This is a genomic window from Microbacterium sp. NPDC056569 (assembly GCF_042793475.1).
Classification (GTDB): Bacteria; Actinomycetota; Actinomycetes; order Actinomycetales; family Microbacteriaceae; genus Microbacterium.
The window spans coordinates 1-112,116 of record NZ_JBHTUV010000005.1 but is presented as its reverse complement, the minus strand read 5'-3'; the positions used below and the strand labels follow the sequence as shown (position 1 = coordinate 112,116).

The 112,116-nt window shown below is 70.4% G+C and carries 107 protein-coding genes and 2 tRNA genes (1 of these 109 only partly in view); 47 read left to right on the top strand and 62 right to left on the bottom strand.

Going from position 1 to position 112,116, the window contains the following annotated elements; translation table 11 throughout:
* The 8 genes from ACFQ7C_RS07940 to ACFQ7C_RS07905 all read left to right on the top strand — a co-directional run.
* Positions 1-335, top strand: partial view of a tyrosine-type recombinase/integrase gene (locus ACFQ7C_RS07940; RefSeq protein WP_378898966.1) — the end only. The gene continues 1,030 nt to the left of window position 1, outside the view; only the last 335 of its 1,365 coding nucleotides appear in the window; its start codon lies beyond the left edge, outside the window; it ends in the stop codon at positions 333-335.
* Between the two features lie 283 nt (positions 336-618).
* Positions 619-849, top strand: a complete 231-nt coding sequence (locus ACFQ7C_RS07935) for an excisionase family DNA-binding protein (RefSeq protein WP_378898965.1) — start codon at positions 619-621, stop codon at positions 847-849.
* Complete coding sequence (locus ACFQ7C_RS07930) at positions 846-1,145, top strand: hypothetical protein (RefSeq protein ID WP_378898964.1); 300 nt, start codon at positions 846-848, stop codon at positions 1,143-1,145. The genes ACFQ7C_RS07935 and ACFQ7C_RS07930 overlap by 4 nt, the downstream gene beginning before the upstream one ends.
* Positions 1,142-1,423 (top strand): hypothetical protein, encoded by a 282-nt coding sequence (locus tag ACFQ7C_RS07925; protein WP_378898963.1) that lies wholly within the window; start codon positions 1,142-1,144, stop codon positions 1,421-1,423. The genes ACFQ7C_RS07930 and ACFQ7C_RS07925 overlap by 4 nt, the downstream gene beginning before the upstream one ends.
* Positions 1,420-2,712 carry a phage/plasmid primase, P4 family gene (locus tag ACFQ7C_RS07920; RefSeq protein WP_378898962.1) on the top strand — a complete coding sequence of 431 codons (1,293 nt, stop codon included), beginning with the start codon at positions 1,420-1,422 and terminating at the stop codon, positions 2,710-2,712. The genes ACFQ7C_RS07925 and ACFQ7C_RS07920 overlap by 4 nt, the downstream gene beginning before the upstream one ends.
* 972 nt (positions 2,713-3,684) lie before the next feature.
* Positions 3,685-4,677: a hypothetical protein gene (locus ACFQ7C_RS07915; RefSeq protein ID WP_378898961.1), complete on the top strand. Its 993-nt coding sequence runs from the start codon at positions 3,685-3,687 to the stop codon at positions 4,675-4,677.
* Positions 4,678-4,744: 67 nt separating this feature from the next.
* On the top strand, positions 4,745-5,812 hold the full coding sequence (locus tag ACFQ7C_RS07910; protein WP_378898960.1) for a hypothetical protein: 1,068 nt from the start codon (positions 4,745-4,747) through the stop codon (positions 5,810-5,812).
* Positions 5,812-6,087: a hypothetical protein gene (locus tag ACFQ7C_RS07905; protein WP_378898959.1), complete on the top strand. Its 276-nt coding sequence runs from the start codon at positions 5,812-5,814 to the stop codon at positions 6,085-6,087. Before ACFQ7C_RS07910 ends, ACFQ7C_RS07905 begins: the two co-directional genes overlap by 1 nt.
* Positions 6,088-6,146: 59 nt before the next feature.
* On the opposite strand, the gene ACFQ7C_RS07900 is transcribed toward ACFQ7C_RS07905, so the two are convergent.
* Both ACFQ7C_RS07900 and ACFQ7C_RS07895 read right to left on the bottom strand, forming a co-directional pair.
* Positions 6,147-6,392: a hypothetical protein gene (locus ACFQ7C_RS07900; RefSeq protein WP_378898958.1), complete on the bottom strand. Its 246-nt coding sequence runs from the start codon at positions 6,390-6,392 to the stop codon at positions 6,147-6,149.
* A 370-nt stretch (positions 6,393-6,762) separates the two neighbouring features.
* A complete protein-coding gene (locus ACFQ7C_RS07895) occupies positions 6,763-7,983 on the bottom strand; it encodes a tyrosine-type recombinase/integrase (RefSeq protein WP_378898957.1) in 1,221 nt (406 codons plus the stop codon).
* Between the two features lie 78 nt (positions 7,984-8,061).
* On the opposite strand from ACFQ7C_RS07895, the gene ACFQ7C_RS07890 reads away from it, so the two are divergent.
* Both ACFQ7C_RS07890 and ACFQ7C_RS07885 read left to right on the top strand, forming a co-directional pair.
* Positions 8,062-8,229: a hypothetical protein gene (locus tag ACFQ7C_RS07890; RefSeq protein WP_378898956.1), complete on the top strand. Its 168-nt coding sequence runs from the start codon at positions 8,062-8,064 to the stop codon at positions 8,227-8,229.
* A gap of 364 nt (positions 8,230-8,593) precedes the next feature.
* A complete protein-coding gene (locus tag ACFQ7C_RS07885; protein WP_378898955.1) occupies positions 8,594-9,499 on the top strand; it encodes an alpha/beta fold hydrolase in 906 nt (301 codons plus the stop codon).
* A 21-nt stretch (positions 9,500-9,520) separates the two neighbouring features.
* On the opposite strand, the gene ACFQ7C_RS07880 is transcribed toward ACFQ7C_RS07885, so the two are convergent.
* Positions 9,521-10,060, bottom strand: a complete 540-nt coding sequence (locus ACFQ7C_RS07880; protein ID WP_378898954.1) for a gamma carbonic anhydrase family protein — start codon at positions 10,058-10,060, stop codon at positions 9,521-9,523.
* The gene (locus ACFQ7C_RS07875) at positions 10,057-12,204 is read right to left on the bottom strand and encodes an acyltransferase family protein (RefSeq protein ID WP_378898953.1); all 2,148 of its coding nucleotides are present in this window, start codon (positions 12,202-12,204) and stop codon (positions 10,057-10,059) included. Before ACFQ7C_RS07875 ends, ACFQ7C_RS07880 begins: the two co-directional genes overlap by 4 nt.
* A 169-nt stretch (positions 12,205-12,373) precedes the next feature.
* Here ACFQ7C_RS07875 and ACFQ7C_RS07870 point away from each other — a divergent pair, with 169 nt between their 5' ends.
* Positions 12,374-12,856: a Dps family protein gene (locus ACFQ7C_RS07870; RefSeq protein ID WP_378898952.1), complete on the top strand. Its 483-nt coding sequence runs from the start codon at positions 12,374-12,376 to the stop codon at positions 12,854-12,856.
* A 49-nt stretch (positions 12,857-12,905) separates the two neighbouring features.
* On the opposite strand, the gene ACFQ7C_RS07865 is transcribed toward ACFQ7C_RS07870, so the two are convergent.
* The 7 genes from ACFQ7C_RS07865 to ACFQ7C_RS07835 all read right to left on the bottom strand — a co-directional run bounded on the left by ACFQ7C_RS07865 (position 12,906) and on the right by ACFQ7C_RS07835 (position 20,108).
* On the bottom strand, positions 12,906-13,574 hold the full coding sequence (locus ACFQ7C_RS07865) for a response regulator transcription factor (protein ID WP_378898951.1): 669 nt from the start codon (positions 13,572-13,574) through the stop codon (positions 12,906-12,908).
* A 20-nt stretch (positions 13,575-13,594) separates the two neighbouring features.
* The gene (locus ACFQ7C_RS07860; protein WP_378898950.1) at positions 13,595-15,001 is read right to left on the bottom strand and encodes a sensor histidine kinase; all 1,407 of its coding nucleotides are present in this window, start codon (positions 14,999-15,001) and stop codon (positions 13,595-13,597) included.
* Between the two features lie 109 nt (positions 15,002-15,110).
* On the bottom strand, positions 15,111-16,616 hold the full coding sequence (locus ACFQ7C_RS07855) for an amidohydrolase (protein ID WP_378898949.1): 1,506 nt from the start codon (positions 16,614-16,616) through the stop codon (positions 15,111-15,113).
* Positions 16,613-17,254 (bottom strand): FMN-binding negative transcriptional regulator, encoded by a 642-nt coding sequence (locus tag ACFQ7C_RS07850; protein WP_378898948.1) that lies wholly within the window; start codon positions 17,252-17,254, stop codon positions 16,613-16,615. Before ACFQ7C_RS07850 ends, ACFQ7C_RS07855 begins: the two co-directional genes overlap by 4 nt.
* Positions 17,255-17,295: 41 nt before the next feature.
* On the bottom strand, positions 17,296-18,294 hold the full coding sequence (locus ACFQ7C_RS07845) for an Fpg/Nei family DNA glycosylase (RefSeq protein ID WP_378898947.1): 999 nt from the start codon (positions 18,292-18,294) through the stop codon (positions 17,296-17,298).
* Between the two features lie 3 nt (positions 18,295-18,297).
* Complete coding sequence (locus tag ACFQ7C_RS07840; protein ID WP_378898946.1) at positions 18,298-18,843, bottom strand: ribose-5-phosphate isomerase; 546 nt, start codon at positions 18,841-18,843, stop codon at positions 18,298-18,300.
* A 65-nt stretch (positions 18,844-18,908) separates the two neighbouring features.
* The gene (locus ACFQ7C_RS07835) at positions 18,909-20,108 is read right to left on the bottom strand and encodes a ferrochelatase (RefSeq protein ID WP_378898945.1); all 1,200 of its coding nucleotides are present in this window, start codon (positions 20,106-20,108) and stop codon (positions 18,909-18,911) included.
* A 184-nt stretch (positions 20,109-20,292) separates the two neighbouring features.
* Between ACFQ7C_RS07835 and pepN the strand changes: the two genes are divergently transcribed.
* From pepN to ACFQ7C_RS07790, 9 genes are all read left to right on the top strand, one after another.
* A complete protein-coding gene (gene pepN, locus ACFQ7C_RS07830; RefSeq protein WP_378899129.1) occupies positions 20,293-22,839 on the top strand; it encodes an aminopeptidase N in 2,547 nt (848 codons plus the stop codon).
* A 142-nt stretch (positions 22,840-22,981) separates the two neighbouring features.
* A complete protein-coding gene (locus tag ACFQ7C_RS07825; RefSeq protein WP_378898944.1) occupies positions 22,982-23,893 on the top strand; it encodes an ABC transporter ATP-binding protein in 912 nt (303 codons plus the stop codon).
* A complete protein-coding gene (locus ACFQ7C_RS07820; protein WP_378898943.1) occupies positions 23,890-24,702 on the top strand; it encodes an ABC transporter permease subunit in 813 nt (270 codons plus the stop codon). Before ACFQ7C_RS07825 ends, ACFQ7C_RS07820 begins: the two co-directional genes overlap by 4 nt.
* Positions 24,703-24,776: 74 nt before the next feature.
* On the top strand, positions 24,777-25,964 hold the full coding sequence (locus ACFQ7C_RS07815) for a sensor histidine kinase (protein WP_378898942.1): 1,188 nt from the start codon (positions 24,777-24,779) through the stop codon (positions 25,962-25,964).
* The gene (locus ACFQ7C_RS07810; RefSeq protein ID WP_378898941.1) at positions 25,961-26,680 is read left to right on the top strand and encodes a response regulator; all 720 of its coding nucleotides are present in this window, start codon (positions 25,961-25,963) and stop codon (positions 26,678-26,680) included. The genes ACFQ7C_RS07815 and ACFQ7C_RS07810 overlap by 4 nt, the downstream gene beginning before the upstream one ends.
* Before the next feature lie 30 nt (positions 26,681-26,710).
* The gene (locus ACFQ7C_RS07805; RefSeq protein ID WP_378898940.1) at positions 26,711-27,823 is read left to right on the top strand and encodes a mechanosensitive ion channel family protein; all 1,113 of its coding nucleotides are present in this window, start codon (positions 26,711-26,713) and stop codon (positions 27,821-27,823) included.
* A complete protein-coding gene (locus ACFQ7C_RS07800; RefSeq protein WP_378898939.1) occupies positions 27,820-28,308 on the top strand; it encodes a globin in 489 nt (162 codons plus the stop codon). Before ACFQ7C_RS07805 ends, ACFQ7C_RS07800 begins: the two co-directional genes overlap by 4 nt.
* A 42-nt stretch (positions 28,309-28,350) precedes the next feature.
* A complete protein-coding gene (locus ACFQ7C_RS07795) occupies positions 28,351-30,012 on the top strand; it encodes an FAD-binding dehydrogenase (RefSeq protein ID WP_378898938.1) in 1,662 nt (553 codons plus the stop codon).
* Complete coding sequence (locus ACFQ7C_RS07790) at positions 30,009-30,437, top strand: GNAT family N-acetyltransferase (protein WP_378898937.1); 429 nt, start codon at positions 30,009-30,011, stop codon at positions 30,435-30,437. The genes ACFQ7C_RS07795 and ACFQ7C_RS07790 overlap by 4 nt, the downstream gene beginning before the upstream one ends.
* Positions 30,438-30,452: 15 nt before the next feature.
* Here the strand turns inward: ACFQ7C_RS07790 and ACFQ7C_RS07785 are convergent, their stop codons facing one another.
* Complete coding sequence (locus ACFQ7C_RS07785) at positions 30,453-31,130, bottom strand: hypothetical protein (RefSeq protein WP_378898936.1); 678 nt, start codon at positions 31,128-31,130, stop codon at positions 30,453-30,455.
* A 112-nt stretch (positions 31,131-31,242) separates the two neighbouring features.
* On the opposite strand from ACFQ7C_RS07785, the gene ACFQ7C_RS07780 reads away from it, so the two are divergent.
* A complete protein-coding gene (locus ACFQ7C_RS07780) occupies positions 31,243-32,103 on the top strand; it encodes an acyl-CoA thioesterase (RefSeq protein WP_378899127.1) in 861 nt (286 codons plus the stop codon).
* 20 nt (positions 32,104-32,123) lie between these two features.
* Here the strand turns inward: ACFQ7C_RS07780 and ACFQ7C_RS07775 are convergent, their stop codons facing one another.
* The 4 genes from ACFQ7C_RS07775 to ssb form a co-directional block, all read right to left on the bottom strand.
* Positions 32,124-32,645: an acyl-CoA thioesterase gene (locus ACFQ7C_RS07775; protein WP_378898935.1), complete on the bottom strand. Its 522-nt coding sequence runs from the start codon at positions 32,643-32,645 to the stop codon at positions 32,124-32,126.
* A complete protein-coding gene (gene ettA / locus ACFQ7C_RS07770) occupies positions 32,638-34,317 on the bottom strand; it encodes an energy-dependent translational throttle protein EttA (RefSeq protein WP_378898934.1) in 1,680 nt (559 codons plus the stop codon). Before ettA ends, ACFQ7C_RS07775 begins: the two co-directional genes overlap by 8 nt.
* A gap of 112 nt (positions 34,318-34,429) precedes the next feature.
* Positions 34,430-34,963 carry a DUF6993 domain-containing protein gene (locus tag ACFQ7C_RS07765; protein ID WP_378898933.1) on the bottom strand — a complete coding sequence of 178 codons (534 nt, stop codon included), beginning with the start codon at positions 34,961-34,963 and terminating at the stop codon, positions 34,430-34,432.
* Positions 34,964-35,005: 42 nt separating this feature from the next.
* Positions 35,006-35,551 (bottom strand): single-stranded DNA-binding protein, encoded by a 546-nt coding sequence (ssb, locus tag ACFQ7C_RS07760; protein WP_378898932.1) that lies wholly within the window; start codon positions 35,549-35,551, stop codon positions 35,006-35,008.
* Between the two features lie 227 nt (positions 35,552-35,778).
* Here ssb and ACFQ7C_RS07755 point away from each other — a divergent pair, with 227 nt between their 5' ends.
* Positions 35,779-36,042: a hypothetical protein gene (locus ACFQ7C_RS07755; protein ID WP_378898931.1), complete on the top strand. Its 264-nt coding sequence runs from the start codon at positions 35,779-35,781 to the stop codon at positions 36,040-36,042.
* A gap of 28 nt (positions 36,043-36,070) precedes the next feature.
* On the opposite strand, the gene ACFQ7C_RS07750 is transcribed toward ACFQ7C_RS07755, so the two are convergent.
* Positions 36,071-37,495, bottom strand: a complete 1,425-nt coding sequence (locus ACFQ7C_RS07750; protein ID WP_378898930.1) for a PLP-dependent aminotransferase family protein — start codon at positions 37,493-37,495, stop codon at positions 36,071-36,073.
* A gap of 61 nt (positions 37,496-37,556) precedes the next feature.
* Here ACFQ7C_RS07750 and ACFQ7C_RS07745 point away from each other — a divergent pair, with 61 nt between their 5' ends.
* Complete coding sequence (locus ACFQ7C_RS07745) at positions 37,557-38,165, top strand: YitT family protein (RefSeq protein ID WP_378898929.1); 609 nt, start codon at positions 37,557-37,559, stop codon at positions 38,163-38,165.
* A gap of 46 nt (positions 38,166-38,211) precedes the next feature.
* Here ACFQ7C_RS07745 and ACFQ7C_RS07740 read toward each other — a convergent pair whose 3' ends face one another.
* Positions 38,212-38,424 (bottom strand): methyltransferase, encoded by a 213-nt coding sequence (locus ACFQ7C_RS07740; protein WP_378898928.1) that lies wholly within the window; start codon positions 38,422-38,424, stop codon positions 38,212-38,214.
* Between the two features lie 105 nt (positions 38,425-38,529).
* On the opposite strand from ACFQ7C_RS07740, the gene ACFQ7C_RS07735 reads away from it, so the two are divergent.
* From ACFQ7C_RS07735 to ACFQ7C_RS07710, 6 genes are all read left to right on the top strand, one after another.
* Positions 38,530-38,602, top strand: a tRNA-Arg gene (locus tag ACFQ7C_RS07735).
* A gap of 77 nt (positions 38,603-38,679) precedes the next feature.
* Complete coding sequence (orn, locus tag ACFQ7C_RS07730) at positions 38,680-39,306, top strand: oligoribonuclease (protein ID WP_378898927.1); 627 nt, start codon at positions 38,680-38,682, stop codon at positions 39,304-39,306.
* Positions 39,307-39,343: 37 nt separating this feature from the next.
* Positions 39,344-39,419, top strand: a tRNA-His gene (locus tag ACFQ7C_RS07725).
* 58 nt (positions 39,420-39,477) lie between these two features.
* Positions 39,478-39,825, top strand: a complete 348-nt coding sequence (locus tag ACFQ7C_RS07720; protein WP_378899125.1) for a metallopeptidase family protein — start codon at positions 39,478-39,480, stop codon at positions 39,823-39,825.
* Entirely contained in the window at positions 39,825-40,121 is a 297-nt protein-coding gene (gene clpS, locus ACFQ7C_RS07715; RefSeq protein WP_378898926.1) for an ATP-dependent Clp protease adapter ClpS, read from the top strand. The genes ACFQ7C_RS07720 and clpS overlap by 1 nt, the downstream gene beginning before the upstream one ends.
* A complete protein-coding gene (locus tag ACFQ7C_RS07710) occupies positions 40,121-40,615 on the top strand; it encodes a DUF2017 family protein (protein WP_378898925.1) in 495 nt (164 codons plus the stop codon). The genes clpS and ACFQ7C_RS07710 overlap by 1 nt, the downstream gene beginning before the upstream one ends.
* Positions 40,616-40,622: 7 nt before the next feature.
* Here the strand turns inward: ACFQ7C_RS07710 and ACFQ7C_RS07705 are convergent, their stop codons facing one another.
* The 6 genes from ACFQ7C_RS07705 to gatC all read right to left on the bottom strand — a co-directional run bounded on the left by ACFQ7C_RS07705 (position 40,623) and on the right by gatC (position 46,309).
* Complete coding sequence (locus ACFQ7C_RS07705) at positions 40,623-41,216, bottom strand: sigma 54-interacting transcriptional regulator (RefSeq protein WP_378898924.1); 594 nt, start codon at positions 41,214-41,216, stop codon at positions 40,623-40,625.
* Positions 41,191-41,511: a hypothetical protein gene (locus ACFQ7C_RS07700; RefSeq protein ID WP_378898923.1), complete on the bottom strand. Its 321-nt coding sequence runs from the start codon at positions 41,509-41,511 to the stop codon at positions 41,191-41,193. The genes ACFQ7C_RS07705 and ACFQ7C_RS07700 overlap by 26 nt, the downstream gene beginning before the upstream one ends.
* A 79-nt stretch (positions 41,512-41,590) precedes the next feature.
* A complete protein-coding gene (gene dinB, locus ACFQ7C_RS07695) occupies positions 41,591-42,853 on the bottom strand; it encodes a DNA polymerase IV (RefSeq protein ID WP_378898922.1) in 1,263 nt (420 codons plus the stop codon).
* Positions 42,854-42,954: 101 nt separating this feature from the next.
* Complete coding sequence (gene gatB / locus ACFQ7C_RS07690) at positions 42,955-44,478, bottom strand: Asp-tRNA(Asn)/Glu-tRNA(Gln) amidotransferase subunit GatB (RefSeq protein ID WP_378898921.1); 1,524 nt, start codon at positions 44,476-44,478, stop codon at positions 42,955-42,957.
* On the bottom strand, positions 44,478-45,998 hold the full coding sequence (gene gatA / locus ACFQ7C_RS07685; protein ID WP_378898920.1) for an Asp-tRNA(Asn)/Glu-tRNA(Gln) amidotransferase subunit GatA: 1,521 nt from the start codon (positions 45,996-45,998) through the stop codon (positions 44,478-44,480). The genes gatB and gatA overlap by 1 nt, the downstream gene beginning before the upstream one ends.
* 11 nt (positions 45,999-46,009) lie before the next feature.
* Positions 46,010-46,309, bottom strand: a complete 300-nt coding sequence (gene gatC / locus ACFQ7C_RS07680; protein ID WP_116196676.1) for an Asp-tRNA(Asn)/Glu-tRNA(Gln) amidotransferase subunit GatC — start codon at positions 46,307-46,309, stop codon at positions 46,010-46,012.
* 134 nt (positions 46,310-46,443) lie between these two features.
* On the opposite strand from gatC, the gene ACFQ7C_RS07675 reads away from it, so the two are divergent.
* Positions 46,444-48,144: a long-chain-fatty-acid--CoA ligase gene (locus tag ACFQ7C_RS07675; protein WP_378898919.1), complete on the top strand. Its 1,701-nt coding sequence runs from the start codon at positions 46,444-46,446 to the stop codon at positions 48,142-48,144.
* 5 nt (positions 48,145-48,149) lie between these two features.
* Here the strand turns inward: ACFQ7C_RS07675 and ACFQ7C_RS07670 are convergent, their stop codons facing one another.
* From ACFQ7C_RS07670 to ACFQ7C_RS07655, 4 genes are all read right to left on the bottom strand, one after another.
* Complete coding sequence (locus tag ACFQ7C_RS07670) at positions 48,150-48,458, bottom strand: YciI family protein (protein ID WP_378898918.1); 309 nt, start codon at positions 48,456-48,458, stop codon at positions 48,150-48,152.
* A 53-nt stretch (positions 48,459-48,511) separates the two neighbouring features.
* On the bottom strand, positions 48,512-50,698 hold the full coding sequence (gene ligA, locus ACFQ7C_RS07665; RefSeq protein WP_378899123.1) for an NAD-dependent DNA ligase LigA: 2,187 nt from the start codon (positions 50,696-50,698) through the stop codon (positions 48,512-48,514).
* Between the two features lie 265 nt (positions 50,699-50,963).
* Entirely contained in the window at positions 50,964-52,061 is a 1,098-nt protein-coding gene (gene mnmA, locus ACFQ7C_RS07660; RefSeq protein ID WP_378898917.1) for a tRNA 2-thiouridine(34) synthase MnmA, read from the bottom strand.
* 9 nt (positions 52,062-52,070) lie between these two features.
* On the bottom strand, positions 52,071-53,255 hold the full coding sequence (locus ACFQ7C_RS07655) for a cysteine desulfurase family protein (protein ID WP_378899121.1): 1,185 nt from the start codon (positions 53,253-53,255) through the stop codon (positions 52,071-52,073).
* 123 nt (positions 53,256-53,378) lie between these two features.
* Here ACFQ7C_RS07655 and glgX (ACFQ7C_RS07650) point away from each other — a divergent pair, with 123 nt between their 5' ends.
* The 3 genes from glgX (ACFQ7C_RS07650) (at position 53,379) to glgB (ending at position 59,798) form a co-directional block, all read left to right on the top strand.
* Entirely contained in the window at positions 53,379-55,463 is a 2,085-nt protein-coding gene (gene glgX / locus ACFQ7C_RS07650; RefSeq protein ID WP_378898916.1) for a glycogen debranching protein GlgX, read from the top strand.
* A gap of 193 nt (positions 55,464-55,656) precedes the next feature.
* Entirely contained in the window at positions 55,657-57,624 is a 1,968-nt protein-coding gene (locus tag ACFQ7C_RS07645; RefSeq protein ID WP_378899118.1) for a maltotransferase domain-containing protein, read from the top strand.
* On the top strand, positions 57,621-59,798 hold the full coding sequence (glgB, locus tag ACFQ7C_RS07640) for a 1,4-alpha-glucan branching protein GlgB (RefSeq protein WP_378898915.1): 2,178 nt from the start codon (positions 57,621-57,623) through the stop codon (positions 59,796-59,798). The genes ACFQ7C_RS07645 and glgB overlap by 4 nt, the downstream gene beginning before the upstream one ends.
* Before the next feature lie 81 nt (positions 59,799-59,879).
* Here the strand turns inward: glgB and ACFQ7C_RS07635 are convergent, their stop codons facing one another.
* Together ACFQ7C_RS07635 and ACFQ7C_RS07630 are read right to left on the bottom strand one after the other, a co-directional pair.
* Positions 59,880-60,818: a tetratricopeptide repeat protein gene (locus ACFQ7C_RS07635; RefSeq protein ID WP_378898914.1), complete on the bottom strand. Its 939-nt coding sequence runs from the start codon at positions 60,816-60,818 to the stop codon at positions 59,880-59,882.
* Entirely contained in the window at positions 60,818-62,686 is a 1,869-nt protein-coding gene (locus ACFQ7C_RS07630) for a glycosyl transferase (RefSeq protein ID WP_378898913.1), read from the bottom strand. The genes ACFQ7C_RS07635 and ACFQ7C_RS07630 overlap by 1 nt, the downstream gene beginning before the upstream one ends.
* 174 nt (positions 62,687-62,860) lie before the next feature.
* On the opposite strand from ACFQ7C_RS07630, the gene ACFQ7C_RS07625 reads away from it, so the two are divergent.
* Positions 62,861-63,928 carry an AI-2E family transporter gene (locus ACFQ7C_RS07625; RefSeq protein WP_378898912.1) on the top strand — a complete coding sequence of 356 codons (1,068 nt, stop codon included), beginning with the start codon at positions 62,861-62,863 and terminating at the stop codon, positions 63,926-63,928.
* 31 nt (positions 63,929-63,959) lie between these two features.
* Here the strand turns inward: ACFQ7C_RS07625 and ACFQ7C_RS07620 are convergent, their stop codons facing one another.
* The 9 genes from ACFQ7C_RS07620 to rpsB form a co-directional block, all read right to left on the bottom strand.
* Positions 63,960-64,688 carry an alpha/beta hydrolase gene (locus ACFQ7C_RS07620; RefSeq protein ID WP_378898911.1) on the bottom strand — a complete coding sequence of 243 codons (729 nt, stop codon included), beginning with the start codon at positions 64,686-64,688 and terminating at the stop codon, positions 63,960-63,962.
* Position 64,689: 1 nt separating this feature from the next.
* On the bottom strand, positions 64,690-64,974 hold the full coding sequence (locus ACFQ7C_RS07615; protein WP_378898910.1) for a hypothetical protein: 285 nt from the start codon (positions 64,972-64,974) through the stop codon (positions 64,690-64,692).
* Between the two features lie 3 nt (positions 64,975-64,977).
* Entirely contained in the window at positions 64,978-65,580 is a 603-nt protein-coding gene (locus ACFQ7C_RS07610; RefSeq protein WP_378898909.1) for a lytic transglycosylase domain-containing protein, read from the bottom strand.
* 213 nt (positions 65,581-65,793) lie between these two features.
* Positions 65,794-66,357 carry a DivIVA domain-containing protein gene (locus ACFQ7C_RS07605; RefSeq protein WP_378898908.1) on the bottom strand — a complete coding sequence of 188 codons (564 nt, stop codon included), beginning with the start codon at positions 66,355-66,357 and terminating at the stop codon, positions 65,794-65,796.
* Complete coding sequence (locus tag ACFQ7C_RS07600; protein WP_378898907.1) at positions 66,354-67,397, bottom strand: phosphatidate cytidylyltransferase; 1,044 nt, start codon at positions 67,395-67,397, stop codon at positions 66,354-66,356. The genes ACFQ7C_RS07605 and ACFQ7C_RS07600 overlap by 4 nt, the downstream gene beginning before the upstream one ends.
* A 9-nt stretch (positions 67,398-67,406) precedes the next feature.
* Positions 67,407-67,961, bottom strand: coding sequence for a ribosome recycling factor (gene frr / locus ACFQ7C_RS07595; protein WP_045297881.1), 555 nt, complete (start codon positions 67,959-67,961; stop codon positions 67,407-67,409).
* Positions 67,962-68,013: 52 nt separating this feature from the next.
* A complete protein-coding gene (pyrH, locus tag ACFQ7C_RS07590) occupies positions 68,014-68,733 on the bottom strand; it encodes a UMP kinase (RefSeq protein WP_378898906.1) in 720 nt (239 codons plus the stop codon).
* 84 nt (positions 68,734-68,817) lie between these two features.
* A complete protein-coding gene (gene tsf / locus ACFQ7C_RS07585) occupies positions 68,818-69,645 on the bottom strand; it encodes a translation elongation factor Ts (protein ID WP_378898905.1) in 828 nt (275 codons plus the stop codon).
* Between the two features lie 104 nt (positions 69,646-69,749).
* Positions 69,750-70,628: a 30S ribosomal protein S2 gene (gene rpsB / locus ACFQ7C_RS07580; protein ID WP_378898904.1), complete on the bottom strand. Its 879-nt coding sequence runs from the start codon at positions 70,626-70,628 to the stop codon at positions 69,750-69,752.
* A 334-nt stretch (positions 70,629-70,962) separates the two neighbouring features.
* Between rpsB and ACFQ7C_RS07575 the strand changes: the two genes are divergently transcribed.
* Positions 70,963-71,529 (top strand): murein hydrolase activator EnvC family protein, encoded by a 567-nt coding sequence (locus ACFQ7C_RS07575; protein WP_378898903.1) that lies wholly within the window; start codon positions 70,963-70,965, stop codon positions 71,527-71,529.
* Positions 71,530-71,538: 9 nt separating this feature from the next.
* Here ACFQ7C_RS07575 and ACFQ7C_RS07570 read toward each other — a convergent pair whose 3' ends face one another.
* The 9 genes from ACFQ7C_RS07570 to ACFQ7C_RS07530 all read right to left on the bottom strand — a co-directional run bounded on the left by ACFQ7C_RS07570 (position 71,539) and on the right by ACFQ7C_RS07530 (position 78,659).
* On the bottom strand, positions 71,539-72,444 hold the full coding sequence (locus ACFQ7C_RS07570; protein WP_378898902.1) for a tyrosine-type recombinase/integrase: 906 nt from the start codon (positions 72,442-72,444) through the stop codon (positions 71,539-71,541).
* 69 nt (positions 72,445-72,513) lie between these two features.
* On the bottom strand, positions 72,514-73,698 hold the full coding sequence (gene dprA, locus ACFQ7C_RS07565; RefSeq protein ID WP_378898901.1) for a DNA-processing protein DprA: 1,185 nt from the start codon (positions 73,696-73,698) through the stop codon (positions 72,514-72,516).
* A complete protein-coding gene (locus ACFQ7C_RS07560; protein ID WP_378898900.1) occupies positions 73,695-75,218 on the bottom strand; it encodes a YifB family Mg chelatase-like AAA ATPase in 1,524 nt (507 codons plus the stop codon). The genes dprA and ACFQ7C_RS07560 overlap by 4 nt, the downstream gene beginning before the upstream one ends.
* On the bottom strand, positions 75,215-75,583 hold the full coding sequence (locus ACFQ7C_RS07555; protein WP_378898899.1) for a YraN family protein: 369 nt from the start codon (positions 75,581-75,583) through the stop codon (positions 75,215-75,217). Before ACFQ7C_RS07555 ends, ACFQ7C_RS07560 begins: the two co-directional genes overlap by 4 nt.
* A gap of 112 nt (positions 75,584-75,695) precedes the next feature.
* Positions 75,696-76,019, bottom strand: coding sequence for a DUF2469 family protein (locus tag ACFQ7C_RS07550; RefSeq protein WP_045297888.1), 324 nt, complete (start codon positions 76,017-76,019; stop codon positions 75,696-75,698).
* Positions 76,020-76,080: 61 nt separating this feature from the next.
* Complete coding sequence (locus ACFQ7C_RS07545) at positions 76,081-76,740, bottom strand: ribonuclease HII (RefSeq protein ID WP_378898898.1); 660 nt, start codon at positions 76,738-76,740, stop codon at positions 76,081-76,083.
* A complete protein-coding gene (gene lepB / locus ACFQ7C_RS07540) occupies positions 76,737-77,513 on the bottom strand; it encodes a signal peptidase I (RefSeq protein WP_378898897.1) in 777 nt (258 codons plus the stop codon). The genes ACFQ7C_RS07545 and lepB overlap by 4 nt, the downstream gene beginning before the upstream one ends.
* Before the next feature lie 132 nt (positions 77,514-77,645).
* Positions 77,646-77,996 (bottom strand): 50S ribosomal protein L19, encoded by a 351-nt coding sequence (gene rplS, locus ACFQ7C_RS07535; protein ID WP_378898896.1) that lies wholly within the window; start codon positions 77,994-77,996, stop codon positions 77,646-77,648.
* A gap of 168 nt (positions 77,997-78,164) precedes the next feature.
* Positions 78,165-78,659, bottom strand: a complete 495-nt coding sequence (locus ACFQ7C_RS07530; RefSeq protein WP_378898895.1) for an MFS transporter permease — start codon at positions 78,657-78,659, stop codon at positions 78,165-78,167.
* Positions 78,660-78,776: 117 nt separating this feature from the next.
* Here ACFQ7C_RS07530 and map point away from each other — a divergent pair, with 117 nt between their 5' ends.
* Entirely contained in the window at positions 78,777-79,559 is a 783-nt protein-coding gene (gene map, locus ACFQ7C_RS07525; protein WP_378898894.1) for a type I methionyl aminopeptidase, read from the top strand.
* Positions 79,560-79,608: 49 nt separating this feature from the next.
* On the opposite strand, the gene glgX (ACFQ7C_RS07520) is transcribed toward map, so the two are convergent.
* Both glgX (ACFQ7C_RS07520) and ACFQ7C_RS07515 read right to left on the bottom strand, forming a co-directional pair.
* On the bottom strand, positions 79,609-81,810 hold the full coding sequence (gene glgX, locus ACFQ7C_RS07520; protein WP_378898893.1) for a glycogen debranching protein GlgX: 2,202 nt from the start codon (positions 81,808-81,810) through the stop codon (positions 79,609-79,611).
* A gap of 62 nt (positions 81,811-81,872) precedes the next feature.
* Positions 81,873-83,276, bottom strand: coding sequence for an aminotransferase class V-fold PLP-dependent enzyme (locus tag ACFQ7C_RS07515; RefSeq protein WP_378898892.1), 1,404 nt, complete (start codon positions 83,274-83,276; stop codon positions 81,873-81,875).
* On the opposite strand from ACFQ7C_RS07515, the gene ACFQ7C_RS07510 reads away from it, so the two are divergent.
* The 5 genes from ACFQ7C_RS07510 to ACFQ7C_RS07490 all read left to right on the top strand — a co-directional run bounded on the left by ACFQ7C_RS07510 (position 83,275) and on the right by ACFQ7C_RS07490 (position 88,460).
* Positions 83,275-83,406 carry a hypothetical protein gene (locus ACFQ7C_RS07510; protein ID WP_378898891.1) on the top strand — a complete coding sequence of 44 codons (132 nt, stop codon included), beginning with the start codon at positions 83,275-83,277 and terminating at the stop codon, positions 83,404-83,406. The genes ACFQ7C_RS07515 and ACFQ7C_RS07510 overlap by 2 nt on opposite strands.
* Positions 83,407-83,582: 176 nt before the next feature.
* The gene (gene nirB, locus ACFQ7C_RS07505; protein ID WP_378898890.1) at positions 83,583-86,162 is read left to right on the top strand and encodes a nitrite reductase large subunit NirB; all 2,580 of its coding nucleotides are present in this window, start codon (positions 83,583-83,585) and stop codon (positions 86,160-86,162) included.
* Positions 86,159-86,557, top strand: a complete 399-nt coding sequence (gene nirD, locus ACFQ7C_RS07500) for a nitrite reductase small subunit NirD (RefSeq protein ID WP_378898889.1) — start codon at positions 86,159-86,161, stop codon at positions 86,555-86,557. Before nirB ends, nirD begins: the two co-directional genes overlap by 4 nt.
* Positions 86,554-87,327: a uroporphyrinogen-III C-methyltransferase gene (cobA, locus tag ACFQ7C_RS07495; RefSeq protein ID WP_378898888.1), complete on the top strand. Its 774-nt coding sequence runs from the start codon at positions 86,554-86,556 to the stop codon at positions 87,325-87,327. The genes nirD and cobA overlap by 4 nt, the downstream gene beginning before the upstream one ends.
* Complete coding sequence (locus ACFQ7C_RS07490; protein WP_378898887.1) at positions 87,324-88,460, top strand: uroporphyrinogen-III synthase; 1,137 nt, start codon at positions 87,324-87,326, stop codon at positions 88,458-88,460. The genes cobA and ACFQ7C_RS07490 overlap by 4 nt, the downstream gene beginning before the upstream one ends.
* A gap of 16 nt (positions 88,461-88,476) precedes the next feature.
* On the opposite strand, the gene trmD is transcribed toward ACFQ7C_RS07490, so the two are convergent.
* Positions 88,477-89,172: a tRNA (guanosine(37)-N1)-methyltransferase TrmD gene (trmD, locus tag ACFQ7C_RS07485; RefSeq protein WP_378898886.1), complete on the bottom strand. Its 696-nt coding sequence runs from the start codon at positions 89,170-89,172 to the stop codon at positions 88,477-88,479.
* A 179-nt stretch (positions 89,173-89,351) separates the two neighbouring features.
* On the opposite strand from trmD, the gene ACFQ7C_RS07480 reads away from it, so the two are divergent.
* Complete coding sequence (locus ACFQ7C_RS07480; RefSeq protein ID WP_378898885.1) at positions 89,352-90,785, top strand: MFS transporter; 1,434 nt, start codon at positions 89,352-89,354, stop codon at positions 90,783-90,785.
* 236 nt (positions 90,786-91,021) lie between these two features.
* Here ACFQ7C_RS07480 and ACFQ7C_RS07475 read toward each other — a convergent pair whose 3' ends face one another.
* From ACFQ7C_RS07475 to rpsP, 4 genes are all read right to left on the bottom strand, one after another.
* Positions 91,022-95,071: a molybdopterin-dependent oxidoreductase gene (locus tag ACFQ7C_RS07475; RefSeq protein ID WP_378898884.1), complete on the bottom strand. Its 4,050-nt coding sequence runs from the start codon at positions 95,069-95,071 to the stop codon at positions 91,022-91,024.
* 101 nt (positions 95,072-95,172) lie between these two features.
* Positions 95,173-95,763, bottom strand: coding sequence for a ribosome maturation factor RimM (gene rimM / locus ACFQ7C_RS07470; protein ID WP_378898883.1), 591 nt, complete (start codon positions 95,761-95,763; stop codon positions 95,173-95,175).
* A gap of 67 nt (positions 95,764-95,830) precedes the next feature.
* Complete coding sequence (locus tag ACFQ7C_RS07465) at positions 95,831-96,061, bottom strand: RNA-binding protein (protein WP_045276246.1); 231 nt, start codon at positions 96,059-96,061, stop codon at positions 95,831-95,833.
* A gap of 4 nt (positions 96,062-96,065) precedes the next feature.
* A complete protein-coding gene (rpsP, locus tag ACFQ7C_RS07460) occupies positions 96,066-96,497 on the bottom strand; it encodes a 30S ribosomal protein S16 (RefSeq protein ID WP_378898882.1) in 432 nt (143 codons plus the stop codon).
* A gap of 194 nt (positions 96,498-96,691) precedes the next feature.
* On the opposite strand from rpsP, the gene ACFQ7C_RS07455 reads away from it, so the two are divergent.
* Entirely contained in the window at positions 96,692-97,855 is a 1,164-nt protein-coding gene (locus ACFQ7C_RS07455) for a glutamate--cysteine ligase (protein ID WP_378898881.1), read from the top strand.
* A gap of 59 nt (positions 97,856-97,914) precedes the next feature.
* Here ACFQ7C_RS07455 and ffh read toward each other — a convergent pair whose 3' ends face one another.
* The 4 genes from ffh to ACFQ7C_RS07435 form a co-directional block, all read right to left on the bottom strand.
* Positions 97,915-99,477, bottom strand: coding sequence for a signal recognition particle protein (gene ffh / locus ACFQ7C_RS07450; protein WP_378898880.1), 1,563 nt, complete (start codon positions 99,475-99,477; stop codon positions 97,915-97,917).
* 48 nt (positions 99,478-99,525) lie between these two features.
* Positions 99,526-100,020 carry an RNA polymerase sigma factor gene (locus ACFQ7C_RS07445; RefSeq protein ID WP_378898879.1) on the bottom strand — a complete coding sequence of 165 codons (495 nt, stop codon included), beginning with the start codon at positions 100,018-100,020 and terminating at the stop codon, positions 99,526-99,528.
* Positions 100,017-100,697 carry a hypothetical protein gene (locus tag ACFQ7C_RS07440; protein WP_378898878.1) on the bottom strand — a complete coding sequence of 227 codons (681 nt, stop codon included), beginning with the start codon at positions 100,695-100,697 and terminating at the stop codon, positions 100,017-100,019. Before ACFQ7C_RS07440 ends, ACFQ7C_RS07445 begins: the two co-directional genes overlap by 4 nt.
* A 93-nt stretch (positions 100,698-100,790) precedes the next feature.
* Complete coding sequence (locus tag ACFQ7C_RS07435) at positions 100,791-101,786, bottom strand: TetR/AcrR family transcriptional regulator (protein WP_378898877.1); 996 nt, start codon at positions 101,784-101,786, stop codon at positions 100,791-100,793.
* A gap of 128 nt (positions 101,787-101,914) precedes the next feature.
* Here ACFQ7C_RS07435 and lipB point away from each other — a divergent pair, with 128 nt between their 5' ends.
* Together lipB and lipA are read left to right on the top strand one after the other, a co-directional pair.
* A complete protein-coding gene (lipB, locus tag ACFQ7C_RS07430) occupies positions 101,915-102,553 on the top strand; it encodes a lipoyl(octanoyl) transferase LipB (protein WP_378898876.1) in 639 nt (212 codons plus the stop codon).
* Entirely contained in the window at positions 102,550-103,608 is a 1,059-nt protein-coding gene (gene lipA / locus ACFQ7C_RS07425; protein WP_378898875.1) for a lipoyl synthase, read from the top strand. Before lipB ends, lipA begins: the two co-directional genes overlap by 4 nt.
* Before the next feature lie 12 nt (positions 103,609-103,620).
* Here lipA and ACFQ7C_RS07420 read toward each other — a convergent pair whose 3' ends face one another.
* Entirely contained in the window at positions 103,621-104,121 is a 501-nt protein-coding gene (locus ACFQ7C_RS07420; RefSeq protein WP_378898874.1) for a DUF2004 domain-containing protein, read from the bottom strand.
* An 81-nt stretch (positions 104,122-104,202) separates the two neighbouring features.
* On the bottom strand, positions 104,203-105,075 hold the full coding sequence (gene ftsY, locus ACFQ7C_RS07415) for a signal recognition particle-docking protein FtsY (protein WP_378898873.1): 873 nt from the start codon (positions 105,073-105,075) through the stop codon (positions 104,203-104,205).
* 49 nt (positions 105,076-105,124) lie between these two features.
* On the opposite strand from ftsY, the gene ACFQ7C_RS07410 reads away from it, so the two are divergent.
* Positions 105,125-107,701, top strand: a complete 2,577-nt coding sequence (locus ACFQ7C_RS07410; protein WP_378898872.1) for an ATP-binding protein — start codon at positions 105,125-105,127, stop codon at positions 107,699-107,701.
* Between the two features lie 9 nt (positions 107,702-107,710).
* Here ACFQ7C_RS07410 and smc read toward each other — a convergent pair whose 3' ends face one another.
* Positions 107,711-111,259 carry a chromosome segregation protein SMC gene (gene smc, locus ACFQ7C_RS07405; protein WP_378898871.1) on the bottom strand — a complete coding sequence of 1,183 codons (3,549 nt, stop codon included), beginning with the start codon at positions 111,257-111,259 and terminating at the stop codon, positions 107,711-107,713.
* Positions 111,260-111,737: 478 nt separating this feature from the next.
* Here smc and ACFQ7C_RS07400 point away from each other — a divergent pair, with 478 nt between their 5' ends.
* Positions 111,738-111,992, top strand: coding sequence for a hypothetical protein (locus ACFQ7C_RS07400; protein WP_378898870.1), 255 nt, complete (start codon positions 111,738-111,740; stop codon positions 111,990-111,992).
* Positions 111,993-112,116: the final 124 nt, after the last annotated feature.

Sequence of the window (112,116 nt, the reverse complement as noted above, 5' to 3'; positions counted from 1 at the left end):
ACGTGAGCGCCAGCCCCGACGCGCTGCTGTTCACCATGCCCGATGGTCACTCCCCCGTCACCACGTTCCGGACCTCCGCCCTGCTCAAGAAAGCGCGCGCAGTGATCGACCGGCCAGACCTCACCTGGCACGACCTCCGCCACACCGGTGCAACTCTCGCCTACCGCACCGGTGCCAGCGTGCCCGAGGTGCAGGCGCGACTCGGGCACACCACCATGCGCGCCGCACTCATCTACGCCCACGCCGCCGACGACTCCGACCGCGTGCTCGCCGACCGGCTCGACGAGATGTTCGCGGCGTCCGCGGCACCGGCACGACGCCTGAAAGCCCTGTGACACGCGGGCGACTGTAGAACATCTACCAAGGGCGCGCCGTGGTGTGTTATGGTCTCCACAAGGCAGCGCGGGTCTTCCCCCAAGGAGACACCCGAGAGGTAACCAGTCCTCGGGCAGATTCAGGCGAACGTGAATGCGCTGGGCGAGTCCCTCCGACCGAGTCCACATCGGTCGACGCGGGTGACGAGTCGGGATCGACCCCGGCGTCTGTGAGACCTCCACGGAATGAGGGCGGAGCGCGGGATTCCATACCCGCCTCCACATCCCGTGGGAGGTTCCCGCCTTGTCGACCCCAACCGCACTGCGACCGCAGACCGGCGCCGATGACGTCCTGCTCTGGGACGTGGACACCGCCGCCCGCGAGACCGGCCTGACCTCGAGGTACATGCGCCGCCTCGTCGACGAACGACGCATCCCGACCGTGAAACTCGGACGCCTCGTCCGGGTGCGCCCCGCCGACGTACGCGCCTACATCGAGGCCAACACGCGCCCCGCCCGCGAGGCCCTCCGATGAGCGGCCGCATCGGTGATCTGCTCCCGGTGCCAAGTCTGCGGCCGTACCTGCATGACCAGAACGCCCCGCTGACAGCCCAGTACACGTGGACGATGCTGCACCTGCTGCCGGCGGACGCCACCCGCAACCTCGGCGCCCGTGCCTTCCGCACAGCGCAGCACGAGTTCTGGGCAGCGCGCGGGCTGCAACTCGCCGCGACGCGGCGCGACATCCAGACCGGCCTCGCCTTCCTTGCCGCCGTCGGGGCCATCGACCCGAGCGCGCGCGGCTTCGATGAGGGGACGGGCCAGCGATGACCTCGCCCACCGCTCGCCCGCTCGGCACGGTCGTTACCATCGACCTCCGCCGCACCCGCGGTAACCGCTACGCGGCGTCCGCCTGGCAGACGCGCCACACAATCCGACACCAGCTCGCCGAGTTGCAGCCGAGCGACGTCGTCAAGCTCAAGGTGAACCGTTGGTCCCTTGTCTCCGACGTGTTCGGGCTCATCCCGACGGGCACGAGGGTGCAGGTCTCAGCCGACGCCTTCACCACCGTTCGCGACTGGGAGCGTGCCCTCGAGGTCCGCCGATGACGGGCCGGGACGCGGCGAGCCTCGTCGGCGCCGATGGCAAGCTCGACGCGGTCCTCGTCGCGGAGTACATCGCCCCAGACATGGGGCGCGGGCTCGACGGCGACTACTACGAGTACCGCAACGGCGTCTATCGCCGCGATCCCGACCTCGTCACCAAGCGCGTCGCAGCGGCGCTCGGCTCGAAGTATTCCGCGACACTGCAAAAGCAGGTCGAGGCACACCTGCTCAACCTGTGGATCCCTGAGGTCGGCGTGCGTGACCTGCCCAGCGGCTACCTCGACTACATCGTTCTGCGCAACGGCGTCTACCACTGGCGGCGCGACGAGCTCGAGGCGCACAGCCCGCTGCTGGGTGCGCTTACCTGCCTGCCGATCGTCCACGCCGCCGGCGCGCGCCCGTTCAACTTCGACACGTGGCTCGAGCAGGTGCTCGGCGACGAGCCCGAACTCATCCGCCACGTCTGGGAGGTCATCGGATACGTGCTGCTGACCGGGAACCCGTTGCAGAAGATCGTGCTACTGCACGGCGAGGGCGGCAACGGCAAGGGCACCATGCTGCGCGTGCTGCGCCGCCTGCTCGGCGAAGACAACTACTCGTCGCTATCCCTGCACACCCTCGTCGAAGACCGGTTCGCCGCGGCCGGCCTGTACGGCGTGATCGCAAACATCTCCGGCGACCTGTCCAGCCGGTTCGTCAACGAGCCCGAGATCCTCAAGCAGATCACCGGCGGCGACTCCATCACCACCGCACGAAAGTACGGCCAGCACTTCACGTTCGTCCCCTACGCCGTGCCGATCTTCGCCGCCAACGAGTACTTCCGCACGTCCGATTCCTCGTATGGATGGCGGCGTCGGTGGGAAGTGATCGACTTCACTCGCGACGTCTCCAAGCTCGGCCACTTCGATGAGCAGATCCTGTTCGACGAGCTGCCCGGCATCTTCAACGCCGCGATGGACGGACTTCGCCGGCTCATGGAGCGCGGCCGTTTCGCCCCACCGCAGATCGCAGTCGCCGCGACGCAACGACTGCACGACAGTGCGGACCCGTTCATGATCTGGCTCGAGGACGACGAGAACGTCCGACGCGGACCCGACGAGTACTCGCCCCGCGCCGACGTGTACACCCGCTACTCGCGCTGGTGCCGCAGCAACGGGTACCAGCCACTCGCGTCGGGACCCTTCGGGAACAGGCTCAAGGGCATCGGTATCACCACCTCGCAGTCTCGCGCCGGAGGACAGTACGTGCGCCACTACAACGGCATCAGCGTGATGCTCACCCCGACCGACTGAGGATCACCGCCATGACCACCGCCAACGACCACCCGGGTGCTACCGAACCTGCTACCTGCGCCTGCTACCTGGCCCCCCGCACCCCCAATTCAGCCATCACTGACACGGTGGCGGATGGCGAAAACGGGGCGGGTAGCAGGCTCGGTAGCACCCGCGTAGCAGGTGAGGTAGCAGGTGCGATCCCTTGTCCCGACTGGGATGTAGCAGGCGTAGCAGGTACCTCCCATTTCCTTCACGTAAGAGAGGTGAGTAAGGAGGGGTTGGGCTCCTACGTGCTACGGGTGCTACGTGCCTCGTCGCAGCCGCTCGAGCCCGCCGAAGGTAGCAGGCTCGGTAGCACCCGCGTAGCAGGTGAGGTAGCAGGTGCGATCCCTTGTCCCGACTGGGATGTAGCAGGCGTAGCACCCGCACCGCGAACTTCTTTGACGGGAAAGGTGACAACTCCCGCCTTGGCAGCAGGATCTCTCTCTCAGGGAGAGGGTTCCCGAGACGACGCCGCGCTCCATCTACCCGCGGAATCCCCCCTCAGCAAAGACCGGATTCGGGCCGATCTCGCCGGGTCTCCGAAGACACCGACCGATCGCGCGCAGCACGCCTGCGAGTGCGGCAAAGCCGCCCAGATTCTCGCGACACGAGAGTGTCGGCGCTGCTACGACCGACGCCGCCGTGACGCCCGACGAGAGCGGACTGCCGAGGCCGCAGCTCGCGAGGCGCGCGCGCGGAGGAATGCGCTGTACGCCACCGCTTGCAGCTACGACGCCGCGCACGCGCGGGTGCGGACTGCTCGAGGCGCCGCGGCCGACTGGCACTGCGCACGTTGCGGCAAGCGCGCCGAGCAGTGGTCCTACGTCGGCGGGTCGCCGCGCGAGATTCGTGGCGTCCGCACCTTCCATCGCCGCGGCCGGCTGATTGAGGCGGAGCGCGCCTGGTCACCCGACCCTGCGGACTACGTCGCTCTTTGCAGAGAGTGCCATGGCCGCGAGACGGATCCCGCGTACGGACGCGGCTACCGTCACGACCCGCAAGCCCGAGCGGCGTACGCCGAGCGACAGAGCGCCTACCGCGCCGAATGGTGGGCAGCTCTCAAGGCAGATCCCGTTCGCCATGCGGGGTATCTCGAACGCAAGCGCCGGAACAACCTCGGCAGGCTCCAACCGCCTGCCAGCGAACCCCCGCAGTAACCAACACAGGAGGAAACAGAAAATGAGCATCTTCACCCGCACTCCCGTCGACTCTCCCGCCGCGGCCAGCGCTGCCGTCGAAGCCGTCCACCCCGGCCTACCGGTCGGCTATGACGACGAGCAGGGCGTGTACTTCGTGCCTGACGCCGACCGCCCGTTCTACGCGCCGCAGCTCGAGAAGGCGAAGCATCGAGCCCGTCGGGACATCGGTGCCGCCGATACAGTCGCGTGGTCACATGCACGCGAGCTGGCCCGCGCGGCCGCTTTCGCCGAGTTCGGCCCGCGCCCGGAGAGCCCGTCGGAATCCGCACGTCGGTTCATCCCCGACACCGACTTGGGCGTGCTCGCCGAGATCGATGCGCGCCAGGCATCGTGGGACGCCTTCGTGGATTCGTGGATTGCTGAGCACGCACCCGAGGTCGAGCGTCGGCGGATCGCGTTCCACCTCATCCAGCTCGAGCTTGCTCAGTTGGCACGCGCTCAGAGTGAGAACCGCGAGCACGTCGCGGCCGATCACCGCCGCCGTGACACCTGCCCGGTGTGCGGCGAGTGCGACCCGGCCGTGAACGGACCGGTGACGATGCGCGACCTGGTCAACGCTGCCGCGAACCAGAACACCCGCACCCGACCCTTCACGTCTTGCGTGGCGTGCTTCGACGTCAAGCGGCAGCTCGTTCTCGAGGATTGGGCGAAGGCCCGTGTGCAGGGCGGGCGGACACGTCGCGAGCTGCTCGCCGGTCCGATCAGCAGCTCGTTCTCGTCGATCGACGGACGCTCCAACTAACCCACGAACCGGGGGTGCGGGTTCCCTCCTTCCCGCACCTCCACCTCTCCCCGCAGAAAGGCAAGACATGGCACTCAAGCTCGATATCCTCGCGAACACTCGCCAGTTCGTGTCAGAAATGAAGAAGGCCGGCGCGTCGACCGAAGAAATTAGCGACGCGCTCAATGACGTCGCTCGTGACGGACAGAGCATGGGAGGCAAGCTCGAGAAGACCTTCCGCGAGTTGGCGAAGGCCGGAGAGAAGGCTGGCTCTGACGTCAAGAAGGGTGTCGGTGACGGCCTCCGCGATGTCAGTGACGAGGCGAAACAATCTGGACGCGAGGCCGCCGCATCATTCTCGGGCGAATGGACCGATGTCGGCGATTTCGTGCAGGAGACAGTAGCCAATGGCCTGAGCGGCTTCGGACCGATCGGTACCGCCGCCGGCATCGCGGCAGCAGCTGGCCTCGGAGTCGTCCTGACCGCGCTCGGTGACCAGGCCGCGGCTACCGATGAGCTCAAGCAGAAGTTCATCGACCTCTACAAGTCCGCCGCGGAGGAAGGACGCACCTTTCTCACCGAGGCCGAGATACAGTCGCTTGCCATCGACCTCTACTTCGATCCGAGCAAGCGGGAAGCGGCGCGCAAGGACGCCGAGAAGCTCGGTGTTGACCTCCAGACCGCCATTCGGGCGCAGGCCGGCGATCAGGACGCACTCGCCGCCATCATTGCCAAGGGCAACGAGGAAATCGACCGCGGCACCGAGAAAATGCGCGCAAAGGCCGAAGCGGGCCAGAACGTGTTTGACCTGGAGACCGCCTCCGTCGCCAACCTGGAGGCACTAGTCGGTAAATACGAGTCCATTCTTGGCATCCAGAAAGACAACGAACAGGCCGCACGGGAGGTCAAGGAACTCCAAGACACGATGGCGCGCGAGACGCTCGAGAACACCAAGCGCGCGCAGCATGCGGATCAGACTCGGTGGGAGGCGCTGGGCGAGCACTACCAGCGCATCAAGGACGCGGCGGCAGCGGGTATTGACATCCCTGTGCGCGCTGACACGTCGCGCCTGCATGCCGCCATCGATCAAGCGCGCCGTGAGGGCGCGCGTGGGGTCGACATCATCGTGCGTCCCGGGAAGGTGATCTGGGACTGATGGCGATCACGACCGACGACGTCCTGGACATCATTCCTCGATCGTTCACCGACCGCGAGTGGGGCCAACGCCTCTCGAAAATGCTGGCATCGCAGGGTTTCCGACCGGCACGCGGCCTCGAATCGTCGCACCGCGATGACGCTGAGTCGCTGATCGCTCCATACCTGGTTGCTGTGGCGGCGATCTGGCAACTCTCGGCGGTCATGGAACGCCCGATCCCGGAAGTCATTCGCGATCTGAAGGCCGATCTCCTGTTGGCGTATCCCGAGATATAGGGAAACCGCCCCCCGGAAGGTCGCGCTGATTCAGTGTCAACGTTCGTCCTGACACTGAATCAGCGCGCGCAGAGCTCAGCGGCGTCCGTGATCTGATCGAGGTATAGGTCAAGCTCCTCATCGGTCGTCACCGCTGCGGGCGGCTCGTCAGCGGCATAGCCTTGACGCGCCATGCAGTCCCGGTATCGCGCTTCCTCATCCTGAGCACGGATCGCGTTGATGAGGACCATCACCGAGATGATGGTCGCTATCAGGAGCGCAGCTAACACCCCACCAACCACCAGCACGAGCTTGTTCTTGATCATGGTGCGCAGTGACTCCCCCCATCCGTCAAGCCCAGCCCGGCTTGCGCATCTCAGCGCTTCTGAGCGCGCGTCGTCGAGGCGACTACCGCAATTGCGGCGACGATGTCGCCCAGTTTCTCAGACAGTTGGGCGAGTTTGTGACCACGGGCGACCACGGCCCCCGCGACGACTATCTCCCACACGTCAGGGCCACCACCAGATCGTGATCGGTAGAGGGCAGCACCGTGCGGCAGATCCGTTCCATCGTCCGCGTGAAGCCATGCCTCCGGCTCTGCTCCGTCGCCGCCGTGGTCGAGCCATCGGCCCCCGCACCATGGCAGTGGGCAGTCGATTCGTCGCAGCAGCTCGAGTGCGGCGTCCTCGTCCCTGCTCACGCGTTCACCGCCTCGACGAGTTCGCGCATCCGGTCATCCGCGACCTGCACGTACCTCTGAGTTGTCGCGGGCGAAGCGTGCCCGAGTAACCGCTGCACCGTGAAGACGTCACGGTTGACGTTGTACGCCCTCGTCGCGAATCGGTGGCGCAATGCATGCATGGTCACGCCGGGCGGCAGAATCGCGGCGATCTCCTTGCCGACGTACCGCGCCGACAGGTGTCCCTCAGAGCGCGCGTGCGCTTGCTTCTCGACGATCCGGCCCGGGAACACGTATCCCGGGCCGGCACCGCGCACAGCCGTCGCGAGCGAACGCGGCATCGGCACTCGACGGACCTTGCCGCCCTTTCCGTGCACCGTAAGCCACGCTGACCCGCGGTCATCATCGCGCAGGTCAGTCGTGTGCACACGTGCGACCTCGGCGCGCCTCAGCCCGAGCTCGGCCGCAAGGCGAAGCGCCAGCCTCCACCGTTCGTCCGCGCGCTCGAGCGCCTGCGCGTACTCGGCGTCCGTTGCCGGTCGCGCAACCGGGTCGCCGGCCTTCACCTTCGGCATGCGGGCGGTCGGATCCTCGTTCATCCGGCCGGTGTCGACCGCCCAGCCATAAAACGTCCGCAGCGCTGACTTCCGGCCGCGGCGTGTCTCCCTCGCCCATTGCTTGCCGGCCATCCACTCGAAGAGGTCATCCACTGTCACCGCGAACGGGTCGACGTGCGCGTGCGCCCGCGCGAATGTCCGCATCAGCTCGCCGTACGCGGCTACGGTCGTCGTCGCGACGCCCCGTGCCCACAAGTAGCGTTCAAACGCTACAAGCGGCGGCGCCCATGCCTCTGGCACGGGCTTGCGCAGCGCCGCGTGCCCGAGATGCTCGGTCGGGTCGACCGTCGCGCGCTGCGCCGCGACACCCCACCGGTAGAAGCTGCGCAGCGAGCCTCGCAGGCTGGTCGACGTCGACGGCGCCAGCGACTCGAGGGACGCGACCCACCCTGTGACGTCCTCAGTGGTGACGTGCCACGGGTCGACGCGCGCGAACAGCGCGAAACGCCGTACATGCTTTGCCCGCTTCCGCCGCAAGCTCTCGCTCACGTTGCGGCTCGTCTGTGCCTCGTCCCATGCCTCGAGCGCTTCCAACCAACGGACTAGCGTACGCTCCTCGAGCGCGTGGGAACCGTGCCACATCCCCTTGGTGCTGGGTGGTATGGAGTGCTGAGTCATCATGCAGTGAGGGTAACTCAGTTACCTACCTAGACGCAACTGAGTTACCACATCCGTAGGAAACTCGGTTACCCTCTGCGTATGACGGCACTCGCTGAACTCACGCGCCTCGGTAATGACTGGCAGCGGCGCCCCGAGATCATCGACCGGGCTAGAGCCGAGGGTGCGACATGGCAGTCCATCGCGGATGCTCTCCACATGACGCCGCACGGCGTTCGCAAGCTGCATGCCACACTCCGCCGCGACTGACCGCAGCTCGCGGGCGGCGATGTGGGGCCCGGGATCGACGTGGACTCCCGTGGACTCCCGAACAGTGTTTAGCGGTAGTTCACGGTAAACACCGGTGGTGTCGTGTTAATCTGACATCCGCGTGATTCCGCGGAAAACGGCGGAATCACGCGGATAACCAAACGAGGGGCTTCGTTCTCTTCCAAACTGATGGTGCGGGTTCGATTCCCGTCATCCCCTCCACACGCCCGCGAGGCCGGCCGAAGGTCGCCCTCGCGGGCGTTTCGCGTTGTGCCGCGCGATTCTCCGCGCGCCCCACTGTTCCCGGGTCGCCCTGTCGCGGCAGACTGAGTGTGGAACTGTTCCATGCCCTCCAGGAGCCGCCATGAGCAGCCGTAAGCCGACCCCCGAGCCGGGCGAGCGCAAGCTTCCGCGCCGGCCCGCGTCGGAACTCGCCGAGAAGTGGACGCGCATCGACGGCGTCGACGTGTTCTACCGCGAGTCCCCGCACGCGACGAAGGACGAGCGGGTCATGGCGCACGTGCACGGCTTCGGGCTGTCGGGCCGGTACCTGCTGCCGACCGCCGAGCGGCTCGCCGACGAGTTCCACACGTACGTTCCCGACCTTCCCGGGTTCGGGCGCAGCGGCAAGCGCAAGGACATGCTCGACATCCCCGACCTCGCGCGCGCCGCGGTCGACTTCTTCGACGACCGCGGTGTCGAGAAGGCGACGCTGGTCGGCAACTCGATGGGGTGCCCCGTCATCATCGAGTTCGCGCATCGCTTCCCCGAGCGCATCGACCGGGCGGTGCTCGTCTCCCCTGCAGGCGGGCTCTTCAACCAGCCGCTGCGGCGGGCCATCAAGCAGCTCTCGCAGGATGCGCCGCGAGAGCCGGTCAAGATGGCGCGCGTCGCGGTGCCGGACTACGTGCGTTTCGGCGTGCCGAGCACCATGCGCATGTTCCGCTCGCTGACGCAGTACCCGTCCCTGCAGCGTCTGCTCGAGATGCGCATCCCGACGCTGGTCGTGCTGGGCCAGCGCGATCCTCTGCTCCCCCACGCGCACCGGGTCGACGAGATCGCCAGTCAGACCGACAGCCACGTGCTGGTCGTGATGCTCGAGGGGGCCGCCCACGCGATCAACTTCAGCCATCCGGGGCAGCTGGCCCACGTCATCCGTCACTTCATGGACGATCTGCCGATCGAGAACGACCCCGAATGGCCCGGTCACGTGCGCCTGTACGAGGTGCACCGCGGCAAGCACCACCCGCCGCCCCGCGCAAGCGACTGACTCAGTCCGTCAGAACAGGGCTCAGCCGAGGGGCGTCGCGTCGCGGTGCTCGTCGATGTGCGCGAGGTAGTGCTCGGCGTTGCGCAGCAGACCAGCTCGCTCCTCGTCGGTGAGCTCCCGGCGCACCTTCGCGGGCACCCCTGCGACGAGCGAGCCGTCCGGGATCTCGGAGCCCTCCAGCACGACGGCACCGCCGGCGACGAGGCATCCGGATCCGATCTTCGCGCCGTTGAGCACGACGGCGCCCATGCCGATGAGCGAACCGTCGCCGATGGTGCAGCCGTGGACCACGGCGTTGTGCCCGACCGAGACGTTGGCGCCGATGACGACGGGCCTGCCGGCGTCGACGTGGACCGAGACGTTGTCCTGCAGATTGCTGTTCGCCCCGACCGTGATCGTGTCGCCGTCGGCGCGGAGCACCGCGTTGTACCAGACGCTGGCGCCGGGGCCGAGGGTCACTCCGCCGACGACGCGGGCGCCGGCGGCGACGAACGAGGTGGGGTCGAGCGAGGGGGTCCTGCCCGCTGCGATGAGGACCGAGGCTCCGGGTGCGACCGTCATGATCCGACTCTATTGGCCAGCGCCGCCGCGATGGCTTCGGTGTACCAGGGCGCGAGCGTGTCGGCGAAGGTGACCGTGAGATGGTCCTGATCGCGGTACACGTTCGCCCCGCCCACGACGGGCGCGCACGTCTCGGCGCCGCAGAACACGTCGGTGAAGTCCAGCAGGGTGACGGCGTCTTGACCGGATGCCGCCGCCCGCAGCGGATCGTCCTCCACCAGCACGTCCGATCGAGCGCCGTCGCACTCCGCGACGTCGCGCGTGCGCAGGCACTTGTTCGGGTCCGTCTCCCAGACGGGGTTGTCGACGACGGCGATGACGGGGATGCCGCGGTCGGTCACCGTGCTCCACGCCTCACGGTAGCCGGCGACGGCGGCGTCGTACGAGGAGTCGTATCCCGAGGAGGAGTAGGGGGTCGTCGCGATCGCGGCGGTGAAGACGGCGTCGAGGTCGGCATCGTCGATCGCGTTCTGCACGCGGTCGCGCCACTCGGTGCAGGCCGCGCCGAACGCCCCCGGCGTCGACAGCGGTGTGGTGTTCCAGGGGCACGCACCCTTGAACCAGGTCACGAGCTGCCAGCCGTTCTCGTCGGCCATCCGCTGGAACGTCGACAGAAGCTGGTACGCGTGGCTGTCGCCGATGAGCGCGACGCGCGGGGCGTCGGGGTCGTCCGAGCCGAAGGTGCACGAGACGGGTCGAGAGTCGGTGAGCTGGACGAAGCAGTCCGGATGCTCGGGCCGGTCGATGCCCGCGAACCCGGGCGCGGGCAGGATCGTGTCGCCGAAGTCGGTGTCGCCGCAGGACGGGTCGAGCACGGATGCCGCGCCGAAGCACTCCGGCGGGTTCTGCTGCAGCTCGGCGATGTCACGTGTGCCCTGGTTGTACAGCGGCGCGTTGACGAACCACGCGGAGGCGGCCACGAGCCCGACCACGACCATCGCGGCGAGCGACGACCACAGCGTCACGCGGGCAGGGCGCGAGGTGAGCACCTTCCAGCCACGAGCAGGGTCCTCCACGAAACGCTTCGTGAGCCACGCGAGCACGAAGCACAGCACGAGGAGCGCGACGCGGTGGTAGATCGTCAGACCCCAGAACGGGACCGACGGGGCGATGATGATCAGCGGCCAGTGCCACAGGTACAGCGAGTACGAGATATCGCCGACGAACTGCGCCGGCCGGATGGCGAGGATCCGGGTCGGATACCACCAGCGCTCCGTGTTCGATGCCGCGATGACGGCGGCCGCGCCGAGGGTCGGCAGCGCCGCCATGTAGCCGGGGAACGGCGTCTGCCCGTCGAACGTGAAGGCGACGTAGAGCAGCAGCAGGATGCCGCCCCAGCCGAGCACGAAGCTGCCGATCGCGCCCCGCACCCGCAGCATCGGGACCAGTGCGATGAGCGCTCCGACGCCGAACTGCCACATGCGGCCGAACGTGACGAAGTACGCGGGCGCCGGGTTCGTGATCGTGAAGACGACGCAGAAGACGAACGAGACGACGGTCACGATGCCGAGCGCCGTGATGATCACGCGCCGGCGGGCACCGCGGAAGAACTTCACGCCGATCCACGCGGCCAGCAGCATGATGAGCGGCCACATGACGTAGAACTGCTCTTCGAGCGACAGCGACCAGTAGTGCTGCACCGTGGTGGGCGAACCGGAGTGGTTGAGGTAGTCGGCCGAGTTGAGAGCCAGGTACCAGTTCTCGACGTAGAACGTCGACGCGAGGATCTCGCGCACCTCGTTCGGCAGCGCCGACGTCGGCATGAGATACGGCGACATCACGACGAGCGCACAGAACAGCAGGACGAGGAGGGATGCCGGGAGCAGTCGTCGCGCGCGCCGCGCCCAGAACTGCCCCAGCCTGACGGTGCCGGTCGCGGTGAGCTCGCGCATCAGGTGCGCGGTGATGAGGAAGCCCGAGATCACGAAGAAGATGTCGACGCCGATGTAGCCGCCGGTGAGCCGGCCGGGCCAGAAGTGGTACAGCACCACGGCCAGCACGGCGATGGCGCGCAGTCCCTGCACGTGCGGGATGAATCGCGAGGGCTCCGCGTGTTCGGGCGAGCGATCGCGCGGCTCGCGGGTCACGGTCTGGGCGGGAACGCTCAGATGCTGCGGTCCGAGGTCGTGATCGGCGGAAGGCACGCATCGACGTTAGCCGCTGTCGCGGTGCTCGCCCGCACCGACCGCGCGGATTCCCCGGTTTAGCCCAGCCTTCTCTTGCTTGCGGAATGGTTCCCGCTGAGTAGCGTTGCAGTCACTGGAGGACGACCGCCGAGCTGAGCGACCCTCCGAACGATGGAGGCGAGAGACAATGACGAACACCCAGACCACCCCCGCAACCGCAGCGAACCCCGACGTCGCCGCCGCGACGGCGCAGTTCCTCACCCCCGTTGTCCTGGGTCTGCAGGCCCTGGCCGTGAACGGAAAGCAGGCGCACTGGAACGTGCGCGGCGCGAACTTCATCGCGATCCACGAGCTGCTCGACTCCGTGGTCCTGCACGCGCAGGCCGGCGCAGACCAGGCCGCCGAGCGCATCGTGGCCCTCGGGCTCCCGATCGACGCCCGCGTCGGCACGGTCGCCCAGAAGACGTCGAGCGCGGTGCCCGCCGGCTTCACGCAGTGGGACTCGCTGATCCGCAACGTGATCTCCGACATGGACGCCGTCATCGCCGACACGCAGGCCGCGATCGACGGACTCGACGAGTTCGACCTCACCAGCCAGGACATCGCCATCGGCATCAAGGAGTCGCTCGAGAAGGACCGCTGGTTCCTCTTCGCGCACCTCGCTGAGTGATCGAGACGACATGACGGAAGCCCTCGGTTCTCCGGGGGCTTTCGTCGTGTCACGGATGCTGCAGAAACGCGAGCACCGCGAGCACCCGGCGGTGCTCGGTGCCCGACTCCTCGAGTCCGAGCTTCGCGAAGATCGCGCTGATGTTCTTCTCCACCGCTCCGACGCCGATGAACAGCCGCTGCGCGATGCTCGCGTTGCTGCGACCCTCCGCCATGAGCGTCAGGACGTCGCGCTCCCGGGGCGTGAGCGTGGACAGCGGATCGGGCCGCGCCGACAGCAGGCCCTGCACCACGAGCGGGTCGAGCACCGTGCCGCGCTCGCGGACGCGGCGCACGGCGTCGGTGAACTCGTCGAGGGACGTGACGCGGTCTTTCAGGAGATAGCCGACGCCGCCCTCGCCGCCGGCGAGCAGCTCCTTCGCGTAGACGCCCTCGACGTACTGGCTGAGGACGAGGATGCCCACGGCCGGGAGCGCCGCGCGCACCGCCAGCGCCGCGCGGATCCCCTCGTCGCGGAAGCCGGGCGGCAGGCGGACGTCGAGGATCGCGACATCCGCCCGAGCGTCCCGCACGCGCGCCACGACGTCGTCCGCGTCACCCCAGGCGCCTGCGGTCGTGTACCCGGCCTCGTCGAAGAGCCGGACGAGCCCCTCGCGCAGGAGGACCGAGTCCTCGAACAGGACGACGCGGAGCGGTGCGGTGTCGGGCGAGGCGGCCATCCCCTCAGGATAGGGATCCGTCATGGCAGGGCCGTGAGCGGGATGTGCGCGCCGACGGACGTCGGCCCGCCCACGGGGCTCGTCACGACCAGCACGCCGCGGAGCCCCGCGACGCGCTCGCGCAGTCCCTCGAGCCCGTGGCCCGACGCGATGACCGCGCCGCCGCGTCCGTTGTCGACGACCCACACGTCGAGGTGCGTGGGCGCCCCGGCCGCGTTGCGCCGCAGCGAGGCGCGCAGGGTCACCCCGGACGCTCCGGAGTGCTTGACCGCGTTCGTCATCAGCTCGGCGACGACGAAGTAGACGGTGCGGGCGACCTCCTGGCTCACGGCGCGGTCGATCGCGGGGTCGACGTCGACCTCCACCCACAGGGGCGACGCGGTCGCGACGGCGTCCAGGGCGGCGGCGAGCCCGCGGTCCTGCAGCAGTGGCGGGGCGACCCCGCTCGACAGCGCGCGCAGCTCGTCCAGCGCGGCCTTCGCGTGGCCGCGGGCCTCGCGCGCGAGGTCGGCGGCAGCATCCGTGTCCCCGGATTCCGCGCGCCGCTCCAGCGCGGCGAGGTCCATCTGCAGGCGCACCAGCCGCTGCTGCGGGCCGTCGTGGATGTCGCGCTCGAGTCGGCGGAGGGCGACGTCCTCGGCGTGCACCGCGGCGCCCCGCGCGGCGGCTTCGGCGCGCACCTCGGCGGCGAGCTCGTCGGACTCCCACCGGCCGAGCATGCCCTTCGCCACCGCGTGGTGGCCGCGCGCGAGTCCGCCGAGCACCCAGGGCATCGTGAAGGTGAAGAGGATGCCGGCGACGAGGTAGAGCGTGACCTCCACGGCCCAGCTCGACCAGCCGCCGAAGAGCCACGGCAGGAAGTCGGCGACGTAGTGACCCCACTCCCCGCCCGAGCCGTCCGCGTTCCAGCTGCGGGGCAGGAAGAGGCCCCAGAACCAGTACGTCAGACCGCCGAGGCCGACGCTCAGCCACACGACCGTGAGCGTGAAGGAGATCGTGCTGATGATCGGGTTCACGATCATGCCGTGCACGAGGTACAGCCAGTAGTGCGCGTTGCGGATCGGGCGGGTCAGCGTCATCCAGAATCCGGTGGTGCCGGGTCGGTCGCGGTTCCACTCGGGCTCTGCGATCTCCGGCTGCCCTGTCAGGAGCAGCAGGAACCTGTCCGCGACGCCGAACCCTCGCGCGATCAGCAGGGTCAGCACGATGAGCGGCAGCCCGATCACGAGGATCAGCAGTCCGACGCCGGTCCAGAACAGCGCCGCGAGCAGGCTCACCGAGACCATGGCGAGCACGAACACGGCGAGGAGGTACAGCGCGCTGCCGGGGGTGCGCACCCACGTCTGTCCGTACGAGGCCCAGAAGCCGGCGGCGGGACGGGATGCGACCGGCTGGAGCGGGGCCGGTTCAGTGGTGGCGGCGGTCATCGGTGTCTCCCTCGGAACTCATGCTCCCAGCTTCCGGGCGGCGGCGTCGCTGCGGCATCCGACGTGCTCCCGAACCGGCACGGGGGCAGACCCCCGGACCTCCGGCCGCTCACACCACGTGCGTGAGCCGTCCCGCCAAGAGCGTCGCGGCGACCCGCATGCCCCGCAGCGCCGGCTCGTCGACGGCGAGAGGGTCGTGCTCGCAGATCGCGAGGTCCGCGACGTCACCCGGATCGATGCGCGCGGGCTCGGCGGAGCCGCCGCGCGTCGATGCGCCCAGCGCGATCGCGGCATCGACGCGCTGCGCCGGCTGCCACGGGTCGCGTCCGCCGCGGGTGCGGAAGACGGCGGCGGCCATCGCCGCCCACGGATCGAGGGGCGAGACGGGTGCATCGGAGCCGAACAGCAGGTTCGCGCCGGTGTCGGCGAGAGCGCGGAGCGGGTACGGCTGCGCCGTCTGGCCCGCCCACACCGTGTCGGTGAGGTCGCGGTCGTCGAGCGCGTGCTCCGGCTGGACGCTCGCGCCGACGCCCAGCCGGGCGAAGCGAGGGATGTCGGCGTGGGCGACGAGCTGCGCGTGCTCGATCGCCCCCCACGCTCCCGTCGCGGCGAATGCGTCCAGCGCGTGCGAGTTCGCGACGTCGCCGATCGCGTGGATCGCCGACGCGATGCCCGCGGCCGTCGCCCGCGTCATCAGGTCGACCAGCGTCGCGAGGTCGACGGTGATCATGCCGTGGTTGTGCGGGTCGTCCGGATACGCGTGGGAGCACGCGGCCGTGCGGGTGCCCAGCGACCCGTCGGTGATCACCTTGAGGGGGCCGACACGGACGAGATCGGATGCTGCACCCCGGGCCGCATCCCCCGTCTGAAGTCCGTCGGCGACCGCCCGGTCGAGGAACTGGGGGTAGATCCCGAACGAGACCCGCAGCGCGTCGAACCCGGCGGCGAGGCGACGCGCCCAGGCGTCCTCGTTCCACGACATGTCGAGGTCGACGATGCCCACGACCCCGCGGGACGCGGCATCCTGCGCCATCCGCGCCACGAGCGGGTCCGACACCGACGCATCGACGGCGTTGAGCCTGCGGGAGATCTCGAACGCCGGCTCCTCGCGGAGGAGGCCCGACCCGTCGGGCTCGAACCCCTCGCGCCGCAGTGCCGCCGAGTTGAGCCACACGCTGTGCACATCCGCGTTGATGAGATAGGTCGGCACGTCGCCCGTCGCGGCGTCGAGCAGAGCGAGGTCGGGCGCGTCGGACCAGAACGCGTCGCGGAAGCCGCTGCCCACCCGGCGGCCGTCGGGCAGCGGTGCCACGGCACCCATGAGCGCTGCGGCGTGCGCCGCGGACGACGCCTCTCCCAGCGCCGCGCGCTCCGCGGAGAGCGCCCACTGCACGGTGTGGACATGGTGGTCCCACAGGCCGGGGATCACCCAGCCGCCATCGGCGTCGAGCACCCGCCCCGCGCGCGGGAGCGCGCCGGCCGGCGCGATGTCGACCACGAGCCCCTCGGCGAGGTGCACGTCGACCGGGTCCGCGCCGAACGGGTCGGTGCGATCGGAGCCGGTCAGACGGGCGTTCGCGATGACGTCGACGGCGTCGCCGCGCGCCGCCGTCATCGGGCGGCCTTCCGCGTCTCGAGGTCGCGGCGCATCTCGGCTGGGAGCCGGGGATCTGCGTACGGGCTCGCGCCGGCCCCCAGTTCGAGGATCACGGTCTCGACGGTCTCGTCGGGCTTGTTCTGGCTCAGCTTGCGCTTGCCGACGACCTTCGTGGGGGTGAGCCGGAAGCCCACCGTGCCCTTCTCGAGCCGGCGCACGAACTCCGGGTCGTTCGGCGGCTCCCACATCAGGCGAGGCTGCGCCAGGCCGCTCTCGAAGCGCGCGACGAGACGCTCGAGCACCTCGAGGTTCTCCTCCGGCGTCAGCAGCTCGGGGACGCCGCTGAGGTGCGCTGACACGAAGTTCCAGGTCGGGACGCTCTGCACGTCGCCGTACCAGCCGGGCGAGATGTAGCCGTGCGGGCCCTGCACGACGACGAGCAGCTCGCGCTCGCCGAGGCCGTGGATGAGGTCGTCGGGCTTGCCGACGTGGCCCACGATCGTGAGGTCCTCGCGATCGGCATCGAGCAGCACGGCGTAGTGCGAGGCGACCAGCCCGGAGTCGGCCTGGGAGACGATCGTCACCCACGGGTTGTGCTCGATGAGCCGGCGGATCTCGCCCACATCCGACATCGCGAAGCTCGGGTTCTGACGCATGCGCCCAGCCTATTGGCGGCCCCGGCCACGCGGCCGCGCGTTCAGGCCTGGCAGTTCGGGCACCAGTACAGCTTGCGCCCCGCGGCCTCCTCGACCACGATCGCCGTGCCGCACACCCGGCACGGCAGACCCGCGCGGTGGTAGACCCAGTGTCGATCGTCGCGGCTGGCCATCGCCGCACGGTAAGCCTCGGGGTCGAGGTCGTCCATCGTCATCATCTGCCCGGTCTCGACGCCGATGGCGAGCAGCCGCACCCAGTCCCGCCAGATGTCGCGCACGACCTCCTCGGGGACGTCGCGCCCCGGCGTGTGGGGATTCTGGCGCGCCCGGAACAGCAGCTCCGCCCGGTAGACGTTGCCGATGCCGCTCACGACGTTCTGATCCATCAGCAGCAGACCGATGGACGTCGGCTTGCGGCGGACGACCGAGATGAAGCGCTCCTCGCCCTCGGCGACATCGTCGACGAGCGGGTCGGGGCCGAGCTTGGCGATCGTGGCGGCGACCTCGTCGGGGGTCTGCAGCTCGCACGCCGTCGGTCCGCGCAGGTCGGCGCACGTCACGTCCGTGAGCAGGCGCAGGCGCACCTGGCCGACCACGGGCGGCGGCCACTCGTCGCCCTCGTCGGCGAGCCCCGTGGTCTGCTCCGACATGCGCACGTGCACACGTGTGCGGCGCGGAGCACCGATCGAGGTCAGCGAGTTCTCCCCCGCGCTGTCGAGGATCGGGTCCGCGAGGTCGGTGCCGCGCTGATTCGTCTGGCCCATCCGTCCGTTCGCGGACGCGATCGTCGGGTCCACGAGGATCTCGCCGGCGAAGTCCCACGCCCCGTACATTCCGAGGTGCACCCGCAGCCAGAGATCGTCGTCGAACTCGAGGAACATCTGCTTGCCGACCGCCTGCACCGACGTCGCGGTGCGGCCGCTCAGGATCTCCGCGCCCTCGACGAAGCGTCCCTGCGGGCTCGACGCCGCGACGGTGCGGCCGACGACGTTGCGGTCGAACTGGCGCGCGATGCGATGGACGGAATGCCCCTCGGGCACGGCTCAGCCGGCTTCGGGGTCGAACGAGCTGTCGTCGGCGGCGAGGACGTCCGGCTGCCCGGCAGTGGCACGGGGGTCGGGCTCGAGGGCGCCGTCCTCCTCGTAGGCGGCGAGCTGGGCGATGCGGCGCGCGTGGCGCTCCTCGCCCGAGAACGGCGTCGCGATGAAGCGGTCGATGAAGGTCGCCGCCTCCTCGAAGGTGTGCTGGCGGGCGCCGATCGCGATGACGTTGGCGTCGTTGTGCTCGCGGGCGAGCTCGGCGGTGGCGATGCTCCAGGCGAGGGCGGCGCGGACCCCCACGACCTTGTTCGCGGCGATCTGCTCGCCGTTGCCCGACCCGCCGAAGACGACGCCGAGCGCCTCGACGCCTGCGGCCTGGTCGCGGACCACGGCCTGGGCGGCGCGGATGCAGAACGCCGGGTAGTCGTCGAGCGGGTCGTACTCGATCGGCCCGTGGTCGACGACGTCGTGACCGGCGGCCGCCAGGTGGTGCTGCAGCTGCGTCGAGAACTCGAGGCCGGCGTGATCGGTCGCGATGTGGATGCGCATGGGCTCAATCCTAGAGAGGGCTGGTGGGGGAACGGATGCTGCGGCCGCAGCGGCGTCGACCGGGTTCAGGGAGCGATGCCGGCGGCGGCCGGCTTGAAGCCTGCGCGGACGTTCTCGCAGCAGGCGGGGCGGCAGACGTCGAACCAGGGACCGAGGTCCGTCGCGTGCGGCCGCTCCGTCGCAGGCGTGCCGTCGAGTCGCTCCTGGACGAGGTCGACGAGGCCCGCCACGAAGACCGGGTCGACGCCGGGCGTGGGCGTGCGCACCGCCCGGATGCCGACCTCGGCGGCGGCATCCATCGCCTCGGTGTCGAGGTCCCACAGCACCTCCATGTGGTCGCTCATGAAACCGACGGGCACGATCGCGACGGCCTCGACGCCCGCGCCGGGAAGCTCCGCGATGACGTCGTTGATGTCGGGCTCGAGCCACGGCTGCGTGGGCGGGCCGGACCGCGACTGGTAGACGAGGTCCCACGCGACGCGGTCGGCTCCGGCGACCTCGGCGGCGACGGCGGCCATGACGACCTCGGCCACCGCGAGGTGCTGCGCGGCGTAGGCGCCGCCGTCGCCCAGATCGCGGTGCAGCTCGTCGCCCTCGCGCGGCCCGGAGCGCTCAGCATCCGCCGTCGGAATGCTGTGGGTCGAGAACAGCACGCGCACGGCCTCCGGCGCGATGCCGTCGGCGAGGAAGCCGGCCACCGCGTCGCGCACGCCGTCGACGAACGGCTGCACGAAGCCCGGGTGGTCGAAGAACTGTCGCACCTTGTCGATGGTGACCCGGCCCTCGAGGTCCGTCTCGGCGAGCACGCGGGCGAAGTCCTCGCGGTACTGACGGCAGCTCGAGAACGACGAATAGGCGCTGGTCGCGAGCGCCAGGAGGTTCGTGCGACCGGCGGCCGCAGCATCCGTCACCGCCTCGCCGAGGTAGGGAGCCCAGTTGCGGTTGCCCCAGTACACGGGGAGATCGATCGCCCGGCGCGCGAGCTCGGCCTCGAGGGCCGCCTTGAGCGCGCGGTTCTGCGCGTTGATGGGGCTCACGCCGCCGAAGTGGCGGTAGTGGTGCGCGACCTCCTCAAGGCGCTCGTCGGGGATGCCGCGCCCCCGTGTGACATTGCGGAGGAAGGGGATGACGTCGTCCTGGCCCTCCGGACCGCCGAAGCCTGCGAGGAGGATGCCGTCGTACGCGACGGGCTCCTCGACGTACGGGGCGCCGGAGGCGGCGGCGGGAGAGGCGAACGGGACGACGTGCTGCTCGGGAGAGGTCACCCCTCCATCCTGACACCGCGCACGCGTGCTTTCAGCCACGGGATCGGGCGTTCGCCGGTTCGCTGGCATAGGCTGGTCCGGTTGTCATCGGTGCCAGCAGCGCTGGTGGCGGCCGCCGGATCGAGCGCTCGTGCGACGAGCCGATCGACCACCTCCGTCATCCTCACCCATGGGAGCCACAGCAGTGCCTGGAGAGAACCTCACCCGCATCGAGGCGCAGGAGCGCCGCGCGATCGTCGACACGCAGTCGTACGAGGTCGCGCTCGACCTGACGAAGGGCGCCGAGGTCTTCGGATCCCGCTCCGTCGTCCGCTTCACCGCGACGCCCGGTGCCGCGACGTTCATCGACCTGATCGCGCGCGAGGTGCGCGAGATCACCCTCAACGGCCGCTCGATCGACCCGGCGGCCGTGTTCGCCGACTCGCGCATCGCGCTCGACGACCTCGCCGCCGACAACGAGCTCGTCATCGACGCGGACTGCCTCTACACGAACACCGGCGAGGGCCTGCACCGCTTCGTCGACCCCGTCGACGGCGAGGTGTACCTGTACTCGCAGTTCGAGGTGCCCGACTCGCGCCGCGTGTTCGCGGTGTTCGAGCAGCCCGACCTGAAGGCGACGTTCGCGTTCACCGTGACGGCGCCCGAGCCGTGGAAGGTCGTCTCCAACTCCCCCACCCCCGAGCCCAAGAAGCACGGCGACGGCACCGCGACCTGGCGCTTCGAGCCGACGCCGCGCATCTCGTCGTACATCACGGCCCTCATCGCCGGTCCGTACGAGGCGACGTTCTCGGAGCTGACGAGCGCGTCGGGCCGGGTCATCCCGCTCGGTGTCTACGGCCGCAAGAGCCTGTGGCAGTTCCTCGACGCCGACTACATCTTCGACAAGACGCGTCAGGGCTTCTCGTACTTCGAGGAGAAGTTCGACTACGCCTACCCGTTCGCCAAGTACGACCAGCTCTTCGTGCCCGAGTTCAACGCGGGCGCCATGGAGAACGCGGGGGCGGTCACGTTCACCGAGACGTACGTCTTCCGCTCTAAGGTGACGGACGCCGTCAAGGAGCGTCGCGTCGTCACGATCCTCCACGAGCTCGCCCACATGTGGTTCGGCGACCTCGTCACCATGAAGTGGTGGAACGACCTGTGGCTCAACGAGTCGTTCGCCGAGTGGGCGTCGACGATCGCCACCGCCGAGGCGACCGAGTGGACCGAGGCGTGGACCACGTTCAACGCGATGGAGAAGACCTGGGCGTACCGCCAGGACCAGCTCCCGTCGACGCACCCCGTGGTCGCGCAGATCAACGACCTGGAGGACGTGCAGGTCAACTTCGACGGCATCACGTACGCCAAGGGCGGCTCGGTGCTCAAGCAGCTGGCGGCGTGGGTCGGCATCGAGGCGTTCTTCGCCGGGGTCGCCGCCTATTTCAAGAAGCACGAGTGGTCGAACACCGAGGTGGGCGACCTGCTCGCCGAACTCGAGGCGACCAGCGGTCGTGAGCTGTCGACGTGGTCGAAGAAGTGGCTCGAGACGGCCGGCGTCAACACGCTCTCGCCCGAGGTCGTGACGGATGTCGACGGGAACATCACGCGCTTCGCGATCGTGCAGACGGCGCCGGCCGATTACCCGACGATCCGGCCGCATCGCCTCGGCGTCGGCTTCTACGAGCTGCGTGGCGAGGCGCTCGTGCGTGTGCACCACATCGAGCTCGACGTCGACGGCGACCTCACCGAGGTGCCCGAGCTCAAGGGCCTGAAGCGCCCCGCGCTCGTGCTCCTGAACGACGAGGACCTCGCCTACGCGAAGATCCGCCTCGACGACCAGTCGCTTCAGACCGCGATCGACCACCTCGGCAAGATCAGCGACCCGCTCGCCCGCTCGCTGGTGTGGGGTGCCGCGTGGGACCAGACGCGCGACGCCGAGGCATCCGCCTCCGACTACGTCGACCTGGTGCTGCGAAACATCGGCGCCGAGACCGAGTCGACCACCGTCCGCACGACCCTCGCGCAGCTGCAGCTCGCCGCGAACTCGTACGTCGCGCCGGAGAAGCGGGATGTCACTCGTGCGAAGGTCGCCGACGCGCTGCTCCAGCTGGCCGAGGGCGCCGAAGCCGGCAGCGACAGCCAGCTGCAGTTCGTCACCGCGTTCGCGTCCGCCGCGGCGACCCCCGGCCAGTGGGAGAAGGTCCGTCAGGTGCGCGACGGCGAGCTGGCCTTCGACGGTCTCGCCATCGACACCGACCTGTCGTGGCAGCTGCTCGTCTCCCTCGCCGCGGGCGGCGTCGTCACGGCGGCCGACATCGACGAGGCGCTCGAAGCCGACAACACCGCCAAGGGCGGCGAATTCGCTGCGCAGGCCAAGGCGGCGCTGCCGTCGGCCGAGGCGAAGGCGGCCGCGTGGTCGTCGCTCGTCGACAGCGACGACCAGCCGAACACGATCGTCCGCGCCGCGGCGCTCGGCTTCGTGCACCCGGCCGGCCGCGACCTGCTCGGTGAGTTCGTCGCGCGGTACTTCGACGCACTGCTGCCCATCTGGGACTCGCGCACCTACCAGATCGCGCAGTACCTCATCGTCGGCCTCTACCCGGCCCCGCTCGCCGACGTCGCACTGCGCGACGCGACCCGCGCGTGGCTCGAGGCGAACGCCGACGCCGCCCCGGCTCTGCGCCGCCTCGTCGCCGAGAACCTCGCCGGCGTCGAGCGCGCGCTGTCTGTGCAGGACCGCGACGCCCAGTAGTCGAATCGACGGATGCCTCGACCCGGCCAGACGGCCGGGTCGAGGCATCCGTCGTGTTCGGCACCGTGGTACCACTCCGTCGCCGACTGTTCATCCCGAAGGCTGACGCGCGCGGGCACAGCTGACTCATAGCGTGGTGGGCATGATCGTTGCAGAACAGCTCACGAAGCGCTTCGGAGACAAGACCGCGGTGTCCAACGTGTCGTTCACCGTGCAGCCGGGGAAGGTCACCGGCTTCCTCGGCCCGAACGGCGCCGGCAAGTCGACCACCATGCGGATGATCGTCGGTCTCGACCGTCCCACGTCCGGCACCGTGACCGTCGCCGGCCAGGACTACGCGCGCCTGCGCTCGCCGCTGACCGAGGTCGGAGTGCTGCTCGACGCGAAAGCGGTGCACACCGGCCGTTCGGCCCGCAACCACCTGCGCGCGATGGCGGCGACGCACGGCATCGGGCGGGCACGCGTCGACGAGGTGATCGAGCTCACCGGCATCCAGTCCGTCGCCGGCAAGCGGGCGGGCAAGTTCTCGCTCGGCATGGGCCAGCGCCTCGGCATCGCCGCCGCGCTGCTCGGCGACCCCCGCACGCTCATCCTCGACGAGCCGGTGAACGGACTCGACCCCGAGGGGGTGCGGTGGGTGCGTCAGTTCGTGCGCCACCTCGCGGCGGAGGGGCGCACCGTGCTCCTCTCCAGCCACCTCATGAGCGAGATGGCGCAGACAGCCGACCACGTGATCGTCCTCGGCCGCGGCCAGGTGCTCGCCGATGCCGAGCTGTCGGAGCTCGTGCAGGCATGGACGGCCAACAACGTGATCGTGCGCTCGCCCCGTCTGTCGGAGCTCGTCGCCGCCCTCGCCGGCCCCGACGTCACCGTGACGGCGTCGTCCCCCGGCGTCGCCGAGATCTCGGGCGTCACCGCCGCGTCGATCGGCGACCTCGCCGCCTCGCTCGGCATCCCCGTCCACGAGCTCACCTCCCGCACCGGATCGCTGGAAGACGCCTACCTCGCGCTCACCGGCGACGCCGTCGAGTACACCTCCAAGGAGATCGCATGACCGCCCTCGCCCCCGCCACGCGTGCCGACCTCGGCGGCACCCGCGCCGCCTCGCCCCACCGCCTGAGCTTCGCCCGCCTGCTGCACAGCGAGTGGATCAAGATCACGACGCTCCGCTCGACCTGGTGGTCGCTCGGGATCACCGCCCTGCTGTCGATCGGCATCTCGATGATGATCGCGTCGGCGTCCGCCCAGTTCGGCGGCGGATTCCCCGCGGTCAGCGCGATCCTCTCGCCGACGCAGTTCACGATGCTCGTCGCCGGCATCCTCGGCGCGATCGTCATCACCGGCGAGTACTCGACCGGCATGATCCGCTCCACCCTCACCGCCGAGCCGCGCCGCGGAGCGGTCGTGGTGGCGAAGGCCGTCGTCGTCGGGGTGCTCATCGCGCTGACGACCGTCGTGACCTACGCCGTCGCGATCGCGGCGACCGCCCCGTTCCTCGCCGAGGGGATCGATTGGTCGGAGCCCGCGCAGTCGATCGTGCCGCTCGCGCTGGGCGTGCTGTCGATGGTGGTCTTCACCCTCATCGGCCTCGGGTTCGGGTTCATCCTGCGCAACGGCGCCGGCGCCATCGCGGTGACGGTCGGCGTGCTGTTCGTGCTGCCCATCGTGTTCAGCCTCTTCGGGATGTTCGGTGAGAGCTGGAGCTGGATCGCCGACCTCGCTGAGTATCTGCCGATGAACGCCGCGGCGGCCGTGACCGCTCCGGGCGCCGAGGACCTCGCCGTGCCTCTCCTCACACTGGCCGCCTGGGGCATCGTGCCCCTCATCGGCGGCTGGGCGGTGCTGCGCGGCCGCGACGCGTAGAGTCGACCGAATGCCGCGACCCGCCAGCCAGGCCGCCGGGCGTCTTCCGGCGCTTCTGGGCACGGCACCCTCGCGTGACGGACGCGATCGTCGCGGGCGCGGCGCTGCTGCTGTCCCTGCCGGTGGCGACCTTCCGCTCGGGCTTCCCGACGCAGCCGACCGTCGCCCAGACGTGGATCGCGGTCGTGCTGGTGATCCTCGCGTGCGGCGCCCTCATGTTCCGCCGCACGCGGCCCCTCCTCGTCTTCGCTGCGTGCGTGCTCCCGTCGATCGCGCTGCCGCCGAGTCTCGTTCCCGCGACGCACCTCTTACCCGCCTTCGCGCTGTACGCCGTGGCGGTGTACCGGTCGGCGCGTGCCTGCTGGATCGCCTTCGGCGTCGCCGCCGTCGCCGTCGCTCTGGCCACGGCGACGGCCGCGCTCGGCTCGCCATCGGAGCTCAGCCTGCTCGTGACCACCCTCGTGTCCGGCCTGGTCGCCATGCTCTTCGGCGCACTGATCGGCATCAACGTCGGCAACCGCCGACGGTATCTGGAGGCGCTGATCGACCGATCGCGCCAGCTGCTCGTCGAACGCGACCAGCAGGCGCGTCTGGGCGCCGCCGCGGAGCGAACGCGCATCGCTCGGGAGATGCACGACATCGTCTCGCACAACCTCACGGTGATCGTCGCCCTCGCGGAGGGGGCGACCGCGACATCCGATCCGGAGCGCGCCCGCGCCGTCACGGGGCAGATCGCCGGCACGGCTCGTGGTGCGCTCACCGAGATGCGCGCGATGCTCGGCGTGCTGCGCGACCCCGAGCTCTCCCCCGACGCGCCCCTCGCGCCGATCGAGTCGGCGTCCGTCGCCGACGCGGTCGAGTCCGCGCAGCGGGCCGGATTCCCGGTCGTGCTGCATGTCGAGGGCCGCCTCGACGATGTGCCGGCGGAGGTGCGGTTCGCGGTGGCGCGCATCGTGCAGGAGTCGCTCACCAACGCGATGCGGCACGCACCGCTCGCCACGACGATCGACGTGCGGATCGCCGTTCGGGCGGATGCGGTCGAACTCGGCATCGTCAACGACGGGGTGCGGCCACGTACGGATGCTGCGGACCCGCCGGGACGCGCCGGGTTCGGCCTCCCGGGGCTCCGCGAGCGCGCGGCGCACGTGGGTGGGACGCTGGAGGTCGGACCGGCCGACGGCCGCCGGTGGACGGTGCGGGCCTCGCTCCCCCTGCCGGCGCACGCGAGCGCTGAGGCCCACCCTGAGGAGCACGGACCATGACGACACCCATCCGCGTTCTCCTGGTCGACGACCAGGAGCTGATCCGGCTCGGCTTCCGCCTCGTGCTCGAGGCCGAGCCGGACGTCGCCGTCGTGGGCGAGGCGGCCGACGGCGACGAGGCGGTGCGCGCCGTCGCCGCGCACGCCCCCGACGTCGTCCTGATGGACATACGGATGCCGCGCACCGACGGCATCGCGGCCACCCGGTCGATCGTCGCCGCTCACCCCGCGACGCGCGTTCTCGTCCTCACCACGTTCGACCTCGACGAGTACGCCGTGGGCGCGCTCGACGCCGGCGCGAGCGGGTTCCTCCTCAAGGACGCGCACCGCTCGGAGCTCATCGCGGCCATCCGGGCCGTGCACCGGGGCGACGCCGTGCTCGCGCCGTCGGTCACCCGCCGACTCATCGACCGGCTCCATGCGGCGCCGCCGGTGGCGGAACCCGCGACCCCGGCCGGCGACCCGACGGCGGAGCTGACCCACCGCGAACGGGAGGTCTTCATCGCGATCGCGCGCGGGATGAACAACGCCGAGATCGCACGCGAACTGTTCCTGAGCGAGTCGACCGTCAAGACGCACGTCGGCCGCGTGCTGGCCAAGATCGGGGCGCGCGACCGGGTGCAGGCGGTGATCCTCGCCCACCGCCACCGGCTCGTCGATGCATCCGCTCCGCAGACGGCGGCGGGTGGTCCACAACCTGAGCGCCGCCCAGGCTGAGCGCGTGCTCACCTCGTTAGGATCGTCACGATGATTCGCGTCCCCTTCGACACCACGCCTCCTGACGAGCCGACCATCGCAGACGTCGAATTCTGGCAGGGGGTCGGCGAGTTCTTCGTCAGGGCCGGCTGGAACCTCCTGACCGTCGCCGGCATCATCGTCGGCGCGGTGCTCGTGGTGTGGATCCTGCGATTCGTGATCCACCGCGTCGTCGGCCGCATCGTCAACGGGGCCAAGAACAAGGCGAACGTCGACGACACCCAGGCCCTCGAGCGGTCACCGCTCGCATCGGTGCGACTCGTCCAGCGCACGCGGACGCTCGGATCGATCCTCACGAACATCGTCAACGTGACGGTCGTGATCATCGCGCTGCTGCTGATCATCAACGTGCTGGCGCCGACGGCTCTCGGGTCGCTGACGCTCCTCACCGCCGCCATCGGCGCGGGTCTCGGCTTCGGTGCCCAGAACATCGTCAAGGACGTGCTCAACGGCATCTTCATCGTCGCCGAGGACCAGGTCGGGATCGGCGACGTCGTCGACCTCGGACTGGCGACCGGCATCGTCGAGTACGTGAGCGTCCGCGTGACGCACGTGCGCGACGTCAACGGAACCCTCTGGTACGTGCGCAACGGCGAGATCACCCGCATCGGCAATCTGTCGCAGGGCTGGTCCCGGGTCATCCTCGACCTCTCGGTGGCGACCGACTCCGACATCGGAGAGGTCGAGAAGGCGATGCTCGACACCGCCAAGGAGCTCGCGAAGGACCCGAAGTGGCGCACGCGGATCCTCGAGCAGCCCGAGGTGTGGGGCCTCGAGTCGATCTCGGGCGACGCGCTCGTCATCCGTCTCGTCATGAAGACGCGCGCGAATGCGAAGGACGACGTCGCGCGCGAGCTGCGCATGCGCCTGAAGCACACGATCGACGAGATGGGCATCACGCTGCCCGCGCTCACCGCGGTCATGCCCAGCGGGCTCGAGGGGGCTCAGCGCGTGCGCGGCGCCAACCCGCCGAAGACCAAGCCCACGCCGGTTCCCGCGTCGACGCCGGATCGCGCCGTGTGGAAGCCGAAGCGAACGCCCAAGAAGCCGTCGTCGCCGCCCCCGGCCGACGAGTCCGGCACGACCCTCGGAGGAACGCCATGACGGATGATGCGACCCCGACGCCGCTGAGCTTCTACGACGAAGTCGGCGGGCACGACACCTTCGCGCGGCTCGTCGATGCCTTCTACCGCGGCGTCGCCGACGACGAGGTGCTCCGGCCGATGTATCCCGAGGAGGACCTCGGACCTGCGAAGGAGCGGCTCACGCTGTTCCTCGAGCAGTACTGGGGCGGTCCGACGACGTACAGCCAGGAGCGCGGGCACCCCCGGCTCCGCATGCGCCATGCGACGTTCCACGTCGATCCCGACGCGCGCGACCGCTGGCTCGCACACATGCGCGTCGCCGTCGACGAGCTGCATCTGCCGCCGCTGCACGAGGCGACGCTCTGGGATTACCTCCAGCGCGCCGCGTATGCCATGGTGAATACCTTCGAGCCCTCGGGCATCGGACCCGCCGCGGGAGCCCGGGCCGCGGCATCCTTCCCCGTCACGGCAACACCGCCGGCGGACACCGACCCCGCTCGCTGAGCCATCCGGTCCGACCCACCCCTCGCCGACGAAGGAGTCGACATGCCCGCCGCCCACCACACCGACATCCTGGTCATCGGATGGGGACTCTCCGGCCTCGTCGCGGCCGCGGAGGCGGTCGCCGCCGGCAAGCGGGTCACGATCGTCGATCAGGAGCCGCGGTCGAACCTCGGCGGCCAGGCGTGGTGGTCGTTCGGCGGGCTGTTCTTCATCGACTCGCCCGAGCAGCGTCGGCTGGGAATCCACGACTCGCTGGAGCTCGCCCGCCAGGACTGGTTCGGCAACGCCGGGTTCGACCGCGACGAAGACCTGTGGCCGCGGCGGTGGGCCGAGGCGTACCTGCAGTTCGCCCACGAAGAGAAGCGGGCGTGGCTGCGCGAGAAGGGCGTCGGCTTCTTCCCCATCGTCGGCTGGGCAGAGCGCGGCGGGTACACCGCGACCGGTCCGGGCAACTCGGTGCCGCGCTTCCACATCACCTGGGGAACGGGCCCGGGGATCGTCGCTCCGTTCCAGGCGGCGGTGGAGGCGGGCGAGGCCGACGGCCGCGTGACGATCCTGCCCCGCCACCGCGTCACGTCGCTGACCGTCGAGGACGGCGTCGTCACCGGCGCGGCCGGGGATGTGCTGGCACCTTCCGGGGCGGCGCGGGGTGTCGCCAGCTCGCGCGAGACCGTCGACACCTTCACCGTCTCCGCTGCCGCGACCATCGTCTCGTCCGGCGGCATCGGCGGCAATCACGACCTCGTGCGCCAGTGGTGGCCCGAGCGGCTCGGCACTCCCCCGGCGACGATGGTGACCGGCGTGCCCGCATACGTCGACGGCTCGATGCAGCCGGTCTCCGCCGCGGCGGGTGCACGACTGATCAACGGCGACCGCATGTGGCATTACGTCGAGGGCATCCAGAACTGGGATCCGATCTGGCCGGACCACGGCATCCGCATCCTTCCGGGTCCCTCGTCGGTGTGGCTCGACGCGACGGGCAACCGTCTGCCGGTGCCGCTCTTCCCCGGGTTCGACACGCTCGGGACGCTCGCCCACCTGCGGGCGACCGGCCACGATCACTCGTGGTTCGTGTTGTCGCAGAAGATCATCGAGAAGGAGTTCACGCTCTCCGGCAGCGAGCAGAACCCCGACCTCACCGGGAAGGATGTCAAGCTCCTCGCGAAGTCGCGCCTCGGCAAGGGCGCCGCAGGTCCCGTGCAGGCGTTCATGGATCGCGGCGCCGACTTCGTCGTGCGGGACAACCTCGACGACCTCATCGCGGGCATGCGGGCGCTCCCCGGTGGCGACGTACTGGACGCCGATCGCGTCCGCTTCGAGGTCGAGGCTCGCGACCGCGAGATCGACAACGACTTCACGAAGGATGCCCAGATCGCGATGCTGCGCTCGGCACGCGCCTTCCGCGGCGACCGGCTCATCCGCACCGCCAGCCCTCACCGGATCCTCGACCCGAAGTCCGGACCGCTCATCGCCGTGAAGCTGCACGTGCTCACGCGCAAGTCGCTCGGAGGCATCGAGACCGATCTCTCGGGGCGCGCACTCGGCGCCGGCGGCGAGCCGGTGCCCGGCCTCTACGCGGCGGGCGAGGCGAGCGGCTTCGGCGGAGGCGGGATCCACGGCTACCGCGCGCTCGAGGGCACGTTCGTTGGCGGATGCCTTTTCTCCGGGCGGACCGCCGGGCGCGCGGCGGCGGGGGCGATATGACCACGTCTGCTGTGGCGTTCGCCGATCGGGTGCCAACCGCCGCCGAGCACCGGGAGATCGCCGAGGCCGTGGGCTGGACCCACGCGTTCGACTGGGACACGATCGACGCGTCGCTGTCCGGCTCGACGGCAGGCGTCGTCGCGCTCCGGGACGGCCGGGCGATCGGCATGGGTCGCCTCGTCGGGGACGGAGTGAAGTACTTCTACGTGCAGGATCTGGCCGTGGTGCCCGAGGCGCAGGGCGAACGGCTCGGGGCCCGGCTCCTCGACCGGCTTCTCGAGTGGGTCGCGGCTCATGCGCCTTCCGACGCGTTCGTGGGACTCTTCGCGACCGCCGAGGGTGACGCGCTCTATCGCTCCCGGGGATTCGATCGCGGCGACATGGCGGGCATGTTCCGGATCGTCTCGCCGCGAGATCGCGGCTGAGCCGCGGCACCTGCGTCAGCTCGCCGAAGACCCCGTCCGCCGCACCGGAGTGAGGCCGGTCGCCACCGGCCCGCGCACCAGCACGTGGCCGCGGCTGAGACTCACACGCGTCCACGGACCGCTCGCGAAGACCCGGGCGGTCTCGCTTCCGCTGATGAACCCGAGGCTCAGGGCCGCGAACGCGACGCCGAGCGGGAGGCCGCCCAGCTCCTCGTCCGGCACCCCCCACACCGCGGCGCGGACGGTGCGCACCACGTCCTCGCCGGCATCCGTCGGCACCGTGTCGGCGACGCGCGCGATCCCGCCCTGCGCCTTCGCTGCGAGCGTCGAAGCCTCGATCCCGGGCCGGGCGTCCCAGCCGCTGCGCGGCGGAGTGATTCCGGCCCATGCAGGTGAGAGGGCGGTCTCGGGGAGCGTGAGCGCTCGCGGATCGTCGACGGCGGCGGAGAGTGCGGATGCCTCCACCACGAGGTCGCAGACCAGCTCGGGGTCTGCCCCGAGCGAGCGCAGCGCGAGGACCGTGGGCGTCGGATCGCCGAAGCCGCGCGGCGCGAGCGGCGCGGCTGTCATCGCCAGGACCCCGGCTGCCGCCTGCAGCCGGACGCCTTCGACGGTGAAGCGCGCTGCCCGACCCGCGAAGGTGAGGGCGTCGGCGGCGGACTCGGGATCGGCGAGCAACAGGCGCGGTGACATCGCCCTCTAAGCTACCAAGCGGACCTACGGGCGGCCGCCGCCCCGGAGAGGAGCACCCGTGGATGTCGAGCCGAACGCCGAGACGGCGCCGGAGAAGGATCCGGTCGCGTCGATGCTGTCGGTCATCGATCTGAGCGCGTCCGACGCGCGCACCACGGAGGACATCTTCACCGGCGCATCGCAGTCGATGCCGCTGGGCCGCGTCTACGGCGGTCAGGTGCTCGCGCAGTCGATCGTCGCCGCATCGCGGACGATCCCCGAGGAGCGGATCGTGCACTCCATGCACGGGTACTTCCTGCGGCCGGGCGATTCGACGAAGGGCATCACCTTCTCGGTCGACCGCATCCACGATGGTCGATCGTTCTCCACGCGGCGGACGCAGGCATTCCAGGAGGGCGTGCCGATCTTCTCGATGATCGCGTCGTTCCAGGACGAGGACCCCGGACTCGATCACCAGGAACCCATGCCGGAGGGCGTGCCCGCGCCGGAGGATCTGCCCGACATCGAAGCACACCTCGGCGGCCTGCACCCGATGTCGAAGCGCCTCTTCACCGACCGGCCGGTCGATCTGCGGCACATCCCCGCCCCGATCTACGTCGCGGCCGACGCGCAGAAGGCGCCACGTCAGGCGGTCTGGATGCGCATTCGCCGACCGATCCCCGACGACCCCGCGATCCACCGCGCCGCGCTCGCGTACCTCAGCGACCTGACGATCCAGGAGTCGATCCTCCGCGCGCACGGCGTCTCGTGGGCGACGCCGGGACTGAAGGTCGCGAGCCTCGACCACGCGATGTGGTGGCACCGCTTCGGACGCGTCGACGAATGGATGCTGTACGTCCAGGAGTCGCCGAGCGCCCGCGGCGGCCGCGGCCTCGCGTCAGGCCGGATCTATGCCGCGGACGGCACGCTGATGGCCAACGTCGCACAGGAGATCATGATCCGCGTCCCGTCCGCCGGAAGCGACGCCGGCTGAGCGGGAGACCGCGAGGCTGGTCAGTGCCGGTGGGCGTAGCGGATCGGCTCGCCGACGTAGGGCCCCCACGCCGCGCGCTCCTCGCTCGTGAGTCGGAGGGGGCGCCCGGTCTCAGCATCCACCTTCACGATCACCGTGGTGGCTCGTGCGTACAGCGTGCGCCCCGCGTCACCCGACTCGATCGGGCTGTAGACCTCGTAGCAGACCTCGATGCTCGAGCCGCCGAGCTTGCCGAACCACATCTGCACGTCCAGCGGGTGCCGCTGATACGGCACAGGGGCCAGGTACTCGATCTCCTGCCGCGCGATGAGTGTCAGCATGCCGCTGAAGATGCTCGAATCGAGCACCGCCGTTGCCGGCGCGTCCTCGCCGGGCTCCGGAAGCCAGAACGCTCGCACGCGCGCCTCTTCGAGGAGCTTCAGCATCGACGTGTTGTTGACATGGTTGAACGCGTCGAGATCACCCCACCGCAGGTGGATGGGGATGTGCAGGCGGCGGTCGCTTCCGGTGGCTGCGACCGCCGCGTCGCCGTTGTCAGTCACGCGTGAGCTTGCGGTAGGCGGTACGGTGCGGCCGCGCCGCTTCGGCGCCGAGTCGCTCGATCTTGTTCGCCTCGTATGCCTCGAAGTTGCCCTCGAACCAGTACCACTGGTCGGGGTCCTCGTCGGTGCCCTCGTAGGCGAGGATGTGGGTCGCGATGCGGTCCAGGAACCAGCGGTCGTGCGTGATGACCACAGCGCAGCCGGGGAACTCGAGAAGCGCGTTCTCGAGCGACTGCAGCGTCTCCACGTCGAGGTCGTTGGTCGGCTCGTCGAGCAACAGCAGGTTGCCGCCCTCCTTGAGCGTGAGCGCGAGGTTGAGACGGTTGCGCTCACCACCGGAGAGCACGCCGGCCTTCTTCTGCTGGTCCGGACCCTTGAAGCCGAACTTCGACACGTAGGCGCGCGACGGGATCTCGGTCTTGCCGACCGTGATGATGTCGAGGCCGTCCGAGACCACCTCCCAGAGGGTCTTCTGCGGGTCGATGTTCGCGCGCGACTGGTCGACGTAGCTGATCTTGACCGTCTCGCCGACCTTGAGGTCTCCGCCGTCGAGCGGCTCGAGGCCGACGATGGTCTTGAAGAGCGTGGTCTTGCCCACACCGTTCGGGCCGATGACGCCGACGATGCCGTTGGGCGGAAGCGTGAAGCTCAGCCCGTCGATCAGCGAGCGGCCGTCGAAGCCCTTCTGCAGCTTCTTCGCCTCGATCACGACGTTGCCGAGCCGCGGCCCCGGCGGGATGGTGATCTCCTCGAAATCGAGCTTGCGGGTACGGTCCGCCTCAGCCGCCATCTCCTCGTAGCGCGCGAGACGTGCCTTCGACTTCGCCTGGCGTCCCTTCTGGTTCGAGCGGACCCAGTCCAGCTCCTCGGCCAGGCGCTTGGCGAGCTTGGCGTCCTTCTTGCCCTGGATGGCCAGACGCTCCGCCTTCTTCTCGAGGTACGTCGAGTAGTTGCCCTCATAGCCGATGAGGCGCCCGCGGTCGACCTCGGCGATCCACTCGGCCACGTTGTCGAGGAAGTACCGGTCGTGGGTGATCGCGATCACGGCGCCGGGGTACTTCTGCAGGTGCTGCTCGAGCCAGAGCACGCTCTCGGCGTCGAGGTGGTTCGTAGGCTCGTCGAGCAGCAGCAGGTCGGGCTTCTGCAGCAGGAGCTTGGTGAGGGCGACCCGACGTTTCTCCCCGCCCGACAGCGGCCCGATCTGGGCGTCGCCCGGAGGGGTGCGCAGGGCGTCCATGGCCTGATCGAGCTGGGAGTCGAGGTCCCACGCATCGGCGGCGTCGATCTCCTCCTGCAGGACACCCATCTCCGCGAGCAGCGCGTCGAAGTCGGCGTCGGGGTCGGCCATCAGGCCGGAGATCTCGTTGAACCGGTCGACCTTCGCCTTGATGGCGATGCCGTCCTGGATGTTCTCGAGCACCGTCTTGGTCTCGTCGAGCTCGGGCTCCTGCATGAGGATGCCGACCGTGAAGCCGGGGCTCAGCTTCGCCTCGCCGTTCGACGGCGTGTCGAGGCCCGCCATGATCTTCAGGATCGTCGACTTTCCGGCGCCGTTCGGGCCGACCATGCCGATCTTCGCGCCCGGGAGGAACGCCATCGTGACGTCATCGAGGATCAGCTTGTCGCCGACGGCCTTACGGGCGCGGACCATCGAGTAGATGTACTCAGCCATGCGGGTTTCTGCTCTCCTTGGACTTCAGACGTCAGCGTCCCAGCCTACCCGGCGACATGACGCACGGCGTGAGCGCGGCCTTCTTCGCACTCGTCGGCGTAGCGAAAAGGCCTCACCAGTCGATGGGACGGGTCTGCCCGACGAGGCAGGTCCCCTCGGCGAGCACGGGAACGACGACGGCGACCGGATCGCCCGTCGCCGGGCCGACCTGGCCGATGAGGCACTCGTCGCCCCATCGCACCGAGAATTGGATGCTCTCCGCAGGATTGCCCACGGTTGACACGTCCTGGGTCACCTGCATCGCCGACTTGTCGAACCCTGCCGCCGTGAGCGCGTCGACGTACGCGCGGCCGGACACACGGGAGTCCGTCGCCCACACCCCGGCGGTGACCGCGGCGAACAGCGGCAGATTGTCCTCCGCCGTTCCGTCGGGGACGAGCGTGGGCGTGGGCTCAGCCGTCGACGTGGCCGTCGGGGTCGGGGCGGTGTCGCTCGCGGACGTCGTCGGCGCGGACGTGGGCGTCGGATCGGGCGGGGTGGGGCCGCACCCGGTCAGCACGCCGGCGAGCGCGACAGCGACGATCGCCCACGGGGCGCGGCGCGAACGAATATCGAAGCGAGCGCGGGGCGGGAGGTCTCGGGCCACGGGGAGAGTTTAGGGCCGCCTGCCCCGCGCTCGCTGAACGCGTCAGAAGGGCGCCTGGTCGTCGTCGGCGGACGGCGCCGCGCCCGGCCCGACGGCGACGAGCACCGGCTGCGCGGAGTTCTCGGCCTCTCCTGCCGCCTGCACTCCGTCGACGCCCGGTGCGGCCCATGCGTCGCCGGTGGCCGTCGTCGGCCAGTTCTCCGGCGTGTCGCTCGCCGCGCCGCGGGAGTCCTTCACGAACGTCGTGGTCCCCCACAGCAGGTCGTGCCCGATCGCCTCGGCATCGATCTCGATCGCGGTGCCGCGGCGCGTGCCGTTGTCCCACTCGCGCAGCCGCAGGCGGCCGGTGAGGATCACCCGATCACCCTTCTGCAGCGACCGATACGTGTGCTCCGCCAGCGAGCGGAACACCGAGACCGTGTACCAGTTCGTGCCGGCGTCGGTCCAGGCACCGGCATCGCGGTCGTACCGTCGCTGCCCGCTCGCCACCCGGAAGGTGACGATCGCCACGCCCGCGGGCGTGTGCTTCAGCTCGGGCGGTGTCGCCACGTTGCCGGTGATGGTGATCGTGTCGCCTCTGTCGCTCATCTCTCGTCCTCTCTCTTCTCCCGAGGACCTTCCCCGGTGCTGCCGGCGCCCCGTGCCCGAGGACGCCGGCAGTGGATCCAGCCTGTCCGGGCCGCAACAGGCTGCGGGCGAGCGGGAGGCATCTGGGGAGAACCGGGCCACTCTTCCATCTGGGGAGGAAACGCCGACTCCCGCCGAACGCAGGCATGTCGGAACCCGTAGCTATGTTCGACGCTGAAGGAGGAACCATGTCAGCAGTCATCGAAACCCGCACATCGCGCGCCCCGCTTCTCGCCGCGGAGTCGCCCTTGCGCCTCGTTCACGCCGCTCCGTCCCTCTGGCGCGTTCTGGAGCCCGGCGGGCGCGTGATCGGCCATCTGCAGGAGGTCGCCCAGGCGGGCGGCATCCGTTTCCGCGCCCGTCGCTACAGCGCCGCCTCGCACGCGTTCCGCGATCTGGGCGATTTCTGGAGCGCCGACGACGCGGTCGAGTGCCTGACGTTCGCCCGCTGAACCCGCGCGACGCGCGGGCGGGTGTCGTTCAGATGACCGCGCCGACCTGCTCGACCATCGTCGATGGCGCTCCCGCTCGCACCGACGCCCAGGCATCGGCGAGCACGTCCGCGGCGCGCACCATCTCTTCGGGCGGTGCGGTGAACGGCACGCGGAGGTGTCGCTCGTGCCCTCCCTCGACCGAGAAGCGAGGTCCGGCGCTGAGCAGCACGCCGCGTGCTCGCGCCTCCATCACGAGCGCCGAGCTGAGCGGCGCACCGAGCTCGATCCACAGCGAGACACCGCCGTGCACATCCGGAACGTCCCACGACGGCAGCCGTTCGCGCAGCGCTCCCACGAGCGCGTCGCGACCTGATCGCAGCAATTCCGAGCGCTGCGCGACGACCTCGTCGAACTGCGGGAGCAGGCGCGTGGCGATGGCCTGCTCGAACTCGGGTGTGCCGAGGTCGTGGGCGGGCCGCGCGGCGACGAGACGCCGGATCAGGTCGCCGTCGGCGCGCACCCATCCCAGTCGAAGTCCACCCCACACCGTCTTGCCCAGTGAGCCGATCCGCACGACGGTCCCGGGCTCGGAGGTCAGGAAGCCGGCCTCGAGCGGGTCGCGGTCGATGTCGAGATCCGCTGTCGTCTCATCGAGGACGAGCACCGACCCCGACCGCTCCCCCGCTGCGAGCAGAGACCGGCGTTCCTCGGCGCTCATGCTCCGCCCCGTGGGGTTCTGGAAGTCGGGCATCAGATAGGCCATCACCGGAAGCGTGCGGGCGAAGGCCTGCTCGGCGCGATCGAGGTCCCAACCGTCCTCGGTCGTCACGGGCACGCCGACGAGACGCGCACCGGCCCGGCGAAGCGCGTCGGCTGCGTGCGGGTACGTCGGCGTCTCGACGAGTACACGGTCTCCGCGTCCGATGAGGACCGTCGACACGAGGTGGATCGCGCTCTGCGCGCCCGTCGTGACGAGGACCTCGTCGGGGTGAGTCGGAACGCCGCGCGCCGTGTAGCGCTGCGCGATCTCCTCTCGTAGTTCTCCGCGTCCGAGAACGTCGTAGCCGACCCGCGAGACGAGCGCCGATGCGCCGGCGGCGGTCTCGGCCATGATCCCCGCCAGCCCCGGCCACGCGGGCGGACTGGCCTGCTGGAGGTCGATCATCCCGTCGGCGGCGTCGGCACGCCCCGGCTCCCGGCGCCCGAGCGGCAGCGTGACGCTCCCCGATCCACGCAGACTGGCGATGTGGGCCGTCTCGCGCAGGCTGCGGTACGCCGCGGCGACGGTGCTGCGGCTCACGTGAAGTGCCGTCGCCAGCTCTCGCTCGGCCGGCAGAGCGGTGCGGGGTGCGAGCCGGTTGTCCAGACAGAGCAGGCGGATGCCGTCGGCCAGCGCCTCGTACGCGGGCTCGCGGGTGCGCCAGCCGCCGAGGGCCGCGGCCAGCGCGCGCGCCGAGACACGGGAATCCATGAGGCCAGCCTACGCGTATTGGACTGGTTACTACGATCCAATTCTGCGATTGGATGGACCCATGCCGCGTCGAATCGTCCAGATGCTCGTCGGTCTCTTCCTGTACGGAGCGGGTTGCGCCCTCACCGTCGAAGCCGGCCTGGGCGTCGACCCCTGGACGGTGTTCGCGCAGGGCCTCTCGGTGCACACGGGCATCGGCATCGGCTGGATCACGAACATCGTGGGGTTCCTCGTGCTGCTGCTGTGGATCCCGCTTCGGCAGAAGCCGGGCATAGGCACGATCGCGAACATCCTCCTCGTCGGCACGAGCATGCAGGTCGTCCTCGGGTTCGTCCCGCCCGTGACCGGATTCGCGGCCCAGCTCGCAACGCTGCTGGGCGGCATCGTCCTCGTCGCGGTGGCGTCGGGGCTGTACATCGGCGCGCACTTCGGCCCCGGCCCCCGCGACGGGCTCATGACGGGCATGAACGCACGCCTCGGCTGGCCCATCTGGCTGTGCCGCGTGCTGGTCGAGGTCTCGGTGCTGCTCGTGGGCTGGCTGCTCGGCGGCACCGTCGGGATCGGCACGGTGCTCTTCGCCGTGCTGATCGGACCGCTGGTGCACGTCGCGCTGCCTCTGCTCGACACGCGCAGACCGCCGGCGCGCGGCGCCGCCGAGACATCGGCGTGACGCGCGCCGCCTGCCGGCGCACCCGGGAATCGGGGCGCCGCGCGGGTCAGTGCTCGCGGAACAGCGGCCAGTCGCTGCCCGGCGTCATGTGCGAGTGGAGCGCGCTCTTCGCGATCTCCATCGTCGGGTAGGTGCCCGTCGCTTCGCTTGCGCCGGCCATGGTGACCGTGTAGCCGTCGTCGTCCTTGCGGATGCTTCCGGCCACGCCGGATGCTCCGTAGGCGACCCAGAGAGGGTGGTGCGTCTCCGTGGTGCTCATCCTGAACTCCTTTCGATGCCTCCGGTGCTGACGCTACGCCGACAGCCTCCCCCGCGCCAGCGTCCGCGTCGGCGTGGTGCGACCGGGTAGTGTGGAAGAACCCTTCCCTCCGTAGCTCAGGGGACAGAGCGAGCGGTTTCTACCCGCCAGGTCGGGGGTTCGAATCCTCCCGGGGGGGCGAACGGGTCCGGCGTGGGAGCCGGCACCCGAGTCCAGGCCCGTGGGATGTCTGGACTTGTGACAAGGATGGAGCACATGGTGGGTGCATCCGAGAACGACCGTCTGGTGTGGATCGACTGCGAGATGACGGGTCTCGACCTCGGCGTGGACGAGCTCGTCGAGATCGCCGTCGTGATCACCGATTTCGAGCTGCGACCGCTCGACCCGGGATTCGCCGTCGTGATCAAGCCCGACGACTCGGCGCTGGCGAACATGAACGAGTTCGTCACGAACATGCACCGCACGTCCGGTCTGCTGGAGGAGATCCCGCACGGCGTGAGCCTGGCGGACGCAGAGTTCCAGGTCCTCGAGTACATCCAGCGATTCGTGCCCCTCGAGGGCAAGGCTCCACTCGCCGGGAACACCATCGGCACGGACCGCATGTTCCTCGCGAAGTACATGCCACGCGTCGACCGCTGGCTGCACTATCGCAACGTCGACGTGTCCAGCATCAAGGAGCTCTCGCGCCGCTGGTATCCGCGTGCCTACATCCACGCACCGGCGAAGGATGGCGGTCACCGCGCCCTCGCCGACATCCTCGAGTCGATCCGCGAACTCGCGTACTACCGACAGGCCGTCTTCGTCCCCGAGCCCGGGCCGACGAGCGACGGGGCGCGCGCAGCGGCTGCCGCCGTCGTGTCGTCGTTTGCTCCGGAGGTGTGAGAGAATCGTCTGGTTGCCCGCGCGAGCGGGAGACATGGTGGGTATAGCTCAGTTGGTAGAGCACCTGGTTGTGGTCCAGGGGGTCGCGGGTTCAAGTCCCGTTACTCACCCCAAATCGATCGAATGGGGCGCGTCTCACGCGCCCCATTCGCGTAGAACCGGGGCATCATGATGGAGATGGATGCTGCGACCTTCGAGACGCTCGTGATCGACGAGCTGGACGCGCTCCCCGACGACATGGTCGAGGGGCTCGACAACATCGTGTTCGTCGTCGAGGACCGCCCCGAGGACGGGAGTCTCGACCTGCTGGGCCTCTACGACGGCTGGGCGCTCACCGAGCGCGAACGGTACGGCGTCGGCGAGCTGCCCGACCGGATCATCGTCTACCGCGAGCCTCACCTCGCCGTCTGCGACGACGAGGACGAACTGCGCGACGAGGTCCACACGACGCTCGTGCACGAGATCGCGCATTTCTACGGGATCGACGACGACCGCCTGCACGAACTGGGGTGGGCCTGATGACACCCCTCGCCACACCCTCCGTCGACGAGGATGTCGACCTCTCGCAGCGCGTCGACCCGGCGAGGCCCTGGCAGACCGTCGTCTGGGACGATCCGGTCAACCTGATGAGCTACGTCACGCACGTGTTCCGCGAGTACTTCGGCCTCGCGCGCGCCGACGCGGAGCGCCTCATGCTCGCGGTGCACAACGAGGGCCACGCGGTCGTCTCGCGGGGCCCTCGCGAGCAGATGGAGATGCATGCCCAGGCGATGCACGACTACGGTCTGTGGGCCACGGTGAGACAGGAGCCCTGATGACCGCCCGGATCGTCGTACTCGAGGTCGCCCGCCTCGAAGCCGCCCACCTCGCGGGTCTCGTCGGCCAGTTCGCGGAGCTTCTCCGCGAGTCCGCACCCGATGCCGGCGACCCGGCGATCGCCCGTCTCGTTCCGGCCGCGTACGCCGACGACGAGGCCGCCGCGCGCGAGTTCCGCGCCCTCACCCAGGCCGACCTGCTCGATCGACGAGCCTCCGACGCGGCCCTGGTGCTCGCGTCCCTCCAGGATGCGGCTCAGATCCCCGACGACCCCGACGACCCCGCACTGCTCGAGCAGGTCGACATCAGGCTCGATGCCGAGACCGCCCAGGCCTGGCTGCGCACTCTCGCGGCAGTCCGGCTCGTGCTCGCGACGCGGCTGGGCGTGGACGAAGAGGACGATCACGAACACGACGATCCGCGCTTCGGCGTCTACGACTGGATCGGGTACCGGCTCGACGGCCTCGTGACGGCGCTCGACCGCGAGGACTGATCCGCGCTCACGGCACGGGGAACACGAGCGTCGCGAGGCCCATCGGGTCATCGCGGGCGACGTGACGCTGCTCCTGGCGCGCCCATCTGTCCCAGTGAGGGCGGTACGTCTCGCCGTCACGCGCCAGCGCGCGCTGCTTGCGCGACGCCGCCGGCGACTCGAGCCACACGAGCACGTCCGCGAGACGCGCCGTCGTCGGGGTGAGCACTCCCGCGCCCTCGACGATGAGCGGCAGCGACGGATCGACGGCGTGCGCCTCGGCCGGCTCGCCGACGGTCCAGTCCCACCGCTGCCACACGCCCACGAGCCCCCTGGCGTGCGGGGTCAGGATCAGCTCCCTCGCGAGTTCCACGCCGTCGTCGAGCCCGTCCCAGCCCGGATAGATCGAATCGAGCGCGACGAGCTGCACGCGCCCGCGCAGCGGCCAGCGGGCGACGAGCGCGCGTGCCAGCGAGGTCTTGCCGGCTCCGCTGCGTCCGTCGATGAGGACCACCGGATTGGATGCTGCGACCTGCGCGATCGCCGCGACGATCTGTTCGACCGCGATCCCGAGCGAGTTGCCGACCGCGTCCTGGCTACTTCTTGAGGGTGCGGATGACACGGCTGAGCGCGCGGCCGGCGAAGAAGACGAACGGGACCGCGACCGTCAGCAGGGCGATGATGTTCGGCTCGAACCGCAGATCGTCGCCACGGCGGATGTACGCGCCGACCGGGATCGCCCAGCCACCTCCGCCGCCGCCGCCGTTGCCGGCCTCGTCCGACCCTCCGCCGAAGCCGGACCACGTCAGCGCGACGGGGATGATGCGGACGCCGCCGACGTCCTGCTGCTCGCCGTATGCGCTCTTCACGCCGAAGGACGCGGACTGCTTGCCGAGTTCGAGTGCGATGTTGGGCATGCGTCCAACGTACCGGCCGCCGCGCCGCTCGCACAGCGCCGTTGACACCGGAGATCCCGGAGGAGCCGGCGCACGGAGATCACCCGTGGTCGAGTCGCGGCGCCGGAGGGCTCGAGGGAAGCGTGCCGCCGCCGCGGGTGCCGAGGAGGGTCGCGCGGGTGACCGCCCCGCGGCCGAACTTCGCGGTCGCCCCGTCGAGCGCGTCCTCGATCCGGCGCCAGCCTTCGTCGTCGTCCCACAGCGCAGGCATCGCCGCCCCGGCGGGGCGCAGCTTCTCCGCTCGGACTCCGATCAGGCGCACGGGCAGCGTGCGATCGACCGATGCGAAAAGCTCGTGCGCCGCATCGCCGATCCGCTGCCCGACGGCCGTCGGCTCCGGAAGCGTCTGCGAGCGGGAGATGGTGGTGAAGTCCGCGTAGCGCACCTTGATCGCGACGGTCGACGCCTCCCAGCCGCTGCTGCGCAGCCTCGCGCCGACACGGTCCGCCAGGCGGCGCAGCTCGGAACGCAGGATCGCCGTGTCGCCGATGTCTTCGTGGAAGGTCTCCTCGTGGCCCACGCTCTTCTCGACCCGCCCGGTGTCGACCTCGCGCGCGTCGATCCCGCGCGCGAGATGCCAGATGCGGTCGCCCATCGCGACGCCGAGTGCGCGGTCGAGCAGCTCGCGGGGCGTATCGAGCACATCGGCGATGGTACGGATGCCGCGTGCCTCGAGCGCCTCGGACGCCTTCGGTCCGACACCCCACAGCGCCCGCACCGACCTCGGGCCCAGGAACGCCGCCGTGTCCGCCTCGGCGACGATCAGCAGTCCGTCCGGCTTGCTGATCGTCGAGGCCATCTTCGCGACGTGCTTGGTCGCGGCGACACCCACGCTGCAGGTGAGGCCGGTCTCGTCGAGAACGCGGCGGCGCAGCATCCGTGCGATCTCTCCCGGACTCCCCCACAGCCGTCGCGCACCGCGCACATCGAGGAATGCCTCGTCGATCGAGAGCGGCTCGACCAGCGGGGTCACGTCCCGGAAGATGCGCATGACCTGCGACGACATCTCGAGGTACCGCTCGAAGTGCGGGAGGACCACGATCGCGTGCGGGCACAGCCGGAGCGCCTGGCCGACGGGCATCGCCGAACGCACGCCGAAACGGCGGGCCTCGTACGATGCGCTCGAGACGACGGACCGGCTCTCGGGCGCGCCGATGATGATCGCCTTCCCGCGCAGCGAGGGATCGTCGAGCTGTTCGACCGATGCGTAGAACGCGTCCATGTCGACGTGCAGGATGCCCGTGCCGGCGTCATCGGCACCATCCGGTGAGACGACCCGGCCAGTTCCGTCACCACGCCCCATGCGTCGATCCTCCCAGCAGCCGCGGACATCGTGGCGAGAGGGCGGACCCCCACCGGGATCCGCCCTCTCGCCGAGCCTGAAGGCCCATCTGCGTCGTCCGGCTACGCGCCCGTCGAGCCGGCCCGCTCGAGCACGAGCTCGCGCACGCGCGCCGCGTCCGCCTGGCCCTTCATCGCCTTCATGACCGCACCGATCACGGCGCCCGCGGCCTGCACCTTGCCGTCGCGGATCTTCTCGAGGACGTCCGGCTGAGCGGCCAGAGCCTCATCGATCGCCGCGATCAGCGCTCCGTCGTCCGAGACGACCGCAAGTCCGCGGGCGTCGACGATCTCCTGCGGCGTGCCCTCGCCGGCGATCATGCCCTCGAGGACCTGGCGGGCGAGCTTGTCGGTCAGGGTCCCTGCGTCGACGAGCGACTGGAGGGCGGCCACGTCGGCCGGGGTCGCCAGCTCCGCGGGTTCGCGGCCCTCGGCGTTCGCGATGCGGAGGAGTTCGCCGGTCCACCACTTGCGCGCCGCGGCGGGCGAGGTGCCCGCGGCGATCGTCGCCTCGACCTCGGCGAGCAGTCCCGCGTTCACCACGCCCTGGAAGTCGATGTCCGCGAAGCCCCACTCCGCCTTGAGGCGCCGGCGGCGAGCCGCGGGCGGCTCGGGGAGCGCGGCGCGCAGCTGCTCGATGAGCTCCAGCGACGGCGCCACCGGCAGCAGATCGGGCTCGGGGAAGTAGCGGTAGTCGTCGGCGTCGGACTTGGGACGACCGGGCGACGTCGTGCCGGTGTCCTCGTGCCAGTGCCGGGTCTCTTGAGTGATCGTGCCGCCGGCCGCGAGGATCGCGGCCTGGCGCTGGATCTCGTACCTCACGGCGCGCTCGACGGAGCGCATCGAGTTGACGTTCTTCGTCTCGGTGCGCGTGCCGAGCTTCTCCTGCCCGCGCGGGCGCAGCGACACGTTCGCGTCGCAGCGCAGATTGCCGCGCTCCATGCGCGCCTCGGAGATGCCGAGCGCGATCACGATGTCGCGGATCGTCGCGACATAGGCCTTCGCGATCTCGGGCGCGCGGTGCTCGGCGCCGAAGATCGGCTTCGTGACGATCTCGACGAGCGGGACGCCGGCACGGTTGTAGTCGACCAGCGAGTACTCGGCGCCCTGGATCCGACCGGTCGAGCCGCCGACGTGCGTGAGCTTGCCGGCATCCTCTTCCATGTGCGCACGCTCGATCGGCACGGTCACGATCTCGCCGTCGGCGAGCTCGATGTCGACCGACCCCTCGAAGGCGATCGGCTCGTCGTACTGCGAGATCTGGTAGTTCTTGCCGAGGTCGGGGTAGAAGTAGTTCTTCCGCGCGAAACGGCTCGACGGCGCGATCGAGCAGCCGAGGGCAAGACCCAGGCTGATCGAATAGCGCACGGCGGTCTCGTTGACCACGGGCAGCGCCCCCGGCAGGCCCATGTCGACCGGCGCGACGAGGGTGTTCGCCTCGGCGCCGTGGTTGGCCGAGTTCGCGGGGTTCGCCGCCGCCGAGAACATCTTGGTCTCGGTGTTGAGCTCGACGTGCACCTCGAACCCGAGCACCGGCTCGTACAGCTCGAGCGCCTGGTCGAAGTCCATCAGCTTGTCCTTCGCCATCAGCGGGCACCTCCGATCGCGCCGAGCGCCGGCGCCCTGTCGAGGAGCGGGCCGCCCCACGAGTCGACGAGCAAGGTCTCCAGTGCCGCGCCGACGCGGTACAGGCGCGCGTCCTCGTGGGCGGGTGCGAGGAACTGGATGCCGACCGGCAGGCCGTCTTCGGACGCCAGACCCGACGGGATCGAGATTCCCGGCACGCCGGCGAGGTTCGCGGGGATCGTCGTCACGTCGTTGAGATACATCTGCAGTGGGTCGTCGATCTTCTCGCCGAGCTTGAACGCGGTGGTGGGTGCCGACGGCGTCGCGATCACGTCGACCTGCGCGAACGCGTCGGCGAAGTCGCGCTGGATGAGCGTGCGCACCTTCTGAGCCGAGCCGTAGTAGGCGTCGTAGTAGCCCGCCGACAGCGCGTACGTGCCGAGGATGATGCGGCGCTTCACCTCGTCGCCGAAGCCGGCGTCGCGGGTCTTGGCCATGACGTCCTCGACGGTGCCGCCGGGCACGTCCACGCGCAGGCCGAAGCGGACCGAGTCGAACTTGGCCAGGTTGCTGGATGCCTCGGCCGGAAGGATCAGGTAGTACGCGGCGACGCCGTGCTCGAAGTGCGGCGCGCTGATCTCGACGATCTCGGCACCCTGGGCCTCCATCGCGGCAAGGGCGAGCCGGAACGACTCCGACACGCCGGCCTGGAAGCCGCTGTCGGGCAGCTCGCGGATCACGCCGACCTTGAGTCCCTTGAGCACCTCGCCGGTCGCACCCTCGCGGGCGGCGGCGGCGAACGACGGCCACTCGTGGGCCAGCGACGTGGAGTCGTGCGGGTCGTGCCCGCCGATCACGTCGTGGAGGAGTCCCGCGTCGAGCACCGTGCGGGTCACGGGCCCCACCTGGTCGAGGCTCGAAGCGAGGGCGATCGCGCCGTAGCGGCTCACGCCGCCGTAGGTCGGCTTGATTCCCACCGTGCCGGTGACGTGCGCGGGCTGGCGGATCGACCCGCCGGTGTCGGACCCGAGCGCCAGCGGGGCCTCGAACGCGGCGACGGCGGCGGCCGAGCCGCCCCCCGAGCCGCCGGGGATGCGCGAGAGATCCCACGGGTTGCGGGTCGGGCCGTACGCCGAGTGCTCGGTCGACGAGCCCATCGCGAACTCGTCCATGTTCGTCTTGCCGAGCGGGACGAGACCCGCGGCGCGCGAGCGCGCGACGACGGTCGCGTCGTACGGTGACATGTAACCCTCGAGGATCTTCGAGCCGCTGGTCGACGGCATGTCCGTCGTGACCAGCACGTCCTTGATCGCCAGGGGCACGCCCGCGAGAGCACCGAGGTCTTCGCCGGCCGCGCGCCGGCGGTCGATGTCGGCGGCCACGTCGAGCGCGTGCTCGCTGACGTGGAGGAAGGCGTGCACGTCGGCATCCACCGCGGCGATGCGGTCGAGGTGGGCCTGCGTGGCCTCCACGCTCGACACCTCGCCGGCGGAGAGCTTGTCTGCGAGCGCGGCGGCGCTCAGCTTCGTGAGATCGGTCACGTCGGGGTCCCTTACTGCTCTTCGCCGAGGATCGCGGTCACGCGGAACCGGCCGTCCGCCGAGTCCGGTGCGTTCTGCAGCACCTGCGCGGGTGTCAGCAGATCACCGGGAACGTCGGAGCGGAAGACGTTCTCGAGGGCGATCGGGTGGCTGGTGGCGGGGACGTCGGGCGTGGCGACCTCGGAGACCTTGGCGATGTTGTCGACGATCGCGTCGAGCTGACCCGTGAGGCGCTCGACCTCTCCGTCGCTCAGCTGGATCCGGGCGAGCACACCGAGATGGCGCACGAGATCGGGGGTGATTTCAGACACCAGCACAGTTTAGTCAAGGAGCGGGAGCCGCCCCCGCCTCCCCCTCGCCTCTTCGGGAGTGGAGCCCGCCCCGCAGGCCTCGGCCGCCGGGGCCGCGCCACCGGTCCGAGGCGCCCCCGGCGTAGGCTGTGGCCGTGACGACCTACGACCCGCCTCGCCCCTGGATCGCCAGTTACGCCGAAGGCGTCCCGGAGGACCTCGCCCCCGTGACCGGCTCCCTCGTCGACATCGTCGACGCGTCGGCACGCGATTACCCGGATGCCGCGGCCCTGCAGTTCTTCGGACGCGAGACGTCGTACCGTTCGCTGCAGGAGCAGATCGAACGCGCAGCCGCCGGCCTGCGCGATCTCGGTGTGAAGGCGGGCGACCCCGTCGCGATCGTGCTGCCGAACTGCCCGCAGCACATCGTCGCGTTCTACGCGATCCTGCGACTGGGCGCCGTCGTGATCGAGCACAACCCGCTCTACACGCCGCGGGAGCTCCGCAAGCAGTTCGAAGACCACGGCGCGAAGCACGCGATCGTGTGGACCAAGGTCGTCGCGACCGTGCAGGACTTCCCCGCCGACCTCGCGGTGACGAACGTCATCTCCGTCGACGTGATCAAGGCGATGCCGTTCGGCACCCGCCTCGCGCTCAAGCTCCCCATTGCGAAGGCGCGCGAGGCCCGCGAGGCGCTCTCCGAGCGCGTCTCCGGGACGGTGACGTGGGAGCAGGTCGTGGGGTCGACGCCGCTGCCGGCATCCCACCCGCGCCCGGGCACCGACGACCTCGCGCTGATCCAGTACACGAGCGGCACGACCGGCACGCCGAAGGGCGCATCGCTCACCCACCGCAACCTGCTCTCGAACGCGGCGCAGGCGCGCGCGTGGGTGCCGTCGATCGTGCGCGGCGACGGATGCGTCGTCTACGCCGTGCTGCCGATGTTCCACGCCTACGGGCTCACGCTGTGCCTGACCTTCGCCATGTCGATGGGGGCAAGGCTGGTGCTCTTCCCGCGGTTCGATCCCGACATGGTGCTGGACGTGACGAAGAAGCACCCCGCCACGTTCCTCCCGCTCGTCCCGCCGATCGCCGATCGCCTGCTCAAGGCGGCGCGCGAGAAGGGCGTGTCGCTCGCCGGCACCGAGGTCGCGATCTCGGGTGCCATGGCGCTCCCCCACGAGCTCGTGGTGCCCTTCGAGGCGGCCTCCGGCGGGTTCCTCGTCGAGGGGTACGGGCTCAGCGAGTGCTCGCCGGTGCTGATGGCGAACCCGGTCGCCGGCAACCGGGTCCCGGGCACCGTCGGTCTGCCTCTCCCTGGCACGGAGTGCCGCGTCGTCGATCCCGACGATCCCACGCAGGATGTGCCCGCCGGGGAGCGCGGCGAGCTGGTCGTGCGCGGGCCGCAGGTCTTCAGCGGGTACTACGGCAAGCCGGAGGAGACCGAGGCGGTGTTCACCGAGGGCTGGTTCCGCACGGGCGACATCGTCACGATCGACGACGCCGGATTCGTGCGCATCGTCGACCGCATCAAGGAGCTCATCATCACGGGGGGCTTCAACGTCGCCCCGACCGAGGTCGAGAACGCCCTCCGCCAGCATCCGCAGGTCGAGGACGCCGCGGTCGTCGGGCTTCCGAGCGAGCACTCCGGCGAGGAGGTCGTCGCCGCGATCGTCGTTGCCCCGGGCCAGGAGCCCGATGTCGAAGCGGTGCGGGAGTTCGCGCGCGGCATCCTCACGCCCTACAAGGTGCCCCGGCGCATCTACGTGGTCGACGAGCTGCCGAAGTCGCTCATCGGCAAGGTGCTGCGCCGCCAGGTGCGCGACCGCCTGCTCGCTCTCAACACCGGCGCCTGAACGACTCAGTCCTCGAGCCCGTCGCGGGCGACCGCGACCCGGTACGGGTGCAGCGAAGCGACGAACACTCCGGCCGCCACCGCCGGGTCGGCGTTCATGATGTCGCGCGCCGCCGCTTCGTCGTCGGCGTCGAAGATCGTGATGCCGAAGGTGCCCTCGGACTCCTGGGTGCGGCCAGCGAGGATCAGGGTGCCGCGGTCGCGGAGCTCGACCAGGTAGTCGAAGTGAGCCCCGACGATGCGCTGCTCGTCGGGCGTCGCGTCGACGACCATCTCGGGCCGCGAGGGGACGATGCGATAGAGCCACTGCGTCATGCGGTCATCATCCCAGCCGTCGTCGCCCGGCGCACCGATTCCCGGGGACCGAGTCAGCCCGCGTCCGGAACGAGGGCGTCGAGCGCTTCGGGCCCCTGGGTGACGAGGACGTGGAACTGCGCGGCGTCGAGGATGCGGATGCCGAGCTCCTCCGCCTTCGCGAGCTTCGAACCGGCACCGGGCCCCGCCGCGACGAAGTCGGTCTTCTTCGACACGCTCGACGCCGCTTTGCCGCCGGCCTTCAGGATGGCCTCCTGAGCGCCCTCACGGCTGTAGCCCTCGAGCGAGCCGGTCGCGACGACCGTGAGGCCATCGAGCACTCCCCCGGCACTCACCGCTGCGCCGGGGCCGGGGTGCCCGGGGGTGGCGAGCTGAGCGCCCGCCGCGGCCCACCGCGCGACGATGTCGCGGTGCCATTCCACCTCGAACCACTCCCGGAGCGAGTCGGCGATGATCCCGCCGACGCCCTCGACCGCGGCGAGGTCGTCACGGGACGCCTCGCGGATCGCCGCGACCGAGCCGAACCACTGCGCCAGCGCCCGCGCCGCGACCGGCCCGACGTGACGGATGTTGAGGGCGACCAGGAACCGCCACAGCTCCTTGGTCTTCGCACGCTCGAGCTGATCGATCAGCGTGAGCGCCTGCGCCGACGGCTGGGGCTCGGTGATGCCCGCCTTCTTCTCGGCGGGCGTCGGGTTGCGGCGGAACGGCGCGCGCCGCACCACCTCGCCGGACTTCTCGTCGATGCGGGGCTCGCCGGTCTCGGCGTCGCGCACGACGACCTCGATCGGCACGAGCTGTTCGACGGTGAGCTCGAAGAGCGTCGCCTCGGTCTCGAGCGGCGGAACCTCGGGGACGGACGGTTGCGTCAGGGCGGCCGCGGTGACCTCTCCGAGCGCCTCGATGTCGAGCGCACCGCGCGAGCCGATGTGCTCGACGCGACCGCGCACCTGCGCCGGGCACGCCCGAGTGTTCGGGCAGCGCAGGTCGATGTCGCCCTCCTTCGCCGGCGCGAGCGGGAATCCGCACTCCGGGCAGTTCACGGGCATGACGAACTCGCGCTCGGTGCCGTCGCGGAGCTCGACGACGGGGCCGAGGATCTCGGGGATCACGTCGCCGGCCTTGCGGAGCACGACGGTGTCGCCGATGAGCACGCCCTTCGCACGCACGACGTCCTGGTTGTGCAGCGTCGCCTGACGCACCACCGAGCCGGCGACGCGCGCGGGCGCCATGACGGCGAAGGGGGTCGCACGCCCGGTGCGCCCCACCGACACGACGATGTCGAGCAGCTTCGTGTTCACCTGCTCGGGCGGGTACTTGTACGCGATCGCCCACCGCGGCGCGCGGCTGGTGGCGCCGAGCTCGTCGTGCAGCGCGAGCTCGTCGACCTTGACGACCACGCCGTCGATCTCGTGCTCGACGTCGTGCCGGTGATCGCCGTAGTGCGCCACGAAGTCCAGCACGCCGGGGATGTCGTCGGCGGTGCGGAAGTAGGGGCTCGTCGGGAGGCCCCACTCGGCCAGCAACCCGTACGTCTCGCTCTGCGAGTCCACCGGGGGGCGGCTCCACGCACCGATCCCGTGCACGAAGAGGCGCAGCGAGTCGAGCCGTGCCTGACCCGCCTCCCGCTCCAGGCCGTCCTTCTTGTCGAGCTGCTGACGCAGCCCCCCGGAGGCCGCGTTGCGCGGGTTCGCGAACGACGGGAATCGCCTCTCCGCGCTCAGGCGCGCCTTCGCCTCGTCGAACGCGCGGCTGCGGGCGCGCGTCTCTTCGACGGCGCGGTCGCGCATGTCGGCCTGCAGCGCGTTGAGCGCTTCGAACGCGGCCACCGGGATGAACACCTCGCCACGGACCTCGACCAGGTCGGGGTGGCCGGTGCCGGCGAGCCGCTGCGGGATGCCCGTCACGCGGATCGCGTTGACCGTGACGTCTTCGCCCGTGCGGCCGTCGCCTCGTGTCGCAGCCGACGTCAGCACGCCCCGCTCGTACCGGAGGCTGATCGCGAGTCCGTCGATCTTGAGCTCGGTGAGCCACCGGACCTTGCGGCCGGCAGCCGTCTCGGTCTTGACGCACCAGTCCCGCAGCTCGTCGAGGCTGAAGACGTTGTCGAGGCTCAGCATCCGCTCGGCGTGCTCCACCGGAGCGAACATCGAGCTCTCGGCGGCGCCGACGGTCTGGGTCGGCGAGTCCTGGCCCTGCAGCTCGGGGTGGAGGCGCTCGAGCTCTTCCAGCCGGTGCATCCACCCGTCGTACGTCGCGTCGTCGACGAGCTCGGCGTTGCGGCCGTAGTACGCGTCACGGGCATCGAGGATGCGGTCCGTCAGCTCCTGCGATTCGGCTCTCGAGGCCTCGAGGCCTGCGTCGGCGGGAAGGGCGGCCGCTTCGAGCGGCGCGGAGGCTGGCGTACCGAAGTCATCCGTCACCGCACCAGTCTAGGAGCGGGGTCCGACACCGCCAGGGCGCCGGAGGACCGCACGCGCGAGGGGCGCAGCATCCGTCCGCCGGCTACGCGTCGATCGGGACCGCCGAGGTCGTGCGGTCGATCGTGAACTGCCCGATCACCCGCGTGCCGTCGTAGAGCACCGCCGTCTGCCCCGGCGCGACGCCGTCGAACGGCGTCGCGGGCACGACGGTCAGCACGCCGTCGGCGAGCGTCGCCGTGGCCGGAACCGGGTCGGCGTGCGCCCGGATCTGCACGTGGCACGCGAACTCGCCGGCGGGCTGCGGCCGCCCGGCCCACGAGTACCGTTCTCCCGCGATCTCGGCGGTGGCGAGGGCGTCCTTGGGACCGACGACGACGGTGTTGGACACGGGCCGCACCTCGAGCACGAACCGGGGCTTGCCGTCCGGCGCCGGAACTCCCAGCTGCAGGCCGCGGCGCTGGCCCACCGTGAACGCGTGCGCTCCCTCGTGCGCGCCGACGACGGCACCGGTGCGGTCGACGATGTCGCCCCGCTCGGCGCCGACCTTCTCGGCGAGCCAGCCGCGCGTGTCGCCGTCGGGGATGAAGCAGATGTCGTGGCTGTCGGGCTTGTGCGCGACGGTCAGGCCGCGCTCCTCCGCCTCGGCGCGCACGAGCGCCTTCGACGGCGTCGCTCCGAGGGGGAAGTACGTGTGCGCGAGCTGCTCGGCGTTCAGGACTCCGAGCACGTACGACTGGTCCTTCGCGGCGTCCGACGCCCGATGCAGCTCGAGACCCTGCGGACCGTCGACCAGCGTGGCGTAGTGCCCGGTGCACACCGCGTCGAAGCCGAGCTCGAGCGCGCGCTCGAGGAGGGCGGCGAACTTGATCTTCTCGTTGCACCGCATGCACGGGTTCGGGGTGCGCCCGGCGCGGTACTCCGCCACGAAGTCGTCGATGACGTCGTCGCGGAAGCGCTCGGAGAAGTCCCACACGTAGAACGGGATGCCGAGGCGGTCGGCGGCCCTGCGCGCGTCCATCGCATCCTCGATGGTGCAGCAGCCGCGGCTGCCGGTGCGCAGCGTCCCGCCCGCTCGCGAGAGCGCCAGGTGGACACCGACGACGTCGTGGCCCGCCTCGACGGCCCGGGCGGCCGCGACGGCGGAGTCCACTCCGCCGCTCATGGCCGCAAGGATCCGCATGGGTCCAGTCTACGAACCCCTGGCTGACCGGGACCCGGACGCCGCCCGCGCGCGCTCGACGGCGTCGGGCAGCACCGCGAGCACGGCGTCGACGTCGGCGTCCGAGGTGGTGCGGCCGAGCGTGAAGCGCAGCACCTGGCGCGCCTCGGCATCCGTCCGCCCCATCGCGAGCACGACGTGCGACGGCTCGGGCACGCCCGCCTGGCACGCCGACCCGGTGGAGACCTCGATGCCGGCCATGTCGAGGAGGAAGAGCAGCGTCTCCCCCGAGGCGCCCGGGAACAGCAGGTGCGCGTTGCCGGGAACGCGGTCGACGGGGTCACCGAGCAGCTCGGCATCGGGGATGGAGTTCCGGATGCTGCGCACCAGCCGCTCCCGCAGCGCCCCGAGCCGATCCGCCTCGGACGCGCGCTCCGACTCCGCGAGTTCCGCTGCGACCGCGAAGGCGGCCGCGCCGGGAACGTCCTGCGTGCCGGCGCGCAGCCGCCGCTGCTGACCGCCGCCGTGCAGGAGCGCGGTGAGCTCGGCACCGCGCGCCACGACCAGGGCGCCCACGCCCGTCGGCCCGCCGATCTTGTGCGCCGACACGCTCATCGCGGCAAGACCGGCCCGACCGCGCGCCCCGCCGCGCCACTCGCGGAACGACACGGGGACGTGCCCGAACGCCGCCACCGCATCCAGGTGCAGCGGCACGTCGTCGGCGGCCGCGGCCGCCGACAGAGCCGCGGCGTCGTTCACCGTCCCGGCCTCGTTGTTGGCCACGAGCGCGGTGGCCAGGGCGGCTCCGGGGAGGGCCGCGGCGAAGTCGTCGACACGGATGCGCGCACTGTCGTCGATGCCCACATGCCGCACGGTCGCGCCCTGGGGCTCGAGCCACTCGACGGCGTCGAGCGTGGCGTGGTGCTCCCCGTCCGGCAGCACGAGGGCACCCGCCTCGGCCCGGCGCCCCCACCACAGCCCTTTGACCGCGAGATTGACGGCTTCCGTACCGCCGGAGGTGAACACGACCTCGATCGGGTCCGCGCCGACCACCGCCGCCAGCCGCTCGCGCGCCTCCTCGAGCACGCGCCGCGCGTGCTGCCCCGCCCCGTGGATGGACGAGGCGTTGCCGACCGTCTCCGCCGCCCCGATCCAGGCGTCGCGCGCCTCCGGTCGCAGCGGCGCGGTCGCGGCGTGATCGAGATAGATCCGCACCTCGCTCATGACCGGTCGGCCTCCTTCGCGATCGCAACATCGCTCTGCTGCATCCGAGTTCCTCGTCCGGTGGGACCCGGTGCCGTAACACCGCCGACTCGGACCATGGTTATGGTAGTCCGCATGATCAGCCCGGAGTCCGTCATCTCGCCCCCCGCCGCGGGTCTGCTCCACCCTGAGTTCGACGGGCTGGGCGTCGTCCTCCTCCCGGACGGCGCACGTCTGCGCGTGTGGTCGGAGGCCGCGGATGCGATCGACCTCGTCGTCTTCGACGACACGGACCTCGACTGGATCACCGCGACCGAACGACTCGTCCCTGTCGGCGGAGGCGTCTGGGAGATCACGACGCCGCTGCTGCGCCCCGGCACCCGCTACGCGATCCGCGTCGACGGGCCGCACGGCCCCGGAAACACGTTCAACCGCGGCACGCTCCTGCTCGAGCCGTACTCGCGCGGTCTCGTGCGCACGGGTTACGACGGCTGGCGGTCCGAGGTCGTCGAGGGCTCCTTCGACTGGGGGGGCGTCACGAAGCCCGCCATCCCCATGGACCGCACGGTGCTGTACGAGGGCCATCTGAAGGGCCTGTCGAAGCGGCATCCCGACGTCCCCGGCGCGCTGCGCGGCACGTATGCCGGCCTCGCGCACCCTGCGATGGTGCAGCACTTCCTCGATCTCGGCATCACGAGCGTCGAGCTCCTCCCGGTGCACGCGTTCACCACGGAACCGCGACTCCTCCAGCACGGGCTCACCAACTACTGGGGCTACAACTCGCTGAACTTCTTCAGCCCCCACGCGGCGTATGCCACCGAGGAGGCCCGGCGCCAGGGTCCCGAGGCGGTCCTCCGCGAGTTCAAGGGCATGGTGAAGCTGCTGCACGAAGCAGGACTCGAGGTGATCCTCGACGTCGTCTACAACCACACCGCCGAAGAGGGCATCGGGGGTCCCCGCTCGAGTCTCCGCGGCATCGACAACCGCGCCTACTACCGCCAGCAGGCGGACGGCGCGTACATCGACGTCACCGGCTGCGGCAATGCGCTGGACACGTCGACGGATGCTGCCGCCCGCCTGGTGCTGGACTCCCTGCGCTACTGGGCGAACGACGTGCAGATCGACGGCTTCCGGCTCGATCTCGCCGCGACGCTCGGCCGCGACGAGACCCACGTGTTCACCCCGGAGCACCCGCTGCTGCGTGCCATCCTCGACGACCCCGCGCTGGAGGGCGTGAAGATGATCGCCGAGCCGTGGGACGTCGGCATGGGCGGATGGCAGACCGGCAACTTCGGCGAAGGCTGGAGCGAGTGGAACGACCGCTACCGCGACCGGGTGCGCAACTTCTGGCTGAGCGACGTCGACTACGCACGCCGCGCCTCGACCTCGCCCGTCGGCATCGGCGGCTTCGCCAACCGCCTCGCGGGGTCCGCGAACACCTTCGCCGATGTGCGCGGCCCGCTCGCGAGCATCAACTTCGTCACCGCCCACGACGGCTTCACGCTGCGCGACCTCGTCTCGTACGACGTCAAGCACAACCTCGGCAACGGCGAGCAGAACCGCGACGGGGCCGACACCAATCGCTCCTTCAACCATGGTGCCGAGGGCCCGACCGACGACGGGGGCATCCTCGCGACGCGGCGCAAGGCGATGCGCAACCTGCTCGGCACCCTGCTGCTCTCGGCGGGGGTTCCGATGCTGACCGCCGGCGACGAGTTCGCGCGCACGCAGCGCGGGAACAACAACGCGTACTGCCACGACTCGGTCCTGACGTGGCTGTCGTGGGAGCACGCGCCGTGGCAGAAGGATCTCTACGCCCACGTGCGCCACCTGCTGCGGCTGCGCAGCGAGAACCCCGCGCTGCGGCCCAGCCGGTTCGCGCGACTCGGCGAACGCACACCGTCGGCATCCGTCATGGAGTGGTACGACGAGCACGGCGAGACGATGTCGATCGAGCGCTGGACCGATCCGTCCCACCGCACCCTGCAGTACGTCGCCGCGTCGACGCCCGAGTTCGAGGGATTCAACCGCGTCCTGCTCATGGTGCACGGCACCGAGCGTCCGATCGAGGTCACCCTTCCCGACATCGAGGGTGCGGGCCGTTACGTCTCGCTGTGGTCGAGCGCCGACGAGACGCCGTCCGACGTCGAGGAGACGTTCGACCCCGGAGCCACCGTCTCGCTCACCGGCACGTCGATGCGCCTCTTCCGTGTCGAGTAGCCCCGAGCCGGCCTCGAATCGGACGCGCCACGTCACGTCGCTGTCATCCCGGTCGGGCGCGCGATAGGTTCGACACGTGGTCACGACGACGCGCTCATCGCGCTCCCGCCCGTGGCGGAGCGCCTCGGCCCTCCCTGTCCGCAAGACCCGTGCCTGGCAGGCGGAACGCGACACCGCAGCGCGGCGCGTTCCTCTGGCCCAGCCCTCACCCGCTGTTCCGTGGGGTGATTACAGGCCCAAGGCGTTCGCCGGCGAGGTCGTGCCGTTCCGCGTCACGTCCTTCCGCGAGGGCCACGACAGGATCGGCGTGCAGGTGCGGCTGTTCTCGCCGTCCGGCGACGAGTCGCTGCACCGACTCGCCCCCCTCGAGGACGGCTTCGACCGCTGGCAGACCGAGGTCGCGCTGCTCGAGCAGGGCGTCTGGCGGTTCCGCTTCGAGTCGTTCGGCGACGACTTCGCGACGTGGGAGCACGCAGCCTCCCTCAAGATCGCGGCGGGAGTGGATGCCGCGCTCATGCGCGAGATGGGCGCGCGGCTGTTCGAGCGGGCCGGCGCGGAGAGGGGCCGCCCCGTCGCGGAGCGCACGGCTCTCGCCACGGCCGCGGCGGCGCTTCGCGACCCGGAGGTCGATGACGCCGGCGCTCTCGCGATCGTCGAGGATCCCGAGATCGCACGCTGCTTCCACCGTCGGCCGCTCATGTCGCTCGTCACGATCGGCGACGACCTCGAACTGCTCGTCGAGCGGGAGCGGGCCGGAGTCGGCGCCTGGTACGAGTTCTTCCCGCGGTCGGAAGGCGCCCGCCGGCTGAAGGACGGCACGGTCAAGAGCGGCACGTTCCGCACGGCGGCCAAGCGCCTGCCCGCGGTCGCGGAGATGGGCTTCGACGTGCTCTACCTGCCGCCGATCCACCCGATCGGCACCCTGAACCGCAAGGGGCCCAACAACACCCTCGACGCCGGACCGGGCGACCCCGGCTCGCCGTGGGCGATCGGCTCGGCCGCAGGTGGCCACGACACCGTCCATCCCGATCTCGGCTCGCTCGCCGACTTCCGCTCCTTCGTCCGGAACGCGCGCACGGCCGGCCTCGAGATCGCCCTCGACCTCGCGCTGCAGGCGGCCCCCGACCATCCGTGGGTCACCGAGCACCCGGAATGGTTCACGACTCTCCCGGACGGGACGATCGCGTACGCGGAGAACCCACCCAAGAAGTACCAGGACATCTACCCGGTCAACTTCGACAACGACCCGGCCGGCATCCGCGCCGAGGTGCTGCGGATCGTTCGCCACTGGATCGCGCAGGGCGTGCGCATCTTCCGCGTCGATAACCCGCACACCAAGCCGCTGCAGTTCTGGGAGTGGCTCATCGCCACGGTCACGGCCGAAGAGCCCGACGTCGTGTTCCTCGCCGAGGCGTTCACGCGACCCGCTCCCCTCCAGAGCCTCGCTTCGGCGGGCTTCCAGCAGAGCTACACGTACTTCACGTGGCGCAACACCAAGGTCGAGCTCGAGGAGTTCCTCTCGGGTCTGGCGCACGACACGGCTCATTTCCTGCGGCCGAACCTCTTCGTCAACACCCCCGACATCCTCACCGAGTACCTGCAGTACGGCGGCCGGGCCGCATATCGCATCCGCGCCGCCATCGCCGCGACCGCAGCGCCCACCTACGGCGTGTACGCGGGCTACGAGTTGTACGAGAACGTCGCGCGGCCGGGGTCCGAAGAGAACATCGACAACGAGAAGTACGAGTACAAGGTCCGCGACTGGGCCGGAGCGGTCGAACGCGGCGACTCGCTCGCACCCTTCCTCTCGCGACTCAACGAGATCCGCCGCGCGCACCCGGCGCTGCTCCAGCTGCGAAATCTCAGCATCCACTGGAGCGACGACGACGCCATCCTGGTGTACGTCAAGCACCTCGACGCCGCGCTGTCGCCCGACGGCCGCAGCGACACGATCATCGTGGTGGTCAACACCGATCCGCATTCGGTGCGGCAGACGATGGTCCACCTCGACACCCGCGTATGGGGAGTCGAGCCGGGCACGCCGTACGAGGTCGAGGACCTCGTCACCGGCGCCCGGTGGACGTGGTCGGATCACAACTACGTGATGCTCGACGCGTTCACCGAGCCGGTCCACATCCTCCACGTCAAGGAGCCGCGATGATGCCCGCCGACCAGATCCTCGATGCCGTCGCGACGGGCTCGCACCACGATCCCCACTCCGTGCTCGGCATCCATCCCGACACGGATGCCGAGGGCACCGCGACCTGGATCATCCGAGCGCGCCGTCCGCTCGCCCGCAGCGTCACCGCCGTGTTCGCCGACGGCATGCGCGTGCCTCTCGAGCACGTGCGCGCGGGGATCTGGGAGGGCACGCGCGCCGGGACGATCACGCCCTACGAGCTGGCCACCACCTACCCACAGGGACCCGCCTTCACGGCGGACGACCCCTACCGCCACTCCCCGACGATCGGCGAACTCGACCTGCACCTGATCGGCGAGGGTCGTCACGAGGAGCTGTGGCGCGTGCTGGGCGCCCACGAGCGCGAGCACGAAGGCTCGATGGGCACCGCCTTCACCGTGTGGGCGCCGAACGCGCGCGCGGTGCGCGTGGTCGGCGACTTCAACGGCTGGGACGGTCAGGGCCACGCCATGCGCTCCATGGGTGCCAGCGGCGTATGGGAGCTCTTCATCCCCGGCCTCGGTCAGGGGACGACCTACAAGTTCGAGCTCCGCGCGCGCAGCGGCGAATGGGTGCTCAAGGCAGACCCGATGGCCCGGTTCGCCGAGGTGCCTCCGGCGACAGCATCCGTCGTCGTCCGCTCGTCGTACTCGTGGGGGGACACCGCGTGGCTCGCAGAGCGTGCCAAGTCGACACCCCTGTCCCGGCCGATGTCGATCTACGAGCTGCACCTCGGCTCGTGGCGCCAGGGACTGTCGTACCGCGACGCCGCCGACCAGATCATCGAGTACGTCACCGGGCAGGGGTTCACGCACGTCGAGTTCCTCCCCCTCGCCGAGCACCCGTTCGGCGGCTCGTGGGGCTACCAGGTCACCGGGTACTACGCGCCGACGAGCCGCTTCGGCCACCCCGACGACCTGCGTCACCTCATCGACCGGCTGCACCAGGCGGGCATCGGGGTGATCATGGACTGGGTTCCCGGCCATTTCCCGAAGGACTCGTTCGCGCTGGCCCGCTTCGACGGCGAGCCGCTCTACGAGCACCCCGACCCGCGGCGCGGTGAGCACCGCGACTGGGGGACCTACATCTTCGACTACGGCCGCAACGAAGTGCGCAACTTCCTCGTCGCCAACGCGCTGTACTGGTTCGAGGAGTTCCACGTCGACGGACTGCGCGTGGACGCGGTCGCATCGATGCTCTACCTCGATTACTCCCGCGAGGACGGCGAGTGGGCGCCGAACGTGCACGGCGGCCGCGAGAACCTCGAGGCGATCCGCTTCCTTCAGGAGGTCAACGCCACCGCCTACAAGCGCTACCCGGGCATCGCGATGATCGCCGAGGAGTCCACCAGCTTCCCCGGGGTCACCGCGCCCACGAACCAGGCAGGCCTCGGCTTCGGGTTCAAGTGGAACATGGGCTGGATGAACGACTCCCTCCAGTACATCAAGCGCGACCCGATCTACCGGTCGCACCACGAAGGCGAGCTGTCGTTCTCGTTCGTCTACGCGTTCAGCGAGAACTACGTGCTGCCGATCAGCCACGACGAGGTCGTCCACGGCAAGGGCAGCCTCTTCTCTCGCATGCCCGGCGACCACTGGCAGAAGCTCGCGAACATGCGCGCCTTCCTCGCCTACATGTGGGGCCATCCCGGCAAGCAGCTGCTCTTCATGGGACAGGAGTTCGGACAGCTCTCGGAGTGGTCGGAAGGACGCTCGCTCGACTGGTGGCTGCTCGATCAGCCCACCCACGCGCAGCTCCAGCAGTTCGTCGCGGCGCTCAACCGGATCTATCGTGAGCAGTCGGCCCTCTGGGCGCGTGACAGCGACGGCGCCGCGTTCACCCGGCTGGGAGCGCCGAGATGGAACCCGAACGTCGTCGCGTTCGCGCGTCGGGACTGGCACGGCAACTCGATCGTCGTCGCGGCGAACTTCAGCGGCAACCCGATCTCGGCGTACGAGCTCGACCTGCCGGAGACCGGAGTGTGGGACGAGATCCTCAACACCGACGCACAGGTGTACGGCGGGTCGGGCGTCGGCAACCTCGGCGTCGTCCACGCGGGGGCCGGCGGACGCGCTTCCCTCGTGCTGCCGCCGTTGGGCGTGCTGTGGCTGCGTCACCGCACCGACGCACACATCCCCTCGCCGACGCAGGGCTGAGCCTGCTCGAAGCCGAACGGCGGCCCCGGATCGCCGGGGCCGCCGTTCAGCTCGACAGGCGCGGTCGGAGTCGCGGGTCGCTCAGAACAGGAGCGAAGCCAAGCGGCCACGCGCTGCGATCACGCGCGGGTCGGCGTCGCCGACGAGGGCGAAGAGCTCGAGCAGTCGCTCGCGCACCGGGGTGCGCTCCTCGGGGGGAAGCTGTGCGAACAGGTCGAGCAGACGGCCGTAGGCGTCCTCGACGTGCCCGCCGGAGAGATCGAGATCCGCCACGGTGAGCTGCGCTGCCACATCCAGAGGGGCGGATGCTGCGGCCGCCCGCGCCGCCTGCAGATCGACGCCCTGCACGCGGTCGAGCAGACGGACCTGCCCGAGACCGGCGCGCGCCTCGGCGTCGCGCGGGTTCTCGGCCAGCGCGTTCTCGTAGGCGGTGATCGCGCGGGCGTAGTCGCCCTCCTCGATCGCTGCGAACGCCTCGGCGTGGAGAGGAGGCAGGGGCGGCTCGGCGGGGGCTTCCTCGGGGACGTCGCCGTCGACAGCGGCGGAACCGCTCACGCCGTTCTGGGCGGCGAGCTGCAGGAGCTGGGCGAACACCTCGCGCACCTGCTGCTCGGGGACCGCGCCGGTGAACATCGGCACCGGCTGACCCGCGACGAGCGCCACGACCATCGGGATGGACTGCGCGCGGAACGCCTGCGACAGCTGAGGGTTCGCGTCGACGTCGACCTTCGCGAGCACGACGCGCCCGCCGAGTTCGAGCACGACCTTCTCGAGGATGGGGCTGAGCTGCTTGCACGGCCCGCACCACTCCGCCCACAGGTCCACGACGACGGGAACGGTGCGCGACAGCTCGAGCACCTGCGGGAACGTCTCGTCGGTGACGTCCAGCACGAGCGCCGGGACGGCGACACCGGCGCCGGCCGGCGCCTCCTCACCCGGAGCGGCGGGCGCCGGGCGGTTGCGGAGTGAGGACAGGTCGACGGCGCCGCGCAGCGAGGCGCCCAGAGTGGGATCGGTCACTACAGAATCTTCGCATCGAGGATGTCGGACGAGTAACCGAGAAGACGGATCTTCTCGTTGGAGCCCGGACCCGGCACGTAGAAGAACACCTGGTCGCTGAACGTCGTCTCGAATCCGGTCTGCGACTGGTCCACGCCGGCCAGCGTCTTGACCGTCCGGTTGTTCTCCACCTTGATCACGGCGTCGGCGTTCGTCGGCGTGGCGGTGTCGATCTCGTTGATGTTCACCGCGACGATCGCACCGCTCTCGACGGTCTGCAGCGCGAAGGGCGCCTGTGCGCCGGCGGCGGAGCTGAACTGGAGGTTTCCCGTCGACGCCGTGGTGTTGGCCGTCGTGTTGAACTCGGCGAGTCGGCGCTCCCGGTCCGCCGCGATGCTCACGCGCAGCTGGTCGCCGTCGGCCTCGAAGAGGTCGTAGTAGGTGCTCGCCTCGCCGTTGGTGATGACGTCGGCGTAGGCGGCGGCCACCTCGTTCGGAGGCAGTACGAGGAACGGCGAGTCGGGCTCGACCTGCGGCGCGCCGATGTAGGCGGGCGCGAGATCCGGCAGGGACGTCGACGCCTCCAGGCTGCCCACGTAGGACAGCTTGTAGTCCGACCACTGGTCCTGCTGCGTCAGGACCATGATGCTCGAGGTCTTGGACTCGTCGTCGTCCGCGACGGCGATGAATGAGCGGGGCCAGTCATCGTATGCCTGCGGGAGGATGATCTCGAGCGGCTTGGCGAGGATCGGTGCGGGCGCCGCGTAGTCGCCGAGCGCCGAGCGCAGCTTGTAGTTCGTGTCGCGCGCCGCGAGCGCCGCACCCTCGAGGCGCGTGTCGGCGAGGTCGCCGTCCATCGCCGCGTCGGCGTCCGCGACCGTGGCGGCGATGCGCGTGAGGATGCGCTCGGCCTGGGCCTTGGTCACCGCGGGGGCCTGCTGACCGTCGGGAGCGATCACGGTCGCGGTCGGAGACGGCGTCGGCGATGAGCCGAGCTGCGGCCAGGCGTCGGCGGAGCACCCCGAGAACAGCAGAGCCGAGACGGCGACCACCGGCAGCACCGCGAACGCGCGGCGTCCGCCGCTCGAGACGGCACGCCGAGTGGGCGCCTGGGCGCTGCTGATCACGCCCTTGTCGTCGTGGTCGATCGAGATGTCGATGGGCTCGGTCACGGGGAGCGGCAGTCCCTTGCGGCGCGGACCGCGCTTGCGGCGTGCGTGCCGGATGCCGAGGATGTAGAGGAACACGCCCACGGCCATGAGGATTCCCCCCGCGACGATCAGCGGACCCGCCCACGGCGTAGAGGTCTGGAGCGGCCACGTCACCGTCACCTTGCTCGGCGCGGGAGCGACACCGTCCGTCGCGACCAGCACGCTCATGCCCTCGGGCAGCTGGAGCGGGGCGATCAGGAGGTCGGTCTGCTGGTACTCGTCGAGCCACAGGTCGGATCCGATCGGGCTTCGCCCGGCGGCAGCATCCTCCGCCGTCGCATCCTCCGCCGTGGCATCATCCGCTGGTGCGTCTTCGGCGGGTTCCGAGGCGGAGGGGTCCGCGGTCGCGTCGACCTCGGGTTCGACCACCGACGTCTCGAGTCCGCCCGCGTCGCTCAGGGTGACGTGGGTGTAGGTGGCGTCGGAGAGCCAGGCCTCCAGGTCGGCCGTGCGGCCGTACGAGGCGAAGATGTCGCCTTCCGCCTGGGCGCGCAGCGTCTGCGTGCCCGGCAGCTGGTTGAGCACGGCGCCGTCGATGAGGAGATACGGAGTCTGCTCCTCGACCGAGATCGCCGTGGTCTCGGTCCTGGGTCCTTGGAAGATCGTCCGCTGGGCGATGCCCGCACCGATCATCACGGTGGCGAGCACGAACGCCGCCACGGCCCACACGAAACGCACGAAGAACACCTTTCCCAGGGCGCGGCCAGAGCGCGACCCTTCGATTCGACAGTTCAGACTAGCGAACACGACCTGTGAGGCGCGTGGGAGGCGGCATTCCCGGGGCTGGGCGTCGCTGATGCGTATCCTGGGCGGACACGCATCGACGCGACGTCGATCTGAGGGGGAAACTCGATGAAGCTGCACAACCCGTTCCGCACGGCGCTCCTCGCGACGCTGGGTGTCGGCCTCGGACTGCTGCTCATCGGAAGCATCCAGAACCTGCAGACGATCCTCCTCTACGTCGGCACGGCCCTCTTCCTGTCACTGGGGCTGGATCCGATCGTGGCGTGGCTCGAGCGTCGCAAGCTGCCGCGTTGGGCGGCCGTGCTCATCACGATCCTCGGCGTGCTCGCCGCCTTCGCGGGAATCATCCTCATGGTGGTGCCGATCATCGTCCAGCAGATCGGTCAGCTGGTGTCCACGATCCAGGAGCTCGCCGAAGAGGGCACGTTCGACGACCCCGTCGGCGCGATCCAGGACTGGCTGCATGCTGTCTTCCCCGCGCTCAATGTCGACGAGGTCTGGGGCTACATCGAGGACTGGTACGCCTCGCTCGACGTCGGCGCGATCGGCTCCGAGGTCGGCGGCAGCATCATCACGATCATCGGCGCGCTCATCGCCGGATTCGCGGGCGCGTTCATCGTGCTGATCCTGACGATCTACTTCACCGCGTCGACGCCGAACCTGAAGCGCGCGGTGTACCAGCTGGTCCCGGCGTCCAAGCGAGCCCGCTTCATGGACCTCGGCGAGCAGATCACCGACTCCGTCGGCTACTACGTCATCGGCCAGTTCACGCTCGGCCTGATCAACGGCGTGCTGAGCGCGATCTTCCTCAGCATCATCAACGCGCCGTTCCCGGCCGTGCTCGCGGTGATCGCGTTCTTCTTCTCGCTGATCCCGCTCGTGGGCACGCTCACGGGGTCGGTCATCATCGTCCTCACCTGCCTCGTCGTCGGCTCCCCCACGATCGCGCTGATCGCCGCGATCTACTACCTCATCTACATGCAGATCGAGGCGTACGTGATCTCCCCGCGCATCATGGGACGCGCCGTGTCGGTGCCCGGCGCGGTGGTCGTGATCGCGGCCCTCGCCGGCGGCTCCCTGCTCGGACTGCTCGGGGCGCTCGTCGCTATCCCGGTGGCCGCCAGCGTCCTGATCATCTACCGCCAGGTCGTGATCCCCCGCCAGAACGAGCGGTGAAGCGGCGCAGCCGGCGGATCGCCGACCGCATTCACGCGTCTGCAGTGACGGGTCCGTCCCATTCGATCGGGAGCGGCAGCGCATCGGGGTTCACGGCCGCCACGATCTCGGTCAGCACGCGACGCGTCTGGTTCTCCCCCACCCACAGGTGCTTGCCACCCTCGACCGGGATCAGGACGGCGTCGGGGACGCTCGCGAAACGCTGAGCCGCAGCATCCGGTCGAAGGTAGTCGTCGAACTCGGGCACGAGAACGATCAGGCGGCGCTCGTCGCCCGCCCACGCCGCGACCTCTTCATCGGTCGCGCGATGCAGCGGGGGCGACAGCAGCACGGCACCCTCGACCGAGTGGTCGCGGCCGTACTTGAGCGCGAGCTCTGTGCCGAACGACCAGCCGACGAACCACGGCCGCGGCAGGCCGCGCTCACGCACGAAGTCCATCGCGGCCGCCACGTCGAAAGCCTCGGCGCGGCCGCCGTCGAACGCGCCGTCGCTCGTCCCCCGCGGCGACGTGGTGCCGCGCGTGTTGAACCGCAGCACCGCGAGATCGGCGAGTGCGGGCAGGCGTCCTGCTGCCTTGCGGAGGATGTGAGAGTCCATGAACCCGCCTGCAGTCGGCAGCGGATGCAGCGTCACGAGGGTCGCGACCGGCTCGCGGGTCTCGGGCAGCGCGAGCTCGCCGACGAGGGTCAGCCCGTCGAGCGTCTCGAGCTCGACGTCCTCGCGACGCGCGGGCAGGAGCATCGGTCCTCGGATCTCCATGTCAGGCCACCTTCCAGCAGTGCGGATGCCAGTGCCGCCGTGCGGCGAGGTCTGCGGCGTCGCCCAGCACTCCGTCCGCCCGCCACGCCACCAGGTGCGCGACGCCGACGTCGATCTGGCGTCCGCAGCCGGGACACGTGTACGGCTTCTGCGCCTGGGTCGCTGAGACGGGCTGCACCGTCCACTCGACACCGCGGCGCACCTCGGTGCGTTTCCACCCCGCGAGCAGGCGCTCGAACGACTCGTCGCCGCTCGAGTCAGGACGGCGGCGGTTCGACCGGGGCACGGGTCAGTACCAGCCCGTGCGCTGCGAGTGGTCCCAGGCGCCGCACGGCGTGCCGTAGCGACCGCCGATGTAGCCGAGGCCCCACGTGATCTGGGTCGCGGGGTTCGTCTCCCAGTCCGCTCCCGCGGTGGCCATCTTGCTGCCCGGGAGGGCCTGCGGGATGCCGTACGCGCCGCTGCCCGCGTTGTAGGCGTTGACGCGCCAGCCGGACTCCTTCTTCCAGAGTGCGACGAGGCACGCGAACTGGTCGTCGCCCCAGCCCCGCGCCAGCACCATGTCGTAGGCGATGGCCTGCGCGGAGCCCGGATCGGGGGTGACGAAGGGAGGGCGCCATCCGCCCGATGACGACGAAGTGGACGTCGCCTGGGGGGTGGGCGTGGGCTTCGGCTTCACGTAGACCGTGTAGTTGCCCCGGTCGAGTGCCGCCGGCTCCGGGTCGGCTGCGGCCTCGTCGCCCGCGCGAGACTGCACGTCATCGAGCGAGCTGGCGTAGAGCGAGACCTGGGCCTCATCGTCGGAGCTGGCCTGGGCGAGCGCGAACCCTGTCGGGCCGATGTAGGCGACCACGAAGCCGAGCACAGCGAACGCGGCGAACACACCGACCACGCCCCGTCGCCGTGACCAGCGAGCCGCAGGTCTGGAGCTCGGTGCGGGCGGCGCCGGTGTGGTGGCATCGGTCCGGGCGATGGGCCCCGCGGAGCGGGCCGACACCTCGTGACGTCGGGCGCGTCTGGTCGGGTACAGCTCGTTTCCAGAAGTCACAGTGCCCCGATTCTCGCATACCGGCACGAGGGGGTGCCATCTGCGGTCCCGCGCGTCTCACTTGACGGCGAGCATCACCTCGACGACGGCATCCAGGACGGCGTCGACCTGGGTCTCGCGGTAGCCTCCGCGCTGCATGCGGAACGCGACCGCGCGCACCTGTTCGACCGTGACGGAATCGCCGGTCTCGAGGAACCGCGCGAGCTTGTCGGTGACGAGGTCGACCTCCGCGATGCGGTAGCCGTAGCGCAGCGGAGACACGCGATCGAAGCGCCGCTTGGCGGGCCGCGACAGGCGATCGAGCACCTCCTGGGCGAGATCACGGGTCTGACCGACCCACGCCTTCGCACCGGTCGCGGCGACCGCCGAGGAGCGCTCGCGCGCGGCGAACGCGTCTTCGATCCGGCCCAGCGCGGCGTCGACGGATGCGATGGCGTAGCCGTGCCGCACCAGCGGGAACGCGACCTGCCGCACGTCGGCCGACGTGAGCGCGTCGGTTCCGCGCTCGAACGACGCGCGGGCGCGAGCGAGGAACTCGTCGACGGGCTGCTTGTCGTAGCCCTTGTCGCGTCCGCGGGCTTCGGGGAAGGACGTGCGTGCTGTCGCCTCGGATGCCGTCATGATGCCACCAGCGGAGTGAAGAGATAGTAGAGGGTCAGCGCCGCCACGACCGACAGCAGGATCGAGTCGAGCCGATCCAGCACGCCGCCGTGACCGGGCAGCCAGGAGCTCATGTCCTTGATGCCGAGGTCGCGCTTGATCATCGATTCTCCCAGGTCGCCGGCCGTGGCCGTCGCGAGGATCAGGATGCCGAACACGGCGCCCATCCACCACTGGAGGCCGAGCATGAACAGCCCGACGAGGACACCGGCGATGATCGCGGCGGCAGCAGCGCCGGCGAAGCCCTCCCACGTCTTCTTGGGGCTGATCCGCGGCGCCATCGGGTGCTTGCCCAACGTGATGCCCGCGGCATACGCACCCGTGTCGACGGCGACCGCGACGATGATGAACGCGAGCACCCACCATTCGCCGCCGTCCTTCGACAGCAGCACGAGGCACAGGCTGGTGAGGAAGGCGACGTAGAGCTGCAGGAAGGTCGCGATGAGGACGTCGCCGAGCACGAGGCTGTACGTGCGGCCGTCGTGAGACGCCATCTGACCCACCAGGCGCCACACCACGACGAAGGCGAGCGCGACGAACAGCAGCACCCAGTGCAGCCAGGAGTCGACGAAGAACGCCGACAGTACGACCACCGCTCCGGCGATCAGCTGCGGGACCAGGTCGACGCGACGACCGCTCGCGGTCAGCGCCCGCGAGAACTCGAAGATCGCGAGCAGCGCAGCGGCCAGCGCGAACGGCACGAACGCCCACTTCACGAACAGCAGCGACCCGAGCAGCACGAGGCCGATCGCGAGTCCGATGAGGATCGCGACGATGAGATCGCGGCCGGTGCGCTCCTTGATGCGCTCGTTCGCCTCTTCGAAGTCCGCCCGCGCCTGTGCGACCTGGCTCTCCAGCTCGCTGCGCGCCGCACGCAGGTGCGACTGCAGCGCCGGGCCGGTGTCGTGGGCCTCGGCGGCGCGCCGCGCCTCGCCCGCCTCGCGCCGCGTCTGCGGTGAGGGGGGGTCGTCGCTCCGCGGCGGGTCGGATGCGTCGGTCATGGCCAGACCTCAGACCTCGAGGAGCTCGGCCTCTTTGCGCTTGAGCGCCTCGTCGATCGCATCGACGTGCGCGCGCGTGAGCGCGTCGAGCTCCTTCTCGCCCCGTGCGAGCTCGTCCTCGCCGACCTCGCCCTTCAGCGCGTCGATGTCGTCCTTCGCCTTGCGACGGATGCCGCGGACGTGGACCTTGGCGTCCTCACCCTTCGTGCGGGTGAGCTTCACGTATTCCTTGCGGCGCTCCTCGGTGAGCTCGGGCATCGTGACACGCACGAGGTTGCCGTCGTTCGTCGGGTTGACGCCGAGATTCGGGATGTCGCGGATCGCCTGCTCGATCGCCTTCAGGGCCGACTTGTCGTACGGCGTGATGAGGAGCGTGCGCGCCTCGGGGTTGTTGATCGACGCGAGCTGCGCGAGCGGCGTCGGGCTGCCGTAGTAGTCGACCAGGACCTTCTGGAACAGCTGCGGGTTCGCGCGTCCGGTGCGCACCGTCGCGAAGTCCTCCTTCGCTGCCTCGACGGCGCGGTCCATGCGCACTCCGGCATCGGCCAAGACGTCCGCGATCACAGTGTCTCCTTCGCGTAGATGGGGCTGGTCAAGTCTATCGACGCGGGGCGCGTCACGCCGTGACCAGCGTGCCGATGGTTTCGCCGAGGAGAGCCTTCGTCACGTTGCCTGCGGGCTCCATGCCGAACACGCGCATGTCCATGCGGTTGTCCATGCACAGGCTGAACGCCGTCGAGTCGACGACCTTGAGGCCGCGCTGCAGTGCGTCCAGGTAGGTGATGCGGTCGATGAGGGTGGCCGAGGCGTCCTTCTTCGGATCCGCGGTGTACACGCCGTCCACGCCGTTCTTCGCGACGAGCACCTCCTGCGCGTCGATTTCGAGAGCGCGCTGCGCGGCGACGGTGTCGGTCGAGAAATACGGCAGGCCGGCCCCGGCGCCGAAGATGACGACGCGCCCCTTCTCCATGTGGCGCTCCGCGCGGCGAGGGATGTACGGCTCGGCCACCTGGGTCATCGAGATCGCCGACTGCACGCGCGTCGCGGCGCCGGCCTGCTCGAGGAAGTCCTGCAGGGCGAGGGCGTTCATCACGGTGCCCAGCATCCCCATGTAGTCTGCCCGGCCGCGGTCCATGCCGCGCTGGCTGAGCTCGGCGCCGCGGAAGAAGTTCCCCCCGCCGACGACGACCGCGATCTCGACGCGGTCGACCGCTGCGGCGATCTCCTGGGCGATCTGGCTGACGACGTCGGGGTTCACGCCCAGCCGGCCCCCGCCGAACGCCTCGCCGGACAGCTTCAGAAGGACGCGGCGGCGCCCGGTGTTCTCGTTGATCACTGTGGTCCTCTCGTCTACGACAAACTACCGAAGGGCATGAGAAAAGGCCCGCATCGGATTGCCGATGCGGGCCTTCTCAGAAGGTCAGGCGCCGACCTTGTAGCGGGCGAAGCCCGTCAGGGTCAGACCGGCGTCCTTCGCGACCTGCGCGACCGACTGCTTGTTGTCCTTCGCGTAGTCCTGGTCGAGCAGCGAGACCTGCTTGAAGAACGCGTTGACGCGGCCCTCGACGATCTTCGGGAGGGCGGCCTCCGGCTTGCCCTCGTTGCGGGAGATCTCGGTGACGATCTCGCGCTCCTTCTCGACCTCGGCCTCAGGGACCTCGTCGCGCGAGAGGTACGACGGGTTCGCGAACGAGATGTGCTGCGCGAGGCTGCGCGCCGTCTCGGCGTCGTCGCCCGAGTAGGCGAGCACGACCCCGACCTGCGGCGGCAGGTCCTTGCTGGTCTTGTGGAGGTAGATCTCGAACTTCTCGCCCGAGAGGGTGTTGACGCGACGCAGCTCGACCTTCTCGCCGATGATCGCGGCCTCGTCCGAGATGAGCTCGGCGACTGTCTGGCCGCCGGCGGACGCGGCCAGCGCGGCCTCGGCCGAGTCGGCGTGCGCGGCGGCCGCGGCGTCGAGGACCTTCTCCGCGAGGGCGATGAAGCGGTCGTTCTTCGCGACGAAGTCGGTCTCCGTGTTGAGCTCGATGATCGTGACCTGACCGTCGACCTCCTTCGCGGCGACGAGGCCCTCGCTCGTGGAGCGGTCGGCGCGCTTGGCGTTGCCCTTCGCGCCCTTCAGGCGCAGGATCTCGACGGCCTTCTCGAGGTCGCCGTCGGCCTCCTCGAGCGCCTTCTTGGTGTCGACCATGCCGGTGCCGAGCTGCTCGCGCAGCGTCTTGATGTCGGCGATCGTGAAGTTTGCCATGGGTGGCGGCTCCTTGACTTGTGTGACTTCTTGTGGATGCCTCGGCGGGACCGTCCGGACCGTTCGATCGGGGCGATCCCGCCGGGGCGGAGTGCGTGTGAGCCTTACTCGGCGGGGGTCGCCTCGGCCTCGTCGGTGACCTCAGCGGCCTCCGCACCGGCCTCGTCGGCGGCCGACTCGGTCGCGATGGTCTCGACCTCGGCCACCTCGGTCTCGACCGGCGCGCCCTGCTCGAGCAGCTCGCGCTCCCAGTCGGCCAGGGGCTCCGCGTCAGCGGTCTCGTCGGTCGGCTGGTGGCGCTGGATCAGGCCCTCAGCGGCGGCGTCGGCGATGATGCGGGTGAGCAGGCCCACCGAGCGGATCGCGTCGTCGTTGCCGGGGATCGGGTACTGGAACTCGTCCGGGTCGGCGTTGGTGTCGAGGATGCCGATCACCGGGATGCCGAGCTTCGACGCCTCGTCGATCGCGAGGTGCTCGCGCTTGGCGTCGACGACCCAGATGGCCGAGGGGGTCTTCTGGAGGTTGCGGATGCCGCCGAGCGACTTGTGCAGCTTGTCGAGCTCGCGCTTCTTGAGGAGGAGCTCCTTCTTGGTGAAGCCGCTCGCGGCCGGGTCCTCGAAGTCGAGCTCCTCGAGCTCCTTCATGCGCGCGAGACGCTTCGACACGGTCGAGAAGTTGGTGAGCAGACCGCCGAGCCAGCGCTGGTTGACGTAGGGCTGGCCCACGCGGGTCGCCTGCTCGGCGATGACTTCCTGCGCCTGCTTCTTGGTGCCGACGAAGAGGACCGTGCCGCCGTGCGCGACGGTCTCCTTGACGAACTCGTACGCCTTGTCGATGTACGTCAGCGACTGCTGCAGGTCGATGATGTGGATGCCGCTGCGCTCCGTGAGGATGAAGCGCTTGACCTTCGGGTTCCACCGGCGGGTCTGGTGTCCGAAGTGGACGCCGCTGTCGAGCAGCTGGCGAATGGTGACGACGGCCATGGCCGTTCTCCTGTTCCGGCGCATGTGCGCCTGTTGCGGTTGTTCTCGCGCCGGCGTGGGCCGGCGGGCCTGGCGCCCGGCTCATTCCCACCCCGCGCTCGCTCGGAGGCGATCGCAGGGACCGTTGGGGATGGATGCCGCGCCGCACCCTTCGTCAGACTCGGGGCTTGCGGCGCTATGGGCACGCGGAGTCACCCCGACATGCGGAGTGCGCACCCAGTGTATCAGGAGGCGGCCCGCCCGATCCTCCTCCCCCGCCCGCCGCGCGTGCCGCTTGTCCACCGTTGCGCAATCCCGTGATCGGCGAGTTCCCGACGAGCGGCAGGCTGTCGCCATGCCGACGTCCGCGCCCTCCCTGCGTCGCCGATCGCCGGACCGCATCTCGGCGCTCGTCATCGCCGTATGCCTCCTCGCCGACCCGTCCCCCGCCGGCGCGCTCGCCTCCGACGCCGGTGACCCCGCTCCACCCGCCGGAAGCGGAGCGGTGTCCCTCGTGCGCGACTGGCGGTGGCCGGTGCATCCCTTCCGGCTGGTGCGCCCCTTCGTCGCGCCGGCGCACGAGTACGGGCCCGGACACCGCGGCGTCGATCTCATGCCGATGGGTGACGGCGTCGTGCAGGCGCCGGCGGCGGGCGTGGTCGCGTTCTCCGGTCAGGTCGCAGGACGCGGCGTGATCACCGTCGACCACGGCGACGGCCTGGTGTCGACACTCGAGCCGGTCGACGCCGTAGTCGCCGCAGGGACGCCTGTCGATGCAGCCGCCACCCTGGGCACGGTGGCGGCGGGCGGGCATTCCGCGCCCGGCGCCGTGCATTTCGGCGTCCGGCTGGACGGCGCCTACATCAATCCGCTCGTGCTGCTGGGAGGAGTTCCACGCGCTGTGCTGCTCCCCTGCTGCTGATCCCGGTGCTCACGCCCGCGGGTGTGCAAGCCGATACGAAGCGGTCAGTCGCTCGCTCGAGACGTGGGTGTAGATCTGCGTCGTCCCCAGGCTCGCATGGCCGAGCATCTCCTGAACCGCGCGGAGATCGGCTCCGCCGTCGAGCAGGTGCGTCGCCGCCGAGTGGCGCAGGGCGTGGGGACCCACCTGGGCGCCGAGCTCGGGGCCCAGCTCCCGCGATACGAGATCGTAGACGGCACGCGGCCCGAGGCGCCCGCCCCGGGCGCCGAGGAAGAGCGCCGGCAACGGCGCGTCGACCGATCCGCGCGCGAGCAGTGCCGGACGGCCGCGCACGAGGTACGCGTCGAGCGCCTTCAGCGCGGGGAGCCCGAAAGGCACGACCCGCTCCTTCGACCCCTTGCCCAGCACGCGAGCCGTGCGGCGGTCACGGTCGATGTCGTCGACGTCCAGGCCGCAGAGCTCCGAGACGCGCACGGCCGCGCCGTAAAGGAGTTCGAGCACGGCGTGATCCCGCAGTGCGACCGGGTCGCCCTCCCCGGCAGCCGATGCCAGCCGGTCCAGCACGGCGCTGAGCGTGTCGACGGAGGCGACCTTGGGCAGCGTCTTGCCGCGCTTCGGGGCGACCAGGCGAAGACTCGGGTCCGTTGCGATCACCCCGGACTCGGTCGCCCAGGCGAAGAACCCCCGGACGGCCGCCGTGCGCCGCGCGATCGTGGCACGGCTGTCGCCGCGCTGCACCGCCTGCCACAGCCACGCGCGGAGGTTCTCGAGATCGACGGTGGCGAGTTCGACGTCGCTGCAGGACGCGGCCAGGCCTTCGAGATCGGATCGGTACGCCCGCACCGTGGCCGCCGACAGACGGCGCACTTCCGCGAGGTGGCGCAGATACGCCGCGGTGCCCTCGTGGATGTCCATGTCTCCAGCATGGGCCCCGCCTTGCGTCCGGCTCCGGTGCGACCCACCTCCGCCGCACCCCGGCATCGATCATCCGCCGATCCGAGGCAGCCGCCAGCCATCGACGCTGGACTGGACGGCATCATCCAGCCGCAGCAGGCCGAGGATGCTCTCGACGGCGTCGGCCGCCATCCCCGAGCGCCGCGCGATCTCGCCCGTGTCCCGCCAGACGCGGGTGCTCATCGCGTCCTTCACACGGGTCGCATCCCCGGTGTACGTCCCACGCCCGGCGGTCGCGGCATCCGTGCCCCCTATCCCGAGCAGTTCCCTGACGTCGTCGGCGCTCGTGATGCACTGCGCGCCGTACTCGCGGATCAGGCGGTGCGTGCCCGCCGATGTCGCCGACGTGATCTGACCGGGTACGGCCCCGAGCGGGCGCGACAGCGCGGCCGCGTGACCGGCCGTGTTGAGCGAGCCGCTGCGCCAGCCGGCTTCCACGACCACGGTGGCGGTGGAGAGTGCAGCGATCAGCCGATTGCGCTGGAGGAAGCGCCACTTCGTGGGCGCAGAACCGCAAGCGACTTCGCTGACCACGACACCATGCCGCGCGACGTCGTCGATCAGCTGGGTGTGACCGGCGGGATACGCCCGGTCGGCGCCGCCTGCGAGCAGCGCGACGGTGAGACCCCCCGCCCGCAGTGCGGCGCGGTGCGCCGCGCCGTCGATGCCGTAGGCGCCGCCGGAGACGACGGCGATGCCGCTGCCCGCGAGCTCGGCCGCGAGCTCCCTCGTCACGTGATCGCCGTAGTGGGACGCGGCCCTGGCGCCGACGATGGCGACGGATGCCTCGAGCCGGCGAAGCGCCGACACGTCGCCACGCACCCACAGGCACAGCGGCGCATGTGCCCCGAGGTCGTCCAGCTGCACGGGCCACTCGGCATCGGCGCGCGTCACGAGCGTCACGCCGCGCGCCGCGGCCGCGGCCAGAGAGTCCGCGACCGCCTGGGCCGAAAGTCGAGGCAGCCACCGCTTGCGGCCATCGGCCGCCTCGCGCGCCGACAGCTCGGGGAGTTCGTCGCCCGCGAGCACCGCTTCGAGGCTCGCCACCGGCCCACGGGCGCCGATGATGCGCCCGGCGGCCGAGTCCCCGGGCTCGATGAGGTGGCACCAGATCGCCGTCGCGTACCGTTCGCGCGCCGCATGCGGATCGTGCACGTCGCCGGTGGGGGCCAGTGCCCGCCGCGCGGCATCGGCGCTGAGATCGAGCGCGATCACAGCGCGATCCCCTTCTTGAGGTAGAGCGCGCGTCCGACGTGCTCCGCACCGAGCTGGCCGCGGCCCTCGATGTCGGCCAGCGACCAGGCGACGCGCAGGACCCGGTCGTAGCCGCGCAGCGTGAGCGCTCCACGGTGGAGTGCGGCGTCGAGCGGGCGACGCACAACCGCGGACGGCGCGGCGGGTCCCTCGCGCAGCCAGGTGCCCGGCACGTCGGCGTTCACCGTCCACGGGGTGTCGGCGAGGCGGTGGTGTGCGCGAGCTCGTGCTTCCGCGACGCGACCCCGGGCGGTCGCGGTGGAGATCGCCGGCCCGGCGCCGCGCTGCGCCACCGCGACCCGGGTGAGGGTCAGCTCGATGTCCATGCGGTCGAGGAGCGGCCCGGACAGCCGGCCGAGGTAGCGGCGGATCGCGGCCGGCGGGCACGTGCAGGTGCCGCCGCGGATGCCGTAGTCGCCGCACGGACACGGGTTGGTGGCGAGCACGAGCTGGAAGCGCGCGGGATACTCGGCGTGCGCGCCTGCGCGGTCGATCGTGATGGAGCCGGACTCCAGCGGCTGCCGCAGCGCGTCGAGCGCGCTCGCAGCGAATTCGCCGGCTTCGTCGAGGAACAGCACGCCCTCGCTCGCGCGCGCGATCGCCCCGGGTCGCACCACGCGCGTCCCGCCGCCCACCAGGGCGGCCACGCTCGCGCTGTGGTGCGGCGCCACGAACGGCGGCGTGCGCGACAGCTCGACGACGCGGGATCCCGAGAGGCTCCGGATGGAGGCGGCCGTCAACGCGGCCCGATCGTCGAGCTGGGGAAGGATCCCCGGCAGTCGCCGCGCCAGCATCGTCTTGCCCGCTCCCGGCGGCCCGCACATGAGGAGGTGATGCCCGCCGGCGGCGGCGACCACGAGCGCCTCGACGGCGTCGCGCTGACCGATCACCTCGGCCAGATCGAGAGTCGGCTCGGTCGTGTCCTCGTCGTCCGGCAGAGCGACGGGTTCGACGTCGGCGACCTCGACAACGCCGCCGTGCCAGGCGATCACCTGCGCGAGGCTGACGGCGGCGAGCACTTCCAGCCCGTCGACGAGCGCGGCCTCCGGGCCGTTGGCGTGAGGCACGACCACACGTCGATGCCCTGCCCGACGCGCGGCGACAACCGCTGGAAGCACCCCGGGGACGGGCCGCAGGCGGCCGTCGAGCCCGAGCTCTCCGATGTGGACTGCCGACGCGACCGATGACGGGTCCATGGACGACTCTGTCGCGAGCGACGCGACGGCGATCGCGACGTCGAAGCCGGATCCCTGCTTGGGCAGGCTCGCGGGCGACAGGTTCACCGTGAGACGTCGTCGTGTGAGCGGCGTGCCGCTGTTCGCGCAGGCGTTGTGCACGCGCTGGACCGCCTCCCCGAGCGCCTTGTCGGGCAGTCCGATGATGCGGAACTCCGGCGTCTGGTTCGACAGGTCCGCCTCGACCTCGACGCACTCGCCCTCGGCCCCGACCAGGGCGACGGCCCACGTGCGCGCGACGCTCACGGCACCTCCACATCGACGAGGTGCTCGAGCCGTGCCGTCTCGGGGGCGGGACCGGTCAGGCCGATCGCGTCGATGCGCAGCCGACGGCCCTGCATGAGATCGCGATGCTCGCCCGCCCAGGCGACGGCGAGCCGCCAGAGGCGCACGCGCTTGCGGGCGTCGATCGCCTCGAGCGGATGCCCGAACTCCTCACCGCGGCGCGTCTTGACCTCGACCACGACGACCGTCGCTCGATCGGCGACCACCAGATCGAGCTCACCCTCGCGGCTCCGCCAGTTGCGGGCGAGGACCGTGAACCCCTGCGTCTCGAAATAGCGGGCGGCGCGGTCTTCGCCCGCGCGCCCGAGGACGTCTTTATCTGCCATTCCGGCATCGTCGCGCGGTGGAGCGTCCGCGCGGGCGCGGGGCCGCGGCATCCGTTCAGAACTCGTCGAGAGTCCCGATACCGCCGAGGTGGGGAGGAGGCGTCAGGCCCGCTCAGGTGTCGAGCGAGAGCTCCTCGGGGAGATGGAAATCGCGCCGCGAGAGCTCCTCGACGTTGACGTCCTTGAACGTCAGCACGCGCACCGCCTTCACGAAGCGGTCGGCGCGGTAGATGTCCCACACCCAGACATCCGACATCGAGATCTCGAAGTAGAAATCGTGCTCGGTGTCACGACGCACGACGTTGACCTCGTTCGCGAGGTAGAAGCGCCGCTCCGTCTCGATCACGTACTGGAACTGCGAGACGACATCGCGGTACTCGCGGTACAGAGCGAGCTCGAGCTCGCGGTCGTAGTCTTCGAAGACCTCGTCATCCATGGTGATCCCATCCTATGGGCGCGAGCGGGTGCGGCGACCCGCGTGCGCGTGCGGGGCACGCTCAGAAGAGCGTCGGCGCCTCGGCGATCGACCACGACGCCCGGTGATGCCGGCTGATGCCGTGCGTGCGGATCGCCTCACGATGGTCGGGGCTCGCGTAGCCCTTGTTGCGGGCCCAGTTGTACGCGGGCAGCTCGTCGTGCAGCTCGGTCATCACGCGGTCGCGCGCGACCTTGGCGATGACGGATGCCGCAGCCGCGGACGCGCAGTCGCGGTCGGCCTTGATCACCGGGCGGACCGTGAGGCCCCACTCCCCCGCGGGACGGATGTAGTCGTAGTTGCCGTCGAGGATCACGATGGCCTCCTCGGGCACGACGCCGTGCGCGCGGAGATCCGCGATGGCCCGGATCGAGGCGAGCCCCAGCGCCCGCATGATGCCGATCTCGTCGATCTCCTCGGAGCTGGCCCACCCGACGGCGCTCGCGGCCACCCAGGTCGCCGCGCGCGCGGCGACGTCCGCCCGCTTCATCTCGGGCACCAGCTTCGAGTCGCGCAGTCCCTGTGGGACGCGCTTGCGTGATCGTGGCGCATCCACCACTGCCGCGCCGACGGCGACCGGGCCTGCCAGTGCACCGCGCCCCACCTCGTCGCACGCGATGACGAGCGCGTGCTCGCGCAGAAGCCGGCGCTCGAGCGTGAGGCGGGGCTCGGCGACGGTCACTGCGTACCGCCCTCCGAAGCAGGCTCGGGAACACCCGCGAAGACCTCGTGGTGGAAGTCGAGGAAGCCGAACCTGTCGAACGGCCAGGTGACGAGGAATGCGCGACCCACCAGATTGTCGATCGGCACGAAGCCCTTGCCGGGCTGGTCCGTGTTGTATCGCGAGTCCTTCGACCGGTATCGGTTGTCGCCGAGCACCCAGAGGCTGCCCTCGGGGACCGTGACGTCGAACGGGTCGCCGGACGCGGCGGTCTCGCCCCCGGGGAGCTTGAGATACGCGCCCTCGTCGATCGGAACGTCGTTGATCGTGATCTGGCCGATCGTGTTGCAGCACACCACGTGATCGCCGGGGAGCCCGATGATCCGCTTGACGAGATGGTCGTCGCTGTCGGGCGCCGCGAGGCCCACGAGCGACAGCACCCACTCGACACCCTCGACGACCGGCGGGCGGGCGGGCGCGGTGCTCGGAGGCAGCCAGCCGCCGGGATCCTGGAACACCACGATGTCGCCGCGATCGTAGCCCCCGAATCGGGGAGTGATCTCGTCGACGAGGATGCGGTCCTTGACGTGGAGGGTGTCCTCCATCGACCCGGACGGGATGTAGAACGACCTGACGAGGAACGTCTTGACCACGAGGGAGACCAGCACCGCGATCAGGATGATCACGACCACGTCGCGCAGGAACACCAGCCAGCCGCGGCGGCGAGGCTGAATGGTCGCGGCGGCCTCGGGCCTGGGCGCCGGCTCGGCCGGGGCCGACTTCTCGGTCGTCATGGAGTTCCTTCGCGGATGCCGACGGTCGCGGCGCCCCGTCTCAAGGGTCGCATACTCCGGACGTCGCGGAGTACGGACGAAGCCCCGGACCTTGTCGGTCCGGGGCTTCGGGAGAGCGATGCTCGAAGAGCGTCAGTTGCTCTCGCGCTTCTCCTTGATCTTGGCCTTCTTGCCGCGGAGGTTGCGCAGGTAGTAGAGCTTCGCGCGACGCACGTCACCGCGGGTCACGACCTCGATGTGGTCGATGACCGGGGAGTGCACCGGGAACGTGCGCTCGACGCCGACCTGGAAGCTGATCTTGCGGACCGTGAAGGTCTCGCGGACGCCGTCACCCGAGCGGCCGATGACGACACCCTGGAAGACCTGGATGCGCGAGCGGTTGCCCTCGGTGATGTTGACGTGCACCTTGACGGTGTCGCCGGCGTGGAAAACGGGGATGTCGGAGCGGAGCGAAGCCGCGTCGACGGCGTCGAGGATCTGCATGATCGTCTCTCTCTGCGGCCGCCACAGGTCGACCGCGGGAAGGATGGTAAAGGACTGAGTGTGCCGCAGGCCTCCGGCGTGACGCCGTCCAGCTGGTTCCCCTGAGGCAGAACCGGTCAGGGCACAAACATCCATTCTGCCATGGATGCCGCACCCGGCCAAAACGCGTCAGCTCGCGGGCGGCGCCTGCTTCTCCGTGATGACGATCACCTCGCGCTGCGCGGCCTCCGGCTCCTCGGCCCGAGCCGGGATGTAGGCGACCCCCTCGGAGGTGTGCAGGACGAATCGCGACGGTCGCGCCTCGCTCCACAGCTGCCACAGCTCCAGCCAGAAGAGGCCGACGCCCGCCAGGATCGCCACGACCATCACCGGCGCCCACCACGCTTCAGCGAAGAAGCCGAGCGAGATCACGAGTCCGTGCCACACCGTGAAGCCGAGCACGTCCCACCAGGACACGGCGCGGTGCGCCCGCACCGTCCCGCGCGCCCGCACGAGGAGCGTGAGCAGGAGCTGCCACAGGAACACGCCGGGAATGGCGAGGAACAGCACCCACAGGAACGCCCAGCCGCCGGCGTTGAACACGGCCCATCCGACGAGGAGCCACAGCGGCAGCAGGAAGGCGGCCGGGATCAGCCAGGCGAAGAATGCGCGACGCAGCCACATGCCACTGATGCTACGCCCGCCGACGACCCCCGTGGTCCGCTTCCGCGTGCCGCGGAGCATCCTCCCAGCCGCGCACGGACGGGTCAGACAGAATGGAGGGGACGAGAGGATCCCCCCATGATCGAGTTGCGCACGCCTGCCGAGATCGAGGCGATGAAGCCCGCAGGGCGATTCGTCGCCGAGACCCTCGCGACGCTGCGCGACGAGACCAAGGTGGGGACGAACCTCCTCGCGATCGATCGTCGCGCGCACGACCTCATCCGCCGCGCCGGCGCGGAATCCTGCTACATCGACTACCACCCGTCGTTCGGCGCCCGCCCCTTCGGCAAGGTGATCTGCACGTCCGTCAACGACGCCGTCCTCCACGGGCTCCCCTTCGACTACGCGCTGCGCGACGGCGACCTGGTGTCGCTCGACTTCGCCGTCTCGATCGACGGCTGGGTGGCCGACTCCGCCGTCTCGTTCGTGGTCGGCACCCCCCGCGACGAGGACCTCGCGCTCATCGACACGACCGAGCGCGCGCTGGCGGCCGCGATCGGCGCCGCGACCGTGGGCAACCGCATCGGCGACATCTCGGCGTCCATCTCCGGGGTCGCCCACGCCGACGGCTACTCGATCAACACGGACTTCGGGGGCCACGGGGTGGGCAAGATCATGCACGGCGACCCCCATGTGCCCAACGACGGGAAGGCCGGCCGCGGCTACCCGCTGCGCGCGGGCCTGGTGGTCGCCCTCGAGCCGTGGTTCCTGCAGAGCACCGACGAACTCGTGACCGACCCCGACGGCTGGACGCTGCGCTCGGTGGACGGATCCCGCGGCGCGCACGCCGAGCACACCGTCGCGATCACCGACGACGGCCCGATCGTCCTCACCGACCGCTCGTGGCTCGGCGTCGCCTGACCCCTTGCGCCTGATCCTTCGCGCCTGACCCCTCGTCGCCGGCCCCAGGTCAGGTGCGCAGTTCCAAGTGCGGCGCGTGCACGGGCGTCGCGGCGGCGGCGAGTGCCGCGAGCGATGCCGCCACCGAGTGGTCGACCTCCCGCTCCACCCGGGGGTGCTCGCTCAGCACGATCAGCGACTTCGCTGCGAGGCGCACCGTGTCGCCGGGCTCGATGAGAGCGGAGTCGGCACGCTCCCCCGCGGTGTCGATGACCACCTCCCAGTCCGGGCTGTACTCGACCACCGGGATGCGGAAGTCGATGATGTCGTCGCCCGCGTTGAAGAGGACGATGAAGTGGCGGTCGCGGATCGGCTCGCCGCGGCGGTCCTTCTCGCGGATCCCCTGGCCGTTGAGGAATACGCCGACGGCGCGGCCGAACCCGGACTCCCAGTCGTCCGGCTGCATGAGCGTCCCGTCCGGGCGCAGCCATGCGATGTCCTGGATCGGAACGCCGGCGTCGCGGCGCACCGGGCGGCCCTCGAAGAATCGCCGACGCCGGAAGGTGGGGTGGTCGCGCCGCAGCCGGCTCATCGCGGCCGTGAACTCCAGGAGGGGCCGGTCCGCAGCATCCCAGTCCACCCACGTGGTCTCGTTGTCCTGCGCGTAGCCGTTGTTGTTGCCGTTCTGCGTGCGACCGAGCTCGTCGCCGTGCAGCAGCATCGGCACGCCCTGGCTCAGCATCAGCGTCGCGATGAAGTTGCGCTGCTGGCGGGCGCGCATGGTCAGCACGGCGGGATCGTCGGTGGGCCCCTCGACGCCGAAGTTGTCGGATCGGTTGTCGTCTGCGCCGTCGCGGCCCTCCTCGCCGTTCGCGTCGTTGTGCTTCTGGTTGTAGGACACGAGATCGCGCAGGGTGAAGCCGTCGTGGGCCGTGACGAAATTGACGGATGCCACGGGCCGGCGTCCGGAGTGCTCGTACAGGTCGCTGGACCCGGTGAGGCGGGAGGCGAACTCGCCGAGGGCCTGAGGCTCCCCACGCCAGAAATCCCGGACGGTGTCACGGTATTGACCGTTCCACTCCGTCCACTGCGGCGGGAAGTTGCCGACCTGGTAGCCACCGGGCCCGACGTCCCACGGCTCGGCGATGAGCTTGACCTGCGACACCACCGGGTCCTGCTGCACGAGCTCGAAGAACGCCGCCAAACGGTCGACGTCGTAGAACTCCCGGGCGAGGGCCGACGCGAGGTCGAATCGGAAGCCGTCGACGTGCATGTCGAGCACCCAGTACCGCAGGGAGTCCATGATGAGCTGCAGCGAATGCGGGTTGCGCACGTTGAGGCTGTTCCCGGTGCCGGTGTAGTCGGTGTAGTAGCGCCTGTCCTCCTCGAGCTTGTAGTAGGCCGCGTTGTCGATGCCGCGCATCGACAAGGTGGGTCCGAGGTGGTTGCCCTCCGCCGTGTGGTTGTAGACGACGTCGAGGATCACCTCGATCCCCGCCGCATGCAGCGCGCGCACCATCCCCTTGAACTCCTGCACCTGCTGACCGCGGTCGCCCGTGGCCGCATAGCGGTTGTGCGGCGCGAAGTAGGAGATGGTGTTGTAGCCCCAGTAGTTGGAGAGTCCCTTCTCCTGCAGCACCGCGTCGTCGACGAACTGGTGCACCGGCATCAGCTCGATCGCCGTCACCCCGAGCTTCGTGAGGTGCTCGATGATGGCCGGATGCGCAACCCCGCTGTAGGTGCCGCGCATGTCGTCGGGGATCGCGGGGTGGCGCTCGGTGAGCCCCCGCACGTGCGCCTCGTACACGAGGGTCTCGGAGTACGGCGTTCCCGGCCGGCGGTCGCCCGCCCAGTCGAAGAACGGGTTGACCACCACGCCCTTCATCATGTGGGCGGCAGAGTCGTCGTCGTTGCGGGAGTCGGGATCGCCGAACGTGTAGCCGTAGACCGGCTGACCCCAGGTGACCGCGCCCTCCACCGCCTTCGCGTACGGGTCGAGCAGGAGCTTCGCCGGGTTGAACCGCAGCCCGTTCGCCGGATCGTGCGGCCCGTGCACGCGGTAGCCGTAGCGCTGACCGGGCTGCACGTTGGGCACGTAGGCGTGCCATACGAAGGCGTCGACCTCGACGAGGTCGAGCCGCGTCTCGGCGCCTCGTTCGCCGAAGAGGCAGAGCTCGACGCGCTGGGCGCCCTCACTGAACAGCGCGAAGTTCGTCCCGCTCCCGTCGAAGGTCGCTCCGAGCGGATACGCCGATCCCGGCCACGTGTGCACGGATGTCCTCCTCGTCCTGGGTCGCTAAACCCTATCCGAGCGGGGTTGCCGAGACGGCGGAATCAGACCCTCTCGACATCCTCGACGGAATGCTGTAACGCGCTCGGGATGGGCCGTGAGCGGAACGATTGGCCGACGGCATCCCGGACGGCGTCGACCGCGCGATCGACGTCCTCCGGAGAGTTGTACAGGGCGAAGCTCACGCGACAGCTCGCGGGCGGGTCGATGCCGAGGTCGTGGTGCGCGAGGGTCGCGCAGTGGCACGCGGCCCGCGACTCGACCCCTTGCGCGTTCAGGGCGCGGGCGATGTCGAAGGGCGAGTGCCCGTCCACGTTGAAGGCGACGAGCGGTGTGCGCGCCGCCCCGGCCGCCGGGCCGTAGATGCGCAGTCCGTCGATCGATGCGAGCCCCGCCATCGCGCGGTGGGTGAGGGATGCTGCATGGCCGGCGACGATCTCCATGGCGGCGTCGACGGCGTCAGGGCTCAGTGGGTCGTCCGTACGGAACCACGCGCGCTCGGCGTCGGCTCCGACCATGTCGACGATGAGGCGGAGCGTCTGCGCCGACGCGATGACCCCGAGGATGTTGGGTGTTCCGGCCGAGAACTTCCACGGCAGTTCGTTGTACTCGACGCGATCCGGGAAGACCCGGCCCTCGGCGATCATGTCGCCGCCGTAGAGGAACGGCGGGAGCGTTGCCCGCAGCGCCTCCTTCGCGTACAGCACTCCCACGCCGAAGGGCGCCAGCAGCTTGTGGAACGAGAACGCCACGAAGTCGGCGTCCAGCCGCTCCACGTCGACGCGCGAGCTCGCGAACAGCTGGGCGGCATCGATGAGGAGCAGTGCTCCGCGGCGGCCGTCCGGCTGCGGGTACGCGCTCGCGTCGGCGATCGCGCGCACCGTCGCCAGCGGCGGCTTCGTCCCGAGGAAGTTCGACCCGCCCGTGCAGCACACCAGCTTCGTGCGGGAGTCGACCAGCGATGCCAGGTGGTCGAGGTCGAGTTCACCGGTCTCGTGGTCGAACTGCGCGAGCCGGCACTCGACCCGGCGGCCGAACCGCGGCAGGATCTCGCGGCACAGCGCGTGCCACGGCACGTAGTTCGAGTTGTGCTCCATCAGCGTCGTGACGATGTTGTCGCCGTCGCGGAAGTCGGCCATCAGCGAGTACATGGCCGCGTTGATCGCCTCGGTCGTGCTGCGGTGCATCGAGAGCGTGCGCCTCGATGCGGCGTTGATCCACGTCGCGATGGTGTCGAAGGATGCCTCGAACATCTCGGTCGTGCGCACGGACGCGTCCGACTGCCCGCGGTGGACGTTCTCGTACGTCTCGGACAAGTCGCGCAGCAGTTCGAACACCGCGAGCGGAGGCTGCGTGCTGGCCGCGTTGTTCGTGACGATGCGATCGCGCAGCGGGAATGCGAACTGGGAGCGGATCAGCTCGAGCTCGCGCGAAGCGAGGGTGCGCATGCTCCAGAGAATCCTCCTCCGCGCGCGTCGTGACAAGACCATCGGCTCGCGGCCGGCGGAGCGCTCCCTGCCGCAGGGGGGGCGCAGCATCCGTCGCGCTCTTCTCACGTCGCCGGCCGCGGCGCTGTGATCGAAACGTTCGCTCGGGGTAACGGCGGGCGGTCGGGGGGTGAAACACCGGGCTCGTAGCGTCAGCGTCACCGAGACATCCGCCCCCGAGGAGGAGCCATGGCCCACCGCGACCGTGTCAACAGCCGGAAACATGACGCTGACGCCTCTGCAACATCACCGGCGTACGGTGACGGCATGAGCGAGACCCCCGCCCTCGGCACCCACGTGGTGGTCGTCGGTGCGGGCATGGTGGCGCACCGCTTCGTCGAGAGCCTGCTCAGCCGGGCCGGCGAGGAGTGGCGCATCACGCTCATCGGCGAGGAGGAGCGCCACCCCTACGACCGGGTGGGGCTGACCGGGTTCTTCGCCGGCGCCTCCGCCGAGGACCTCGAGCTTGAGCGCGCGGTGCTCGACGACGAACGCGTGCGGTTCCTCCGCGGCGAGGCCGTCACCCGCATCGACCGTGCGGCCCGACGCGTGACCACGCGCAGCGGCACGAGCGTCGCCTACGACCGCCTGATCCTCGCCACCGGCTCGTACGCCGCACGTCTCGCGGTGGACGGCTTCGGCCTCGAGGGGTGCTTCGTCTACCGCACCCTCGACGACGTGGAGAAGCTCGAGCAGTTCGTCGAGCGCCGCTCGGCCGAGCTCGGGCGCCCGCTCGTGGGCACCGTCATCGGCGGCGGACTCCTCGGACTCGAGGCCGCGGGCGCCCTGCAGGGCCTCGACGTCGACTGCACGGTGGTGCAGTCCTCCGACCGGCTGATGTCGGCGCAGCTCGACCTCCCCGCCGGCAACGCGCTGCGCCGTCTCATCGAGTCGCGCGGCATCGCGGTCAGGACGGATGCGGTCACGACCCGCCTCGACCCCGATCGATCGGGACAGGTGACGGGCCTCGAGTTCCGCGACGGGACGTACGCGCGGACCGACGTCGTGGTCTTCACCGTCGGCGTGCGACCGCGGGACGAACTGGCGCGCACCGCGGGCCTGGACGTGCACCCCCGTGGCGGCGTGCTCATCGACGCCGGCTGCCACACCTCCGACCCGCGCGTGCTCGCCATCGGCGAGGTGGCCAACTACGACGGCATGTGCGTCGGCCTGGTCGCACCCGGCTACGCCATGGCCGAGGTCGCCGCGACCCGGCTGCTCGGGGGCGAGGCCTCCTTCCCCGGGTACGACCTGTCGACCAAGCTGAAGCTGTCGGGCGTCGATGTGGCCAGCTTCGGCGACGCCTTCGCAGAGACCCCCGGTGCGCTCGACGTCACCTACGCCGACCCCGTGGCGGGCGTGTACAAGAAGCTCGTGCTGTCGGACGACGCGAAGACGCTGCTCGGCGGCATCCTGGTCGGCGACGCCTCGGCGTACGGCGCGCTGCGACCGCTCGTGGGCGGGGCTCTCGGCGGCGACCCCGCCGCGTACCTCATGCCCGAGGGCGGGGTGGCCGCCCCGACGGGCGACCTGCCCGACGAGGCGCTCGTCTGCTCGTGCAACAGCGTGACCGCCGGCGCGATCCGTCACGCGGTGCACGAGGAGGGCTGCACGGATGTCGCGGCCATCAAGTCGTGCACGAAGGCCGGGGCCGCGTGCGGTTCGTGCGTGATGATGGTGAAGAAGATCGTCGGCACCGAGCTCGCGAAGTCCGGAGCGGCGCTCAGCAACGCGATCTGCGAGCACTTCGACATGTCCCGCCGCCAGCTGTTCGACGCCGTGCGGGTGTCGGGTCTCGAGACCTTCAGCGCCGTCATCGAGCGCTTCGGCACCGGCCGCGGCTGCGACATCTGCAAGCCGGCGCTGGCCAGCATCCTCTCGACGCTGGTGCGCGGCCACGTGCTCCAGGGCGAGAACGCCACCCTGCAGGACACCAACGACCACGTGATGGCGAACCTCCAGAAGGACGGCAGCTACTCGGTGGTCCCCCGCATCCCCGGGGGCGAGATCACGCCCGAGGGGCTGCTCGTGATCGGCCAGGTCGCGAAGGACTTCGGCCTCTACACGAAGATCACGGGCGGCCAGCGCATCGACATGTTCGGCGCCCGCCTCGAGCAGCTGCCCGAGATCTGGAAGCAGCTCGTGGATGCCGGCTTCGAATCCGGCCACGCCTACGGCAAGTCGCTGCGCACGGTGAAGTCGTGCGTCGGTTCGACCTGGTGCCGGTACGGGGTGCAGGACTCGGTCGGCATGGCGGTCCAGCTCGAGCTGCGCTATCGCGGCCTGCGCTCGCCGCACAAGATCAAGCTGGGCGTCTCGGGCTGCGCGCGCGAGTGCGCGGAGGCGCGCGGCAAGGACGTCGGCGTGATCGCCACCGAGGCGGGCTGGAACATGTACGTCGGCGGCAACGGCGGCTTCACGCCGCGCCACGCCGTGCTGCTCGCCGAAGGTCTCGGCGACGAGGAGCTCCTCACCGCGATCGACCGGTTCCTGATGTACTACATCTTCACCGCCGACCGCCTGCAGCGCACCGCGCCGTGGTTCGAGGACCTCGACGGCGGCATCGAAGGCCTCCGCGATGTCATCTTCGAGGACAGCCTCGGCATCTGCGCCGACCTCGACGCCGCGATGGCGGCCCACCTCGACTCGTACGAGGACGAGTGGAAGGCGACCCTCGAGGACCCCGAGAAGCTCCGCCGGTTCGCGTCGTTCGTCAACGCGCCGACCACGCCCGACCCTTCGCTGGCCTACACCGCCGAGCGCGGACAGCCCCGACCCGCCACCGAGGACGAGCGCGCCGACTCGCGCGTGCTCATCGCCGGAACGACCCTGGAGGTGCGCCGATGACCCTCGTCGACCCGCAGACGGCCGAGTACACCGCCCCCGACGGCTGGGTGCGCGTGTGCGCGATCGACGACCTCGAGGTGGAGCGCGGCCGTGCCGCCCTCCTCGGGGGCACGCAGATCGCGCTGTTCCTGCTCCACGGCCCGGACGGCTCGGCGGGCCGTGTCCACGCCGTCTCGAATCTCGACCCCTACAGCCACGCGCATGTCATCTCGCGCGGCATCGTGGGCACCCGGCAGGACGTCCCCACGGTCGCCTCTCCGATGTACAAGCAGGTCTTCGACCTGCGGACGGGCATCTGCCTCGACACGCAGGGCAAGGAGCCGAAGAACCTCCACGTCTGGCCCGTGGCCGTCGACGACGGGCATGTCCTGGTCCGCTGGGAGGGCGAGCGATGACCGGGCGGATGATCAACACCGTCGGGCGCGTCGACCTCATCGGCGGCGGCCCCGGGCCCATCGATCTGCTCACGCTGCGCGCGTGGCGCCTGCTGACGCGCGCGGAGGTCGTCGTGATGGACAGGCTCGGTCCCACCGACATCCGCGATCACGTCGGCCCGGACGTCGAGATCATCGACGTCGGCAAGCTCCCCGGCCACCACCCGGTGCCGCAGGACGAGATCAACGAGCTCCTCGTCGCGCGCGCTCGCGACGGCAAGCGCGTGGTGCGTCTCAAGGGGGGCGATCCCTTCGTCTTCGGCCGCGGCGGCGAGGAGGTCGCGGCGTGCCTCGCGGCCGGGATCCCGGTCGACGTCGTGCCCGGGATCTCGAGCGCCGTCGCGGTGCCCCAGGCCGCCGGCATCCCGATCACGCATCGCGGTGTCGCGGGAGCTGTGCACATCATGAACGGACCGTCGGAGGTGACCGAGGCCACGCTCGCCGCTCTCCGCGACGACAGCGTGACGACCGTCATCCTCATGGGCGTCGGAGCTCTGCCCCGCATCGTCTCTGACGCGCTGCACGCCGGCGTCCCCGCGGATCGCCCCGTCGCGATCGTCGAGCGCGGCCACCACCGCGACCAGCGCACGACGCGCAGTACCCTGGGGTCGGTCGTGGTCGACGCAGGCCTCGCGGGTGTCCGCAATCCCGCGGTGATCGTGGTCGGCGAGGTCGCCCGCGCCGGGCTGCTGCTTCCCGACCCGCAACTGGCAGGTGACATCGTCCTTTGAGCTCCACCCCCCGCCCCACCCTTTCGGCCGCCCTCGACGGCTGCACGATCGTCATCGCCGTCGATCGTCGCTCGTCGGAGCTGGCCGCCGCGCTCGAGCGTCACGGCGCGCTGGTGCGCCACGCGCCGGCGCTCACGATCGTGCCGCACATCGACGACGACGCGCTGATCGCGGCGACACGCGAACTCATCGCGCTGCGGCCCGACGTGGTCGTCGCGACCACCGGCGTGGGCTTCCGCGGCTGGATGGAGGCCGCGGACGAAGCCGGGCTCCTCGACGACCTTCACGCCGCGCTGTCGCGCGCGCAGATCGTCGCACGCGGACCGAAGGCGCGCGGCGCGATCCAGCAGGCAGGACTGACGGCGGACTGGGTCGCCGAGTCCGAGACCTCGGCGGAGCTCGGCGAGTACCTCCTCGCCGAGGGAGTGGCGGGGCGGCGCGTCGCCGTGCAGCACCACGGCTCAGGGGCCGACGGACTCGACGAGCTGTTCGAGGGCGCGGGCGCGGACGTGGTGAGCCTCACCGTCTACCGCTGGGGCCCTCCACCGGACCCCGCAGCGGTGTCGCGCTCGGTCGTCGCGGCCGCCCAGGGCGAGGTCGATGCCGTCCTCTTCACCTCCGCTCCGGGCGCTGCCGAGTGGATCACCGCAGCGCGGCAGGAGGGGGTGCTCGAGGCGATCCTCGACCGTGAAGCGGAGCACCGCCTGCTGATGGCGGCGGTCGGGCCGATCACGGCCGGGCCTCTGCGGGATGCCGGGCTCCAGCCGCTGATCGCCGAGCGCGGTCGCCTCGGCTCGCTCGTGCGCGCCGTCGTCACCCACTTCGGCGGGGGCGGCGCGGCCTGGCTGCCCACCACGGCGGGGCGACTCGAGCTGCGCAGTTCGGGGATCGTGCTCGACGGGCGCCACATCGCACTGTCGCGCAGTGCCACCGACATCGTCGCGGCGCTGTTCGACGCCCAGGGCGGCGTCGTCTCGCGCCCGAAGCTGCAGGCCGCGCTGCCGCGATCGGGCGAGAACACCCACGCGGTCGAGATGGCCGTCGCCCGACTCCGCGAGGCGCTGGGCGTTCCCGACCTCGTGAAGACCGTCGTGAAGCGCGGCTACCGGCTCAACGTGCTCGAACCCGCCTGACCGGCGCCGCCCGTCGTCAGGACGCGGGGTCGGCCTCCGGCAGCAGGTCGGGACGATGCACCCGCGTGCGCTCGAGGCTCTGCTCGTGACGCCACGCGGCGATCGCGCCGTGGTTGCCGCTGAGCAGCACCGGCGGCACCTCGAGCCCTCGCCATTGCGCGGGCTTCGTGTAGCTGGGGTACTCGAGCAGGCCGAGCTCGTGCGACTCCTCCACGAGGCTCTCGGGATTGCCGACCACACCGGGGATCAGCCGTGAAACGGCTTCGATCACGGCCATCGCGGCGACCTCTCCCCCATTGAGCACGTAATCGCCGAGGCTCACCAGCCGCACGCGTCCGCGCGCCGCGTAGTGGTCGACCACGCGCTGGTCGATGCCCTCGTAGCGGCCGCAGGCGAACACGAGGTGCTGCTCGTCCGCCAGCTCGCGCGCCATCGGCTGCGAGAACAGCTCGCCGGCCGGCGACGGCACCAGCAGCACGGCGTCGTCGCTCAGCACCTCGTCGAGCGCCTCGCCCCACGGCTCGGGCTTCATGACCATGCCGGCGCCCCCGCCGTACGGGGTGTCGTCGACGGTGCGGTGGCGATCGTGGGTCCAGTCCCGCAGATCGTGGACGTGCATATCGAGGATGCCGCGATCCCTGGCCTTGCCGATCAGCGAGACGCCGAGCACGTCGAAGAACGTCGGGAAGATCGTGACGATGTCGACGCGCATGCCTTCGAGTCTAGGAGCCCCGCGTGTTTCCGACGTGTGACGGGGCGTCCACCTCGGGGCACAGCATCCGTGATCGAGAAGTGACGGAGAGGTAACCGCGGGAGGAGGCGGGCCGAAACACCGCGTTCCTAGCGTGGAGACACACTCACCCCCAGTGTCTGCTCAATCAGGGAGGCGCCATGACCACGACCGACACCCCGTCGATGACGGATACCGCTGCTCCATCCCGCACCACCGCCCCGGCCGACGCGCCGGTCACCCTCACCCACCGCCCCGGCCGCTGGATCGACGGCTGGAACGCCGAGAACCCCGCGTTCTGGGCGGCATCCGGGCGCGCCATCGCGCGACGCAATCTCGGCTGGTCGATCTTCGCCGAGTTCCTCGGGTTCATCATCTGGCAGCTGTGGAGCATCGTCGTCGTGATGCTGCCGGCCGCCGGCTTCCAGCTCACCAGCTCGGAGTCGTTCTGGCTCATCTCGCTGCCGAGCCTCGTCGGCGCGACCCTGCGCTTCCCGTACACGTTCATGGTCGCGATCTTCGGCGGCCGCAACTGGACCATCGTGTCGGCCGCGCTGCTGCTCATCCCCGCGACGCTCCTCGGCATCGTGGTCTCCAACCCCGAGACCCCGTTCGGCGTGCTGCTGCTCGTCGCGGCGCTCGGCGGTGTCGGCGGCGGCAACTTCGCGAGCTCGATGGCGAACATCACCTACTTCTTCCCGCAGAAGGAGAAGGGCTGGGCGCTCGGACTCAACGCCGCCGGCGGCAACCTCGGCACCTCGGTCGCCCAGTTCGCCGTGCCGATCGCGGTGACGATCGGCGCCGGCGCGACGCTCAACATCTCGCTCGCGGGCTGGATGTGGATCCCCTTCATCCTGCTCGCGATGTTCGGCGCGTGGCGCTACATGGACAACCTGTCCTCAGCGAAGGCCGACTTCGGCAGCTCGGCAGCGGCTCTGCGCGAACCGCATCTGTGGATCATGGCGGTGCTCTACATCGGCACCTTCGGCTCGTTCATCGGGTTCGCGAGCGTGTTCCCGAAGCTCATCGCCGACCAGTTCCCGGAGTTCTCGACCATCCAGGTCGGGCAGGCGGCGGTCTCGCTGGCCTTCCTCGGCGCGCTCGTCGGCTCGCTCGCCCGCCCGTACGGCGGCCGGCTCGCCGACCGGTTCGGCGGCGCACGCGTGACCGTCGGCGCGTTCTCGGTCATGGCACTCGGCGCCCTGGCGCTCGTCTGGACGCTGCCGATGCACAACTTCGTCGTCTTCCTCGCGTGCTTCCTCCTGCTGTTCGCGGCGACCGGCATGGGCAACGGCTCGACCTACCGCATGATCCCCAGCATCTTCGCCGCACGCTCGCAGGCGAAGGGCTACGAGCCCGCCTCGCCGGAAGCTACGAAGATGATCCGCAAGGCGGCTGCCGCCCTCGGGCTCATCTCGGCGATCGGCGCCTACGGCGGGTTCCTCGTGCCGCAGGTGCTCAACGCCTCGCAGCTCGCCACGGGCGGCTACCAGGCCGCCTTCTACGGCTTCGTCGCCGCGTACGTGGGCCTGCTCCTGCTCACGGTGTTCGTGTACGTGATCCCGCGGAAGTCGCTGGCGAAGCAGCGCATCTGACCCGCGCCCGCTCTGACGGAGAGCGGATGCCTCGACCCCGAGGCATCCGCTCTTCTGCATGCCCGCGCGCCCGGCCGCCAGAACCCACTGTTCGTTCGTCACATATGTACGCGAATTCCGCCGATTCGCGTGCATATGTGACGAACGAGCATCGAGGCAGGGGCGACGCGCACGCCCACGACGCGCACGCCCCCGACGGGGAGGCCGACGAGGACGGAGTCGGGGACGTCGCGACGTCAGTAGACGTCGCGGGCGTAGCGCTCGTCGGTGGCCAGACCGCGGACGTACTCGGCGGCGGCCTCCTCGGAGAGCTTGCCGTGCTGCTGCGCGATCGTGACCAGGGTCGCGTCCACGTCCTTCGCCATGCGCAGCGCGTCGCCGCAGACGTAGACATGCGCGCCGTCCTCGAGCCAGCGCCACAGGTGGGCGCCATGCTCGATCATCCGGTCCTGCACATAGATCTTCTGCCGCTGGTCGCGCGAGAACGCGACGTCGAGGCGCGTGAGGAAACCGTCCTCGCGCATCTCGTCGAGCTCGTCGCGGTAGTAGAAGTCGCTCGCGGCGTGCTGCTCGCCGAAGAACAGCCAGTTGCGTCCGGTATGGCCGTCAGCCCGCCGGTCGTGGAGGAACGCCCGGAACGGCGCGATGCCCGTGCCGGGGCCGATCATGATCATGGGGGTGTCGCCGGCGGCGGGTGGGCGGAACGCGGGCGAGCGCTGCAGGTACACGGGGGCGGCGAGAGCGTCCCCGTCCGCGAGGAACGTCGAGCAGACGCCGCCGCGCGTGCGCCGGGAGTCGGTCTCGAAGCGGACCACCGAGACCGTGAGCTCGACGGTGTCGGGGTCGGCCTTCGGGCTCGACGAGATCGAGTACTGGCGGGGCTGAAGGCGCTTCAGCACGCCCGCCCAGTCCGCAGCGGTGGCCCTCACCGGGAAGTCGCGGACAAGGTCGACCGCCTGCTGGCTCCACAGGAACTGCTCGAGCCGCCCCTTGTTCTCGCGCCGCAGCAGTCCGGCGAGCATGCTGTCGCCGCTGCGCTCGGCGATGAACCGCACGAGGTCGACCGGTGTCTTCGTGATGTCGAGGCGCGTGCGCAGGGCGTCGGCGAAGGTGCGCTCCTCCCCGTCGACCTCCACGATCTCCAGCGGGGCGATGCCGGTCGCGTCGAGCCACTCCGCGACGACCGCCGGCGCGTTGGCGCACACGACGCCGAGCGAGTCGCCGGCCTCGTACGTCGCCCCCGAGTCCGAGAGGTCGAACGCGAACCGCCGCACCTCCTTCTGCGACCCGGGTCCGCTCAGCAGCTCGTTGCGCACGAGGGGCGCCTGCACCGGGTTCGCACGGCTGAAGAGCCGCTTGGCGGGCGGGGCCTGCAGGGACACGGATGCTGCCGCCGCCGTCCCCTCCGCGGCCAGGGTCTCGAGGATCTGAGCGAGCCAGGCCTCGCGCGGAGCGTCGGCGTCGGGCTCGAGGTCGACCCGCTCGAGCAGCGCCGTCGCGCCGAGCTCGCCCAGACGCGCGTCCAGTCGCCGGCCGTGGCCGCAGAAGTCGTCGTAGTTCGAGTCGCCGAGTGCGAGCACGGCGTAGCGCAGGCCCGACAGCTCGGGCGCGCCGTCGGCGTTGAGCTCGTGCCACAGCGCCGCCGCATTGTCGGGCGGCCCGCCGTCGCCGAAGGTGGAGGTGACCACGAGCAGGCGGCGCACCTCGGTGAGATCCGTCGCGCGCAGCTCGGCCATGCTCCGGGCCCGCGCCGGGATGCCGCGGGCGCCGAGCGCCGCGGTCGCCGCCGTGGCGAACTCCTCGGCGTTGCCGGTCTGCGAGCCCCACAGCACCACGACCTCGTCGAGGGCTTCGCCCCCCGGGATCCCGCTCCCGATCGTGGCGCGGGAGAACGCCCCGGCGAGCACGCCGTCGAACCACGCTCGGGCGAGCGCGCCGAGCGGAGCCTCGGCCGGCAGTACCGGCACCTCTCCCGGGGCGAGCACCACCGACCGCACCGTCGAGAGGAATCCCGCGAGGTAGGCGCCTTCGAGGTCGCTCAGCTGCGGGGGCGCGAGCGCCACGCCGGCGCTCGCCAGCGCCTCGTCGGCGGATGCGGTCGACGATCCCGCTCCCCCGACGGCCGGACCCACCCGGCGCAGCGACACGGCGGCGAACTTGAACTCGGGCTGCGACGACAGCGGGTCGACGGCGTCGCTCGTCACCGCGTTGACCGTCACGTACTCGCCGTGCTCGTCGTTCCAGTGGAACGGCGCGAACAGTCCCCCGGGCTGCACGCGGTCGGTGAGGACCGCGGGCACGACGAACCGGCCGCGGCGCGAGGCCACCTCGACCTGATCGCCTTCCGCGATGCCCACCCGCTCCGCGTCGACGGGGTGCACCTCGACGAACGGGCCCGGATGCAGCTTCGCGAGCTTCGCCACCCGTCCCGTCTTGGTGAGGGTGTGCCAGTGATGCGGGAGCCGCCCGGTGTTGAGCACCCAGGGGTAGTCGTCGTCCGGCAGTTCGGCCGGGGCGAGGTGGGGCCGGGCGAGGAACTGCGCGCGCCGTGACGGGGTCGCGAACGCCAGGCGCGGCACAGCCCCGTCGTCCTCGACGTGCAGAGACTGGCTCACCCCGTCGTTGAGATAGCGGATGGGATGCCGCGTCGCGGCGTCGCCGGGAGGCGCCGGCCACTGCACCGGTGTCTCTCGCAGGCGCTCGTAGGTCACGCCGCGCAGGTCCCACCCCGTCTGCGGATTCCAGAAGCGGCGGATCTCGTCGAACACCTCGGCGCTCGAGGCGAAGTCGAACCCGTCGAAGCCCATCGCCCGGGCGATCTGGCAGATCGTCAGCCAGTCCGGCTGCGCCTCGCCCGGTGCGGGCACGACATCGCGCACGAGGGTGAGAGTGCGGTCGCTGTTGACCGTGACGCCGTCGGCCTCCACCCACAGCGTCGCCGGCAGCAGGATGTCGGCGTACGCGGTGGTGGCGGTCTCGGTGTAGACGTCTTGCGCGATGACGAGCTCGGCAGTCTCCAGCGCCTCGATCACCGTCTTGCGGTTCGCAACGGAGGCGACCGGGTTGCTGCAGATGATCCAGACGGCCTTGATCTCGCCGTCGGCCGCGCGCCGGAACATGTCGATCGTGCCCGAGCCCGACTCCGCGCGGATGGCGCCGGACTCGAGTCCCCAGACGTCCTCGACGAACGCGCGGTCGGGTGCGCTGAACACGGCTCGCTGACCCGGAAGGCCCGGGCCCATGTATCCCATCTCGCGCCCGCCCATCGCGTTCGGCTGGCCGGTGAGGGAGAACGGACCGCTGCCAGGCCGGCAGATCGCTCCGGTGGCGAGGTGGAGGTTGCAGATCGCGTTCGTCGACCACGTGCCGTGCGTGGACTGGTTGAGGCCCATCGTCCACAGCGTCATCCACTCGCCGGCCTCGCCGATCCAGCGGGCGGCCGTGCGGATGTCGTCTTCGGCGAGTCCGGTCAGCTCGGCGACGCGCGCCGGCGGGTACTCGGCGAGGAGCTCGGCCATGTGCTCCCAGCCCTCGGTGTGGGCGGCGATGAACGCCTCGTCGATGTCGCCGGCCTCGACGAGCAGATGGAGGAGGCCGTTCAGGAGGGCGAGGTCGGTGCCGGGTGCGATCTGCAGGAACAGATCGGCGCGGTCGGCCGTCGTCGTGCGACGGGGGTCGACGACGATGAGCTTCGCGCCCTGCTTCAGCCGATCGGCCATGCGCAGGAACAGGATGGGATGGCAGTCGGCCGTGTTCGAGCCGATGACGAAGAAGAGATCGGCGCGGTCGAAGTCCTCGTAAGATCCGGGCGGGCCGTCGGCGCCGAGGGACTGCTTGTAGCCGGTGCCGGCGGAGGCCATGCACAGGCGCGAGTTCGACTCGATGTGGATGCCGCGCAGGTACCCCTTGACGAGCTTGTTGGAGAGGTACTGCGCCTCCATGCTCATCTGCCCCGACACGTAGAGCGCGATCGCATCGGGGCCGTGCTCGTCGAGGATCGCGCGGAGGCGGGCTGCAGCATCCGTCACCGCGTCGGCGACGGGAACGGGCGCCGCAGGCTCACCGCGCGACGGGCGCACGTGCGCCGAGGTCATACGGCCGGGAGCCTGCATGAGCTCCGCGTGGGTCGCCCCCTTGGTGCACAGACGGCCGGCGTTCGTCGGGTGCGCCCGGTCGCCCGCGACCTTCGCGATGGCGAGCGGATGCCCCGCCCCGGCCTGCGAGGTCGTCACCGAGATACCGCAGCCGACGCCGCAGTAGGAGCACACGGTGCGCACTTCGCCCATGCCTTCGATGGTCCCGGATGGAGATTCCGGGGCCTTTCCCGCCGTGTTTCCCGCAGATCACATCTGCTGCACGCCCGGCGGCGGGACCGCGTGAAGAGGCGTCAGTCCGTGGAGTCGACGTCGCCCGGGTCGGAGTCGGAGGAAGGCTCGTCGGCGTCGTCGGGAACGTCTTCGAAGAGTCCCGCGGGAGGCGTCACGATGACACGTCCGCCCGCGATGTCGACCTCGGGAACGATCGCCTTGACGAACGGCACGAGCACCTCTTCGTCGCGGATCTTCACGATCAGCAGATCCTGGGCGGGGAGGTGGTCGACCCGCGCGACCTTACCGACCGTCTCGCCGTCGCGCACGACGTCGAGACCGACGAGCTGGTGGTCGAACCAGGCGTCCTCCTCGGCCGGCGAGGCCTGCATGTCCTCATCGACCCAGAGGATCGCGCGGATGAGCTCCTCCGCCGCATCACGGTCCTCGACGCCCTCGAAGAAGGCGACGGGGTGGCTGTTCATCCACTTGAACTCGCGCACGGTGAGCGGCTTGCCGTGCCACGGGGACGACTCGGGCACCTGAAGGGTGAACGTCGCGCCGGGGACGAAGCGCCCCTCGGGGTCGTCGGTGTACAGCTCGAGCTTGATCGCGCCCTTCAGGCCGTGCGCCTTCACGAGGCGGCCGACCCGGAGCTGCGTCTTGCCCATGGGGGGAACCGCGTTCACGGGCTTGCGGGCGTCCGCGCCCGATCCCGTGGTGTCTTCGCCTGACACCTCAGTCGTCCGCGACGTCGACGCGCACGCGGCGACCGTCGGCGAGAGCAGAGATGAGGGTGCGCAGGGCTTTGGCCGTGCGGCCGCCGCGCCCGATCACGCGACCCCGGTCGTCGGGGTGGACGTGCACCTCGAGCACGTCGCCTCGCGGCGACGTGGACGAGTCGATGCGGACGTCGTCCGGGTGATCGACGATCCCCTTGACGACGTGTTCGAGCGCGGCGGCGAGCAACGGATTACTCGGCGGACTCGGCGGCCTCGTCGGCCGCGTCGGTCGCCTCGTCGGCGGGGGCCTCGGCGGGCTCCTCAGCCTTCTTCTCAGCCTTCGGCTTGATGACCGACTTCTTCGAGGCGTCGGCCTCGTACGCGGTCTTGTCCTCGCGGGTCTTCACGGTCGAGACCGCGTTCTTGTCGCCCTTGAACTGACCCCAGTCGCCGGTCAGCTTGAGGATGGCGAGCACCTGCTCGGTCGGCTGGGCGCCGACCGACAGCCAGTACTGCGCACGCTCCGAGTCGACCTCGATGAACGAGGGCTGCTCGGTGGGGTGGTACTTGCCGATCTCCTCGATGACACGACCGTCGCGCTTGGTGCGCGAGTCGGCCACGACGATGCGGTAGTAGGGCGCACGGATCTTGCCGAGGCGCTTGAGACGAATCTTGACAGCCACGATTCTCCTGAATGTGTGGAAAGTGATTGAACCGGTCGCCTGGAGCGTGGGGTGCACACCCGGCGGAAGCTCTGAAGGAGGATCTCCGCGCTGGATAGAGGGTCGAGCGGGTGATCCAGCCCTCTATTCTGCCAGATGACGAACGGTGCCGTGAACCAAGCGGGTGCGGCGAGTCCCCGTGCGAGACTGTGCCCATGACGGTGCCCTTCGCGACATCCGCCCGATCTTCCGTGGGGCTCGAGTGGGAGCTCATGCTCGCCGACTCGGTCACCGGCGACCTGATCCCGCGCGGTCCCGAGCTGCTCGCCGCGCTGGAGGAGCACTCGTCGCTCGAGCGCTACACCGTCACCGGGGAGCTGCTGACGAACACCGTCGAGGTGACCAGCGGCATCGGCGACACCGTCGCGTCGGCCGTCGACGACATCGCCGACGCGATCGCCCAGGTGCGCACCTTCACCGATCCGCACGGCATCGACCTCCTGTGCGCCGGCAGCCACCCTTTCGCGCAGTGGTACGACCAGAGCGTCACCGACAAGACCCGCTACCACAAGCTCATCGAGCGCACCCAGTGGTGGGGTCGCAACATGATGATCTGGGGCATCCACGTGCACGTGGGCGTCGACGACGTCGACAAGGTCTTCCCGATCATCAACGCCCTCGCCGTCTACCTGCCGCACCTGCAGGCACTGTCGGCGTCCAGTCCGTTCTGGGCCGGCGAGCGCACGGGCTACGCGTCCAACCGCGCCCTCGTCTTCCAGCAGCTGCCCACCGCGGGCCTCCCCTGGCCCCTGCACGACTGGCGCGAGTTCGAGGGCTACCTCCACGACATGGTGAAGACGGGGGTCATGGAGGACGCCACCGAGGTGCGGTGGGACATCCGGCCGGCGCCCCGCTGGGGCACCATCGAGGTGCGTGCGTGCGACGGCATGTCGACGCTGCCCGAACTCGCGGCGATCGCGGCGCTCGTGCAGGTGCTCGTCGAGCACTTCTCCCGGCGCCTCGACGAAGGGCTGCCGCTCGAGACGATCCAGCCGTGGTTCCTCCGCGAGAACAAGTGGCGGGCAGCCCGGTACGGACTCGACGCGCGTGTGATCGTCGACCATCACGGCACTCAGCGCCCGGTCGTCGAGCATCTGCGCGAGACCCTGGACGAGCTCGGCGACATCGCGGCCGAGCTCAAATGCGCCCGCGAGCTCGCGGGCATCCAGACGATCCTCACCGACGGCGCCAGCTACTCCCGCCAGCTCGCCGTCGCCGACGCATCCGACGGCGACCTCCGCGAGGTCGTGCGTCACCTGGTCGGCGAGTTCCGCTCGGGGCCCACGCTGCGCGAGCATCTGGCCACGTTCGGACGCTGACCGGCCGGACTTCGTACCGGAACGGATGCTGCAACCCGCAGCATCCGGTTCATTCCACGTCAGCCGCGGCCGAGCATCTTCTGCAGCTCGGCGAGGTCGGCCTCGGTCGGCGCGCCCTTCGCCCCGCCGCCGAGCCCGAAGCCGGATCCGGTCGGCGCCTCCGACGCCTGGGCGGCGATGCCGGCGTTCTCTGCGGCGCGCTTGGCCGGGTTGCCCGACCGCGAGCCCTTCGCCTTCTGCTGCTTGCCGCGCTTGGACGACGCACCCGGGCGCCCGGCGCCGGGGACGGGACCCATTCCGGGGATGTTGGGCACACCGCCACGGGCGACCGTCTTCATCATCTTCGCCGCCTGGTCGAAGCGCTGCACGAGCTGGTTGACGTCGGTCACCGTCATGCCCGAACCGCGCGCGATGCGCAGGCGCCGCGAGCCGTTGAGGAGCTTGGTGTTGCGCCGCTCGGCAGGGGTCATCGAGCGGATGATCGCCTCGGTGCGGTCGATCTCGCGCTCGTCGAAGTCCTCGAGCTGCTGCTTCATCGAGCCCATGCCGGGGAGCATCCCCAGCATCTTCTTCATCGAGCCCATCTTGCGCATCTGCTGCATCTGCTCGAGGAAGTCCTCGAGCGTGAACTGCTCGGTCGCGAGCTTCTCGGCGACCTTGAGCGCCTCTTCTTCATCGAACGCCTGCTGCGCCTGCTCGATGAGGGTGAGGATGTCGCCGAGGTCGAGGATGCGCGACGCCATGCGGTCGGGGTGGAACGCCTCGAGGTCGTCGAGGCCCTCGCCCGTCGACGCGAAGATGATGGGGCGTCCGGTGACCGATGCGACCGAGAGCGCGGCGCCACCGCGCGCGTCGCCGTCGAGCTTCGACAGCACGACGCCGGTGAAGTCGACGCCGTCCTGGAACGCCTTCGCCGTGTTCACGGCGTCCTGGCCGATCATCGCGTCGATGACGAACAGGACCTCGTCGGGGTCGGTCGCCTTGCGGATGTCGGCGGCCTGCTTCATCAGCTCGGCGTCGACGCCGAGACGGCCGGCGGTGTCGATGATGACCACGTCGTGCTGCTGGCGGCGTGCGACCTCGACGCCGTCGCGCGCGACCTTGACAGGGTCGCCCACGCCGTTGCCCGGCTCGGGCGCGTAGATCGCGGCACCGGCGCGCTGGGCGACGACCTGCAGCTGGTTGACGGCGTTCGGGCGCTGGAGGTCGGCGGCGATGAGGAGCGGCGTGTGGCCGTCCTTCTCGAGCATCTTCGCGAGCTTGCCAGCGAACGTCGTCTTTCCCGAGCCCTGCAGGCCCGCGAGCATGATGACGGTCGGCGGGTTCTTCGCGAACTGCAGGCGGCGCTGCTCGCCGCCGAGGATCGCGACGAGCTCCTCGTTGACGATCTGCACGACCTGCTGGGCCGGGTTCAGGGCCCGGTTGACCTCGTCGCCGAGGGCGCGCTCGCGCACCTTGGCGGTGAACTCCTTGACGACGGGCAGCGCCACGTCGGCGTCGAGCAGGGCGCGCCGGATCTCGCGGACCGTGCCGTCGACGTCCGCGGGCGTGAGCTTGCCCTTGGTGCGGAGGTTGCGGAAGGTCTCGGTGAGCCGGTCGGAGAGGGTGCCGAAAGTCGCCATGATCCCCCGATTCTACGCGAGCGGATGCCGCACCCCGGCGCCTTCGGGTCAGGCGACCGAGGCGCCCAGCGCGACGCGCAGCTCCGCCTTCGCCTTCGCATACCGGCCGCGAGCGGTCGAGGCGGGAATCCCGGCGATCTCGGCCGCCTCGGCGATCGAGAACCGCTCCCAGTGCACGAGCCGCACCAGCTCGGCGAGATCGGGATCGAGGCGGGCGATGGCATCGCGGACCTCGGCACCCTCGTCGGCGGCCGCGGACGCCGCATCCGTCGTCCGCTCCGAACGGATGCGGTCGGCGAGGGCCCATCGGCGGCGCTGGCCCCGCACGTGGTTGAGCACGGTCGTACGGGCGATGCCGAAGAGCCACATGCGCGCCCGCTCGGGATCGCCGGGCAGGTCGCGCACCCGCCGCCACGCGACGACCATCGTCTCGCCGAGGAGGTCGGGCGCGTCGTCGAGCCCGGCGCGTCGCTGCAGATATGCGAGGAGATCAGGGGACGCCTCCTCCAGGGCATCGGTGAGGCGATCGCCGTCGCGCCTCACGAGCCGGCTCCGAAGCCGTACAGCTCTCCGTCTTCGTCGAAGCACTGGATCTGCGAGCTCGCCTCGCTGCCGACGAATCGGGGATCCGGCACGGCGAACCCGGCATCCCTCAGAGCCTGGGTCTCGAGATCCGCAACGACGAGCGTCCACGCGATCCATTCGTCGCCGAACTCATTGTGAGCAATCGCCTCCGCGCGTTCTTCCGGCGACAGCTCGGCCAGTTGCCGCTCCCGTTCGGACTGGTCGTCGGGCGACCTCAGTGCGACGTACTCCTTCTGCTTCTGCGGCACGAGGGACTGCGCCTCACCGACGACATCGGTCGTGCGGTACCAGTCTTCGAGCGTGCGGTTGACTGCCGAGAGGAACACGGGGTCGGGGCCGTTGCTGTAGTCGGAGAAGCGCAGCTCGCAGTCGAACCCGTTCGACATCGTGAACGACACGGCACCGACGGGTTCCTGGATGCTCCAGGCGCCGAACCCGTCGGTCGCAGTGGCGACGCCCGCACCGCCGGCGAGCAGCACGGCAAGCGCCCCTGCGGCGAAGCCGATCCGCCGCCGGCGAGGGCGGCGCTCCTCGCGCGACGCCGCGCCGATCATCGCGCGCAGGCCCGCGGGGTCGGCGGCACGCGTGACCGGTGCGGACCGGTCGAGGAGATCGTCGAGCAGGTCGGGGGTCATGGTGCCTCCAGTGTCGAGGGTGTCTTCACCTCGTACCTGTCCGGCACCGCGCGAAACGTCCGCGCAGCCCCCACCCGCTTACAGGATGAGCGGTCAGGGTTCGGGGCCGAGCTCCTGGAAGAGGGTCAGCTGCAGCCCGGCGGGGCCGCGCAGGCGGGCGTTGAGCGAGCGCCAGGGAGTCTCTCGGGCGGATGCCTCGACGTCGGCTCCCGCGTCGGCCAGTCGAGCTGCCGCGGTCGCCGTGTCTGCCACCTCGAGAGCAAGACGGATCCGGTCACTCGGCGCGTCGCCGTCGGTTTCGACGCTGTCGATGAACTCGACCTGCGCGGGATTCGCGATCTCGAGCGTCGCCCGACCCGCGGCGAGGATCGCGACGCGCGCGCCGCCGTCCGCCTCGTAGGCCTCGGCCTGCGGCATCCCGACGACGTCTCGGTAGAAGGCGAGGGTCTGATCGAAGGCGGCGGCCTGCACCACCACCCGAAGCTGGGCGACCTCTCCCGCAGGGACCGTCGACGAGACCGGGGCCGCAGCGTGCGCGGCGATCGACAGGAAGCGCTCGAGGGAGGTGCGCCCGGCGCCGTCGTGAGCCCACGCCTCGATGGCGGCCAGCACCGCACCACCCCATGCGGCGCCCGCGACCTCCGCACGCACACGGTCCGCGCCGCCGCGCATCAAGCGCGCCGACACCGCACGGGCCACACGCGCGCGCCGCAGGGCCGCGTCGCGCTCGTACTCGGCCTCCAGGCCCATGGCCGTCGCATTGACGATGGCGAGGGCGAGACTGTCGGGGGCGAAGGATTCCGCGACCGCGAGGGTCGCGGCACGCACCTGGTCCGCAGCATCCGTGCCCGCCGACTCGGCGAGACGGTGCTCGAACGCGGTGACGCGCTCATCGAGCCCTGCCCACAGCACGTCGGACTTGGATGAGAAGTAGTTGAAGAAGCTCGATCGACTGACCCCGGCGCGGCTGGCGATGTCGACGATCGACGTCTGCTCGTAGCCCTGCTCGAGGAACAGCTCGCACGCGGCCTCGGCGATGGTCTCGCGGGACGACGCCCTCGGACGCCCCGCGCGCTGCTCCGTGGACATGACCCCCACCCTATTGGCCGTACCGCGCACGCGGTCCGGCCGTCTGCGCTGCGGATCCTTCGCGTGCGGCGGATGTATTGTTGGACGCGATCCAGCAATCGCCACAAGCGAACGAGCGAAGGAGCACGATGCTCGACATCCAGACCGTCGGCCTCTCCCCCGACTACGTGTCATACCTCGACGGATGGGCGCTGCAGCGCAGCGTCCACGCCGACGTCGTCACAGGGACCCGCCCCGACACGCTTCTGCTGCTCGAGCACGAGGCCGTGTACACGGCCGGGGCACGCACGGCGCGGCACGAGCGACCCACCGACGGCACGCCCGTGGTCGACGTCGACCGCGGCGGCAAGATCACGTGGCACGGCCCTGGCCAGCTCGTCGGCTATCCGATCGTGCGACTGGCCGAACCCGTCGACGTCGTGGCGCACGTCCGCCGCCTCGAGCAGCTGCTGATCGACGTGCTCGGCGAGTTCGGCATCGACGGCTATCGCGTCGACGGGCGCAGCGGCGTATGGGTGCGCCGCCCCCTCGGAGAGGACAAGGTCGCCGCCATCGGCGTTCGCGTGCAGCGCGGCGTCACGATGCACGGCTTCGCACTCAATTGCGACAACACGCTCGCCGGATTCCGCGGCATCATCCCGTGCGGGATCACGGATGCCGGGGTCACGACGATCAGCGAGATCGCCGGCGCCGACATCTCCCCCGCCGACGTGATCGACACCGTCTCGCGGGTGTTCGAGGCCGACTTCGCGGGGGTGGCGGCATGACCGCCTGCGGCACGGCGCCCGGAGCATCCGCAGGCGCGGCGGGTGCAGCATCCGCCCCCTCCTCCGCCGGTCCCGACGGTCGCAAGCTGCTGCGGCTCGAGGTCCGCAACGCGCAGACCCCGATCGAGCGCAAGCCCGAGTGGATCAAGACCCGGGCGAAGATGGGACCCGAGTACCAGGCGCTGCACTCGCTCGTGAAGACCGAAGAGCTGCACACGGTCTGCCAGGAGGCCGGCTGCCCCAACATCTACGAGTGCTGGGAGGACCGCGAGGCGACGTTCCTCATCGGCGGCTCCCAGTGCACGCGCCGGTGCGACTTCTGCCAGATCGACACCGGCAAGCCGGCGGACTACGACACCGACGAGCCCCGCCGCGTCGCCGAGAGCGTCGTGCGCATGAACCTCCGCTACGCCACGGTCACCGGCGTCGCGCGTGACGACCTCGCGGACGGCGGAGCGTGGCTGCATGCCGAGACCGTGCGACAGATCCACGCGATGAACCCGAACACCGGGGTCGAGATCCTCGCGACGGACTTCAACGGCGACCCGGCGCTGCTCGGCGAGGTCTTCGAGAGCCGCCCCGAGGTCTTCGCGCACAACGTCGAGACGGTGCCGCGCATCTTCAAGCGCATCCGTCCCGCCTTCCGGTACGAACGCTCGCTCGACGTGCTCACGCAGGCCCGCGAGGCCGGCCTCATCACCAAGTCGAACCTCATCCTCGGCATGGGCGAGGAGCCCGAAGAGGTCGTGCAGGCGCTCGAGCACCTGCACGCGGCCGGGACCGACATCATCACGATCACCCAGTACCTGCGCCCGTCGCCGCGCCACCTCCCGGTCGCGCGCTGGGTGAAGCCCCAGGAGTTCGTCGAGTTCAAGGAGGAGGCCGAGCGCATCGGATTCCTCGGCGTGCTCGCCGGCCCGCTCGTGCGCTCGTCGTACCGCGCCGGGCGCCTGTGGGCGCAGTCGATGATCTCCAAGGGCCGGGAGATCCCGTCGCACCTGGCGCACATCGCGGAAGACGTGCACGTCGAGCGAGGGTTCGCCCAGGCGGTCTGAGCCCTCGGGGCGCTAGTCGGCGCTCGTCACCGACAGCACCCCGCCGTCGGAGTCGAGGTTCACGAGCAGCACGTCGTCGGTGGCATCCGGGTCGAGCGCGTACTCGAGCACGGCGAAGGGGTCGGCGCCGCCGTGCTCGTCGGCGAGGATCGTCATGCTCATGAGCTGCAGCGAGCGGATCACGTCGATGTGCACGTCGCCCGAGATGTCGACGAGCGCGTCCTCCAGGGCTTCGCCGAGCGCCTCCTGCTGCTGCAGGATGTACTCGGTCACCTCGCTGGTGCGATCGCTCAGCTCGTTGACCATCGCGTTGCGGGCGCTGCGGTCGATGTCTTCGATCGACGAGATGAGCGCGGCGGCCACGTCGAGGGCCGCCTCCGAGACGTCGTCCTGGTCGGGGGCCGTGAGATCCACTGTGACGGACTGGTCGCCCAATTCGACGTTCTCCGACCAGAAGATCGATCCGTCAGGCCCCGATTCGAGGAGTCCGAAGTAGTCGTGCTCGATCGCCATGACCCCATGAAACCGCAACCGGCGCGTCGGCGATAGCCCGAACCCGGCATGGCGCGGATTCGGCCGGATCCGACACCCGGATCAGTCGACCAGCGATGCCGCGAACACGTGCGGAGTGAAGCCGGTGAGGTCGCCGATGCCCTCGCCCTGGCCGAGCAGCTTGACCGGGATCCCGGTGCGCTCCTGCACCGCGAGCACGAAGCCGCCCTTGGCGGAACCGTCGAGCTTGGTGATCACGAGACCGGTGACTCCGGCGTGCTCCAGGAAGGCCTGGGCCTGCAGGACGCCGTTCTGACCGGTGGTCGCGTCGAGGACCAGCAGCACCTCGCTGATGGGCGCCTGCTTCTCGACGACACGACGGATCTTGCTGAGCTCGTCCATCAGCCCGCCCTTCGTGTGCAGGCGCCCCGCCGTGTCCACGAGCACGATCTCGGTGCCGGTGCTCTTCGCGTACTCGATGGTCTGGAAGGCGACGGATGCCGGATCCTGGCCTTCCTGCTGCGGCCGGACGATCGTCGCGCCGCCGCGCTCGGCCCAGGTGGCGAGCTGGTCCACAGCCGCGGCGCGGAACGTGTCGGCCGCCCCGACGACGACCGAGCGTCCGTAGCGCTGCAGGAACTTCGCGAACTTGCCGATCGTCGTGGTCTTGCCGACGCCGTTGACGCCGACGACCAGCACGACCGCCGGTCGCTCGGTGAGACGGAGGGTGGTGTCGAACTTCGCGAAATGCTCCTCGAGCGTCTCCTTCAGCATCCGCTGGAGGTCCTTCGGGTCAGTGGTGCGGAAGCGCTCCACCTTCTCGCGCAGCTCGTCGACGATGCGCTCGGTGATGTCGGGCCCGAAGTCCGCGGTGAGCAGCGCCGTCTCGAGGTCGTCCCACGTCGTCTCGTCGATCGTGGGCTTGACGAACATGCCGCGCAGCGCGCGACCGAGCGACCAGGAGCTCTCTGCCATTCCCCCAGCCTAGGTGCCGACGCGGGTGCGGCACGGCATGATAGGCGCCATGGCATCGGACCGGACCGACGTCATCCGGACGCCGGATCAGAAGCTGCGCGTCTTCGTCAGCTCCACGCTGGCCGAGCTCGCCGACGAGCGCGTGGCGGTGCGCCGCGCCATCACGACATTGGGCCTGGCGCCGGTGATGTTCGAGCTCGGGGCTCGCCCCCATCCTCCCCAGGAGCTCTATCGCGCGTACCTCGCGCAATCCGACGTGTTCATCGGCCTCTACTGGGAGAGCTACGGCTGGGTCGGCCCGGGAATGGAGATCTCCGGGCTCGAGGACGAGTTCCGCCGGTCGGGCGACAAGCCCCGCCTCCTCTACCTCAAGGCGCCGGCTCCCGCGCGTCAAGCCGGCCTGAGCGCGCTCATCGACGAGATCCGGGCCGCGGGCACGGACGCCTACCGGACCTTCGCGACGCCGCGCGAGCTCGGGCGGCTCGTGCGCGACGACCTCGCCCTGCTGCTCAGCGAGCGCTTCATCGGCATGGCATCACGCGCCGCCGACGAGACGCCGCCGAGCCGCGAGCCGCCGCGGAGCACGCTGCCGGTCACGCCGACGTCGTTCGTCGGCCGCGACACCGACGTGGAGGCCATCACCTCACTCCTGTCCCGACCGGGCGTCCGCCTCGTCACCGTCACCGGGCCCGGCGGAGTGGGCAAGACGCGCACGGCGGTCGCGGCCGGCCAGGTGCTCGCGGTCGACGCCTCGTCGACGGTCTTCGTGCCCCTCGCGAGCGTCACCGATCCCGCGCACGTGCTCCCGCGGATCGCCGAGGCCGCACGTGCCGTCGTCGAGGGGACACGCTCGATGCAGGACATCCTGATCGAGCATTTCGCCGACGAGCCGATCGTGCTGATTCTCGACAACCTCGAACAGGTCGCAGACGCGGCACCACAACTCGACAGGCTGCTCTCCCACTGTCCGAGGCTCAAGATCCTCGCGACCAGCCGCGTCGCTCTGCGGCTGCGCGCGGAGCGGGAGTACATCCTCCAGCCGCTGCGCAGTGGCACGGACGGCCTCTCCCTCGACGAGGCGATGGAGCTGCCCGCCGTGCAGCTGTTCCTCGATCGCGCCGAAGCCCTCGGACGCCCCATCCCCACCACCGAGCGCAATGTCGCCGCCGTGCTCCAGATCTGCCGTCGACTGGACGGGCTGCCGCTGGCGATCGAGCTGGCAGCGGCCCGTACTCGCCTGCTCGATCCGGTGGCCGTCCTCGCTCGGCTCGAGAACGCCCTGGATGCTCTCGGCTCCGGCCCGGTTGACCTGCCCGAGCGTCAGCGCGGACTGCGCGCGACCGTGGAGTGGAGCGTCGGTCTGCTGAACGAGGCGGAACGACGACTGCTGGCAGAACTGTCGGTCTTCGTGGACGGCTGGACGTTCTCGGCTGCGGCCGCGGTCGGTGACATCGACGAGGCCGCAGCACTCGACCGGCTCGACACGCTGACCGGGCACAGTCTGGTGGGCGTGGACGCGAGCGGCGACGAACCCCGATTCCGCATGCTGATGACCATCCGGGAATTCGCCGGCGAGCTGCTGACGGACGACGAGCGCGCCGTGGCGGAACGCCGGCACGCCGAGTTCTTCGCCGCGGCCGCGCAGACGCCCGTCGTCGCCGAGCGCATCCAGGGCTGGAGTGACGCGATGCGGCGCGACGAGGAGAACCTCCGCGCCGCCGTCCGGTGGTTCTTCGAGCATGCCCCGGCGCGGCTGCCTCATCTGTTCCGCACGCTGTCGCTGTTCTGGGAGTTCCAGGACCGCATGCCGGAAGGACGGGCGTGGATCACAGAGTTGCAGGGTCGCATCGACTCGCAGGACCTCGACGTGGACAGCCGCGCCGAGGTCCTGTTCGTCGCAGCGCTCACCGCCACCGAGACGGGCGACGACGCCGGTGGGCTCACGGCGCTCGACGGACTCCTGCAGATCGTCGAGGTCGTGGGTGACGCCGCGCTCCGCGACCTGCTGTACCTCGCGATCGCGTGGGCCCTCCCGATCCGCGACGACTTCGCGGGTGCGCTCGAGGCGGCGACTCTTGCGGCAACAGGTTTCGCGGAGCGCAGCGACCCGGCCGCCGCGTTCTGCCCGATCACGATGGGCACGCTGCAGCTCGCCCTCGGCGACGACGATGCCGCGCGTCCGCACCTGGCGGAGGCGGAGCGGATCGGGACGCGCATCGGCAGCGAATGGTTCAGCCTGACCGCCCGGACCCATCTCGCGATCATCGAGGTGCGCGCCGGTCGTCCCGGGGCGGCGCGTCAGCTGATCGCGCGGGCGCTGGACGACATCGACGCTGCCCGGGCCGTCACACCCACCCTGTGCTTCGCGCTCGGGGCGTTCGCACAGCTCTCCGTCGCGGACTCCCGGCCCGAGCTCGCCGCCGCCGCTCTGGGCGCCGTCGATGCCCTGCGCGATCGTGCTGGTGTGCTGGCCTGGCCCACATCGCGACCGATCGAGGCCGAACTGCGTGCCCGTGTGGCTGCCGTGCTCGACCGCGACCAGCTCGCTGCCGCCTTCGCCGCAGGGGCGTCACTCCTCCCGCGCGACGCGCTCGCGTTCATGCGGAGCCACATCGTCGAGCGCTGACCTGCCGCGTCAGCTCGCGACGCGCTCGGCGATCCGCTGGCCGACCACGGCGGACACGCCGTCCTGGCGCATCGACACGCCGTACAGGGCGTCGGCGATCTCCATGGTGCGCTTCTGATGGGTGATGACGATGAGCTGGCTCGACGCGCGCAGCTGCTCGAAGACGCCGAGCAGGCGCCCCAGGTTGGCGTCGTCGAGGGCGGCCTCGACCTCGTCCAGGATGTAGAAGGGGCTGGGGCGCGCCTTGAAGATCGCGGTCAGCAGCGCGACCGCCGCGAGCGATCGCTCTCCGCCCGAGAGCAGCGAGAGCCGCTCGATCTTCTTTCCCACCGGACGGACCGCCACCTCGATACCGGTGGTGAGCGGCGAGTCCGGATCCGTGAGTGCGATCGATCCCGTTCCTCCGGGGAACAGGATGGGGAACACCTCCCCGAACGCGACCTTCGTGTCTTCGAACGCCGCCAGGAAGATCGTCTGCATCCGCTCATCGAGCTCCTCGATGATCGTCAACAGGTCCTTCCGCGTCTGCGTGAGATCCGCGAGCTGTTCCGTCATGAACTTGTGGCGCTGCTCGAGCGCCTCGAACTCCTCGAGCGCGAGTGGGTTCACCCGGCCGAGCTGGGCGAGCTTGCGTTCGGCATCCTGAAGGCGTCGCCGCTGCTGCGGGCGATCAAAGGCAACGGATGCCACGCCCCCGGGTTCGTCGCCCTGCTCCGGCGGATCAGCCGTCGGATCCAATGGAACAGGCTGATCGGGACCATATTCCGAAACAAGAATATTCTCGTCGAGTGCCAGTTCGGACTGCACGCGCTCAAGCAGCCCGGTCACGTGCAGACGCTTCTCATGGATCTGCAGCTCGAGGCTGTGGACGCTCTCGGTGAGGCGGGTGAGGCGCTCGCGTGCCGCGTTCTCCTGCCCGCGGAGCTCTGCGAGCTCGGCGGTGACGGCCGTGCGCTCGTGCTCCGCGGCGGCGAGCTCGGCACGGGCCTGCGCGAGCGAGCGGTCGACCGAGTCGATCACGGCCGGCAGCTGACCGGCGACGCCGGCGGCGATCTCACGCTGCGCGCGGCGGACCACGGCGCGACGCGCGGCCTCCGCCGCCGCCTCACGCTCGCGTTCGCGCTGACGTTCGAGCCCGGCGACACGGGCTTCGCCTGCACGGATGCGCTCGCGCAACGTCTCGACGTCCAGCCGCGATCGCATCTCGCCGTCCCGGGCCTCCTCCAGCGTCGCGAGCATGCCCTCCCTCGCGGAGGCATCGAGGATCGGGCGGGGCGCTTCGAGGGCCGCGGTGAGCTGGTCCTCGGCGGACCGCGCCGACGCCTCCGCCTCCTCCACCGCCGCAGCCGCCTGCGCCAGCCCCGCGGCGAGGCGGTCGCACTCGGCGACCGCGGCCTCGTGGCGCACCGTCGCCCGGTTGACCTGCTCGGCGTGGGCGGCGAGGGCCGCGTCGTGCTCGCGAAGGGTCGCGAGCGCGGTCTTCGTGCGCAGGCGCGCGGACTCGAGCTCGCGCGTCGCGTCGTTCAGCGCTTCGCGCAGTGAGTCCGCAACCACGGCGATCTCGTCGCGGCGGTCTGCCGCGGCATCCCGTTCCGCCGCGAGCTCCAGACGCGATCGGGAGGCTCCCGCACCCGCGCGGAGGGAGTGCTCGGTGTACACCTCGCCGCGACGGGTGACGATCGTGATCGGCCCGCCGGGTTCGGCGTCCGCCAGCGCGGGTCCGGCCTCGCGGGCGGTGTCGAGGTCGTCGGCGACCACGACGTAGGACAGCAGTCCGAGCACGCCATCGGGGGCCGTCACGACCTCGCGCGCCGGAAGCACCCCGGGCAACCCGGGGAAGAGCGGGCGCATGATGCCCGCCGAGGCGATCACGATGTCGACGACACCCGCATCGGCGTCGCGCGCGGCGTCGGCCACGGCGAACGCGCTGTCGCGGTCTTCGACGAGCACACCCTCGGCGACGGGTCCCAGCACCGCGGCGATCGCTGCTTCGAACCCCGGCTTGACCTGGACGGCGTCGCCGACGAGGCCCCGCACGCCATCTCGGCCCTCCGCGATCAGCGACGAGGCGCCGTTCTTCACATCGAGCGCTCGGCTCAGTGCGGCCGTCTGCGCCGTCAGCGCTTCGCGTTCGCGCTCCGCGGCGTGCAGCCGTTCACGCAGCGACGCGACGGACGCCTCGGCGTCGGTCGCATCCCGCTGCGCCCGTTCGTACGCCGTGGCGTGGTCGGCCGACGATTCCTCGGGCACGACGTCGGGATCGACACCGGCAAGGATCTCCTCGGCGTCGGCGCGGCGGGCGAGAGCGGCATCGAGCGCCTTCTGCTGCCGCTCCACCGCAGACTGCACCGCGGCGAGGGCGGATGCTGCAGCCTCGGCGGTACCGCGGAGCGCGGTGATGCGCATGTCGTGCTCCGAGACCAGCGCGCTCTGCGCGGCGATGTCCACGTCCAGTGCGTCGAGCTCGGCGCGGGCGCGCACGACGTCCCGCGCGGACTCGGCGGCGGCATCCTGCGCGGCGCCCAGCCCGTCGGACACGTCGTCGATCTCGGCCCGGGCCTCGTCGATCATGGCCTGCGACACCGTCGTGAGCTCGATGCGATCCTCGTCCTCGGCGTCACCGAGAAGCGCGAGCCGTTGTCCTGCCAGGGCGTAGAGCCCGCGCAGGCGCTCCTGCACCCGCTCGAGGCCGAAGGCGACGCGGCGAGCGGCATCCACGCTCTCGGAGCGCTGATCGCTCTCGAGCTGCTCGATGCGCACGCGGGCGTTGTCGAGCCGCTCCTGCAGCACGATGCGCTCGGCGTGGCGCTCGTGCTCGCTCTGCGCATGCGACGCGAGCTCGGCGCGCAGGCCCACGATCTCGTCGGCGAAGAGCCGCGCCTTCGCGTCGCGCACCACCGCGGCGATGGTGGCCGCCTCACGGGCGATCTCGGCCTGACGGCCGAGGGGTTTCAGCTGCCGGCGCAGTTCGCCGGCCAGGTCGCTGAGACGTGTGAGGTTCGCCTCCATCGCATCGAGCTTGCGGAGCGTCTTCTCCTTGCGCCGACGGTGCTTGAGGATGCCGGCGGCCTCCTCGATGAATCCGCGGCGGTCTTCGGGCGTCGCCTGCAGCACGCTGTCGAGGCGCCCCTGCCCCACGATGACGTGCATCTCGCGGCCGAGACCGGAATCGCTCAGCAGCTCCTGCACGTCGAGCAGGCGGCAGGACTCGCCGTTGATCGCGTACTCGCTCGAGCCGTTGCGGAACAGCGTCCGGCTGATCGTCACCTCGGAGTACTCGATCGGGAGGGCGCCGTCGCTGTTGTCGATCGTGAGCTGCACCTCGGCGCGGCCGAGCGGCCCGCGCGTCGCGGTGCCGGCGAAGATGACGTCCTCCATCTTGCCGCCGCGGAGCGTCTTGGCGCCCTGCTCCCCCATCACCCACGCGAGCGCATCGACGACGTTGGACTTGCCGGAGCCGTTGGGGCCGACGATGCACGTCACGCCCGGTTCGAGGGCGAACGTCGTCGGCTGCGCGAACGACTTGAACCCTTTGAGCGTCACGCTCTTGAGGTGCATGATTCGCCTTCCACCCCGGTCGTTTACCCGCCTACGCTACCCGAGCCCGGCCCGGGCGCCCGGAAGGCCTGCCGGGAGGCCGCGACACGCCATGAGTTCACCGAATCTGCGAGAAAGCTTGACGCGGGTATCCCGGACCCGCTAACGTCACTCTCTGCGTCTGAAGTCGAGAAAGGAGGTCCCCCGATGATGCTGATGACTCCAACCGGAATCGCCGCCCGTGATGGCGGAGCGATTCGTGCCGTCGCGTCGGGGACCGTCTCCTTCGGCGCTGTGCTGAGCGGCCGCTTCCCCGCCGCCATCTGATCCCCGCAGGGGACGAGTCTGCCCTTTTCCGGGCGAGGACCGTCGACTGCGCCGCACCCGCTTCGCGGTGCTGAGCGCGCACCCCCTGCACTCTCCGTCCCGTCGTGCTGCGGCACGGCATCCCCGCCTCCGGCGTCCGCCCGAGGCAACACTCCCATCTGAAAGAGCAATCGTGAACACTCTCCTTGCGCCGCAGCGCCCCTCGGGGCTTCCCGATACGCTGCGGCTCCCGAGCCGCGACACCCGCACCTCGCTCCTGGACCGCCTCGCCCTCCACCTGGGTCTGCGGCTCCTGCTGTGGAGCACCCGCACCCCGCGGCTCGCGGACGACCGCCGCCGGCACGCCGAGTCGTACCGGCATCAGGAGGCCACCGCGCGACGTGAACGCGCCTACCTCCGCGAGGCCAGCCTCGCCCCCCGGCCGTGACGGCCACCGGGTCCGCCGCCCGCCCGCGGGCGGCGGCCCGCCCCCCGCAGCCCCACGCCTCGACACCGCACGGACGCATCGACATGACCCCCATCACCGGGGTGGGGTTCCGCCCCCGCGGCGG

What these genes read in the sequence shown, in the direction of transcription:
- ACFQ7C_RS07930 (WP_378898964.1), top strand. Translation starts at nt 846, where the DNA reads ATGAGCGGCCGCATCGGTGATCTGCTCCCGGTGCCAAGTCTGCGGCCG.
- ACFQ7C_RS07925 (WP_378898963.1), top strand. Translation starts at nt 1,142, where the DNA reads ATGACCTCGCCCACCGCTCGCCCGCTCGGCACGGTCGTTACCATCGAC.
- ACFQ7C_RS07920 (WP_378898962.1), top strand. Translation starts at nt 1,420, where the DNA reads ATGACGGGCCGGGACGCGGCGAGCCTCGTCGGCGCCGATGGCAAGCTC.
- ACFQ7C_RS07915 (WP_378898961.1), top strand. Translation starts at nt 3,685, where the DNA reads ATGGCCGCGAGACGGATCCCGCGTACGGACGCGGCTACCGTCACGACC.
- ACFQ7C_RS07910 (WP_378898960.1), top strand. Translation starts at nt 4,745, where the DNA reads ATGGCACTCAAGCTCGATATCCTCGCGAACACTCGCCAGTTCGTGTCA.
- ACFQ7C_RS07905 (WP_378898959.1), top strand. Translation starts at nt 5,812, where the DNA reads ATGGCGATCACGACCGACGACGTCCTGGACATCATTCCTCGATCGTTC.
- ACFQ7C_RS07900 (WP_378898958.1), bottom strand. Translation starts at nt 6,392, where the DNA reads ATGATCAAGAACAAGCTCGTGCTGGTGGTTGGTGGGGTGTTAGCTGCG.
- ACFQ7C_RS07895 (WP_378898957.1), bottom strand. Translation starts at nt 7,983, where the DNA reads ATGATGACTCAGCACTCCATACCACCCAGCACCAAGGGGATGTGGCAC.
- ACFQ7C_RS07890 (WP_378898956.1), top strand. Translation starts at nt 8,062, where the DNA reads ATGACGGCACTCGCTGAACTCACGCGCCTCGGTAATGACTGGCAGCGG.
- ACFQ7C_RS07885 (WP_378898955.1), top strand. Translation starts at nt 8,594, where the DNA reads ATGAGCAGCCGTAAGCCGACCCCCGAGCCGGGCGAGCGCAAGCTTCCG.
- ACFQ7C_RS07880 (WP_378898954.1), bottom strand. Translation starts at nt 10,060, where the DNA reads ATGACGGTCGCACCCGGAGCCTCGGTCCTCATCGCAGCGGGCAGGACC.
- ACFQ7C_RS07870 (WP_378898952.1), top strand. Translation starts at nt 12,374, where the DNA reads ATGACGAACACCCAGACCACCCCCGCAACCGCAGCGAACCCCGACGTC.
- ACFQ7C_RS07865 (WP_378898951.1), bottom strand. Translation starts at nt 13,574, where the DNA reads ATGGCCGCCTCGCCCGACACCGCACCGCTCCGCGTCGTCCTGTTCGAG.
- ACFQ7C_RS07860 (WP_378898950.1), bottom strand. Translation starts at nt 15,001, where the DNA reads ATGACCGCCGCCACCACTGAACCGGCCCCGCTCCAGCCGGTCGCATCC.
- ACFQ7C_RS07855 (WP_378898949.1), bottom strand. Translation starts at nt 16,616, where the DNA reads ATGACGGCGGCGCGCGGCGACGCCGTCGACGTCATCGCGAACGCCCGT.
- ACFQ7C_RS07850 (WP_378898948.1), bottom strand. Translation starts at nt 17,254, where the DNA reads ATGCGTCAGAACCCGAGCTTCGCGATGTCGGATGTGGGCGAGATCCGC.
- ACFQ7C_RS07840 (WP_378898946.1), bottom strand. Translation starts at nt 18,843, where the DNA reads ATGCGCATCCACATCGCGACCGATCACGCCGGCCTCGAGTTCTCGACG.
- ACFQ7C_RS07825 (WP_378898944.1), top strand. Translation starts at nt 22,982, where the DNA reads ATGATCGTTGCAGAACAGCTCACGAAGCGCTTCGGAGACAAGACCGCG.
- ACFQ7C_RS07820 (WP_378898943.1), top strand. Translation starts at nt 23,890, where the DNA reads ATGACCGCCCTCGCCCCCGCCACGCGTGCCGACCTCGGCGGCACCCGC.
- ACFQ7C_RS07810 (WP_378898941.1), top strand. Translation starts at nt 25,961, where the DNA reads ATGACGACACCCATCCGCGTTCTCCTGGTCGACGACCAGGAGCTGATC.
- ACFQ7C_RS07805 (WP_378898940.1), top strand. Translation starts at nt 26,711, where the DNA reads ATGATTCGCGTCCCCTTCGACACCACGCCTCCTGACGAGCCGACCATC.
- ACFQ7C_RS07800 (WP_378898939.1), top strand. Translation starts at nt 27,820, where the DNA reads ATGACGGATGATGCGACCCCGACGCCGCTGAGCTTCTACGACGAAGTC.
- ACFQ7C_RS07795 (WP_378898938.1), top strand. Translation starts at nt 28,351, where the DNA reads ATGCCCGCCGCCCACCACACCGACATCCTGGTCATCGGATGGGGACTC.
- ACFQ7C_RS07790 (WP_378898937.1), top strand. Translation starts at nt 30,009, where the DNA reads ATGACCACGTCTGCTGTGGCGTTCGCCGATCGGGTGCCAACCGCCGCC.
- ACFQ7C_RS07785 (WP_378898936.1), bottom strand. Translation starts at nt 31,130, where the DNA reads ATGTCACCGCGCCTGTTGCTCGCCGATCCCGAGTCCGCCGCCGACGCC.
- ACFQ7C_RS07780 (WP_378899127.1), top strand. Translation starts at nt 31,243, where the DNA reads ATGCTGTCGGTCATCGATCTGAGCGCGTCCGACGCGCGCACCACGGAG.
- ettA (WP_378898934.1), bottom strand. Translation starts at nt 34,317, where the DNA reads ATGGCTGAGTACATCTACTCGATGGTCCGCGCCCGTAAGGCCGTCGGC.
- ssb (WP_378898932.1), bottom strand. Translation starts at nt 35,551, where the DNA reads ATGAGCGACAGAGGCGACACGATCACCATCACCGGCAACGTGGCGACA.
- ACFQ7C_RS07755 (WP_378898931.1), top strand. Translation starts at nt 35,779, where the DNA reads ATGTCAGCAGTCATCGAAACCCGCACATCGCGCGCCCCGCTTCTCGCC.
- ACFQ7C_RS07750 (WP_378898930.1), bottom strand. Translation starts at nt 37,495, where the DNA reads ATGGATTCCCGTGTCTCGGCGCGCGCGCTGGCCGCGGCCCTCGGCGGC.
- ACFQ7C_RS07745 (WP_378898929.1), top strand. Translation starts at nt 37,557, where the DNA reads ATGCCGCGTCGAATCGTCCAGATGCTCGTCGGTCTCTTCCTGTACGGA.
- ACFQ7C_RS07740 (WP_378898928.1), bottom strand. Translation starts at nt 38,424, where the DNA reads ATGAGCACCACGGAGACGCACCACCCTCTCTGGGTCGCCTACGGAGCA.
- orn (WP_378898927.1), top strand. Translation starts at nt 38,680, where the DNA reads ATGGTGGGTGCATCCGAGAACGACCGTCTGGTGTGGATCGACTGCGAG.
- ACFQ7C_RS07720 (WP_378899125.1), top strand. Translation starts at nt 39,478, where the DNA reads ATGGAGATGGATGCTGCGACCTTCGAGACGCTCGTGATCGACGAGCTG.
- clpS (WP_378898926.1), top strand. Translation starts at nt 39,825, where the DNA reads ATGACACCCCTCGCCACACCCTCCGTCGACGAGGATGTCGACCTCTCG.
- ACFQ7C_RS07710 (WP_378898925.1), top strand. Translation starts at nt 40,121, where the DNA reads ATGACCGCCCGGATCGTCGTACTCGAGGTCGCCCGCCTCGAAGCCGCC.
- ACFQ7C_RS07700 (WP_378898923.1), bottom strand. Translation starts at nt 41,511, where the DNA reads ATGCCCAACATCGCACTCGAACTCGGCAAGCAGTCCGCGTCCTTCGGC.
- dinB (WP_378898922.1), bottom strand. Translation starts at nt 42,853, where the DNA reads ATGGGGCGTGGTGACGGAACTGGCCGGGTCGTCTCACCGGATGGTGCC.
- gatB (WP_378898921.1), bottom strand. Translation starts at nt 44,478, where the DNA reads ATGGCGAAGGACAAGCTGATGGACTTCGACCAGGCGCTCGAGCTGTAC.
- ACFQ7C_RS07670 (WP_378898918.1), bottom strand. Translation starts at nt 48,458, where the DNA reads ATGACGCAGTGGCTCTATCGCATCGTCCCCTCGCGGCCCGAGATGGTC.
- ligA (WP_378899123.1), bottom strand. Translation starts at nt 50,698, where the DNA reads ATGCACCGGCTGGAAGAGCTCGAGCGCCTCCACCCCGAGCTGCAGGGC.
- mnmA (WP_378898917.1), bottom strand. Translation starts at nt 52,061, where the DNA reads ATGCGGATCCTTGCGGCCATGAGCGGCGGAGTGGACTCCGCCGTCGCG.
- glgX (WP_378898916.1), top strand. Translation starts at nt 53,379, where the DNA reads ATGATCAGCCCGGAGTCCGTCATCTCGCCCCCCGCCGCGGGTCTGCTC.
- glgB (WP_378898915.1), top strand. Translation starts at nt 57,621, where the DNA reads ATGATGCCCGCCGACCAGATCCTCGATGCCGTCGCGACGGGCTCGCAC.
- ACFQ7C_RS07625 (WP_378898912.1), top strand. Translation starts at nt 62,861, where the DNA reads ATGAAGCTGCACAACCCGTTCCGCACGGCGCTCCTCGCGACGCTGGGT.
- ACFQ7C_RS07620 (WP_378898911.1), bottom strand. Translation starts at nt 64,688, where the DNA reads ATGGAGATCCGAGGACCGATGCTCCTGCCCGCGCGTCGCGAGGACGTC.
- ACFQ7C_RS07605 (WP_378898908.1), bottom strand. Translation starts at nt 66,357, where the DNA reads ATGACGGCATCCGAGGCGACAGCACGCACGTCCTTCCCCGAAGCCCGC.
- ACFQ7C_RS07600 (WP_378898907.1), bottom strand. Translation starts at nt 67,397, where the DNA reads ATGACCGACGCATCCGACCCGCCGCGGAGCGACGACCCCCCCTCACCG.
- tsf (WP_378898905.1), bottom strand. Translation starts at nt 69,645, where the DNA reads ATGGCAAACTTCACGATCGCCGACATCAAGACGCTGCGCGAGCAGCTC.
- rpsB (WP_378898904.1), bottom strand. Translation starts at nt 70,628, where the DNA reads ATGGCCGTCGTCACCATTCGCCAGCTGCTCGACAGCGGCGTCCACTTC.
- ACFQ7C_RS07575 (WP_378898903.1), top strand. Translation starts at nt 70,963, where the DNA reads ATGCCGACGTCCGCGCCCTCCCTGCGTCGCCGATCGCCGGACCGCATC.
- ACFQ7C_RS07570 (WP_378898902.1), bottom strand. Translation starts at nt 72,444, where the DNA reads ATGGACATCCACGAGGGCACCGCGGCGTATCTGCGCCACCTCGCGGAA.
- ACFQ7C_RS07555 (WP_378898899.1), bottom strand. Translation starts at nt 75,583, where the DNA reads ATGGCAGATAAAGACGTCCTCGGGCGCGCGGGCGAAGACCGCGCCGCC.
- ACFQ7C_RS07550 (WP_045297888.1), bottom strand. Translation starts at nt 76,019, where the DNA reads ATGGATGACGAGGTCTTCGAAGACTACGACCGCGAGCTCGAGCTCGCT.
- lepB (WP_378898897.1), bottom strand. Translation starts at nt 77,513, where the DNA reads ATGACGACCGAGAAGTCGGCCCCGGCCGAGCCGGCGCCCAGGCCCGAG.
- rplS (WP_378898896.1), bottom strand. Translation starts at nt 77,996, where the DNA reads ATGCAGATCCTCGACGCCGTCGACGCGGCTTCGCTCCGCTCCGACATC.
- ACFQ7C_RS07530 (WP_378898895.1), bottom strand. Translation starts at nt 78,659, where the DNA reads ATGTGGCTGCGTCGCGCATTCTTCGCCTGGCTGATCCCGGCCGCCTTC.
- map (WP_378898894.1), top strand. Translation starts at nt 78,777, where the DNA reads ATGATCGAGTTGCGCACGCCTGCCGAGATCGAGGCGATGAAGCCCGCA.
- ACFQ7C_RS07510 (WP_378898891.1), top strand. Translation starts at nt 83,275, where the DNA reads ATGCTCCAGAGAATCCTCCTCCGCGCGCGTCGTGACAAGACCATCGGC.
- ACFQ7C_RS07515 (WP_378898892.1), bottom strand. Translation starts at nt 83,276, where the DNA reads ATGCGCACCCTCGCTTCGCGCGAGCTCGAGCTGATCCGCTCCCAGTTC.
- nirB (WP_378898890.1), top strand. Translation starts at nt 83,583, where the DNA reads ATGAGCGAGACCCCCGCCCTCGGCACCCACGTGGTGGTCGTCGGTGCG.
- nirD (WP_378898889.1), top strand. Translation starts at nt 86,159, where the DNA reads ATGACCCTCGTCGACCCGCAGACGGCCGAGTACACCGCCCCCGACGGC.
- cobA (WP_378898888.1), top strand. Translation starts at nt 86,554, where the DNA reads ATGACCGGGCGGATGATCAACACCGTCGGGCGCGTCGACCTCATCGGC.
- trmD (WP_378898886.1), bottom strand. Translation starts at nt 89,172, where the DNA reads ATGCGCGTCGACATCGTCACGATCTTCCCGACGTTCTTCGACGTGCTC.
- ACFQ7C_RS07480 (WP_378898885.1), top strand. Translation starts at nt 89,352, where the DNA reads ATGACCACGACCGACACCCCGTCGATGACGGATACCGCTGCTCCATCC.
- ACFQ7C_RS07475 (WP_378898884.1), bottom strand. Translation starts at nt 95,071, where the DNA reads ATGGGCGAAGTGCGCACCGTGTGCTCCTACTGCGGCGTCGGCTGCGGT.
- rimM (WP_378898883.1), bottom strand. Translation starts at nt 95,763, where the DNA reads ATGGGCAAGACGCAGCTCCGGGTCGGCCGCCTCGTGAAGGCGCACGGC.
- ACFQ7C_RS07455 (WP_378898881.1), top strand. Translation starts at nt 96,692, where the DNA reads ATGACGGTGCCCTTCGCGACATCCGCCCGATCTTCCGTGGGGCTCGAG.
- ffh (WP_378898880.1), bottom strand. Translation starts at nt 99,477, where the DNA reads ATGGCGACTTTCGGCACCCTCTCCGACCGGCTCACCGAGACCTTCCGC.
- ACFQ7C_RS07440 (WP_378898878.1), bottom strand. Translation starts at nt 100,697, where the DNA reads ATGACCCCCGACCTGCTCGACGATCTCCTCGACCGGTCCGCACCGGTC.
- ACFQ7C_RS07435 (WP_378898877.1), bottom strand. Translation starts at nt 101,786, where the DNA reads ATGTCCACGGAGCAGCGCGCGGGGCGTCCGAGGGCGTCGTCCCGCGAG.
- lipB (WP_378898876.1), top strand. Translation starts at nt 101,915, where the DNA reads ATGCTCGACATCCAGACCGTCGGCCTCTCCCCCGACTACGTGTCATAC.
- lipA (WP_378898875.1), top strand. Translation starts at nt 102,550, where the DNA reads ATGACCGCCTGCGGCACGGCGCCCGGAGCATCCGCAGGCGCGGCGGGT.
- ACFQ7C_RS07420 (WP_378898874.1), bottom strand. Translation starts at nt 104,121, where the DNA reads ATGGCGATCGAGCACGACTACTTCGGACTCCTCGAATCGGGGCCTGAC.
- ftsY (WP_378898873.1), bottom strand. Translation starts at nt 105,075, where the DNA reads ATGGCAGAGAGCTCCTGGTCGCTCGGTCGCGCGCTGCGCGGCATGTTC.
- ACFQ7C_RS07410 (WP_378898872.1), top strand. Translation starts at nt 105,125, where the DNA reads ATGGCATCGGACCGGACCGACGTCATCCGGACGCCGGATCAGAAGCTG.
- smc (WP_378898871.1), bottom strand. Translation starts at nt 111,259, where the DNA reads ATGCACCTCAAGAGCGTGACGCTCAAAGGGTTCAAGTCGTTCGCGCAG.